This window comes from Streptomyces sp. NPDC008139, from assembly GCF_042957025.1.
Lineage (GTDB): Bacteria > Actinomycetota > Actinomycetes > Streptomycetales > Streptomycetaceae > Actinacidiphila.
Window position 1 is genome coordinate 240,943 of sequence record NZ_JBIBHM010000008.1, and the last position, 112,891, is coordinate 353,833.

A 112,891-nucleotide genomic window follows, 5' to 3' on the forward strand; every position below is an offset into this window, starting at 1 on the left:
CTACAGACTGACGCCGGGCTCCGCCGAGAGGGCCGTCGGATCTACAGGCTGACGCCGGGCTCCGCCGGGAAGGTCATCTGATCTACAGACTGACGCCGGGCTCCGCCGAGAGGGCCGTCGGATCTACAGGCTGACGCCGGGCTCCGCCGGGAAGGTCATCTGATCTACAGACTGACGCCCACCAGGACCGGCTCGTTGACCAGCGTCACGCCGAACGCCGCGTGGACGCCGTCGCGTACCTCGCGGGCCAGCGCCAGCAGGTCCTCGGCGGTCGCGCCGCCGCGGTTGGTCAGCGCCAGCGTGTGCTTGGTGGAGATCCGCGCCGGGCCGCTGCCGTACCCCTTGGTGAACCCCGCCTTGTCGATCAGCCAGGCCGCCGAGAGCTTCGTGAGGCCCTGACCGGCCTCGCCCGCCGGGTACGACGGCGGCGCCGTGTCCTGGCCGAGCCGCTCCTTCGCCCGCTCCAGGAACGCGGCGTGCTCCGGGGCGGTCAGGATCGGGTTGGTGAAGAAGGAGCCCGCCGACCAGGTGTCGTGGTCGGCCTCGTCCAGCACCATGCCCTTGCCCGCGCGCAGCGCCAGCACCGTCTCCCGCGCCTTCTCCAAGGGCACCCGGTCGCCGGGTTCCACGCCCAGGGCGCGGGCCGTCTCCGCGTACTTCACCGGGGCGGAGAGCCCGCCCGCGTCCTCCAGTCCGAAACGGACGCGCAGCACGACGTAGCGGTGCGGCTCCGCCTTGAAGCGGCTGTGGCGGTACGAGAAGGCGCACGCGTCGTTCGCCAGCGTCACCGTTTCGCGGGTCCGGCGGTCGTACGCGACGACCTCGGTGATCGTCGTCGACACCTCTTGGCCGTAGGCGCCGACGTTCTGGATCGGCGTCGCCCCCGCCGAGCCGGGGATGCCCGCCAGGCACTCGATTCCGGCCAGGCCGGCGGCGACGGTCCTCGCCACGACGTCGCTCCAGGTCTCGCCCGCGGCGACCTCCAGCGAGGTGCCGTCGAGGGTCACGCCGCGGGTGGCGATCCGTAGCGCCGTTCCCTCGAAGCCGCGGTCGCCGACGACGAGGTTGCTGCCGCCGCCGACGATCAGCAGGGGGTCGCCGGTGGTGTCTGCCGCGGCGACGGCGGCGATCACTTCGGCGTCCGAGGCCGCCGTGATCAGGCGGTGCGCGGGGCCGCCTACGCGGAAGGTTGTCAACGGGGCCAGCGGCGCCTTCTCCATTACGTCCACCCCCTCACCCTAGGGGGCCCGCCCTCTCCCTTCTTTTCCCGGCCCGCTTGCGTGGGCGGGCCGTCTCTGCCCACCCGCCCACCCGTGCGGGTGCTTTTCCGTCTGCGGGTGCCGCTTGTGCCCGGTCGGTCCCGGTCCGGGGCACCTCCTCGGGCGACGAACCTGCGGCCACCTGCGCCTGCTTCTGCCCTTGCCCGTTCGTCCCCCTGCGGGGGCACCCCGCACCGTCCCCTCCCCGCCCGTCGGCGCCCGCCTGTCCGCTGTGGTGACCGAGGAGGGAGCCTTCGCGGCGTACCGCCCCGCGCAACTCCCCCCCGGCCAATCCGAAAGGACCGCCCTCACCATGAGTGAAGGACCCGAGCCTCCCGCCAACCAACCAAAGGCCCCACGCACCCACCCACGACGACCCGCCACCCTCACCCGTACCGGACGGGCGGGAACCCCCCCACCCCGAACCGCCACCCGCACCCGTACCGAAATGCCCGGACCCCACCCCCGCGAACCGCCACCCGCAGCCGTACCGGAGGGCCCGGAACCCACCCACCCACCTCAGCCCGCCCCACGGGCGAACCGTCACCCGCAGCCGTACCGGAGGGCCCGGAACCCACCCACCCACCTCCGCCCACCCGACGGCGAACCGCCAGGCGGCGACGTACCGGAGGGGACGGGCCGGGGTGCCCCCGCAGATTTGCGTGCCGACAGGGCGTGGACGAATGGGCAAGGAGCAGGCAGCACGCAGCTCGAGGAGGTGCCCCGGCCCGGGACCGACACCAGAGACAGGGCGGTGGAAGAAAGGGCTGACCCCCGCACCCAAGCCGGGCACGGGGGTCAAGAGGGCCAAGAGGGTCAAGAGGGCCAGGAAGGCCAGGAAGGCCAGGAAAAGGCTAGGCGGCGGGCTGGAGGTCGCGGGGGGAGGAGGACGGGGTGGAGTCGAGGGAGGTGGGAGAGGGGCGGCGGGGAAGGAGGAGGGCCGCGACCGTGGCGACACCGAGCACGCCGGCGCCAACCCACAGCGCAGGCGTCAACCCGTCGACAAAGGCGTCAGCCGACCCGTACCCGCCCTGCGCGGAAAAGATCGAGCCCAGCACCGCGATCCCCAGCGCTCCCCCCACCTCACGCAGCGCGTTGTTGGCCCCCGAGGCGATCCCCTGCTCCGCCCCCCGCACACTCCCCATCACCAACGCCGTGGCCGGCGCCACGAACAGCGCCATCCCGGCCCCACTGATGATCAGCGCGGGAAGCTGCGCCAGATAGGAGACGTCCGGCGAGATGATCGTCGCGAACCACCCGAGCCCGATCGCCTGAAGGGCGAGCCCGGCCGCGACCACCGGCCGCCCCCCGATCCGGTCGGAGAGAATCCCGGCGATCGGCGCGACGATCATCGGCATACCGGTCCACGGCAGCATGCGCAGCCCGGCCTCGGTCGGCGAATAGCCGACGACGTTCTGCAGGAACTGGCTGAGCAGGAAGATCGACCCGAACATCCCGGTGAACATCAGCATGCTGGCCGCGTTGATGGCCGAGAACCCGCGGCTGCGGAACAGCCGCATCGGCAGCATGGCGTTCGGCGAGGTCGCCCCGTGCCGGATGAAGGCCGCGACGAGCGCCGCGCCGCCGATGAGCCCGCCGAGCACCGGCCCGCTGGTCCACCCCTTGGTCGTGGCGTTGACCAGCGCGTAGACGATGCCGAACAGCCCGAGGCTGATGAGCGCGGTGCCGCGCGGGTCGAGCCGGGCGCCGGGCGCGGTGGACTCGTTGAGGCGCAGCCGGGCCAGCGGGATGAGGGCGATGCCGAGCGGAACGTTCAGCCAGAAGATCCACTGCCAGGAGATGTGTTCGGTCAGGCTGCCGCCGATGAGCGGCCCGCTGGCGACGGCGAGGCCGTTGACGGCGCCCCAGATGCCGAACGCGGCGCCTCGCCGCTCGGCCGGCACCGCCGCGGTGAGCAGCGTCAGCGTGAGCGGCATCATGATCGCGGCGCCGACACCCTGGAGCGCGCGGAAGGCGATGAGCATGGAGATGGTGGGCGCGAGCGCCGCCGCGGCGGAGGCGCCGGTGAAGATCGTGAGGCCGGTGAGGAAGAGCTTGCGGCGGCCGAAGCGGTCGCCGAGCGCCGCGCCGAACATCAGCAGGACGGCGAAGGTGAGCGTGTAGGCGTTGACCGTCCATTCGAGGTCGGACAGCGCCCCGCCGAGGTCCTTCCGGATGGACGGCAGCGCGGTGGTGACCACGAGATTGTCGAGGGCCGCCATGAATCCGGCGACGCTGGTGATGATCAGAGCCCAGGCGGCGGTGCGCGGCCTGCGGCCTTCTGCTGCTTGCTGGGTCATGACTCCCCCTGTGGAGTGCGTACTGCGACGGCTTCGAGCCGTACAGTTAGTTATGGATGACTAACTTCAGCGGACAGAAAAAACCGACGACTCCGCGCCCCGAAAGGCGCGGCGCCTCACTCGGGATGGGCCGTCTCGTACAGCCCTTCCCAGATGCGGTGGTCGGCCGGGAAGCCCAGCGACACCAGGGTGTTGATCAACATTCCATAGGCGAGGAACTGTGTGGTCTGCTCGACATCCGCGCCCAGCTCCAGATGCAGGGTCTCCCACAGCACCTCCCACCCCTCACGGATGGAACGGCCGAATTCGTGGTCCCCGGACGCCTCGGCGGCGGCGACCGCGACATACATCTGCATCTGCATCAGCAGCCGCTCGGGGTCGTCGGAGATCAGCGTCCGATACGCGTTCCCCATCGCCTTGAGCTTGCCCTCGTAGTCCGTCTCGTGCTCGGCCACATCGGCGAAGACCTGGCGCGTCGATTCCAGGCAGTAGGTGGCCGCCGCCAGGAACATGGCCTCCTTGTTCGGGAAGAGGCGGAAGAGATACGGCTGCGAGACGCCCACCCGGCGGGCGATCGTCTCGGTGGACGTGCCGTTGTAGCCGCCGCGGGCGAATTCGCTCATCGCCGCGCGGATGACGCTCTCGCGCCTCTCCTCTGCGCTCATCCTGACCATACGAGTAAGTTAGTGGTCCATAACTAACCCGTCAACCGCGATACGGGGAGACACGGGCAAACGTAAGGGGCACCCACCTGGGTGGGCACCCCTTACCTGCACTTCTACGTCTCAGGCGAGCTGAACCACGGCGCGGGACATGCCCAGCACCTTCTGGCCCGCGGACGTCGCGGTGAGGTCGACCCGCACCCGCTGGTCGTCCAGCTTGGCGGCGACCTTCGCGGTCACCTCGATGAGCGCGCCCTGCTCGTCATTGGGCACGACGACGGGCTTGGTGAACCGTACGCCGTACTCGACGACCGCCCCGGGGTCGCCGGCCCAGTCCGTGACGACCCGGATCGCCGAGGCCATGGTGAACATGCCGTGCGCGATGACGTCGGGCAGGCCGACCTCGCGGGCGAACTTCTCGTTCCAGTGGATCGGGTTGAAGTCACCGGAGGCGCCCGCGTACTGCACGAGCGTGGCGCGGCTCACAGGGAAGGTCCGCGCGGGCAGTTCGGTGCCGACCTCGACGTCCGCGTAACCGATCGTCGCCGTCATGCCGCGCCCTCCGCGTTCGCCGAAGAGTTCGCCGAAGCGTTCCCCGAGCCGTTCCCGTCGCCGCTGCGCGGGTCGTCCTCCGCCGCGCGGGCGACCAGCTTCGTCCAGGCGGTCACCACGTGCTCACCGGACTCGTCGTGGACCTCGCCGCGGATGTCGATGATGTCGTTGCCCGCCAGGGACTTGATCGCCTCGATGGTGGAGGTCACCGAGAGCCGGTCACCGGCCATGACCGGGCGCGTGTACGCGAACTTCTGGTCGCCGTGCACGACCCGGCTGTAGTCGAGGCCCAGCTCCGGGTCCTGGACGACCTGGCCCGCGGCCTTGAAGGTGATCGAGAAGGCGAAGGTCGGCGGGGCGATCACATCGCGGTGCCCGAGCGCCTTGGCAGCGTCCGCGTCCACGTACGCCGGATTGGTGTCCCCGACCGCCTCGGCGAATTCGCGGATCTTCTCGCGGCCCACCTCATAGGCGGCGGTGGGCGGATAGCTCCGCCCCACGAAGGACTGGTCCAGAGCCATCGGCACCTCCGGTGCGGGAAGCGGGCGGGATCGGGGGCAGCGTACGACATACGTACGGAAGTCGTACGGGCGCGGGGGGTCGCGGGGAGTGGCGTAACGGTTCAGCTGATCCGTACGGCCCCCACCGGGCAATACGTCGAGGCCGCCCCCGGTGACGGGGACGGCCTCGCGGTACTGCTACGGCCTGGAGTCAGCGCGTTTCGCGGTGCGCGGTGTGCGCGTTGCAGCGCGGGCAGTGCTTCTTCATCTCAAGACGGTCCGGGTCGTTGCGCCGGTTCTTCTTGGTGATGTAGTTCCGCTCCTTGCACTCCACGCAGGCCAGCGTGATCTTCGGGCGGACGTCTGTGGCGGCCACGTGAGTGCTCCTTGACGAACGGGGGTGATTTGAACATGAGAATAGTAGCCGACTGAGGGACCGATCCCACAATCGGCTACGGTGAGTAGCGGCGACCGGACTTGAACCGGTGACACAGCGATTATGAGCCGCTTGCTCTACCGACTGAGCTACGCCGCTTTGACGAACTGGTCCCCGCCTGGCGGCGGGGAACCGATCCATCAGAGCCCCAATACGGAATCGAACCGTAGACCTTCTCCTTACCATGGAGACGCTCTACCGACTGAGCTATTGGGGCGAGCGAGGAAGACATTACACGGTCCGCCGCGATACGTGAAATCCGTATCGGGCAGGGCACATCGGGCGTCGCGGGGCGTCACGCCCACCCCCTGATCAGGACTTGATCACCTCCCGGCCGCCGCGCGCCGGGCGGCCGACGGGCCCCGTACCAGGGCCTGTTCGCACCACCACGACCGCCGGACACGAGGGCCCGTTCGCACCACCACGACCGCCGGACACGAGGGCCCGTTCGCGCCACCGCGACGAGGGTCCGCTCGCGCCGCCGCGACCGCCCGAGCCGCGCCTGTCAGGAGCCGTACCCGCCCTCACTCTCCGCGCGGAACCGCGGCCGCCCGCACCCGGAACCGCACCCCGGCGCGTACGAGTTCCGGGCGCCCCGGAACGCGAGCGCGTCCGCTCCCCCGCGCGGCGCCGGCCGTACCGTGTGCCCCCTCTCACGACCCCCACCGGTACGACTAATGCCCTCCTGTCAGGTGTGTGCCGTGCTGCCCCCTAAGCTCGGCTTTGCGTGATCTTGCCTCCCGCCGCCCGCCCTGCACGCACCGGAGGAGCGCGATGACCGACAGCCCTCGCGACAGTGCCCGCACCGCCGCAGAAACCGCCACCCTGCTGCTGTGCGGCGCCCGGCTGACCGACGGCCGGACCGTGGACGTACGGCTCAGCGGCCCCCGGATCGAGGCCGTGGGTACCGCCGGCAGCCTCGCGCCCGCCGCGAGCCGTACCGTCGACGCGTCGCGCCGTCCGGCCGACGGCACCCGTATCGACCTGCGCGGATACCTGCTGCTGCCCGCGCCCGCCGAGCCGCACGCGCACCTCGACCTGGCGCTGACCGCGGGCGCCGCGGGGCCGCCGTCCGACGACCCCGCCGATGTACAGCGGCGCGCCACCGAGGCCGCGCTGCTCCAACTCGGCCACGGCGCCACCGCTTTGCGCAGCCATGTGCGGATCGGCGACGTCCAGGGGGTGCAGGCGCTCGAAGCCGTGCTCCAGGCGCGGCGGGCGCTGCGCGGCCTCGTCGACCTGCACACCGTCGCCGTACCGCGGCTGCTGACCGGCGCGGCGGGCGCGGACGGGCTCGCGATGCTGCGCGACGCGCTGAAGATGGGCGCCGGGGTGGTCGGCGGCTGCCCCGATCTGGACCCGGACCCGAGCGGGTACGCAGAGGCCGTCTTCTCGCTCGCCGCCGAGTTCGGGCTCCCGGTCGACCTGCACACCGCCGCCGACGACCCGGCGCGGCTGGCCCGGCTCGCCGCGATGGCGGGCGGTCTGCGGCCGGGTGTCACCCTCGGCCCGTGCCACGGTCTCGGCGCGCTGCCGCCCGAGGCGATCGACTCCGCCGCGCAGCGGCTGGCCGCCGCCGGGATCTCGGTCACCGCGCTCCCCCAGGGGGGCTGCGGCGCGCTGGACTCCGTGCGCCGCGGCGGCGGCCCGCACACCCCGGTCCGCCGGCTGCGCGCGGCGGGCGTCCGGGTCACGGCGGGCAGCGGCGCGCTGGGCGACCTGGCCAATCCGGTCGGCCGCGGCGATCCCCTGGAAGCCGCCTTCCTGCTCGCCTCCTACGGCGAGTGCGGCGCGGCGCAGGCGTACGCGGCGGTCAGCGGCCGGGCGCGGGCCGTGCTCGGGCTGCCGGAGGTACGGGTCGAGGCCGGTTTCCCCGCCGAACTGCTGGCGGTGCGCGGGGAGGGTGTCGAGGCGGTGCTCTCCCTGGCGTACAGCCGGATCGTCATCCACCGGGGCCGGGTGGTCTCGCGGACGAGCGCGGTGCGCGAATACTGCGACTCGGCGAGCGAGGCCGCGCTCGACCTCCCGCGTCAGTCGCACCGCGAGGCGTAGCGTCACGTCCATGCGCATGGTGATCGCTGGTGGACATGGACAGATCGCGTTGCGGCTTGAGCGGTTGCTCGCCGAGCGCGGTGACAGTGTGGTCGGGCTGATCCGTAACCCGGCCCAGGCCGACGACTTGCGGGCGGCGGGCGCCGAGCCGGTCGTCCTGGACCTCGAATCGGCGACGGTCGCGGAGGTGGCCGCCGTCCTGGAGGGCGCCGAGGCGGCCGTCTTCGCGGCGGGCGCGGGTGCGGGCAGTGGTGCCGCCCGCAAGCACACCGTCGACCACGCGGCGGCCGTGCTCTTCGCCGACGCGGCCGAACAGGCGGGCGTACGGCGCTATCTGGTGGTCTCCTCGATGGGCGCCGACGCCCGGGCGAGCGGCGGCGACCCGGTCTTCACCGAGTACCTGCGCGCCAAGGGCGCGGCCGACGACGACATCCGCGCGCGTACGGCCCTGGACTGGACGATCGTGCGCCCCGGCGCCCTCACCAACGACCCCGGCACCGGCCGCGTCCGTCTCGCCCCCTCCACCGGCCGCGGCTCCATCCCCCGCGACGACGTCGCCGCCGTCCTGGCCGGTCTCCTGCTGACCCCCTCGACCGCCGGCCTCACCCTCGAACTCGTCTCCGGCACCGACACCATCCCCGAAGCCCTCCGCACCGCCGCCCTCCCCTAGCCTCTCCCCCTCCCCCGCACACACACCAAAACGGCCCCCCGCCCTGCTCTTCAGCAGGCCGGGGGGCCGTTCTCATATCGATGAAGACGCGTACCAACCGTGAGATGAACCCCGGCTGCCGGTCGCGTAGCCGAGGTCACGCAGGCCAGGTGCCGCTGCTCTCGAGGCGTGACATGCCGCCGGTGCCGTGGAGGATCAGCTCCCGGCCCGGTGGGCACCAGCACGTCTTCCAGGGACGCGACGAACCGCTACTGGCCTCGTAGTCGTGGCGCTCGATGATGTATACGAACTAGCCGGCTGTGGTCTGGGGGGCCGGCCTGGTGCGGTGCATATCCCAGTGCCGGGCGATCCACGTCTGGTGGCCGGCCCTGACCGCGACTGACAACGGCCGCCCGTGAAGTCGGGCATAGTCCGGGTATGCACGGGTGCGCTCCGTGATGTCCAGCGTCAGCGTCTGGGGGTTGATCGCGATCTCCCCCAGGTCGAACAGGCGGTGGGTGTCGCGGCGCAGCAGCAGTCCGCCGTTGGCGTAGTGCTCCCCGTTGGCGGCGTAGCTGTACAGGTGCGCGGCTTCCAACACGTACGCCGGGCAAGGCCCGGTGAAGGCGCATACCTCACCGAACGTCTTGAGCAGTGCTGCCCGGAAGGCGGGCTGCCCCCTGCGTACCCGGACGATGGCCTCGCTGTGACCGCCGGCGATGGTGCGCCGGGTCTGGTCGATGATGGTCAGTGGGCTCGCGCTCTGGCGGGCCCTGAAACTCGCCCGGAAATCCTGCCAGAGCAGTTTACGCAGGGCGTTCTGGGACTTCTGCTGCTCGCACAACTCCCGCAGTACCTTGCCGGGGATCGTGCCGGGCAGTTCGACCCAGCCGGCCTCGTGGTGGCTGCGGTAGGTGGTCACTCGGACTGTCCGCACCCGAGGTTCATCGAACTCGGCCTTGCACGTCTTGGTCCAGCACCGGTACTTCGGCGACATCGTCTTGCGGAGCGCGATGTCCGCCTTCCCGCACACCGGGCAGGAACTGACGTCCTTCATCGCCTCGCCGGTCTCGATGTCCTCTATCACCGACATGCCTAGCGAGTTGTCGCCGTCCCACAGCACGATCACGTCCCCGACCGCTATCCGTGACGCGTTTGGGACCCGGCTGTCCCAGCTGTAGTGAGTGGCGCTGGCGTCGTCGTATCCGGCTCCCACACGCTTGGGATCGCTCCCCAAGTACATCAACCACGCAGCCACCAAAACCCCCTAGCCGTCGCGCTGTCGCACGCGGCCCGTCGCCACGCGCCGCGTGTGAAGTTCGCTGATCAGCCTAGTCGGCGGCACCGACAACCACCCCGGTGAACCTCCGCCTGCATCGCCGGCAGCGTCAAGGCGGCCGCCCTCGCCAAAGATCCCGACGACCCCGCGTCTCCGCTCCCGGAACCAGTGGTCTCCAGCACGACCGAACCCTCCCTCCCGATCCGGCCGGGCGCCCGCCGGCCACTCGGCCTGGACGCCTTCCGCCGCACCGGCGGCATAGCCATGCGCTACCGCGTGGCCGGCTTCGACATCGTCGGCGTCGAACCCCAACCCCACTGCCCGTTCAAGTTCGTCCAGGCGGCGCCTTCACTGTCGTAGACCCACGAGCCTGCGTCTCCTCAAGGCGCGGGCCCACGTGGCATTCACGGCCAGTGCCCACCTCACCGAAGTTCGTGGCTCTGCTCCGGCATCACATCGAGACGTACGGCGCTTCCTCCGATGGCCGGGGGTTCCGCACAGCCCGCAGTAGGGCTACGGCGAGGTGCGGGGAGGCGGCGCTCGGGTCGGAGGCCGGAACCTCGCGGCTGGCTCGACGGCCGTACGACCTGGGTAGTGCTGGGATTTCGCTGTGGCCAACTCCGGGGTGGCGCAGTAGAGCGACTCCGTGAGGTGCTCGCTCAGTCGCCGGGTCCGGCCGGCCAGAAGATCGATGCCGTTCCATGTGCTTGGGACGGGTTCCAGCCGCCCCCTGGGAGACACACGCCGATCAGGGCGACACGAAGCGCTAGTTTTCGCTCATCGTTCGAACATGCGATCGGGCCACGAAAAAACCCTCTCCGATCCAGCGTTTTCGCTGGTCAGAGAGGGTTTTCCCTAAGTGTGGCGGCACGTGGATTCGAACCACGGTAGGCATAGCCGACGGATTTACAGACTGCGGGGGCGACGGTCCCTGACCTGGGCACAGATACCCGATTAGGTCGCTGGCCCCATGGGTGCCCCACTGAGTACGCGGCATGGAACCCCTCAGTGACGGCATCTGATCCGTAGGCGGTGACTTCGCCCTGCCGGTGACAAACCCCGGCATTCCTAGGAATCCACTCCCACACTACGTGTGGCTAGACGCACGCCAGCGCTCGTTGATGTTGATGTCACTTCTATCAGCGCAGTCGGGCCAAGCGGGGCCGCCTGTTGCTCCCGGCACGGGCACTCCCGGCCCATGGCAGGGCCTTCTCAGCCGGATTGTCCTCAATCCCTATCGCCACAGGAGCCACGGGAGGGTGATGTCGAACTATGAGACCCACCCTCGAAACCCCGGGAAGCACTATCGGCCTCCCACCGTAGGCATTAATCAGACTTGCGTTCGAGAACCGTCTCAGAAATACGACAAAATATCGAAATCTGTACACTGGCCAGAAGATTACGCAAGTGAGCCACGACCGAGCAAACCGTCTGTATCTTGGCAGGAAGCCTATGTACTCGGAAGGATCGGGGTTTCCTCCATGACCGACGCGTCACCTCAGCCAAAGTTCGCAGCCACAGACGTATCGGCTGCACTTGGTCGAGATGTGACGTTCCTGGGGGCCGGCGCCTTCGGAGAAACTTGGCGCGTCGACGACGAGGCTTACAAGATCATTTCGAAGGACGACTACCCGCTTGCTCGGCTTCAGCGCGAAGTCGAAGGGCTATCCCGAGTTTCCTCACCCTTTGTCGTAGACTTTCGAGGAAGTCTGAACATTGCACTGCTCGGGAAGCAGCGGCCTTGCCTTCGATTTGAATACATTGAGGGTGGAGACGTCGAGGCGAAGCTGAAAAAGAGCGACTTGCTCCCGCTCGAACTCGTGCCGCAATTTCTCACCGGCCTCCTAGAGGGCATCGCGGAGCTGCACAAAACATCGACGATTCATCGGGACATCAAACCCGCCAATATCGCTCTCCGCGATGGCGACTGGGCTCGGCCGATTATTCTCGACCTCGGCCTTGCTAAACAACTGGACTCCAGCACGATCACAATTTATCCAGGGCACGTGGGTACCTATCCCTACATGTCGCCGGAGCAACTGCAAGGTCGGCGCGCCAGAAAGGCGGCAGATCTTTGGGCGATTGGCGTAACCGTGCGCCAGGCTATCTCCGGCACACATCCCTTCTACCATGAGCGAGACAGTTACACCCTGGATGAAGCACTCGACGTCCTCTCGAATGGCCCCAGCGGCCTACCTTCAGGCTTGGCAAATGCTGCCGCCGACGTGCTAAATCGCCTCACTTCCGTCCGGGAATACGAACGCGGCAGTGCAGTCAGTAACCTCCGCCGTCTCTCCCGCTAGTTTAATAGGAGTCTCAGCGTTGACAGATTCCGATTCTTACGAATCAGAGGAATTCGAGCCTGAAGACGCGGACAGCTCCGAGCGTCCGATCGAATCGGTGCCCGAGTTTGCCCGCTTCCCTTCCGGGAGTGGGTTTCTTATCCTGGGGGGGCCCGACACGGGCAGCGTAGTGACCGAAGTCCCCGAGGTGAATCAAAGCACTCCCATGCGCGAAGCAGGCACACCCAGGGATCGTGACGACGCACTATCGGGGGAAGTCCCCATCTTCTTCGCCCAGAGAAGCGCACAACGATATAAGTCCATCCCGCACGTGCTAGTGCAGCTCCATGTCAATCACAGCGAAGTGCTTTCCACCGGCGTCATCTCCAAGCTCACGGGGGCTACCCGGACATCACATCGAGCATTCTTCGATCTGACCCCTCTAGCCTCAGTTAAGATCGTCGACCCAATGTGTTTCTTGCTCGACGGCGGGGTCCTTCGGCTGCCACCCGATCCCATCAAAGACAGGGCAGTCAAGAACGCGCCGTATCTGGCAGAGGATCCGGCGAGTAACAATTGGGTCGAGTCTGTAATCGCCGGCCAACGGGGCGCTGGCGCCAACCTCCTGCTCAGCCCCGGACGAGCGCTCGATCCCGACACGCCAGAAGAGAGCCTGGACGTAGCGTGTACGCAGGGAGATGAGACGGCGTCTCACCTCCTGACGGGAGAACGCTGCGCGCTGAACCTGACGATTCCGGCGCGGTGGCTCGTCAGCGATGCCCTCCGTGACCGGCTACTCACTCAAATCGTCGAGCAGGATCAATTCGATGTAATCTACGTGCGGATTCAGTGGGCGTCCCCTGGTGCCGCGTCCGCACAAGTCGTAGACGCTGCGCTCATTGATGGCATAAAGGAGCTCGCAAACCTCTGCCAGGACGAAGAGCGCAAACTTATCCTTCCGCAAACCGGGATGACTGGCTGGCTATCCTTGGCTTTCGGTGCTACAGGCTTTGGCACTGGTACCAGCAGTGGTGAGCAGGGGTTCGCTGAGTTCGCCTTCAGGCGGCGGGCCCCGGGCGCCACAGAGGTCGAAAGGTACTTCGAGAGGCAGATCCTGCACACGGTAGACCGTGCGGTCCACGAAAGCATCGCGACTGGTCCAGAATATGTAGCCTGCACCTGCACCTACTGTGCACAGCTAGTTCCTGGACGGGTCTGGAACCACGAGTTGGCTGCGTACCACCAGCTACACGCCATTGGGGAACTGACAGCTAGGGTTCAGTCAGATTCTGCCCGAGGAGGGCGCCACGGAGCGGTCCGTCGCATTGTGAGGGATGCGCGGCAATACGCTAACGGGCAGCCACTGGTCGATACGAATTTCCCTCGGCATCTCGAAACCTGGGGTCAGGCCCTGTAGTGGTGGTTAGTCGAACTCCGAAAACCGGCCTGACCGGGCCGCTTACATCGCCCTGGAGGTACAGGCCAGCAGCTCGCTCAACCAGAAGTTCTCGATAAGGCGTCATTTTACGACGACTTCTCGCTTTAACCTGCGCATCCAAGCCTGAATCTCCATCAAGAAAGGCGAGTCCAATCCCCGCCTTCTTAAACCACTTACTGTTATCCGAAGGAGCCTTTGCATGACAAGCGTCAAGCACTAGCCAAGCTTCATCGGCGGTGACGGAATGCCTTAGGGCTTGGTTATACCCCGACCGCCAGTCCCGCATCTTTACTTCAATCGTGCACACGAACTTGGCCAAGCTCCGGAACTCATGCGTGGCCTTCCATTTTCCCCGCCCAATCTTCTCCACGTGACCAGCAGATTGCAAGCCGGGCAGGACGCTTGCAGCAATAGAACTAGCAGAAATGCCAGTGCACTTCGAGATCTCGGAAGCGGTGATGTAATCATCGCCTCGGATCAATGAAGACTGCGTCTCGTGCATTACCGCTATGGCATGAAGGCTGTCAATCGGCGCAAGTCCACGCTTGGACCGGAGCGTCAGTTGTTCGTGATCGAAAATAACTAGCACGAGATCAGGAATACCAGCCGCCGACTGCACCTCGTAAAAAACCTCAATATCTTCAGCATCTCCCACAAGAGAGCTTTTCAGGCATGCGAGAGGTCTAAGCATGTCTGCTTCTGTCTTGAAAGCTGCCCGCATGGCTCTCCCCTGATTCCCCGTTGCGTGGATCTACAAGAACGCCAATTACTAATTAGTACCCCATCGACGCTACTTCAGTCCGATTTTTCAACGAACAGAGCATCATCGGGACACGGGGCTAGTCCAAGAGATACACCTCCGGCCATCTCGCTGAAACGATCTCTAGCAAGGGATCAACGCCGCAGACCCGTATGGCGCTGAAACAGTGCTCCCGAGCCCCTATGTGGCAGGTCGATCACCCGCACCCGAGCGAAGCCCTGGCCCTCGTAGTAACGGTGCAAGGCACAGTTGTTCTTCCACGCGTCCAGTCGGAGCCAATGCTTACCGGCTACGGCTGCCCGCTGGGACGACCAGTCCAGGAGGGTGCTGCCGATGCCTGCGCCGGCGAGGTCCCGGGTCACGGCCATGCGGTGCACGTAGAGGGCGTCTCCGGGGTCGTCCTTCGCTGTCCAGAACTCAGGGTCAGCGTGCTCGTCCACCTGCAAGGTGGCGACGGGGCGCCCCTCCACCTCAGCGATGAAGACGTCGCCGTGCTGAAGGGCGCTTATGATCCGGTCGCGGTGCGGTGGGAACTGCCACTGATCGATGCCCCGAGACGCTAGCCACTCGCTCACTTCAATGAGCAGGGCCTCCACGGTCGAGAGTTCGTCCAGACGAGCGGGCCGGATATGCAGATCGGTCATGCTTCCTCACCGGAAGGCACCCAGCGGCGTTCGTACGACACAACGTGCCGGTCTCCCGGCAGCGTCGTGATCGCTACGCGCACCGGCAGACCCTCGGTCGTAAATCCCGTCGTCAGGTGGATTCCCACAGGCGTGCCGGGCCCCAGGTCTAGGCGGTGCGCCTCGTCCGGGACAGGCATCCGGACGTACAGCTCATCCAGGGCCCGCACCTGGCGGTAGCCGAGTTCGGCGAGCACTTCGTTGGCGCCTCGGGTGATGTTCTCCGGGCGCATGATCTCCGAGTCCCGCACTATGTCCAGCGGGAAATAGCTGTCGTTCGTGTTGAACGGCTCACCGTCCAGGTACCGAACGCGCTTCCGTACGGCGACCAGCTTCCCCGGCTCAAGCCTGAGTCGTTTCGCCACGTCGGCCGGCGGCTCCACGATCGCCACCTCGATCTCCTGCCGAGGCTCGCGCCCTTCTGCGCTGTACTCGGTCACGAAGGCGTCCATCTCTGGCGTGTAGGGCCGCTCTCGGAACTCCGCCTGCGGTCGGAACACCATCGGCTGACGCTGGCGGACGAAGTGCCCCTGCGGGCGGGCGGACACGACCAACCCTTCGTTGACGAGCAGGCCAAGCGCCTTGCGCACCGTCTCCCGGGAGACGCCGTACTCGTCTCGTAGCTCCGCCTCGGTGGGCAGCTTGGCCTCCGGAGCGAGTTGTCCGGTGTCGATCTGCGCCCGGATCGCGTCCGCAATCTGCTGGTACATCGGGTTTCGCCCGAGTCGGTTCACCGTCACGCCTCCATCAAAGCCGCAGGTTGTAGGCATTGTCCAGTCAATGCAAGCAATGCGCTTGACGCCGCACGCCTCGGCATGCCAGCATCTCGGTTGTAGCCATTGTACGGACAATAGCTACAACGCAGGAGCCCCGCACCGGTCGGGGGGAGGTTCCCGGCGCCTTGTCAGCCGGAGGGCACGAGACCGAAAGGTCACGTCTCTGCCTGAAACAGGCCATGGCGGCTCTACCTCGTACGGGAGTCGCAGTCCTGAAGGAGACATGCACGTCAGCCCCGGTATCCACGCCGTGAGGGCGCCGGATCAGATCCGGCCCGGGGCACTCGCACCACCTGTTGCCCGGTTCGGCGGCTCCCGACCAAGGACATTCCGCCGTTCCGGGCCTCCTCCATCCATCGTCAGGAGACGACCCGTGTACGACTTCGTTGGGCCCCATCGGGCCGTGAGTACGACCGAGTTCATTGAACTCGCGCTGGGCACCCCGCTGGACTTGTGGCTTGGTGTCGAGGGCGAGAGCGAGCAGGAGCGGGCCGCGCGTGAGGCGGCGGCGCGGGACATCCTCGCCGACGACCCGGGCATGGTCGACCGGACCACCGCGCTCGCCGTGGAGACGATCGGCCGCACGATGCCGGAGCTGCGGCACCTCGCCCCGGCGCCCCGTCCCGCCTCGGTGGTTCGCCGCCGGTCGGGCAGGAAGGGGCTGGCGGCATGACCACCACCGACACGACGCCCGGCGCGGGCACCGCCCGCACGGATGCGAATCTGGATGCCGCTCGCGCGGACGTGAAAGCCGAGATCGCCCGCACCGATACGAAGGCGTCGCTGTTACTGGCGTTCGTCGGCGCGCTGCTGGCCGGGGTGTGGACCGTGGCGTCCGGCCGGCGCCTTCCGCTGGCTGCGCTGCTGATCGGCGGTGTCGCGGTGCTGGTGCTGGCCGTTGTCGCTGGCGTGCTGCTGTGGGCGGTGCGCCCGAACCTGGGCGGCGCCCGCCCGGTCGGCTTCCCCCGCTGGGCCACCCTCGCGCCCGACCAGGTGACCGCCGACCTGTCCGGCGACGACAGGGCCGAGCACATCGCCGCGTTGTCGCGGATCGCGGTCGCCAAGTTCGTTCACCTGCGGCGCGCGGTCGACCTCACCTGCGCCGCTGGCGTGCTGCTGCTGATCGCCGCCGCGATCGTGATCGGGGGTGCGGCATGAACCGGAAGGCCAAGGCCCTTCTCATCGCGGCGCTGGTGGTTGTGGTCACGATGGCGTTCCGGGTGTCGTGGAACGCGTTGCGGGACATCGCCAGCACGGTCGGCGCGGATCACACCGCCGCACTGCTGTACCCGTTCGTGGTCGATGGTCTGATGGCGCTCGCGCTGGTGGCCACGCTGGTTCTGACCGGTCCTGACCGGAAGTTCGCGCTGCGGGTGCTGGCCGGTTACACGGTCGCCTCGCTGGTCCTGAACTACGTTCACGGTCTGGTGCCCGCGCTGCACGCACACGCCGGCGGCCGGATGCACCTGGTCGACTACGGGCCCGCCAACTGCGTGCTGGTGCTGCTGGCGACCTCGCTGCCGGTCGGGTCGATTTTCTTCGGCTCCGACCTGGTCGCCAAGGTTCTGCACCACCGACCCACTCCGGTCGCAAATCAGGATCAGGCCACCCCGGTTACCGTAAATCGGTTGGGGTCTGACCTGCGGGAGTCGACTCCTGATACCCCGCCCGCACCGGTCGCCCCGTCCGCGTCGGAGTCGACCAGCGCGGCGCCGCTTCCCGCGCCGGTCGAGCCTGCCCCGTCCGGTCCGCGTCGCCCGACCGGACCGGTTCCGAAGGCGGCCCGCACGCCCCGGCCGATCCGCACCCCGGATCAACTGCTGAGCGAGGCACGGCAGACAACGGCCGGCTGGTCGGAGGCCGAGTTGACCGGTGAGGCGATCCGCAAGGCCGTGCACACCTCGTCCGCCAATGGCCGTGTCCTGCGTGACGCCCTGCGCGCCGAGCGCACCGCCCCCGCACCGCTGCACCTGGTCGACACCGACCAGCGCGCGGACACCGCAGCGGCCCTGTGACAACGGGAGACCGATCCATGTCCGAGATCAGCAAAGCCTCTGCCGACGCGCTCGAAGCCGCCCGCCAGGGCGAACAGTTCGCCATCATCCTCGCCGCGGTCCAGGCCGCGCAGACCGTCCAGCCCTCCCAGGCGACCGCCCCGCCCGCCCCGCAGCGACAGGCTGTGGAGCAGGCAGGGAAGTGGCTGGCCATCGCGGTCGGCGGTTCCATGCTCATGGTCACTGTGGCGTTCGCCGCCGTTGCCCTGGCGATTGCCGCCGTGTCCATCGCTCTGGTGGCCGTGGTCGTCTACGGCATCTACCGCGACATCCGGAAGCGGTGACGCCGTGATCCGCACCCATCCCGACGATCCGCCGCTCACCGCTGGTGAAGCCGCCGAGATCGTCCGCATCACCGCCATGGCCATGATTCGCGGCGGCGTACTGACGACTCGTCAGGAGAAGCGCATCGGCCGCATTCTCGACACCGCCCGCACGCGCGCCGAGAAGGCCGATGCGGCGCAGAAGTGAGTTCACCCCGGAACGGCCGCACCTGCCGGCAAGCTGTCCGGCCGTTCCGGGCCCCGCACCTCCTGAGAGAGCAGGAGCTCCCAGCATGACCGAGATCATCGACCTGGACGCGTACCGGCCCCGGTCCGCGCCCGATCTGACCAAGCACGCCGACCCGTCAGACACCGCGCCGCCGCGCGAGGTGCTGGAAGGCATCGTCATCCCCGCCGACGCGACGACCGCCCCGGCGGCGGCGCTGTGGCGGCGCACCGCTCGCACTGTGCGGGTGGTCGCCACCGACCAGCGCACCCGTACCGCCGCACGTGTCGCGGTACGGCACGGCGCCTACGTGGCGGGCGGCATGGGCATCCTCGCCAAGCGCGCGTGGGATGGCCGGTCCGCCGCCCGCTACGAGCGGATGATCCGTATCGCCGAAGCCGCGGGGCAGCACGAGACCGCGATGGAGTGGGAGGAGCGGGGCCGACAGTTCCGCGCCGCCCGCCACCAGCGGCGCATGGACCTGCTCACCGCGCCGCAGCGCATCGCCAAGGGCGCCGTGGTCGGCACCGCGACCAGCGCCGGGGGCCTGCTCGCACTGGGCACGGTCCTGGCGATAGCCGAGCACGACGCCGGGCAGGTCATCGCGCCGATCGCGTTCACCATCGACGTGATCCGCACGCTGGTGTGGCTCGCGTCGATCGTGTGGGGACCTGCGGTGTTCCTGACCCCGTGGGCGGCGCTGTTCGGTTTGTGGAACGTCGGTCGGCGCGGGCAGGCCGCCCCCAACTGGGCGCTTCCGCCTGTGCAGCGTTCCAACGACGGCGTCCCGATCACCCCGTCGATCGTGGTCACCGCCCTGCGTGACCTCGGTATCGCCGCGCTGCGCGGTGCGATCAAGGCGATGGAGGACAACGGCGCCGCGATGCTCGGGCCGATCCGGATCGCCGGATGCGGTGTCGAGGTCGACGTGACCTTGCCGTCCGGGGTGTCGACGGAGGAAGTCCAGGGGCGCCGCCGGAAGCTCGCGGAGAACCTGGGACGGCACGAGCACGAGGTGTTCATCAGCATTCCGCAGGCCGCGCGTACGGTGCGGCTGTGGATCGCCGACTCGGGCGCGCTGGACGAGCCGATCGGCCCGTCTCCGCTGTCCATCGACGGCGACCTGACGAGCAACTACGCCACGGGTCGGGCGCCTTGGGGGCAGGATCTGCGCGGGGATGCTGCGCTGATCAGCCTGTTCCAACGCCACCTGCTCATCACGGGCCTGTCCAACCAGGGCAAGACCGCGAGCTTGCGGGCGTTGCTGCTGTGGCTAGTGCTGGACCCGACCGTGCAAGTCCGGATCGCCGACCTCAAGGGGGTCGGGGACTGGCGGATGTTCGACGGCTTGGCCACGGTCCTGATCGAGGGCCCGACCGATGACCACGTCATCGACGCGACCGAGATGCTTGAGCAGGGCGTTGCCGAGATGGAGCGGCGCCTGATGGCTCCGGTCGGCACCACCTGGGACCCGCTGATCCTGCTGGTGGACGAAGCACAGGTCGCGTTCATGTGCCCGGCTGTCGGACCCGACAAGCGGCCCTACGGGGGAGTTAAGGCCACTTCCCGGTACTTCCAGGCCGCGCGGAAGATCCACAACCAGGGCCGCGCGGTTGACGTGCTGCTGTGGCAGGGCACGCAGGACCCGACCGACCAGAACCTTCCCAAGCTGGTCCGAGAGGGTGCGCACATCCGCGCCTCGCTGGTGCTGGGCACGGAGTCGCAGGCCAGGATGGCCCTGGGAGACAAGGCCATCGACGGCGGCGCCGCCCCGCACAAGCTCCGCCAGGGCCTCGACAAGGGAACCGTGGTCGTGGCCGGCGACGGCGTGAAGCTCGCCCCGGGCCAGTCCTCCATCACCATCCGGACCCACTTCATCGACGGCGACACCGCCGCCGAGATCGCCGACCGTGCCAAGGCACGCCGCAGCGGCGTGACCACGCGCAACGCGGTCGACACGGGCGAGCGGGTGGACGCGCTCGCCGACATCGCCACCGTGCTCGCCGACACCGACCGGATGCGCACACAGGAGGTGTTGCAGCGCCTCGCCGAACTGCGCCCGACCGAGTACCGGGAGTGGAAGTTCGGGAACCTGCGCGAGGTGCTGGAACCGTTCGGCGCGGCCCCGCACAAGTCGGACGGCGTGATGGTCGTCGACCGCGCCAAGGTCCGCGCCGCCCTGGTCCAGCGCGCCGCCGACACCGCCGAGAGTGACGCTGAGTAAAGGGAGGTGTCCAGGGAGGCAGGGAGAACTCCCTGACCGCCTCCCTGACCTCGCCTCCCTGATCTGATCAGCGACAACCCTCTCTCAGGGAGGCAGGGAGCCATCCCTCCGCGACCTGCGGAAACCCCCGGAAACAGGGGTTCGCGGGTGGCCCCTGCCTCCCTCCCTGCACACACAGTCACCGCTCCGGCCCCATGGAAGGGGGACCTGGTGACCCTGCCCGTCTACCGCTACCGCCTCGCCCCGCACGGCCTGATGACCCGCTGCCAGCTCCGTGCGGAAGGTCTGCGGCCCGGCGGCAACGACCCCGTCGCGGAACTGCGCTGGCGCTCGCGCAAGGCCCGTCACGCCGGCGGCTTCCGCACTGCCTACCTCTACGACCCGTCCACCGCCCGGAAGGTGCGTCCCATGACGCCCGGGATGTGGCGCGCGCATCACGCGATGATGCGCGCGCGCCGCACCTGCCCCGCCTGCCGGACCGTGCGCCCGTATGTGATCTCCACTCGGCACCGCCTGTGCGTTCCGTGCATGCGGGAGGCCGACGATGGGGCCTGATCCCCGCTTACGCCCCACCCCGGCCCTGCCGGGTATCCGCATCAGCGCGCCGGTCCACGCGGAGCGGCCGTTCGGGAGCGTCCAGCCGGCGGCGCCGTTCGCGGAGTACGTCTGCCGCTGCGGCGCCACCGACACCGCGCATGGCGCCGAAGCCGTCGCCGCACTGGTCGCGTGGTGGGACGACCACCAGCCGCAATGCCCCGGCCGTACCGAACGGCCGTGCCAGCACTGCGGCAAGCCGACCCGGGCCCGTTCCTCGGGCATGTCGGGGTGGCCGGCGCACCCCGAGTGCTACGCAGCATGGGCCGAACGCCCCGTCGAGCAGCGCCGGCGCGCCCACCAGGCAGACCGGATCAAGGCCCGTGAGACGCAGCGCTGGAAGACCGCGCGGCTCCGGGACCGGCTCGCCAAGGACGGCTACGCCCCCGACGTGATCGACCTGATCATCTCCGGCAGCTGGTCCAACGACCAGGAATCCGCTACCTGATCCGCCCACGCATACCCGTGGCGGCGGCTCCCGACCAAAGGACAATCCGCCGCCACGGTCCTCCTCCATCCCGAAGGACAGGAGAACCACCAGCATGACCCATCCGCACCCCCCTGCGCTGCTGTCCGCAGCACTGGCCGCCGCCGAACGCGGCTGGCCCGTGATCCCGCTGCACCCGGGCGCCAAGCGTCCGGCCGGCCACCCCGAACGGTCCTGCCCCCGCACCGGGCGGTGCGCGGCCGGGCATCTCAAGCCCGAGCAGCGCGCCACCCTCGACCCCGACCTGATCCGCGCCGCGTGGAACGCGCGGCCCTACAACGTCGGCATCGCCACCGGCCCGGCCGGTCTGGTCGTGCTGGATCTGGACGTCACCAAGCCCAACGAGCCGATCGGAGCGCCTGACGGCGCCACTTCCCTCAAGGCGCTCTGCGAGCGCGCCGGGGAGGTCATCCCCGCCACCTACCGGGTGCGGACCGCGCGCGGCGGGGAGCATCTGTACTTCACCGCCCCGTCCGGGGTGCGGCTCGGCTGCACGGTCAACCGGCTCGGTCCGCACATCGACACCCGGGCATGGGGCGGGTACGTCGTCGCGGCCGGAAGCGCAATCCCTCAGGGCCCGTACGCGGCCCTGTGCGACGATTCCGTTGCAAAGCTACCTGAATGGCTTCAAAACGCTCTGACGGCCCCTCAGGGCCCTGTGGCGGCGCCGATCCGGCCCATGCCCACCGTCAACGCGCCCCGGTACGCCACGGTCGCGCTCGAACGCGAGACGGCCTCGGTCGCCACGACCGGTGAAGGAAGCCGCCACAGCACGCTGCTCAGGGCCGTGATCCGAACGGGCCGGTTCGTGGCGTGGGGCGACCTGGACCGCACGGCCGTAGAAGCGGCTTTTGAGGCGGCGGGAATCGCGGCGGGACTACCGGAATCCGACTGCCGCACCACTATCCGCGACGCCCTGGACTACTCCCTGCGCACCGTCCGACCCCGGGAGAAGGCATGACCAGCCCCGAACCCCGCCCCGCCCTCAAAAGCACCACCGAACCCACCGATCAGCGCAACTCCGCCGAACCGGCCGCCGGTTCCACCGGCCGTAGCGCGCCGAAGGTCGCCGCCCGCAAGGGCGTCCCTTCTGCTCTCCGCAATGACGCGCAGGGCATCGACGGCGCCGCGCTGCTGAACGAGGTCGAAGCCTTTCACCGCCGGTTCAACGCCTTCCCCACCGAAGCGGCGTACGTCGCCGTGGTGTTGTGGGACGCGCATGCGCACCTGCTGGACTGTTTCGACTCCACTCCCCGCCTCGCGTTCCTTTCTCCGGAACCGGGATCGGGCAAGACGCGGGGACTGGAGATCTGCGGGACGCTGGTCCCCAATCCCATGGCGGCGGTGAACGCGTCCGCCGCCGCCCTGTTCCGCGCGGTGTCGATGGACTCCGGACGCCCGACGATCCTCTTTGACGAGATCGACACGGTATTCGGCCCCAAAGCGGGCGACAACGAGGAACTACGCGGCCTGATCAACGCCGGTCACCGTCGTATCGGAGTCTCCTACCGGTGCGTGGCTGTAGGCGATCAGCAAACCGTCCAGCCGTTCCCCGTCTACGCCGCCGTGGCCGTTGCGGGACTCGGCTGGTTGCCGGACACGATCCTGCACCGCTCGGTCGTCATCCGGATGCGGCGCCGGGCGCCGAATGAGCACGTGGAATCCTTCCGGTCCCGCATTCACGAACCGGAAGGACACGCCTTGCGGGACCGCCTCGCCGCATGGGCGGATTCGGTCCGCGACCGCGTCAACGGTGCATTCCCCGCGATGCCCGACGGCGTCAACGACCGCCCGGCGGATGTATGGGAGCCCCTGCTCGCCGTTGCCGACGCTGCCGGCGGCGACTGGTCCACCCGGGCCCGGAAGGCGTGCGTGGAACTCGTCACCGCAGCAGCAGCCGGAGACAAAGCCTCACTCGGCATCCGGCTTTTGACCGACATGCGCGACAACGCGTTCTGCGGTGCCGACCGCATGCCCACCAGCCAGATTCTCGCCGCGCTCACGTCCATGGACGAAGCCCCGTGGGCCGACATGAACGGCAAGCCCCTGGACTCCCGCCAGTTGTCCAAGCGACTTGGGGAGTACGTCACCGCCGACAACCAGCCGATCAAAGCCCGCAACATGCGCATCGGTGAATCGGTCGCCAAGGGCTACTACGCCGAGGATCTGCACGACGCGTGGGCCCGGTACTGCCCCCCTCCCCCCGGAAAGTCCGCTACAGCCGCTACGGACGCCCCGTCCGGTCCGAAGACCAGCGGAAACGACGTAGCGGGAACCGGGCCCGAAAGCCGCTACGAGTCCGCTACGGACCCCGAAGCCGCTACGCCGACGCTCCCTCTGTAGCGGAGCCATCCGCTACACGCCACCCAAGCGCTACGCCGAACCCCGCTCTGACCTGCGGCGTAGCAGACGTAGCCGATGTAGCGGACTTCCAGGGGGAGGGGGGTCCCCCTCCCCCATCGGTAAGCGCACGTTTCGCCCCTTCCGCCGGAGGAGTCACCGTGTCACCGCGTCAACCCAAGATGCTCAAGCTTCCGGAAGTCCTCGAAGAAATCGACATGTCACGCGCCGCCTTCTACCGCATGCGAGCGAAGGGGAAAGCACCCCGGCTCGTGAAGCTCCCGAATGGTCATCTCCGGGTGAGCCGCTCGGACCTGGATGCGTGGTGGGACGGCCTCGACACCCCCGCGTACTGATCTCCCCCTGAGGGGCCCGCCGCGACACGCGGCGGGCCCCTCTCACGCCCTGGAAAGGCAAGCCGTGGCTTACACCTTTGACGTTCGTATCTGGTCCGTCCGCCAGCGCAAGGACCGTGGGCTGTCTACGGCCGAACTCCGCTGGAAAGTCGGCGGCACTCCGCATTCGCAGAGCTTCCGCACCAAGACGCTCGCCGACGGCCGGCGCGCGGAACTGCTCACCGCGGTAAGGAACGGCGAGCAGTTTGACGAGGCCAGCGGCGTGCCGGTCTCGGAGTTGCGGCGGCGCAACGACGTGAGTTGGTACCAGCACGCCCGCGACTACATCGAGATGAAGTGGCCCGCCGCGCCGGCCAAGACCCGCACCACTCTGGCCGAGGCCATGGCCAGTGCCACCCCGGCACTGGTCACCACGCATCGCGGCATGCCGGACGCGCGGGAGCTGCGCAGGGCCCTGTATTCCTGGGCCTTCAACATGAACCGCTGGCGAGAGGAGACACCGCAGGACGCTCAGCGCGTCCTCACCTGGGTCGCCGCCCACACCGTCCCTGTCAGCGCGCTGGATGACCCGCTGTTGCTGCGGAAGGTGCTGACTGGCTTCACGCTCCGACTCGACGGCAAGCAGGCGGCGGCATCGGTGGTTCGCCGCAAGCGCGCCATCTTCCACAACTCGCTTGGGTTCGCCGTGGAGGCGCGGAGACTGACCGTGAATCCACTCCCTCAAGTGCAATGGGCACTGCCCGCACCGGTTGAGGAGATCGACCCAGGGTGTGTGGTCAATCCTCGGCAAGCTCGCCTGCTGCTCAAGGCCGTGAGCGAGCAGGGCAATCACGGAAAGCACCTGGAAGCGTTCTTCGCGGTGCTCTACCACGCGGCGTTGCGGCCCGGCGAGGCCGTGTGGCTGCGCCGGACCAACTGCGAACTCCCGTTGGAGGGTTGGGGCACGCTCCACCTGGACGGCTCCCGACCGCGCGTCGGAAGCTCATGGACCGATTCGGGCACCGCTCACGACGAACGCGGCCTGAAATGGCGACCGCAGAAGGACGTGCGCCACGTTCCGATCCCGCCGGTTCTGGTTGACGCTCTCAGGACCCACCTGGACACCTACGGCACCACCGCTGACGGCCGGCTGTTCCAGACCGCGCGCGGCGGCATCGTCCAGGAGAGCGGGTACGGCGAGGTGTGGGCGCGGGCCAGGAAGCAGGCGTTCACGGCGGATCAACTGGCGTCGCCGCTGGGCGCCCGCCCGTATGACCTGCGTCACGCCTGTGTCTCGCTCTGGCTGAACTCCGGCGTCGACCCTGTCGAGGTCGCACGCCGCGCCGGCCACTCGGTCGCGGTACTGCTCAAGGTCTACGCCAAGTGCCTGGACGGAGCCACCAGCATGGCGAACGACCGGATCGACGCCGCCCTGAAGCGCTGGCGGTAGCTGATCAGGTGGGACGGCTACCGCTTCAGCGCCCGGTAGCGCTTCATGAGTGCGGTGATCTTGCCAGGGTCGGCCTCGCTGTTGAGTTCTGCCGTGAGGTCGTCCGGGCACAACTCGTAGAGGTCGCCCCACCAGCGGCGCGCCTTGTTGTCCCAGATGCGGTATCCGCCCGGGACTCCCCGCGCCACGTACCGCCTCTTACTCATGCTGTGCCCCCCATCAGCTCTCACCGTTCCGGCACCGCAGTGCGCGGTCCGTCCACCCCACGCATGCCCCACACGCGCCGGTCAGGACGCGATCCAGGGTGAGACAGAGTGGCACTAAAGCCACTTTTCGATCATTCGAACGCCCAGAACGACTGAAGGGCCTGCGACCAGCATAAACGCTGGTCACAGGCCCCTCAGAGCGTGTGGCGGCACGTGGATTCGAACCACGGTAGGCATAGCCGACGGATTTACAGTCCGTTCCCATTGGCCACTCGGGCATACCGCCATGGGATGAAGCCGCGGATCCGCTGGGTGCGGGGTGCCGTGGCGACGACGTAAACGATACCCGATCCGCGGGGGTGGTTCGCCACCGGATTGATCACCGCTTGCGGGCGGTGTCGCCGGGTCAGGTAGCCAGGGCCTGTCGTGTGGATCTCCGCGGCGTCCCCGGGGCCCGGCGCGCACGTCTGCCGCGTTGTCGTCGGTCGACGACGCTCCGCGTCGCCTCCTCCTCCGGCTTGCATCCGCACGCACCGGACACCGCTCCTTCCCCACGGAGATCCACACGACAGGCCCTAGTCTTTGGGGATGGTGGTCCGGGGATCGGGCCGCGGATGTGATGGAAGACAGACAAGCGATACCCAAGGAGCCCACTGAAGATGGCCGACTCCAGTTTCGACATCGTCTCGAAGGTCGAGCGGCAGGAGGTCGACAACGCCCTCAACCAGGCCGCCAAGGAGATCTCGCAGCGGTACGACTTCAAGAACGTCGGGGCCTCGATCGCCTGGTCGGGCGAGAAGATCCTGATGGAGGCGAACTCCGAGGAGCGCGTGAAGGCGATCCTGGACGTCTTCGAGACCAAGCTGGTCAAGCGGGGAATCTCGCTGAAGGCGCTGGACGCGGGCGAGCCGCAGCTCTCCGGCAAGGAGTACAAGATCTTCGCCTCGATCGAGGAAGGCATCTCCCAGGAGAACGCCAAGAAGGTCGCGAAGATCATCAGGGACGAGGGTCCCAAGGGCGTCAAGGCCCAGGTCCAGGGCGAGGAGCTGCGCGTCAGCTCCAAGAGCCGCGACGACCTCCAGTCCGTCCAGGCCCTGCTCAAGGGCAAGGACCTCGACTTCGCCCTCCAGTTCGTCAACTACCGCTGATTCCCCGCCGGGAGGCCGCGGCCCGCGTCGCGGCCCTCCCGCCGGTTCCCCTGCGGACGCCGCATCCCTGTGGCCGCCCAATCCCCGTGGACGCCGCATCCCTGTGGCCGCCCAATCCCCGTGGACGCCGCATCCCTGTGGCCGCCCAATCCCCGTGGACGCCGAATCCCCGTGGACGCCCAATCCCCGTGGACGCCGAATCCCTGTGGCTCCCGCGCCCCCGGCGATAGGCTGCCTGGCCAAGACAGGCAACGGGGAACGGGGAAGTACCAGGCATGTCCGCCAAAGGAGATCTGACGATAAGTCTGATCGGGCTCAGCGACCTGGCGACGGGGCTGAGATCGGTCAAGACGCGGATGGACGACACCGGGCAGGTCGATCGCGCCCTCGGCAACGGGGAGTTGGGCTCGTCCAGGGCGCACGACGCGCTCGACGGTTTCATGCACGGCTGGAAGGACGGCCGTAAGGAGATCGACAGCGGCCTGGAGAGCGTCGCGAAGATGGCGCAGGCCGTCGTGGACGAGATCACCAAGACCGACCAGGAGTTGAAGGACGCGCTGGCCAAGCACGAGGGCGGCGGTCAGCCGTGACCGTGTCCTCTTCCGCCCCCTCCGGCACGTCGCCGGTGCGCGGGGTGAACATCCTGGTGCCCAGCTCCTGGTACGAGTTCGACATCCATCCGGCCACGCGCGACGCGTCGATACGTGAGGTCGTACGCGAACGGGTCCAGGAACGGCCGGAGTTGGCCGACTCCAGGACGGCGCTCATCCGCACGCTGACCCGTACGGCCGACGAGGCGTGGCAGACCGGGGTGCTGTACTTCGGCGCGCTGGCCGACCTGAGCGACGAGGCACCGCTCACGGCGAGCGTCACGATCGCGGTCCTGGAAGCCGACGACCGGGCGGACGACACGGCGGACGGCGAGCAGGCAGGCGGCCGGGCCGGCGGCAATCTGGCGGCGCTGGTGGCGGCGCTCAAGCCGGTCCCCGCGGGCCGCAGGCCGACCGACCCGTGGCGCCGGATCAAGCTGGTGGAGCTGCCGGACGCGGGTTCCGCGGCGCGCAGCGAGGGGATCGACGACATCGAACTGCCGGACGACGACCGTACGGTCCGGATGGTGCTGATGCAGACCTTCGTACCGTTCCCCGGCGGCGACCCTCGGGTCGCGGTGATCAGCGGGGCGACCTCGCAACTCGCCCTCGCCGAACCGATGCTGGAGCTGTTCGACGGCATCACCGAGACCTTCCGCTTCGTCTACGCCGACGACGACCCCTCCGCCGGGTCCGCCGAGAAGGTGAGCTGAGCCGTGACCCGACCCACCGACTGGCACAATCTCGACCTCGACAGCGACCCGACTCCCGGTGACGTCTACGAGATCAGGGCCGAGGGCAGGCGCTTCCAGACCTTCGCCGAGGACGTGGCGACCGTGCACTCGCTGCTCAACAGCGCGGCCAAGGACCAGGCGCTCGCCGAGTGGAACGGCAAGGCCGCCGAGGCCTTCCGCGGTCAAATAGGCAAGCTGCCCGGACAGTTGGGCAAGCTCCACGACTCCTACGGCGCGGCCGGCGACGCCCTGGTGACCTTCGCCGACTCGGTGGAGACCGAACAGTCCGCCGCTGACGGCGCGTTGTCCCAGGCGCGTCTGCTGCGCAACGATCTGGCCGCGAAGCAGACCGAGTTGGCCCGCGCGCAGGTCGACGCGACCACGGCGGGCGACGCCAAGGCGAAGCTCGACGGCTCCAAGGGATCAGCCGGAGGCGCCGGCGGGAACGTACCGCCGCCCGACCCGGACAAGGTCCGCCAAGCGGTCCGCAACGCCCAGCAGGCCGACGCCCACAAGGACCAGGTCGCGGGCCAGGTCTCCGGTATTCAGCAGCAGTTGGCCGAGCTGCGGAAGAAGGCGCAGGACGCCGGGACCAATCACGGCACGGCGGTGGACGTCCTCAAGAAGGACCTCGACCACGCCTCCGACGTCGGCATCCACAACAAGAAGTGGTACCAGAAGCTCGGGGACTTCCTGGTCAAGGCGTGGAGCGTCATCCTCCCGATCCTCAAGGTGATCGTCGCCATCGGCGGCATCCTGCTGCTGTTCATCGGCGGCCCGCTGGCCTGGATCGTGCTGGCCGCGGCCTTGCTGGTCTTCGCCGACACCTTGGTGAAATTCATTCAGGGCAAGGCGGGTTGGGGCGATCTGCTGTTCGCCGCACTGGACTGCATCCCGGTGATGGGCAAGGTCAGCATGCTGGTCAAGGCGGGTGAGATCGGCAAGCTGAAGTGGGCGGTGAAGATCCTCCAGGCCGAGCGGAAGTACCAGAACGTCATCAAGGTGTGGAAGTACGGGGAAGACCTCAGCGGATTCCGCAAGGTCGCCTTCGGCTTCGCCAAGGGCCTGGGCAAGGACACCCTCAAGGACGCCATGAACGGCGGCTGGACGAACGTCAAGAAGAACTTCCTGGCCAACGTCGCGGGCAACACCATCGGCGCCGGGCTCTCCCCGCTGGTCGACAAGGGCTTCGCCAAGATCCCCCGGCTCTACTACAACGGCCCGATCTCCGCGATGTCGGGCGCCGAACGCCGTGCGCTGGGCCACCTGTCGATGGACATGAACGGCCTGACGCAGCGCGGAAAGACGCTCATCGGCGCCACGAAGGGGCTGGTGACGTCGGTGACGAAGGAGACCGTCAAGAGCACGGTCTTCGGCAAGGACTTCACCATCGAGAACATCGGCTTCGGGACGCTCACCGGCTTCGGCAACTCGGGCGGCGGCTACCACACCGGCCGGCACTGAGCGGGAGGTGCACGCGAGCGGGCCCGGTTCACCAGCGGGTGGCGACTGCCGCCAGACCGACAAACCAGCAACCGGCAGACTGCGACCCGCGACCGCTACGAGCCGCGCCGTACGGCCACGTCGTACCGCGGGTCGCCGAAACCGGCGGCCCGCGCCCGGCGCAGCGCCTCATCGCTGATGTCCCGGATCGCCGGGCCGCCGCCGCGGGCCTCATCGGTCCGCTCGGCGGCTCCGGCGGCCCCGCCCTGCCTGACCAGGCTCACCCCGCGCGGCCCCGGCAGCGCGAGCACTCCCCCGATCCTGGGGTCGCCCGCGAACCAGACCTCGCGTTTGGCGTTCTCGCCGAGCAACCGCCGCCAGCGGCGGACGTCGGGGAAGCGGACCCGGATGCTCACGTCCTTGTCCGGGTTGTCGGGCACGGGCAGCCGGAAGAACGGCACGCCGTTGCCGGCCACTTGGGCGACGCCGTCCAGGCGCTGCCAGGGGTAGACCTGAAGGACCCGCCAGTACCGCTTGTAGCGCGGCTGTATCAGGGCCCACCAGCCGAGGCCGAGCATCGAGGCCGTCATGAGGACGTACGCGAGCCAGGTGACGTCGATGTCGAGGAAGACGTCGAGGAAGGCGAAGACCAGGGCCCAGCCGGGGATGCCCGCGGCGCTGACGATCAGCAGCGCCCGCAGCCGCCCGCGGGAGCGCGCGCACCACTCGCGCGTCGCCGGTTCCGCGACCGCGCCCTCGTACGTCACGCCGTCGTACGTCGCGCCGTCGCGCGGCGCACCCTCGTAGGCCCCAGCAGGCACGGGAATTCCCCCTCGGGTGTGGGTGCGGCCATCGGGTCCGGCCGTCGGCGTTCGACCCTAGCAGTGCGGGTCTCCGGCGGCGCGGGCTCAAGCGAGGGCTCAAGCAAGGGCTGAACCGAAGGCTGAACCGAGGGGCTCAGGCGACGGGCCCCGCCGAGGGGCTGAACCGACGGCGCGGTACGTCACGGCTTGCCGTAGTCGGCCGCCCACGGGTTGAGTTCGGCGTACTGCTGCTTCCAGGCCGTGCGGTACTGGGCGGCCAGCGGCGGGGGGAAGATCGCCAGGACTTCGGCAACGCGCTCGGGGGTGGCGCCGTCGAGCAGCCACGGGATGTAGCGCGGGGCGAGGCCGAGGCCGATCTGATTGCGCTGGCTGTCGGCGAACAAGGCCCAGTCGGCCGGGGACAGTTCGCGCTCGATGAGCGGGAGCGCGTCGCTCTCCTCGTGGCTGAGGTGGGCGTTGAGTTCGGTGGCGAAGGCGTCGGCGGCGTCGCCGAGGGCGGTGTGGCCGCCCTGTTCGTCGGCGAGCGCCGCGTCGATCGCGGCGATCAGCGGGTCGATCCGGTCGTGTTCCGCCTCCATCGCCTCAAGGAGTTCGAGGTCGTCGGGGCGGTCGGCGAACTGGCCGCGCAGCTTCGGCCACAGGACGTCGTCCTCGGCCGTGTGATGGATGGTCAGGAACCGCTTGAACAGATCCCACCCGAAGTGGGTGGCGGTGAGCCGGGACGGGTCGTCGCCCGTGACGGCGGCGGACTTGGCGATGATCGCCACGTCGCGCCGCAGTCCGTCGTGGAAGGCGTACATCATCGTCAGATCGACGGTCTCGCCCGGCTGGTGCGGAGTGGTCATCAACGTGTCTCCCTGGAACTAGGTGAACCAGTGGATCAGGAGGAATCGCCACACCGAGGCTATAGTCAGCCTGCCAAATCGTCAATCTGCATATCTATCTGGGAGTTGAACCATTTTCGAGCCGAACCGAGGGGCTACTGAAGCTCCTTGACCACCTTCAGCGCGTCCCCGATGTGCCCGCCGATGTTCATCATCGAGGAGAACGCGTGCCGGACGACGCCCTCGCGGTCGATGACGAAGGTGACGCGGCCGGGCACGACGCCCAGGCTCGTGGCGCCGTACTGCTTGCGCACGGCCTTGTCGGTGTCGGCGAGCAGGATGAAGGGCAGCTCGTGGCGGCCGGCGAACTTCTCGTGCGTCTCGACCGAGTCGGAGCTGACGCCGATCACCTCGGCGCCCGCGTCGGTGAAGCTCTCGTAGCTGTCACGGAAGCTGCACGCCTCGGTGGTGCAGCCGCTGGTGTTGTCCTTCGGGTAGAAGTACAGCACCACGACCTTCTCGCCCAGCACACCGCTGAGCGTGACGGGCTTGCCCGTCTGGTCGGGAAGGGTGAAGTCCGGTGCCTTGGCACCGACTTGAAGAATGGCCATGACGTCTCCTCGGTGGGATGCGGTCGGGGATGCGGTGGGGGATGCGGGTCGGGGAACACGGTCTGCGAGGGGGATGGGAGGCGGAAAACGGTACGGGCGCCCAGCGCGCGACAGCCGGTGGTCAGACGTCCGCGCGCAGCATCTTCGTGAGCAGCGCCTTCAGCTCCGCCCGGCCGTCGGTGCCGAGCCTCGTGCCCATGTCGGTCTCGGCGGCCTCGACGGCCCGCCGGGCGGTGGCCAGCGCGTCGCGCCCCGCGTCGGTCAGCCGCAGCGCGTACCGCCGCCGGTCCCGCGGGTCGCGCTCGCGCACCACCCGGCCCGCGCTCTCCAGGTCGTCGACGATCTGGAGGATCGCCTGCTCGCTGATGCCGAGCCGCCGGGCGAGGCGCTGCTGCGAACTCGCCTCGTCGGCCAGGACGGTGAGCGCGCCGAAGTGCCGCGCCTGGAGGCCGACGTCGGTCAGCGCGTCCTCGATCCGGCGCCGTACGAAATGGTGCGCCTGGGCGATCAGCGGGCTCGTACGCCGTACTCCGCGCTCCGGCGGGGTACGGGCCAGCAGGGTGCTCAGCAGGGCGTCGAGGCGGACGCGTTCCGCGGCGGTCAGGGCCGCGGTGAGGTGGTCGTCGCCCGCGGCCATCGCGGGTTCCATGGCCTTGACGGCGCTGCGGCCGTCGTCGGTGAGGGCGAGGACGTACGAGCGGCGGTCGCCGGGGTTGCGGGCGCGGGTGACCTGGCCCGCCTGCTCCAGCCGGTCGATCAGCTTGACCATGGTGGTGCGGTTGATGCCGAGCCGCTCGCCGAGATCCTGCTGGGAGTACGTGACGGGGGCGTCGAGCGCGTCGAGTATCTGGAAGTCGCGCGCGCCTGAGGCGCCTTGGCCCGCCGCGACGCCGAATTCCGGGGCGAGGTGATCGGCGACCCGGTTGGCGCGGATGTGTGCGCGGCGCAGAAGATGCGCCGCGTAGACGGCGAGGGCGGGCGGCAGTTCGGCGTCCGCCGTCTCGACACTGAGCGCGTAGTCGTCCACCCGGCACCTCCGCAGGTGAGGGTAGCAGGGACCGCCTCCTGACCGGCCGTCAGGTACGGCGGACGGCCGGAAGGCACTCGGCGCGACGGACGGACCGAAGGCGCTCAGCGCGAGGCGAACGGCCGGTCGGTCGGCACGATCTCCTTGCCCAGGGGCATGAGCGACAGCGGGATCAGCTTGAAGTTGGCGATGCCGAACGGGATGCCGATGATCGTGACGCAGAGCAGCACGCCGGTGACGATGTGGCCGAGGGCCAGCCACCAGCCCGCGAGGATCACCCACAGCACATTGCCGACGAAGGAGCCCGTGCCCGCGTCCCGGCGCTCGACCGCGGTGTAGCCGAACGGCCAGAGCGCGTAGATGCCGATGCGGAAGGCGGCGATGCCGAACGGGATGCCGATGATCGTGACGCAGAGGAGTGCCCCTGCCAGGACGTAGCCGAGGAACATCCACACACCGCAGAGGATGAGCCAGATGACGTTCAGGATGGTCTTCACCGGTGGCCTGCCATGTCTTCGAGGCGGGAGATGCGTTCTGCCATCGGGGGATGGGTCGAGAAGAGCTTGGAGACGTCGCCCGCGCGGAATGGACTGGCGATCATCATATGGCTGGCGGTCTCCAGGCGCGGTTCAGGCGCGAGGGGCCGCTGCTGTGTGCCCGTTTCGAGCTTGCGCAGCGCGGAGGCCAGGGCCAGCGGGTCGCCGGTCAGGCGCGCGCCCGAGGCGTCGGCCTCGTACTCCCGCGAGCGGGAGACGGCCAACTGGATGACCGAGGCGGCCAGCGGGCCCAGGATCATCAGCAGCAGCATGCCCAGGATGCCGGGGCCCTCGTCGTCGTCGGAGCGGCCGATCGGGATCAGCCACGCGAAGTTGACCAGGAACATCACCACGGAGGCGAGCGCGCCCGCGATCGAGGAGATGAGGATGTCGCGGTTGTAGACGTGGCTCAGCTCGTGGCCGAGGACGCCGCGCAGCTCGCGCTCGTCGAGAAGGGCCAGGATGCCCTGGGTGCAGCAGACCGCCGCGTTGCGCGGATTGCGGCCGGTCGCGAAGGCGTTCGGCGCCTCGGTGGGCGAGATGTACAGCCGGGGCATGGGCTCGCGGGCGGTGGTCGAGAGCTCGCGCACGATCCGGTACAGCTCGGGCGCCTCGAATTCGCTGACGGGGCGGGCGCGCATCGCGCGTAGAGCCAGCTTGTCGCTGTTCCAGTACGCGTACGCGTTCGTCCCCACCGCGATGACCAGGGCCACGATAAGTCCGGTCCGGCCGAAGAAGCTGCCGATGACCAGGATGAGGGCCGACAGACCGCCGAGGAGTACGGCGGTCTTCAACCCGTTGTGCCGGCGGTGCACGGTGCGCCCTCCAAAGTGTGCGTCGGGGGGAACCTCTCCCCTAGGAGAACCTCCTGACCACAACAACGCCACCTGAGCGCCGCTAGTTCCCTTATGCGCACGCAGCGCTACCGGCGCGGGGCGTACGGATACGGCCCGCGGCCGGTCGGGCCCGGGGGCGGACGTGCTGGTCAGAGAGGCGGAGGGAGGCCCCGGTCAGAACAGCGAGCCCTGCGCGTACCGCAGGACGAGCTGCGGCGCGCCGGACAGTGCCACCCCGGCCAGTGCGGTCAGCGTGATGGCGGCGACGAGGCCGACGGGCGTACGGGTGACGGGTACGGCCGCGAGCGCGCCGCCGGTCGTGACGCCGGTCGTGACGCCGCTCGTGCCGCCGGTCGTGACAGCGCTCGGGGGCTGCTCGGGGGCGCCCTCGGGGCGGGTGAAGAGCAGCGCCGTCCAGCGCAGGTAGTACACGAGCGCGATGACGACGTTGACGGCCATGATCACCGCGAGCCAGCCGTGCTGGGTGCCGACTGCGGAGGAGAAGACGGCGACCTTGGCGAACAGGCCGATGACGCCGGGCGGCAGTCCGGCCAGGCACAGCAGGAAGAAGCCGAGCGCGAGGGCGGCCAGCGGGCGGGTCGCGTACAGGCCCCGGTAGTCGCTGAGCCGGCCCTGCGGGGCGGTGCGCGAGACGAGGGCGGCCACGGCGAAGGCGCCGAGGTTCACCACCGCGTACATCAGGGCGTACGCGACGGTGGTGCCGATCTCGTGCGCCGGGTCGGCGGCGGAGGACGCGGCGGCCAGCGGCACCAGCAGATAACCCGCCTGGCCGATGGACGACCAGGCCAGCAGGCGTACGGCGCCGCGCGGCACGCCGGGGCGCTGCCGGAGCGCGCCGACGTTGCCGACGGTCATGGTGAGCGCGGCCAGTACGCCGAAGGCCGGGCCCCACACGTCGTGGTAGGGCTTGAAGGCGATCACCGACACCAGGATCAGGCCGGAGAAACCGGCGGCCTTGCCGACCACCGACAGATACGCGGCGACCGGCAGCGGCGCGCCCGCGTAGGTGTCGGGCACCCAGAAGTGAAAGGGGGCCGCGGCGAGTTTGAACGCGAACCCCACCAGAGTGAGGGCCGCGCCGACCTTCGCCACGGTGACGAGTTGCGCGGGGGCGTGCGTGAGGCCGTCGGCGACGGCGGCCAGGTGCATGGTGCCGGTGGCCGCGTAGACGAAGCTGATGCCGAGCAGTGAGACGGCGGTCGCGGTCACCGAGGACAGGAAGAACTTGAGCGCGGCCTCGCTGGACAGCTTGTCGCCGCGCCGCAGGCCGACCAGCGCGAAGGCGGGCAGGGTGGCGACCTCAAGGGCGACGATCAGGGTCGCCAGGTCGCGGGAGGCGGGCAGCAGCGCGGCGCCGGAGGCGGAGGCGAGCAGCAGGAACCAGTACTCGCCCGCCGGGAGGTCGTCCTGGGTGTTGACCGACAGCAGGGCCGTGAGCAGCGCGCCGCCGAGCACCAGGGCCTGGATGACCAGGGCGAAGTGGTCGGCCGCGTAAGAGCACCCGCCGCCGCCCGCGGGGAGGTCGCCCGCGGTGCCGGGGTGCACGACCGTCACGCAGAAGGTGGCGTGGCGGCCCGCCCGCAGCGGGATCAGGGCCAGTGCGGCCAGGACGAGTCCCGCGACGGTGATCCAGGCCAGCAGCTCCTTGCGGGCCTTGGGCAGGAAGAGGTCGGCGACCAGGACGACGAGGGCGAGGACCGCCGGGATGGCGGCGGGGGCGAGCGCCGTCCAGTCGACGGACTGCACGAGGGACGGCATCAGTTGCCTCCGAGGAGGGTGTGCACGGCCGGATCGGTGAGGCCGAGCAGGACGGCGGGCCACAGTCCGGCCAGGACGGTGAGCGCGGCGAGCGGCGTCCATGCGGCGAATTCGTACGCCTGGACGTCGGCGAGCGCGGGCTGCGCGTCGACGGTCTCGCGGTCGCCCATGCAGACCCGGCGGACCACGACCAGCAGGTAGGCGGCGGTGAGCAGGGTGCCGAAGGCGGCGACGGCGGTGAAGGTCAGATACGCGGGGCGACTGAGGCCCGCGGCGGGTTTGAAGGCGCCGAACATCGACAGCATCTCGCCCCAGAATCCGGCCAGGCCCGGCAGTCCGAGGGAGGCGACGGCGGCGAAGGCGACCAGTCCGCCCAGGCGCGGCGCCTTGCCGTAGAGCGCGGCTCCCGTGGCGCCGGCGAGGGTGTCGAGGTCGCTGGAGCCGTATCGGTCCTTCAGGGCGCCGACCAGGAAGAACAGCAGGCCGGTGATGAGGCCGTGGGCGATGTTGGCGAAGAGCGCGCCGTTGACGCCGGTGGGGGTCAGGGAGGCGATGCCGAGCAGGACGAAGCCCATGTGGCCGACGGAGGAGTACGCGATCAGCCGTTTGAGGTCGCCGCCGTTGCCCCGGCGGGCCAGCGCGAGGCAGGCGAGCGAGCCGTAGACGATGCCGACGACGGCGAAGGCGGCCAGGTAGGGCGCGAAGGTGTGGATGCCGTCGGGGGCCATCGGCAGGACGATCCGGACCAGGCCGTAGGTGCCCATCTTCAGCAGCACGCCCGCGAGCAGCACCGATCCGACGGTGGGGGCGGCGGTGTGGGCGTCGGGCAGCCAGCTGTGCAGCGGCCACATCGGGGCCTTCACGGCCAGGCCGAGGCCGATCGCGAGGACCGCGATCAGTTGCGTGGAGTGACTGAGCGATGACCCGTTGTCAGTGGCGAGTGCCACCATGTCGAATGTGCCCGCCTTCACGCCGATGAGGAGCAGGCCGAGCAGCATGATCACGGAGCCGAGGAGGGTGTAGACGATGAAGCGCAGTGCGGATCGCTCGCGGTCCCCGCCGCCCCAGCGGGCGATGAGGAAGTACATCGGGATGAGGACCGTCTCGAAGGCGAGGAAGAACAGCATCAGGTCGAGCACGGCGAAGGTCGCCAGCGTGCCCGCTTCCAGGAGCAGCAGCAGGGCGACGAACGCCTTGGGGCCGGGGCCCGCGGGCATTTTGAAGTAGCTGTAGAGCGCGCAGAGGAAGGTCAGCAGCGCGGTCAGGACGAGGAGGGGGAGCGAGATGCCGTCGACGCCGAGGTGGAGATGGATCTTGAGCGCGGGGATCCAGTTGAGGTCGGTGGTGGCCTGGGTCCTGGCGGGGTGGTCGTGGTCGAAGCCGGCCGCGAGGACGATCGCCAGGACGAGTACGGCGCCGGTGACGGTGACGCCGTGCCGCAGGACGGCCTGGCCGGGGTCACGGCCCTTCAGGCCGGGCGGCGGCGGGAGCAGGGCGCCGACCGCGCCGAGCAGCGGCAGCACGAGGAGTGCCGCGAGGACGTACTGGAGGGCGGTGTCGTTCACTTCGGGCTCAGCCTCCGACGGCGACGAGGACGGCGAGGACGACCGCACCGGCCAGCAGCGCGCTGAGGTAGGTCTGGACGTTTCCGGTCTGGGCCTTGCGGACGGCCGCGCCGAGCAGCCGGGGGGTGCCGCCCGCGCCGCGGACGTAGGTCTCGATGACCTCGCGGTCCAGGAAGCGGACGAGTTGCGCGGCGGCCAGCACCGGGCGGACGAACAGCGCGGTGTAGAGGGCGTCGAGGTGGAAGCCGTGGGCCGCGTGGCGGTGCAGCCTGCCCAGCAGCAGACGGCCGGGGTCGCCCGGGTCGTCGGCGGACGCGATGTCGCCGTAGATCGCCTCGTGGGTGGCGGTGGCCTCGGCCTCGACGAGGGCGGGTTCCGCGCCGGGGTCGCCGTCTGCGGTGACGACGGCTCCGACGGGGACGGCGAGCCGGGTGGCGGTGGCCGCCTTCCAGGCGCCGTAGGTGATCAGGACGCCGACCAGGGCCAGGCCGGTGCCGAGGACGGAGGTGATCAGGGTGGGGCCGAGCGGGGCGCCGCCGAACCAGTCGGGCAGCTCGCGGTAGGCGAGGCCGCCGAAGGCGATGGTGGGGACGGCCAGCACCCACAGCACGGAGGTCATCACGACCGGCTGCCTGCCGTGGTCGGGGGCCTCGGGGCCGCTGCCGCGGAAAGCCAGCAGGAACAGCCGGGTGGCGTATCCGGCGGTCAGGACGGCGGCGGTCAGGCCCGCGACGAAGACGGTCCAGCCGACGGCCGAGGGGACGTGCGCGGTGTGCCCGGCCGAGGCGTGCTCGGCGGCGCGCAGCACGGACTCCTTGGAGAAGAAGCCGGACAGCGGAGGGAGGGCCGCGAGGGCGGCGAGCGCGATGCCCATCGTCCACATGGCGTCGGGGACGCGCTTGGCGAGCGAGCCCATGCGGGACATCGCGGTGAGCGAGTTGGTGCCCGCCGCGTGGATGACGACGCCCGCGCCGAGGAAGAGCAGCGCCTTGAAGGCGCCGTGCGACAGGAGGTGGAAGACGGCGGCGTCGCGGTCGGCGACGGCCAGGGCGCCCGCCATGTAGCCCAGTTGGCCGATGGTGGAGTACGCCAGCACGCGTTTGATGTCGTCCTGGGCGAGGGCGGCCAGGCCCGAGCCGATCATGGTGACGGCGGCCATCACGGCGAGAACGGCCAGCGCGGCGGCGGACGCGGTGAACACCGGCAGCAGCCTGGCCACCAGATAGATGCCGGCGGCGACCATGGTGGCGGCGTGGATCAGCGCGGAGACCGGGGTGGGACCGGCCATCGCGTCGGGCAGCCAGGTGTGCAGGGGGAACTGCGCGGACTTGCCCGCGACCCCGGCGAGCAGCAGCAGCGCGATCACCGTGGGGTGGTGGAGCCGGCCGTGCGCCGCGGCGGAGAGGATGCCGCTGATCCGGAAGGTCCCGGCGTCGGCGGCGAGCGCGAACACCCCGATGAGGAAGGGGACGTCGCCGAGCTTGGTGACCAGGAACGCCTTGATCGACGCCGTCCTGGCGGCCTCGGTCTCCCAGTAGTGCCCGACCAGGAAGTACGAGCAGATGCCCATGATCTCCCAGCCGACCAGCAGCACCATCAGGTCGCCCGAGTAGACGACGAGGAACATGGCGGCGGTGAACAGCGAGACCAGGGCGGCGTACGAGGGATAGCGCGGGTCGTCGCGCAGATAGGCGGTGGAGTAGAGCTGGACGCAGGTGGCGACGAGGCCGACGAGGACGGCGATCAGGACCGCGAAGCCGTCCAGGTGCAGGGCGAGGTAGATGGGCGCGGAGCCGGTGTCGGTGAGCTTGTGGACGGCGTCGGTCGGCGCGCCGGTGCCCTGGCGGGCGGCGACGACCGCGGCCAGGACGAAGGCGGTGGCGGTGGGCAGTACGGCCAGCGGGCGTACGAAGCCGGGTGCGCGCCGGCCGAGCAGGAGTCCGGCGACCGCGCCGAGGAAGGGCAGGAGGGGGACGAGCGCGGCAAGGGCGGTCAGGGTCACGCGGCGGCCTCGGCCTTCTTGTCGGCGGCCGTGCCGTCCGGGTCGGACGCGGTGTGCTCGGACGACGCGTGCTCGGCTGACGCGTGCTCGGGCGGCTCGGCGAGGTCGGTGAGCCGGTCGATGTCGGAGCTGCCGCGGTTGCGGTACACGAGCAGCACGATCGCCAGGCCGAGACCGATCTCGGCGGCGGCGATCGTGATGGTGAACAGGGTGAGGGCCTGTCCGGAGTGGAGGGTGTCGCGCAGCCACACGTCGAAGGCGACAAGGTTGAGGTTGACGGCGTTGAGCATCAGCTCGACGGACATCAGGACGAGGATCGCGTTGCGGCGGGCGAGGACGCCGTAGACACCGACGCAGAAGAGGAGGGCGGCGAGGACGGCCGGGTAGACGAGGTGCATCAGTTCTCCTTGCCCTGGCCGGTGGGGGTGCCGCTGGGGCTGCCGGTGGGAGTGCCGCCGCCCGTGCCGGTCCCGGTGCCCGTGCCGGTCCCGGTGCCCGTAGCGGTCCCGGTGCCCGCGCGGTCCTCGGCGGTCTCGCGGCGGGAGAGGACGATCGCGCCGACGAGGGCGGCGAGCAGCAGCACCGACAGCGCCTCGAAGGGCAGCACCCAGAAGCGGAACAGGGTCTGCCCGGTGGCGTGCGAGGAGCCCTGGACCACGCCGTGCAGGTCGATCCAGGTGGAGCGGAAGGCGTCCACGACCACCCACACCAGGGTGACCGCGGCGGCGACGGCGACGCCGAGGGCGACCCAGCGGTTCTCGGAGTCGGCGTCCGGCGAGCGGCCGATGGGCGCTCTGGTCAGCATCAGTCCGAACAGCAGGAGGACGACGACGGAGCCGACGTAGATCAGCACCTGCACCCAGGCGATGAACTCGGCTGTGAGCAGCAGGTATTCGACGGCGAGGCCGCCGAGGGCGACGACCAGCCACAGGGCCGCGTGCACGAGCTGCCGGGTGGTGACGGTCAGGACGGCCGCGCCGAGGGTGACGAGGCCGATGAGGAGGAAGGCGATCTCGACGCCGGTGGGCGAGAGGAAGCCGCCCTGGCTGTGGATGGTTTCGTGGACGATCACGAGTCGCCCTCCCCCGGCGCGGAGGGTCCTTCGGTCGCCGGGTCGGTCGCCGTCGGGGCCTGCGGCTGGGCCTCTGTTCGGGCCTGCGCCTCCGCCTGGGCCTGGGCTTGTGCCTGGGCCTGGGCTTCTGCCTGGGCCTGGGCCGCGAGGACCTTGTCGGCGGCCTTGCGGGCGGCGGCGATCTCCTTGGGTTCCTCGGCGGCCGGGTCCAGCGCGGGAGGCGCGGGCACCGTCCACATCCAGTCGCGCAGCTTGTCGCGCTCGTGGGTGAGTTCGAGGATGTCGGTCTCGGCGTACTCGAACTCCGGCGACCAGAACAGCGCGTCGAAGGGGCACACCTCGATGCAGATGCCGCAGTACATGCACAGCGAGAAGTCGATGGCGAAGCGGTCCAGCACATTGCGGCTGCGCTCGCGCCCGCCGGGGGCGGCGGCCGGTGTCGTCTCCTTGTGGGAGTCGATGTAGATGCACCAGTCGGGGCACTCGCGGGCGCACAGCATGCAGACCGTGCAGTTCTCCTCGAACAGCGCGATCACACCGCGCGAGCGCGGCGGGAGTGCGGGCAGCGCGTCCGGGTACTGGTCGGTGACGGAGCGCTTCGTCATCGTCCGCAGGGTGACGGCCAGGCCCTTGGCGAGGCCGGTTCCGGGGATGGCCATGCTAGGAGATCACCACCTTGACGACGCCGGTCAGGGCGATCTGGGCGAGGGCGAGCGGGATGAGTACGGTCCAGGCGAGCTTCTGGAGCTGGTCCTCGCGAAGGCGCGGGTAGCTGACCCGCAGCCAGATCACGACGAAGGCCAGCAGGCCGGTCTTGACCAGCGTCCACAGCCAGCCGACGCTGCCGGACCAGGGGCCGTGCCAGCCGCCGAGGAACAGCACGGTGGTGAGGGCACACAGCACGACGATGCCCGCGTACTCGGCGAGCAGGAACAGGGCGAAGCGCAGGCCGGTGTATTCGGTGTACGCGCCGAAGATGATCTCGGAGTCGGCCACCGGCATGTCGAACGGGGGCCGTTGCAGCTCGGCGAGGCCCGCCGTGAAGAAGACGAGGCCGCCGATGAGCTGCCAGGGGGTCCACCACCAGTGGTACTCCCCCACGATGCCCGGCAGTGACAGCGTGCCCGCCGCCATCGCGACCGACGCGGCGGTGAGCAGCATCGGCAGCTCGTACGCCATCAGTTGCGCCGCCGTGCGCAGGCCGCCGAGCAGGGAGAACTTGTTCGCCGACGCCCAGCCCGCCATCAGCGAGCCGAGCACGCCGATGCCCATCATGGCCAGGACGAAGATCAGGCCCGCGTCCAGCGCCTGGCCGACGAAGCCGTGCGGTCCCACCGGGATCGCGATCAGCACGACCAGGTAGGGCAGCAGCGCGACGGCGGGGGCGAGTTGGAAGATCCGCCGGTCCGCGTCGGCCGGAACCACGTCTTCCTTCTGCGCGAACTTCACTCCGTCCGCCACCAGTTGGGCCCACCCGTGGAACCCGCCCGCATACATCGGCCCCAACCGGCCCTGCATATGCGCCATCACCTTGTGCTCCGCCTGCCCCACCACCAGCGGAAACACCAGGAACACAACGAGTACGCCGACAAGGCGGAGGGCTACGTCCAGGACGTCGTTCACGCCTGCTCGCCCCCGTCCGGTTCATCCGCCCCCGCGTCGGGCGGCTGGCTTGCGTCGGGCTCGTCCTTGGGCTCGTCCTTGGGCTCGTCCTTGGGCTTGCCCTTGGGCTCGTCCTTGGGCTTGCCCTCGGACGGCGTGGTGGGCGGCGTGGGCTGTTCCCACGGGGCGTCCGGAACACGCTTGCGCGGAGGCGCGGGAGTCTCGGCCGGGGTGGGAGTCTCGGGAGGCGCGGGAGTCTCGGCCGGGGTGGACGCGGGGGCGGCCTGGCTCGCGGAGCCCTCGGTCACGCTGCGGGTGCGGCGGGCCGGGCGGTCGCCCGAGGGGGTTGTACGCGCCGGGCGGTCGCCGGGTGCCGCCGCCGTACGGGCCGCGCGGGCCGGGCGGGTCGGAGCCGGGGGGAGTTGGCCTTTTTGGGGGCCCCAGTCGTTGGGGTCGGGGACGCCGGGGGGCTGCATCTGGCGGCGCTTGGGGCCGCCGTCGTGGGACTCGCCGGGCTCCTTGGCGCCGGGCCATGCCTTGGCGACGCGGGCGGCGAGGACGAAGTCCTTGCGGAGGGGGTGCCCCTCGAACTCGTCGGGGAGCAGCAGCGGCGCGAGGCCCGGGTGCCCGGTGAAGTCGACGCCGAACATCTCGTGGGTCTCGCGCTCGTGCCACGCCGCGCCCGCGTAGACGCCGGTGGCGGTGGCGAGGACGGGCGCGGCGTGCGGCACGGTCGTCCGCAGCAGCAGCCGCCGGACGCCGCCGTCCAGCGCGACGACGTGCGCGCAGACGCGGAAGCCGGTGCCGGGCTCGTCGACGGCGCTCAGCCAGTCGAAGTACGTGCAGCCGAGCGTGTCCCGCGCGACCGTGAGCGAGGCGACCCACTCACCGGTCGGCACATCGACGGTCAGGAGGTCGTACGCCTCCTGCGCGACGGCGCCCTCGCCGAAGATCTCCGCGGCCTCCCGCGGCAGCCAACCGGTCACCTCGGCCCCTCCGGCGGAGTGACGAGGCCGCTCGTCAAGGCGGCGACGGACGGGCGCGGGCCCGCGGCGGAGCCGTACCGCTCCGCCAGCGACTCGCGCGCGATCTTCTCCTGGAGCTTGAGGATGCCCTGGAGGAGCGCTTCGGGGCGCGGCGGGCAGCCGGGCACGTAGACGTCGACGGGGATGATCTGGTCGACGCCCTTGGTGACGGAGTACGAGTCCCAGTAGGGACCGCCGCAGTTGGAGCACGCGCCGAAGGAGATGACGTACTTCGGCTCGGGCATCTGCTCGTACAGGCGCTTGACGGCGGGCGCCATCTTGTCGGTGACGGTGCCGGAGACGACCATGAGGTCGGCCTGGCGCGGTCCCGGCGCGAAGGGGATGACGCCCAGCCGGATGAAGTCGTGCCGGGACATCGACGCGGCGATGAACTCGATGGCGCAGCAGGCGAGGCCGAAGTTGAAGACCCACAGGCTGTAGCGGCGGCCCCAGTTGAGCACCACCTTCATCGGCTCCGGCGCCAGCCGGGACAGCACGCCGAGACGGCGCGGCTCGGGAAGGTCCTGCGGAGGGGCCTCGGGAAGCGCCTGCGGGTTCACGTCCATTCGAGGACGCCCTTCTTCCATGCGTAGAGCAGCCCGATCGCGAGGAAGCCGATGAAGACGAACATCTCCACCAGCGTCGTCGCGCCGAAGCCGGGCGCGGCGAAGACCGTGGCCCACGGGAACAGGAAGATCGCGTCGACCGCGAAGATGACGTAGAGGAAGGAGTACACGTAGTACTTGACCTGGGTGTGCGCCCAGCCCTCGCCGACCGGGTCGACCCCGCACTCGTACGTGAGCATCTTCTCGCGCGTCGGCACGACGGGCCGCAGCAGGCGGCCGGACGCGAAGGCGACGGTCACGAAGAGCACACCGACGACCGCGACCAGGCCGACGACCGAGTAGCCGTGGAAGTAGTCCACGTCCGTCCGCCCCTCGTTCACTCGTTGACCGGTGGTGTCCAGCGATCCTTGTGGATCTCTTTAGACGATCTATACGGGAGGGAGTCTAGGCCCTGGCCTCACAGGCGCACGCCCCCCGTGCGGGCACCGGTGCGCGCATCGGCGGCGGCCTCGTCGGACACCCTCGCCCGTACCGGGGGATAACCCCACCGCCGCCTGACCTACGCACCCCATGGCGCGCCCCGCCGCTTCCCCGGCAGGCTGGACTCATGAACACCTCGCCCGCGTCCCGTCAGCCCGCCGCCCCCGCCCCGCTGCCACCCGTGCGCTTCGCGTACGACCGCGTGACGTGGCGGGAGATCGGGTATCTGCTGCTGAATCTGCCGGTGTCGATCATCGGCTTCGTCTACGTCGTGACGGTCGTGACGGTGGGCCTCGGCCTGTCGGTGACGGTGATCGGGTTGCCCCTGCTGGCGTACGGACTCGCCGGGTGCCGGCTGCTGGGGCGGGTGGAGCGGAGCCGGGCGCGCGACCTGCTGGGCGTGCACATCGACGAGCCGCGCCCGCTGAAGCGGGGCACCTTCGGTTTCCTGCCGTGGCTGTGGGCGTCGCTGAAGGACCCGGTGGCGTGGCGGCACGCCCTCTATTACGCGATCCGGCTGCCGTGGGGCATCCTCACCTTCACCTTGACGCTGGTCTCGCTGTTCGTGCTGTGGCCGGTGCTGCCGTTCCTGGCGCGCGGGCTGACGACGGTCGACCGGGCGATGGTCCGCGGGCTGCTCCAGCCGTCGGACGAGCTGGAGCGGCGGATCGAGGAGCTGGAGTCGGACCGCGGGGTCGTGGTCGACACGGCGGCGGCGGACCTGCGGCGGATCGAGCGCGACCTGCACGACGGCGCGCAGGCGCGGCTGGTGGCGCTGGCGATGGACCTCGGCCTGGCCAAGGAGAAGCTGCTGGAGGACCCGGAGGCGGCGGCCAAGATGGTGGGCGAGGCGCACGGCGAGGTGAAGGTGGCCCTTCAGGAGCTGCGTGATCTGGCGCGCGGCATCCATCCGGCGATCCTCACCGACCGCGGGCTGGACGCGGCCCTGTCGTCGGTCGCGTCGCGCTGCACGGTGCCGGTCGCCGTGACCGTGGAACTGCCCGCGCGGCCCGCGGAGGCGATCGAGGGGATCGCGTACTTCACGGTCTCGGAGCTGCTGCAGAACGTCAGCAAGCACAGCAGGGCACGGCACGCCTCGGTGGACGTGTGGCGCGCCGACGACCGGCTGATGGTGCAGGTCCGGGACGACGGGCGCGGCGGCGCGGACGTGTCGGGCGGTACGGGTCTGGCCGGGCTCGGCGAACGGCTGCGGTCGGTGGACGGGCTCTTCGTGGTCAGCTCACCGGAGGCGGGGCCGACCGTGGTCACGGCCGAACTGCCGTGGCGCGACCGGGAGTTCCGCAAGGCCGGGGCCAAGCGATGAGCGCGGCCAAGCGCTGAGCGGGGCGCTGAGCGGAGCCAAGCGCTGAGCGCGGAAGCCGGGGCGGTAGGGCTAGCCCCACCCCCAAGACGCCGATCCGCACCATGGGGATGGGTGCACGCACCAGCCAGCATGGAGTCACAGAGAAAAGCAGAGAGGACGGACCGACCATGGCTTACGGCTTCCCGCCCGCCGAGCGTGCGCACGAGCGCGAGCGCGAGCACCGCCTGCCGACGGCGCTGCGCGCGCCGATCGAGGCACGCGCCTGGCGCGAGTTCGCCTACCTGCTGATCAATCTGCCGATGTGCATCGTCGGCTTCGTCTGGACCGTGACGATGTTCTCGCTCGGCGCCGGGCTGCTGGTCACCTTCATCGGGCTGCCGGTGCTCGTGCTCGCGCTCGGCGGCTGCCGCGCGATCGGCGCCGTGGAGCGGGCCCGCGCGCGGTCGCTGCTCTGGCTGGACGTGGAGGACCCGCGGCCGGTGCGCGGCAGGAACGGCGGTTTCCTGTCCCGGCTCGGTGCCCAGCTCGGCAGCGGCGTCAACTGGCGGCACGCCGTCTACACCCTGATCCACTTCCCGTGGGGGATCTTCACCTTCTCCGTCGCCATCAGCTTCTTCACGTACGGCTGGGGCCTGTTGACGTATCCGCTGTGGCGCTGGGTCTTCCCGGTCTACTTCGGGCAGGACGGCCTCCAGATGTACGGCGACGGGCACGGGCACGGCTGGTGGCTGCACACCCCGGCCGACATGCTGCTGTGCGTCGTGGTCGGTGGCGCGCTCGTGCTGAGCAGCCCGTGGGTCTACCGGGGCATGGCGCACGTCGACCGGATTCTGGTGAGCGGTCTGCTCGGGCCTTCGCGGCTGGCGGAGCGGGTCACCGAGCTGGAGTCGGACCGCGGGGTCGTGGTCGACACGGCGGCGGCGGACCTGCGACGCATCGAGCGCGACCTGCACGACGGGGCGCAGGCGCGGCTGGTGGCGCTGGCGATGGACCTGGGCCTGGCCAAGGAGAAGCTTCTCGAAGACCCTTCGGCCGGGGCCGTGATGGTCGAGGAGGCGCACGGCGAGGTGAAGATCGCGCTTCAGGAGCTGCGGGATCTCGCCCGGGGCATCCACCCGGCGATCCTCACCGACCGCGGCCTGGACGCGGCCCTGTCGTCGGTCGCGTCGCGCTGCACGGTGCCGGTCGCCGTGACCGTCGATTTGCCCGCGCGGCCGGTGCCGGCCATTGAGGGCATCGCCTACTTCACGGTGTCCGAGCTGCTGCAGAACGTCAGCAAGCACAGTGGCGCTTCGCGCGCGACCGTGGATGTGTGGCGGGTCGGTGACCGGCTCATGATGCAGGTGTCCGACAACGGGCGCGGGGGCGCCGCCGTGTCCGGTGGGTCCGGGCTCGCCGGGCTCGCCGAGCGGCTCGACTCCGTCGACGGTGTCCTCGCCGTGGCCTCGCCGCCCGGTGGCCCCACCCGCATCACCACCGAACTCCCCTGGCGCGTCTAGCCCCTCCGGGACGGTTCCCTTGCCCCTCCCCGGGGCACACCCCCAGCACCCGCGCCCACGCAGGACCCGATCTTCAGGTGCGCGACCCCTGATACGTCGCCTCTACGCAAGCCGGTGCGCCGATCCTTTCAGGGGCGCGACCCCTGATACGCCGCCTCCACGCCAGGCGATGCGCCGATCTCTTCAGGGGCGCGGGGAACTGCGCGGCCCGCCCCCACCGGGCTTTCAGCCCGAAAACACACAGCATCTGCCCCACTGGGGCCGGCTCTCAAAGGCGCACCACCGCGCGGCCTGAGCGCGCAGTTCCCCGCGCCCCTGACTACCCGTGGCCGGCGCCCCCGGCAAAGGAACCGCCCCTCCAGGCCTCCGGGCCCTGCCTCCACGCAAGCCGGTGCGCCGATCCTTTCAGGGGCGCGACCCCTGATACGTCGCCTCCACGCAAGCCGGTGCGCCGATCCATTCAGGGGCGCGGGGAACTGCGCGGCCCGCCCCCACCGGGCTTTCAGCCCGAAAACACACAGCATCTGCCCCACCGGGGCCGGCTCTCAAAGGCGCACCACCGCCCGGCCTGAGCGCGCAGTTCCCCGCGCCCCTGACTACCCGTGGCCGGCGCCCCCGGCAAAGGAACCGCGCCGGGGCCGCGCCCCTAAAAACACGTGGCCGGCGACCCAGCAAGAGAACCGCCCCGGGGCCGCGGCCCTGGAAGACGGGTCCTGCGCAAGGCGGGCGGACAGGGGCCGCGCCCCTGAAAGATCGGCCTCCCCGGCAGGGGGCGGCTAGGTCAGGGTGAGGAGGACTTTGCCGCGGTTGGTGCCGGCCTGGAGGGCCTGATGGGCTTGGAAGGCCGCGGCAAGCGACAGCTCGGCGGTGATGTCGAGCCGAATGGCTCCGGAGGCGAGGAGGGAGAGGGCGGCGAGGGCGTGGCCGCGCAGAACGGCCGGGGCGCGGAGCGCGAGGTCGCGGATGGAGTAGCCGGTGAGAGCGCGGTTGCGCTCGGAGAAGGGGAGCACGGGCAGGGTGAGGTCGGGCCGGCGGGCGGCCTCGCCGTAGGCGACCAGACGGCCGAAGGGGGCCAGAAGGGAGAGCCCGGCCAGCCGGGTCCCCCCGCCGATGGGGTCGAGCAGCACGTCGATCTCGGTGCGAGCGGCGGCCAGCTCTTCGGCGAAGGTCTCGCGCAGCAGCACCGCGTCGTAGCCGAAACGTTTCGCGTACTCCGCCTTCTCAGCCGTACGGACCGTCCCGTACACGGCGGCGGCCCCCAGCGCGCGGGCGATCTGCGCGGCGACCGAGCCGACCCCGCCCGCGGCGGCGTGGATGAGGACGGTGTCCCCCGCGGTGAGCCGCGCGGCCCCGGCGAGCACCCCGTACGCGGTGGTGAGGACGAGCGCCGCCCCGCCCCCGTCCCGGAGGGAGATCCCGTCGAGCGGGAAGGCGAAGTCGGCGGGCGCGACCGCGTATTCGGCGTATCCGCCGCCGTCGGGCAGATAGGCGGCGACGGGGTCGCCGACGGCGAGCCCGGTGACGCCCGCGCCGAGCGCGGCGATCTCGCCGGAGACCTCCAGGCCGGGCACGGCGATCCCGTCCGGCGGACCGTAGTCGCCGAGCCGGTGCAGCACCTCGCCGTGGTTGACGCCCGCGTACGCGACCTGGATCAGCACCTGCCCGGGGCCCGGTTCCGGGACGGGGATTTCCACCGGCCGGAGCACTTCCGGGCCACCGTTGACGTCGAATCCGACCGCGCGCACACGCTCTCCTCTTGCCTGTGAGCCGCTGACGCGCGACCCCCGCCGACCTTCCGGGCGCAACCTTGCCCACCGGAACCGTATTCCCCATCAGCGCGTCGTTGCTGGGATGCTGGGGAAGACAGGGTCGGATGTGGGGGGCTGGAACGGGTGGAGGACAGGGTGCGGGTGGTCATCGCCGAGGATTCGGTGCTGCTTCGGGAGGGACTGACCCGATTGCTGACCGATCGCGGTCACGATGTGGTGGCCGGCGTCGGTGACGCCGAGGCGCTGATCAAGGTCGTACGGGAGCTGGCGGACGAGGGCGCGGCCCCCGACGTGGTGGTGGCGGACGTACGGATGCCGCCGACGCACACCGACGAGGGGGTGCGGGCGGCGGTGCAGCTGCGCCGGGACCACCCCGGCGTGGGCGTGCTGGTGCTGTCGCAGTACGTGGAGGAGCAGTACGCGACCGAGCTGCTGGCGGGCAGCAGCCGCGGGGTGGGGTATCTGCTCAAGGACCGGGTGGCCGAGGTCCGCGAGTTCGTGGACGCGGTGGTGCGGGTCGCCGAGGGCGGCACGGCACTGGACCCCGAGGTGGTCGCGCAGCTCCTGGGCCGCAGCCGCAAGCAGGACGTGCTGGCGGGGCTGACGCCGCGCGAGCGCGAGGTGCTCGGGCTGATGGCGGAGGGCCGGACGAATTCGGCGGTGGCCAAGCAGCTCGTGGTGAGCGACGGCGCGGTGGAGAAGCACGTCAGCAACATCTTCCTGAAGCTGGGCCTGGCGCCGAGTGACGGGGATCACCGTCGTGTCCTGGCGGTGCTCACCTACCTGAACTCCTGATCTGTTGACACTCTGTCTTACAGCAGACGCCTGACGGCGCAGGGCTCCACGGGCCCGCGCCGTCACATGCACATGCCACACACATGTCCGGCAGTCCGCAGGTCGGGGCCGCGCTCCCGCATCCACATTCCGGGACGTACGGGGAAGGCGACCCTTACCGACGTACGATGACCGGTGAGCCGCCGCCTCTAGGGAGGTCCGTTTCAGTGACCAGCCAGGTCAGCAGCAGCAGCCCCGTACCCACGGAGCAGCCCGCGCATCCGCCGGTGATCGGCGATGTCCTGGGCGAACAGCGCAAACCGGCGAAAGAGACGAAACGCCTCGACCGGGTGATCATCCGGTTCGCCGGTGACTCCGGGGACGGAATGCAGCTCACCGGGGACCGTTTCACCTCGGAGACCGCGTCCTTCGGGAACGATCTCTCGACGCTGCCGAACTTCCCGGCCGAGATCCGGGCCCCCGCAGGCACCCTGCCGGGCGTGTCGTCGTTCCAGCTCCACTTCGCGGACCACGACATCCTCACGCCGGGCGACGCGCCCGACGTGCTGGTCGCGATGAACCCGGCCGCGCTGAAGGCGAACGTCGCCGACCTGCCGCGCGGCGCCGAGATCATCGTCAACACCGACGAGTTCACCAAGCGCGCGATGGCGAAGGTCGGATACGCCGCCAACCCGTTGGACGACGGGTCCCTGGAGGCGTACGCGATCCACCCGGTGCCGCTGACGACGCTCACCGTCGAGGCGCTCAAGGACAGCGGCCTGGCGCGCAAGGACGCCGAACGGGCGAAGAACATGTTCGCGCTCGGCCTGCTGTCGTGGATGTACCACCGGCCGACCGAGGGCACCGAGTCCTTCCTCCGCAGGAAGTTCGCCAAGAAGCCGGACATCGCGGAGGCCAATGTCACGGCCTTCCGCGCGGGCTGGAACTTCGGCGAGACCACCGAGGACTTCGCGGTCAACTACGAGGTGCAGCCCGCCTCCAGCGCCTTCCCCGCGGGCACCTACCGCAACATCTCCGGGAATCTGGCGCTGTCGTACGGCCTGATCGCCGCGAGCAAGCAGAGCGAACTGCCGCTCTTCCTCGGCTCGTACCCGATCACCCCGGCCTCCGACATCCTGCACGAGCTGTCGAAGCACAAGAATTTCGGCGTGCGCACCTTCCAGGCCGAGGACGAGATCGCCGCGATCGGCGCGGCGCTCGGCGCGTCCTTCGGCGGGTCGCTGGCCCTCACCACCACCTCGGGTCCCGGGGTGGCGCTGAAGTCGGAGACCATCGGGCTCGCCGTCAGCCTGGAGTTGCCGCTGCTGATCATCGACATCCAGCGCGGCGGCCCCTCGACCGGACTGCCGACCAAGACCGAGCAGTCCGACCTGCTCCAGGCGATGTACGGGCGCAACGGCGAGGCGCCGGTGCCGATCGTGGCGCCCAGCACCCCGGCGGACTGCTTCGACGCGGCGCTGGAGGCGGCCAGGATCGCGGTCACGTACCGCACCCCGGTCTTCCTGCTCTCCGACGGCTATCTCGCCAACGGCTCGGAGCCGTGGCGGGTCCCCGATGTCCAGGACCTGCCCGACCTGCGGGTGCGGTTCGCGACCGGGCCCAACCACACGGCCGAGGACGGCACCGAGGACTTCTGGCCGTATCTGCGCGACCCGGAGACGCTGGCCCGCCCGTGGGCGGTGCCCGGCACGCCCGGCCTCGAACACCGCATCGGCGGCATCGAGAAGCAGGACGGCACCGGCAACATCTCGTACGACCCGGCCAACCACGACTTCATGACCCGCACCCGGCAGGCCAAGGTCGACGGCATCAAGGTGCCCGACCTGATCGTGGACGACCCGGAAGGCGCCGCGCGGACCCTGGTCATCGGCTGGGGTTCGACGTACGGGCCGATCACCGCGGCCGTGCGCCGCATCCGGCGCGAGGGCGGCACGATCGCGCAGGCCCATCTGCGCAATCTCAACCCCTTCCCGGCCAACCTCGGTGAGGTCCTGCGGGCGTACGACAAGGTCGTGGTGCCCGAGATGAACCTCGGCCAGCTCGCCCACCTGCTGCGCGCCAAGTATCTGGTCGACGCCCGTTCGTACACGCAGGTCACCGGGTTGCCGTTCAAGTCGGAACAGCTCGCGAAGGCCCTCGTGGAGGAGAGTGCGAATGATTGAGGCGCTGTCGCTGGTGCCCAAGGCCGAGGCGAAGCAGTCCATGAAGGACTTCAAGTCGGACCAGGAGGTGCGCTGGTGCCCAGGATGCGGGGACTACGCGATCCTGGCCGCCGTCCAGTCCTTCATGCCGGAGCTGGGCCTGGCCCGCGAGAACGTGGTGTTCGTGTCCGGGATCGGGTGCTCGTCCCGCTTCCCGTACTACATGAACACCTACGGCATGCACTCCATCCACGGCCGCGCCCCGGCCATCGCGACGGGGCTCGCCGCCTCGCGCCGCGACCTGAGCGTGTGGGTCGTCACCGGTGACGGCGACGCGCTCTCCATCGGCGGCAATCACCTGATCCACGCGCTGCGGCGCAATGTGAACCTGAAGATCCTGCTGTTCAACAACCGGATCTACGGGCTCACCAAGGGTCAGTACAGCCCCACCTCCGAGGTCGGCAAGATCACCAAGTCGACGCCGATGGGTTCGCTGGACGCGCCCTTCAACCCGGTGTCGCTGGCGATCGGCGCCGAGGCGTCCTTCGTGGCCCGCACGATCGACTCCGACCGCAAGCACCTCCAGTCGGTGCTGCGGGCGGCGGCCGAGCACGAGGGCACGGCGCTGGTGGAGATCTACCAGAACTGCAACATCTTCAACGACGGCGCCTTCGACGTCCTCAAGGAGCGCGAGACCGCGCAGGACGCCGTGATCCGGCTGGAGCAGGGGCAGCCGATCCGCTTCGGCGCGCCCGCCGAGGACGGTCTCGGTTCGAAGGGCGTCGTACGGGACCCGGCGACCGGCGACCTGAAGGTGATCGACGTGACCGTGGAGGGCAGCGCGGGGGTGCTCGTCCACGACGCGCACACTCAGTCCCCGACGACCGCTTTCGCGCTGTCGCGGCTGGCGGACGCCGACACGCTCCACCACACGCCGATCGGTGTGCTGCGGGACGTGACGCGCCCGGTGTACGACACGGAGATGTCGGACCAGCTCGAAAAGGCCGTGGTGCAGCAGGGCAAGGGCGACCTCGCCGGGCTGCTGACCGGGCGGGACACCTGGACCGTCGTCGGCTGAGGCACGGGACCGCACAAGGGCGGGGCGCGCACCTTCATCGGTGCGCGCCCCGCCCTCGTCCGTCTCCCCCCCGTGCTCACCGCGTGGTCCCGCTGTTGAACAGCGAGCGCGACCAGAGGTACCCGGCCAGGCCGATACCGGCGCACCAGGCGAGCGAGATCCAGGCGTCGTGGCCGATCGCCGAGCCGGTCAGCAGCCCGCGCAGGGTCTCGGTCATGGGCGTGAACGGCTGGTACTCGGCGAACCAGCGCAGGCCAGGGGACATCGAGTCGGCCGGTACGAAGGCCGAGCCCAGGAACGGCAGGAACTGGACGAGCAGCGGCTTGTTGCTCGCCGACTCGACCGTCTTGGAGATCAGGCCGAGCGCCGCCGACAGCCAGGTCACCGCGAGGGCGACGGCGGCGAGCAGCCCGGCCGCCGCCAGCCACTCCAGCGGGCTCGCGTCGGGCCGGAAGCCGACCGCGACCGCCACGCCCATGACCAGCACGAGGCTGGTCATGGTCTGGATGACGCTGCCGACGACATGGCCGGTCATGAACGAGGCCCGCGAGATGTTCATCGTGCGGAAGCGGTTGATGATGCCCTCGGTCATGTCGGTGCAGACCGCGATCGACGTGGACATGGCCCCGGCGGCCACCGCCATGATCAGGATGCCGGGCGTCAGATACTCCAGATACACACTCCGGCCGCCGCCCGCCCCGAGTCCGGCGCCGATCGACCCGCCGAAGGCGTACACGAACAGCAGCAGCATGAGGATGGGCATCGCGGCCGTGCCGAAGCCGACCGCCGGGTAGCGGATCGCGTGCTTCAGATTGCGCCGCAGCATCGTCGTCGAGTCGCGCACGGCGTAGGTGAGGGTGCTGCTCATCGCGAGGTCTCCTTGGGGTGAGGGGTGGAACCGTCGCCGGTCAGGGCGAGGAAGACGTCGTCCAGGTCGGGGGTGTGCACGGAGAAGTCGGCGGTACGCACGCCGCCGGCGTCGAGCCGGTCGAGCAGCGAGCGCAGCGCGTCGAGTCCGGCGTCGCCCGCCACGCGCAGGGCCAGCTCCCCGTCGTCGCGGACGGCGCCGGGGACGGCGGCGGCGGCCCGCTCGTACTCCTCGGGGTCGGTGAACCGCAGGCGTACGTGGCTGCCGGGGATACGCGCCTTCAGCTCGTCGGCGGTGCCCTCGGCGACGATCCGGCCGCCGTCGAGCACGGCGACACGGTCGGCCAACTGGTCGGCCTCCTCCAGGTACTGCGTGGTGAGGAAGACGGTGACGCCGCTCGCGACCAGTGACCGCACGGTGTCCCACATCGTGCGGCGGCTGCGCGGGTCGAGGCCGGTCGTCGGCTCGTCGAGGAAGATCACCTTCGGGTCGCCGACCAGCGTCATGGCCAGGTCCAGGCGGCGCCGCATGCCGCCGGAGAAGAGCGCGGCGCGCTGCTTCGCGACGTCGGCGATGTCGAAGCGGGCCAGCAACTCCTGGGCCCGCGCCCGCCCTTCGGCCTTGCCGAGGTGCAGCAGGTCGGCCATGAGGAGCAGGTTCTCCTCGGCGGTGAGCAGGTTGTCGAGCGCGGCGAACTGTCCGGTGACGCCGATCGCGGCGCGGACGCCGTCCGGTGAGCCGGCCACGTCGTGGCCCGCGACCTGGGCGTGGCCGCCGTCGGCGGAGATGAGGGTGGACAGGATCTGCACGGTGGTGGTCTTGCCCGCGCCGTTGGGGCCGAGCAGCGCGAAGACGGTGCCCGCCGGGATGCGCAGGTCGATGCCGTCGAGGACGGTCTTGTCGCCGTAGGACTTGCGCAGGTCGGCGGTGGAGACGGCGGGCGGGCGCGGGTCGGCACCCTGGGCATTTCTGGGCATGGGCATGACAGAAGAAGGCATGGAGCTCTCCCGTTTCGGGGCGTGGTGAGAGGAGCGGGGTGAGGGGTGCGCGGTGCGCGGTGCGCTGTGCGCGGTGAAGGGTTCGCGATCGGCTGCGGGCGATCGGCGGTGCGCGGTCGGCGGTGCGCGGTGAAGGGTTCGCGATCGGCTGCGGGCGATCGGCGGTGCGCGGTCGGCGGTGCGCGGTGAAGTGGCCCGGTGCGTCGGGCCGTTACGTGGCGGGAGGCGGGCGGGTCAGCCGCGCGCGCGGAGGATCTCGATGTTGCCCCAGTTGGTCCTGGCGCGGACCGAGACGGTGTCCTCGCTCTGGCCGGGGGCCTCGGAGGCGGGGAGCCTGTTGCGCACCTGGCCGTGGCTGGAGCTGACGTCGAGCCAGGCGGCGGTGCCCTCGCGGACGCCGACCTCGATGGGGCCGTTGGAGGTCTCCAACTGGACCTCGCCGCGTACGACTTCGGCGACGCGCAGGTGGCCGTTGGACGTGGTGCCGGTGACCGACGCCTCGGCGCGCGCGATGTCGATGCCGCCGTTGGTGCCGCTGACCCGCAGTTCGCCGGTGACGGCGGCGAGGGTCGTGGTGCCGTTGGAGTTCTTCAGCACGGCGGTCCCGTCGACCGTGCCGATCCGCAGGCTCCCGGAGCTGGTGGCGATCTCGGCCGGGCCATCGACCCGGTCCACGGTGACGCTGCCGTGCGACACGGCCAGATTGAGCGGCCCGGTCGTGTCGAACCGGACGTCGCCCACCGAGACCTTCACCCGCACCTCGCCGAGCCTGCCCTCCCCGTGCACCTGCGTCCACGCGCCGGTCACCTCGACCGCCGAGCCCGTGGGCAGTTCGACCGCCACGTCCACGGCGCCCGAAGGCCCGATGAGGCGGCGGCCCTTGGGGGTCCTGATGGTCAACAGGCCGCCGGAGTACCGCACTTCGGTCTGCTCGGCTGCTTTGACGTCCTGGTCGCGCTTCGGGTCGCGGGGCCGGACCTCCACGAGGGTGTCGAGGCGGTCCTCGGCCGTGAACTGGATCGATCCGGCTTCCACGTTGCTCGTCACCGAGATGGGTTCCGGGGTGTCGAAAGGGGTGGTGAAAGAAGGCATGGTTGTCCCGTCATCTTGGGTCGTCGTGACGTCTCCGCAGGTGGGAGACGGTGTGCTTCTCGTGCTTTTCGCGCTTCGCGTGCTCTCGCGCTTCTCGGCTAGCGGACCCAGCCCTTGAAGCTCTGTCCGACGGTTCTGGTGGTACGGGTCTTCTCCGTCGTACGCGGCTGGCCGCCGCCGTCGCCGACCGCCGCCGAGACGGCTCGCACCAGCCAGGCGTTGACCGACAAACCCTCTCTGGTCGCGGCCTCCTCGGCCCGCGTCTTGAGGTGGCCCGGCAGTCGCAGATTCACCCTGGCGGTGCTGCCGTCGTCCCCCTCGACCGGTGCGGGCGGCGCCGGGGCCTGCGCCTGTGCCGACGCCTCCTCCTGCGCGTACGGCCGTGTCACCACGAAGTCCGGGTCCAGGCCCCGGAGCCGCACGTCCACCGAGCCCGGTGCCAGCTCCCGCGTGATCTCGTCCATCGCCGCCGACAGCACATTCAGCATCGTCAACCGCGTCGCCGACTCCAGCGGTGCCGTCAGGCGCTCCGCCAGCTCCCTCGCTTCTTCGCCTCCGGCTTCGGCGGCCACCGCCAGCTCGCGGCGCAGATTCTCGACATACGGCGTCAGGTCCATGACGCCATAGTGGCACCACCTTGGCACCACCCGCAAGCCCCTTCCTGACACCACCTTGGCGCCACGTGGCACCACCCCCCCGGCGCGTTCACCCCCCCCCGCAAGGGCTTGCTTTCAGGGGCGCGGGGAACTGCGCGCTCAGCCACGGCGGTGGCGCGGCCAAAAAACCGGCCCCAGCGGGGCAGACGCGGCCGTTCTCGGGCTGAAAGCCCGCCGGGGGCCGGCCACGCAGGGCCCCGCGAGCCTTAGACGTCGTTTCTTATGGCTGTGTGGGCCGATTGGCGGCAGGCGCCTTGGGAGGTGGGGTCACTCTGCGACTGGAAACGCTGCCTCGGCCAGGGTCTGTGCTGCACGGCATACGGCGTTCTCCCAGGCTCGGAGGTCTTCAGGAGACAGGTAGTCGAGGTAGTACTCCTCGCCCACGGCCTGGACGAATTCGCGCTCAGCTTCCGTCAGCGACGCGATCCCCTGCCAGATCCGAGCCGCTGCGTCCCTCGGCGATACGGCACCGGCGCGCAGCCGTGTCGCCATGTGGTGCAGGAGGCAGCGCTCAGCGGTCTCGTCGTCGGGGATCCGGACTCCGAGCTCGTCCATCGCCTCGTCGAAGAGTTCGTCGATCTCTGCTGTCTCCGCATGTCGGGAAAGGCCGGCCAGGTCACACAGTGAGGGAGAGTCGTATCCGGCAGCCAGTAGGTGGGCCGCCGCCATCGGCAGGTCCTCCGGGAAGATCAAACGCACGACGTACTGCCAGGCGACTATGGCGGGCTGGTCCATGAGGGCATCCTGCCTGTCCTGGAATATGTCTGACCAGCGAGTTTATGTGTGTCGTGCGAGTCGGCGGTGGCAGATCAGGGCGGCCGCTATGGCGGTGAAGGCGAGGAAGTGCTCGGCCTTGCGTTCGTAACGGCGGTGGAGCCGGCGGCAGCCGGCCAGCCAGGAAACGGTCCGCTCCACCACCCAGCGGTGGCGCCCGAGGCGCTGTGAGGACTCGATGCCCCGGCGGGCGATGCGGTGGCGGATGCCGCGCTGGGCGAGCCATCGGCGCAGATGGTCGTAGTCGTAGCCCTTGTCGCCATGCAGCTTCCCGGGCCGCCGGCGGCGTGGGCCGCGCCGGGAGCGGATCGGCGGGATGCCGCGCACGAGCGGTATCAGACCCTGGCTGTCGTGGAGGTTGGCAGCGGAGATCCCGAGTGAGAGCGGCAGTCCGTTGCGATCGGTGACAAGGTGGATTTTCGATCCGCTCTTGCCCCGGTCGGTCGGATTCGGTCCCGTCAAAGGCCCCCTTTTGCAGCTCGGACGCTGACGGAGTCGATCGCGCACCTCGACCAGTCCAGCTCACCGCAAGCGCCCAGTTCGTCAAGGATGACGCGGTGGAGTCTGGCCCAGACCCTGGCCTTGCTCCACTGAGCGAAGCGCCGATAGACCGTGGGCCAGGCCGGGCCGAAGACCGACGGAAGCTGCCGCCAGGTGCAGCCCGACGTTGCCACGAAGATGATCGCCGCCAGCGCCTCGCGGTCACCTGTCCGCCGTCGGCCTCCGCCCTGAGGACGTATGACCTCGGTTGGAGGCACCACCCGCCGAAACAGCACCCACAGATCCTCCGGCACCAACCGTTCCACCAGATCCGTCATGTACTGCTCAACGACTCCCAGCGCCAAAGGAAACGACGTCTTAGAGGGTCGGCGAGCCGACCGGGGGGTGGGCGGTGTCGTAGGCGGTGCGGGCGGAGAGGACGGCGGGGACGGCGGCAGCCGTCCAGACGGAGAGGGCCTGGACCTGGCCGGCGGCCTCACGGCCGAGAGGGGTGAGGGAGTAGGTGACGTGCGGCGGGATGACGGGCAGAGCCCGGCGAAGGACGAAGCCGTCCCGCTCCAGCGTGCGCAGCGTCTGGGTGAGCATCTTCTCGCTGACCCCGCCGACGGCCCGCCGCAGCTCACTGAAGCGCAGCACCGCCCCGTCGAGCAGCTCGCACAGAACAAGAACCCCCCACCGGGAGGTGACGTGTTCGAGAATGAGCCGCTCGGGGCAACTTACGTCCATGTCGGTACCTTACTTCAAGGTGGGTACTTTCCAAGAGTTAGTGCCCGGCGTACGGTGGAGCCGAAGACACCGGACCACCGCAAACAGGGAGCAAAAAGACATGAGCATCGTCGTCACAGGAGCCACCGGGCACCTCGGCCACCTCGTCATCGACGAGCTGCTCAAGCAGGTCCCGGCCACCGACGTGGCCGCCGTCGTGCGGGACGAGGCCAAGGCCGCCGACCTGGCGGAGCGCGGCGTGGAGCTGCGGATCGCGGACTACAACCACCCCGAGACGCTGAAGGACGCCTTCCACGCGGGCGACAAGGTGCTGCTGATCTCGGGCAGCGAGGTCGGCCGCCGCATCGCGCAGCACAGCGCCGTCGTGGACGCGGCGGCGGCCTCGGGCGTGGCGCTGCTGGCGTACACCGGCATCCTCGGCGGCCCGGACGCCGACCTGAAGCTGGCGGACGAGCACAAGGCGACCGAGACGTACATCCTGGCCTCGGGCCTGCCCTACGTGTTCCTGCGCAACGGCTGGTACAGCGAGGTCCAGACCGAGAATCTGGCTCCGGTCCTGGAGCACGGCGCCGTCATCGGCAACGCGGGCGACGGCCGGGTCGCGAGCGCGGCCCGCGCCGACTACGCCGCCGCGGCCGCCGCCGTCCTGACCGGTGAGGGCCACGAGAACACGGCGTACGAGCTGAGCGGCGACACGGCGTGGAGCTTCGCCGAGTACGCGGCGCTGATCGCCGAGCTGACCGGCAGGGAGATCACGTACAAGAACGTCCCGGCCGAGACGCGCCAGTCGATCCTCGAAGGCGCGGGCGTCCCGGCGGACTTCGCGGCCATCCTGGTCGACGTGGACCACGCCATCGAGCGCGGCCTGCTCGCGCGCACCAACGGCGAGCTGTCCCGGCTGATCGGCCGCCCCACGACCCCGATCCGCGAGACCCTGGCCGCCACCCTCAAGGACACGCCCAAGGCGTGACCACGGCGTGACCCCGGCCTGAACGAACCCCGTTACGGCGGCGGCGACGGCGGCCGGCGCCGCCGTGATCGACCCCGCGCCCTGGCTGTGCGCCACGGCCGCACCTGCCCGGTGCTCTCGGGCGACACCTTGGTCTACCGCGACGACAGCCACATGTCCGAGACGTACGCCGACGCCCCGGCCCCGGTCCTCGGCCGCCGCCTGACCGCCCTCCTGCCCTGAAGCGGTCCCGCGCTGCCCCGGCCACCGGCCTGTCATGACCGTGGAGTGGAACGGACATGACAGGCCGGGGCGGCTGCCGCTACCGTCGTCACGTCGCGCGCCGGCGGCGGGTCGTACGGCCGGGGCGGTACGGGAAGGGGTCGGGATGAACGAGCGGCGCGCGGGACTGGTCTACGGCTTCGCGGCCTACGGCATGTGGGGCCTGTTCCCGCTGTTCTGGCCGCTGCTCGAACCGGCGGGAGCACTGGAGATCCTGGCCCACCGGATGGTGTGGGCGCTGGTGGTGGTCGCCGTGATCCTGCTGGCGATGCGCCGCTGGGCGTGGATATCCGAACTGGTCAGGCAGCCCGGGCGGCTCGGCCTGATCGCCGTCGCCGCCGTCTTCGTCTCCGTCAACTGGGGCCTGTACATCTGGGCCGTCAACGCGGGCCATGTGGTGGAGGCTTCGCTCGGCTACTTCATCAACCCGCTGGTCACCATCGCGCTCGGCGTCCTCGTCCTGCACGAGCGGCTGCGCCCGGTGCAGTGGGCGGCGGTCGGCGTCGGCGCGCTGGCCGTCGTCGTCCTCACCGTCGGATACGGGCGGCTGCCGTGGATCGCCCTCTCGCTCGCCTTCTCCTTCGGCGTCTACGGCCTGGCGAAGAAGCAGATCAACATGGGCGGCCTGGAGTCGCTGGCCGCCGAGACCTCGGTGCAGTTCCTGCCCGCGCTGGTCTTCCTCGTCGTGCTCGGCGCGCGCGGCGACTCGACCTTCACCCACCACGGCCCCGGCCACGCCGCCCTGCTGGCCGCCTGCGGTCTGGTCACGGCGGGGCCGCTGGTCTGTTTCGGCATGGCGGCGACCCGGCTCCCGCTGTCCACCATCGGCCTCATGCAGTATCTGACGCCGGTCTTCCAGTTCCTGATCGGCGTGCTCCACTTCCACGAGGAGATGCCCCCCGAGCGCTGGGCCGGTTTCCTGATGGTGTGGGCGGCGCTGGTCCTGCTCACCTGGGACGCGATCAGGGGCGCACACCGCGGGCGTACGGAAGCGCGGGCCGCGCGACAGGCCCCGGCGGTCGTGGAGTCCCCGGAGGCGACCGACTCCCCGCTGCCCGGCTGAGCCGTACGGGCGAGCGCCGACGTCCCCTCGGGTGACACGCACACCGCCGCCGGTTGGGTTATCTGACGATCAGTCATGCGAAGGACGTACCCGTCAGGCGTCGGGCCGCCCGAAGCGCAGGAGAACGCGTCGTGCGCATGCCGGCCAACCCGGCCCGAACCACCTCGCCCTGCGCCCCTCGACCGGCGGCACCAACGGCCAGCCGTCCCTCACCACCGCCACCTTCGCCGCCACCCCGGTCAGCTGGGGCTTCACCCTCGGCGACATCGACGCCGACCAGGTGCGGATCAGCGCGACCGGCGCGGGCGGTGTACGGCTGACGGCGGCGCAGCTCGGCTTCCGGTCGACCTTCAACTACTGCGTGGGCACGCCGAAGTTCGTGAAGGTGAGCGTGGACGTCACCAAGCCGAAGCCGACGCCCACGCCACCCAAGCCGCACCCCGCTCCCCCGGCCAACCACCCGCAGCCGCAGCAGTCCGGCCCCGAACTGGCCGCCTCGGGCGCCGACGGCCCCCTCGCCATGGGTCGCGGGCGGCCTCGTCGCCACCGGGGCCCTCGTGGTGTCCGCCACCCGCGCGCGGAAGCGCCGCCGCTGACCCCTGCCTTCGTGTACGGCTCCGCGCCCGCCGGTACGGTTCCCGGCGGGCGCGGTCACGTTCACCCGCGCGTCACCGCCCGAGGCCGCACTCCGCCCAGACCATCTTCCCGACGCCGTCCCGCTCCCCGACGCCCCAATGCCCGGGCCCCGCGACCGCGTTGACCAGCGCGAGCCCGCGCCCGTCCTCGTCGCTCTCCGCCGCGACCCGTGGCTCGGGCCGCCCGTCCCCCGCGTCGTGCACCTCGATCCGCACACCGCCCGGCGTCCGCACGTACCGCGTCTGCACATCGCGCCCGGCGACCCTCGCGTGCACGACGGCGTTCGTGAATAACTCCGACAGGATCAACACGGCGGAATCCGTGAGGTCTTCCAGTCCCCAGCCCTTGAGCGCCGTTTCCAGTTCGTGCCGCGCCCGCCCCACCGAACGCGGCGTACGCGGCCACAACCGGGCGACCGTTCGGGATTCGGCACCGGGCGGCTCGCCCGCCGATTCGTCGGACTGTCCAGGTGGTTCTCGGTGCATGGCCGTGCCTTCCCTCGTCGCCGGATCCAATTGACGTCGGGGCCCCCTTGTCGCCACGTCGGGGGCCCCGACGGAGGACTCACCCGGGCGCCCACGGGGAGTGGCGCCGCACGGGGGTCCTCGCCACCCGTCGCGGGGCGCGGCACCCACGCGACGGGAATCGGTACGTACTTGGCAGCGCCAAGCACCGCGCCGCAACGCGATGCGAAGTAGCGCGTAGTACGAGAGTAGGCGCGGAATTGACCGCGCCGCAACCAGAACAGGCGCACGCGTGCAATCCGGTGCGTCAACGGCGTCGCGTGGCCCTAGAGTTGTGCCCGGTACGTGACCGGGCGTGCCGAGGAGGGAGCCGACCCATGCCCGCAGGGGGACGGCCGACCGTGCGCAGCAGGCGACTCGGGTCGGCCCTGAAAAAGTACAGAACCGCAGCTCAGCTCGATCAACCACAGGCCGCCGAGGTGATCGCGGTCAGCGCCAGCAAGATCAGCCGCATCGAGACGGGCCACATCAGCACCCGCGTCATCGAACTGCGCCTGCTCCTCGACGCGTACGGCGTGACCGATCCCGAAGTGCGTTCCCGGCTCGAAGAGTTGGCCAAGGGGTCGAACCGGCGCGGTTGGTGGCTTGAGCATGCTGCGCACCTACGCGCGGACTACTTGGACCACATCTCGCTTGAGGATGACGCGACGTACATCCGCGAGTGGCAGCCCAACCTGATCCCCGGACTGCTCCAAGTCCCCGCGTACGCGGAGGCGGTGATCACAAGTGCTCCGCACTTCATCGACCCGGAGCGGGTCTCGCAACTCGTCAAGGTGCGGCAGGACCGCCAGGTGAAAATCGACGAGGTCGAGGGCTCGGCGAACTACACGGTCATCATCTGGGAACCGGTGATCATCCACTCGATCGTCAAACCCGAGGTCTACCAGCAGCAGTTGGCCCATATTCTTGAGGTGGGCCAAAGGCAGAACGTGACGCTACAGGTGCTGTCGATTTCAGCCGGAGTCAAGGCGTCAATGCCCGCCGCGTTTTCGAGCTTCTCCTTCGACAGCGAACCCGTGGTCGAGGCAGTCACGTTGGACAATCTCCGGGGAGCCTCCATCCTGGAAGCCGCCGAAGATTTGACCGCTTACGCTCTCGCATTTGATCAACTACGATCGGCAGCACTGGCCCCGGATGCAAGCGCGCGGCTCATCCGAGGCGCACTACAGAGAAGCAAGGACGACACAAAGTGACCCCTAAGGTAATAGGGCCCTTCCGGAAGTCCTCGTACTCCGGGGCGGAGAACAACTGCGTAGAGGTCGCCGCCACGGCCGGCGGCGGGCGGGCCGTGCGGGACAGCAAGGACCCGGCCGGTCCGAGCCTCTACTTCACGCCCACCGAGTGGGCCGCCTTCCTCGCGGGTACGCGAAACGGCGAGTTCACTCACTAAGGCACCACGCGCCACGCGAAGGCCCCCGGAGTCGCCACCGGGGGCCTTCGCCATGTCGGCGGGCTACCTTCGCGGTGAAGGACCAAGCGCGGACAGGTCGCTGTAGAGCCGGTTCAGCGCGTACGCGCCGAGGCCGAGGCCCTGGTCGATGCGGCGGCGTGCGGCGGGGTCGTGGTGGTGGGGTTCCAGCAGCAGGAAGAAGTCCTCCGCGTGTTGTTCGTCGATCTCGGAGTGCAGGCCGTAGTGCGTCAGGTCGGCTCGGGCGACCCAGCCCCGGTCCACGGCCGCGCTGCCCGTGACGGCCGACACGGAGGCGAAGGCGTACTCGATCGCGCCCATACAGCCGATCGCCACCTGCGGGTCCTCCAACGTACAGACCGCGCTGAGAACGCTGTTGTACGCGTGAACGGCCGGAATCATCGTCAGGCCGTCCAGTCGTGCGGTGTCGCTGCCGATGCTGGCCAGAAAGCGGCGGAAGGTCTCGTGGTGGAATTCCCGGGGGCGGAATCCGCCGTGTTCCTCCACGACATTGCCCAGGATGCCGACGCGGTCGGCGGGGTGCTCGATCCGGGAGACCAGCGCGGCCATCGGACGGGCGAAGTAGGTGACGGCGAAACCCAGTTGTTCCTGGGTCGTGCGGAATTGCTCCAACGGCATGCTGCCGTCGACCAGCGTGCGGAAGTACGGATTGTTCAGGACCCCGGTGTCGGCGACGACGCGTTTGGCGTGCGCCGTCACCAACGGGGCTGCGGTCGCCCGCAGATGGGTGGTCACCGCTGTTCCCCTGGCAGGGCTCCCAGGAGGCGGTGGCCACGGTCGGCCGGGTCGGTGCTGCTGTGGAAGACGCGGATGGCCGCCCGCAGTTCGTCGGTCGAGATGGAGCCCGAGCCGTCGGTGTCGATGTCGGCGAACGACACGTCGATGTCCTCGTCGCTCAGCGCGAACGAGGACTGGAACAGGCGCTTGAACTCGGACTTGTCGAGTTCGCCGTCCCCGTCGACGTCGGCGGTGGCCACGAAGACCTGGGCGGACGGCGTGACGACCCGCGCGTAGTCGTCCGGCTTGTTCTCCAGGCTGACGAACCCGGCGAGGAATTCTTCGCGGGACACGACGCCGTCCCCGTCCGTGTCCATGGGGACGAACAGCCTCTTCCAGTACTCCAGAAGGGATTTCCGCAGCGCGTCGGCGGGTGCGGTTCCCGGCGTGAGCCCGAATTCCCGGGTCGTGCGGCCCACCCACGCGTATACGTCGGTTTCGGCGACCCAGCCGTCACGCTCGCGGTGGAACACGTCGTAGTAATGCTGGGCCTTGCTGTGGATGAGGGATTTTTCCGGCACGCGAAGACCTCGAATTCCCTTGCGGGGCGGGAGAATCGAGCCCAGAATGCCAGCATTCGCCTGCCCGGTCTCCGGCGCCGACGCGTCACCACTCCTTCGTGTGGGCCCTTCGACGTGACGGTTTCAGCCCCTTTCAAACCCGCGCGGGGACACTCACCCGCTGGTGATGATCAGCTTGCCGCGCTTGGCGGTGCGGTGGAGTCCGAGGTCGGTGAGGGCTTCGATGCCCTCCGCGAGCGGGACGACGCGGGCGATCGGCAGCCGCAGGGTGCCCTCCCCGGCGGCGCGGGCGACCTCTTCGAGGTCCGTGGTGAGGGGCTGGGCGAGCATCACCTTGTTGGGGCCGGGCAGGGCGCTCCGCGCGAATTCGGCGGGCGGCCTGGCCGACTCCGCCGAGGACGCCGACCTGCACGACGCCGTCCGCACGGCGCTGGACCTGCTGCCGGGCCTGTCCGGCCGGTCTTCGAGACGGCGGTGGCCTGTCCGGGCTGTCAGGTCCGGGGCGGTGGCGCACTCATCGCCGCCGTCAGGAACGTGATCGCCCATCGCCGGGCCGCCTCGCCCGTCACCGGGGACGCGCAGCCGGGGGTGGGCTGCTGGTGGACCTCAAGGCGGTCGACGGCCGTCACGGCGAGGATTCCCCGCATCCGGAACGACAGCTCCTCCGCCGAGACGCCGGGCAGCGCACGCGCGAAAGCCGCGAAGTAGCGCTCGCGGACCGCGTCCTCGGCCGGGCCGGTCCAGCTGCGCGCCTCCTCGGCCGGGTCGCCGAGGATCGTCATGATCAGCCGGGACGTCCGGGCGCCGTCCCCGTCACCGGCCGACATCTCGTCGAACAGCGGGCCCGCGAACGCCTCCACCAGTTCGCCGACCGACGGGTCGGGGGTCCGGGCGAGCAGCGCGTCGAGCCCGGCGCGCTGGGCGGCGTTGATCGGCTCGACCACGCGGCGGACGACCGCGGCCATCAGCTCCGCCTTCGACCCGAAGTGGTAGCCGACGGCGGCCAGGTTCGCTCCCGCGAGTGCGGTGATCGCGCGGACCGAGGTGCCGCGGTATCCGTGTTCGGCGAAGAGCCGCGCGGCCGCGTCGAGGATCTGGGTGCGGGTGTCTGGGGTCGCCACACGACGGACTCTACATATGCTTGAATCAAACGAACGTATGAATGAAACGAACGTCTGAAAGAGGGCCGTCATGAAGCTGCTCGTCTACGGCGCCGGAGTGTGCGGCAGCCTGTTCGCCGCCCGCATGCACGAGGCCGGCCACGACGTCTCGCTCCTCGCCCGGGGCGAGCGCCTGACCGCCCTGCGCCGGCACGGAGTGCGGCTCATGGAGGAAGGCGACCCGGCCGTCAGGCGGGTCCCGGTGCCGGTGGTCGAGCGCCCGGACGGCGCGTACGACCTGATCACCGTCTTCGTCCGCACCCATCAGGTGGACGCGGTGCTGGAGTCCCTCGCCGATGTCCGAGGCGACGTGCTGTTCCTGCTCAACTGGGCGGCCGGCCCGGAGCCGCTGGGCGCGGTGATCGGCCACGAGCGGGTGCTGCTCGGCTTCCCCACGACCGGCGGCACGATGGACGGCGACGTGATCCGGTACCGCAAGAGCACCGCCCTCACCCGCCGGGTCGCGATACCGGTCGGCGAGCCGGACGGCCGTACCACCCCGCGCCTGGAACGGATCGTGGAGACGTTCCGTACCGCCGGGTTCAACGCCAAGGCCGAGCCGCGGATGGGCGCCTGGCTCAGGACGCACGCCGCCTTCGAGGTCCCGCTCGGGCAGGCGGTGCTCGCGGCGGGCGGCCCGGTGGCGCTGGCCGCCGACCCGGACGCGGTCCGCGGCATGCTTCGGCTCATGCGGCGGAATCTCGCCGCGATGGGGACACCTCCGGTACCGCGCGCGTTCGCCGCGTTGCGGGTTCTGCCGCAGGGGCTCCTCGTGGCCGTGCTCCGGCGCTTCCTGCGGAGCCCCACGGCCGTGCACAGCGGACTCAGCGACGCCTCGCCCGCCGCGGCGGGCGAACTGGAGCGGCTGGCCGAACAGCTCCGTGCCCCGGCGAGGGGCCGCTGAGCGGGCCGGGTTGTGACATCACGTGGGCGCTTGAGGGTTGAGGGTGCGCTGGAGGCGGGTGATCGTCGCCCGCCAGGGGCCGTCAGCGGGCTCGTCCCAGAGCTCCAGCAGTTCGGAAGGTTCGGTGACGACCCGGCCCAGGGCCCTGAGGGCCGTGGCGCGCAGCGGTGTGAGGTCCGCGAGTGGCCGCTTCGGCCCGTAGTCGGGGTCGATGGGCTCACCGCCGGGGCACTGGGCGGCGACCAGCGCGGCGGCGGCGACGGCCTCTTCGGAGATGTCCGCGTCGAGGTCGCCCGTCGTGTCGATCACGCGGGTGAGGGCGTCGCGGACGATGCCGGGGCGCGCGTCGGGGCTCGCCTCGTCGAGGGTGTCGCTGAGGTCCCACGCGGTGTCGTTGTCGAAGGGACCGACGTGCCAGGTGCCCACGTCCTTCTTCCGCCGCTCAGACGGCCGCCGCGCCCAGCGCCTCCGTCAGGGCGCTGAGGGTGGGGCCGAGGGGCAGGTCGAGGGTGAGCGCGGCCAGGTCGTCGCCCCTGGTGGGGCCCTGGTTGACGATCGCCACCGGGGTGCCCTGGCGGGCGGCGCGGCGGACGAAGCGCAGCCCCGACATCACGGTGAGGGACGAGCCCAGGACGAGCAGGGCGGGGGCGGCGTCGACCAGGGCGAAGGCGCGGTGGACCCGCTCGGGCGGCACATTCTCGCCGAAGAAGACCACGTCCGGCTTGAGCGTGCCGGTGCCGCAGACCTCGCAGGGCACGAGCCGGAACCGCTCGGTGCTCCCCGCCGGGAGTTCGGCGTCGCCGTCCGCGTTGGTGTGGGCGACGGCGGTGGCGCGGAAGCCGGGGTTCGCCTCGTCCAGGCGCTCGTCCAGCCGCGTACGGTCGCTGAGGTCGCCGCAGTCCAGGCACACCACCCGGTCCAGCCTGCCGTGCAGGTCGATCGCCTCCGCCGTACCGGCCGCCGCGTGCAGCCCGTCCACATTCTGCGTGATCACTCCGGTCACCGCGCCCGCCCGCACCAGCCGCGCCACCGCCCGGTGCCCGTCGTTCGGCAGCGCCCGCGCGATCGTCCGCCACCCGAGGTGACTGCGCGCCCAGTACCGGCGCCTGGCCGCCTCTTCCCCGACGAACTCCTGATACGTCATCGGCGCCGACGTCCGCCGCCGCCCCGTCACCCCGCGGTAGTCCGGAATCCCCGACTCCGTCGACAGCCCCGCCCCGCTGAGCACCACGGCCGGCCGCCCGGCCAGGAACCCGGCCAGCACGTCCACGCCTTCCCCCCGCCCCCCGCCGACCCCGATCTCCATACCGGCAGCGTACGCCCGCCTGACGGGCGCTAGGGCCTGTCCTAGGCCGTCACGTCGCGGGTGGTGAAGCGGGCCCAGGCGGCCGAGCCGAAGACGGCGGCGTAGAGGGCTTGGAGGCCGAGGTTCTTGGCGATGCCGGTCCAGGTGACGGGGTCGCGGAGGATGTCGGCGAAGCTGAGCCAGTAGTGGGGGAAGAGGTAGGGCTGGAAGGCGTGGAGCTGGGGGATGTTGTCGATGATCTGGACGGTGATGAGCAGGCCGACGGTGGCGGCCATGGCGCCGATGCCGCTGTCGGTGAGGGTCGAGATGAACAGGCCCAGCGCGCCGATGCCGACCAGGGAGGCCGCGACCAGGACCGCGATCAGCAGGCAGCGCAGCATGCCGTCCGAGAGCGAGATCGTCGTGCCGGACAGGAGGGTGACGTCTCCGACCGGGAAGAGCGCGAAGCCGACGATCAGCGCCGAGACGGCGACCACGAGGGTGGCCGCCAGGCAGAAGGCCAGCACGGACGCGTACTTGGCGAGCAGCAGGCGGGTGCGGCCCGCCGGGGCCACCAGCAGATAGCGCAGCGTGCCGCCGCTGGCCTCGCCCGCGATCGAGTCGCCCGCGATCACCCCGATCGCCATCGGGAGGAAGAACGGGAGCGTGGCCGCCAGGGCGGCGAACGTCAGGAACAGGCCGTTGTTGCTCACCTGCTCGATGAACGCCGGGCCGTTGCCGTTCCCGTCCGGCCCCCCGCCCCCGCCGAGCGACCCCCCGTTACGCGTCTCGATCCGCACCGCCACGCCCACCAGCAGCGGCACCCCCGCCAGCACCGCGAACAGCGCCAGCGTCCGCCACCGCCGGAACACGGTGACCAGCTCCGACCGGAACAGCCCGAAGGTCCAGAGCAGCCGTGGCGTACGCGGCCCGGCCGGCGACGAGGCCGGCGGCTCGGTGGCCACGGTGCCCGCGGCGGCTCCGGTGCCCGCGGCGGCTCCGGCTCCGGTCCCGGCCCCGATTCCGGCGGCCACGCCGGGTGCGGACTCGGCGGACACGGGCTCGCGTCCGGGCCCGGGCCCGGGCCCGGGCCCGGGCCCGGGCCCGGAAGGCTCGGCGGGTGCTCCGGCGGCCACGCCGGGTACGGGCTCGCGCCCGGGCCCCGTCCCGGAAGGCTCAGCGGATGCTCCGGCGGCCGCGCCGGGTGCGGCCCCGGCGGACACGGGCTCGCGTCCGGGCCCGGGCCCGGAAGGCTCAGCGGGTGCTCCGGCGGCTGCGCCGGATTCGGCCTCGGTGGACGCGGGCTCGCGCCCGGAAGGCTCCGTAGGTGCTCCAGCGGCCGCGCCGGATTCACCCCCAGCGGACACGGACTCGCGTCCGGTACGGGGCGGATCGGCGGCGGCTCCAGGCGCGGGCCCGGGCCCGGAAGGCTCGGCGGGTACTCCAGCGGCCGCGCCGGATTCACGCCCAGCGGACGCGGGCTCGCGTCCGGTACGGGGCGGATCGGCGGCGGCTCCGGGCGCGGGCCCGGAGGGCCGGGCGGCGGGCTCGGGGGGCGATGCGGCCTCCGGGCTGGCCGGGCCCGAGGCGGGGGGCGGCTCAGGTTCCGGCCCGGCCGGAGGCCGGAACACGGCCGCGCCCGACGCGGAGGTCAGCTCAGGTTCCGGCCCGGCCGGAGGCCGGAACACGGCCGCGCCCGACGCGGAGGTCAGCTCAGGTTCCGGGCTGGCCGGGCCCGAGGCGGGGGGCGGCTCAGGTCGCGGCCCGGCCGCGGGCCGGTTCGGGTCGGCGCTCGAAGCGGTCGGCTCCGTTTCAGCCCGCGACATCGAAGCCCTCTCCTGTCAGGGCGACGAACGCGTCCTCCAGGGAGGCGCGTTCGAGGCCGAAGCCACGGACGCGGACGCCCGCGGCGACCAGGGCGGCGTTGAGGTCGGCGAGGTCCGGCGGGTCGGGGGGCAGTTCGCCGCTGACGCGTTGGCCGTCGGCGAGGAGGGCGCCGACGCCGTGTTCGGTGAGCACGCGGGCCGCCTGCGCCGGGTCCGGTGTGGTGACGACGAGCCGCCCGCGCGCACCGGCCGCGAGGTCGGCCACCGGCCCCTGCGTGAGGAGCCGGCCGCGCGCCATGACGGCCGCGTGCGTACAGACCTGCTCGATCTCGTCCAGCAGGTGCGAGGAGAGGAAGACGGTGGTGCCGTCGGCGGCCAACTCCCTTACCAGGGAGCGGATTTCGCGCATGCCCTGCGGATCGAGCCCGTTCGTGGGCTCGTCGAGGACCAGCAGCTCGCGCGGCTGGAGCAGGGCGGCGGCCAGCCCGAGCCGCTGCTTCATGCCCAGCGAGTACGCCTTCGCCTTCTTCGGGCCCGCCGCCGTGAGCCCTACCCGGTCAAGCGCCGAGCCCACCCTGGCCCGGCGCGTACGCGGGTCGGCCGTCGGGTCGGCCGCGTCGTACCGCAGCAGATTGTCCCGGCCGGACAGGAAGCCGTAGAGGGCCGGGCCCTCGATCAGCGCGCCCACCTTGGGCAGCACCGTGCGCTGTGCGCCCGGCATCGGTCGGCCCAGCACCCGCGCCGTGCCCGCCGTCGGCGCGATCAGGCCCATCAGCATCCGGATCGTCGTCGTCTTCCCCGAGCCGTTGGGGCCCAGGAAACCGAAGACGCTGCCGCGCGGCACCCGCAGGTCCAGGCCGTCCACGGCGAGCGTGCCGCGGTACCGCTTCGCGAGGCCGCGCGTCTCGATCACCACGTCGGCGGCGTCCGCCGCAGGCACGGTCACCGCGTCGTACGCGCCCGACCCATTCGGCCCGTTGGGCCCGGCGGCCTGCGGCTGCTGCATCGCGCTCCTCTGCGACGGGGACTGGGAAGTGTACGGCGCGCGCCGCGCCCGGCCGGAACTCCCGGCTCCGGGCCCTGAGCCCGGACCCGCTTCCGCGCGCGCCCGGTGGGTGCCCCCCCGGACGGGACGGGCACCCACCGACTGGCGTGCGAGCGACGCTACTTCGCCGCGTTCGCCGCGTCCGTCAGCGCGGACTGCGTCACCGCGCCCACGTACAGGGTGCCCTTGTCGGTCAGGAGGGCGTTGACCAGGCGGGTGTGGAAGACGGTGCCGGAGCCGAAGTCGCCGGTGACGTGCTGGCCGAAGCTGTTGAGCAGGGACTGGGCGTCGCCGCCGCCCTTGCCGTGCGCGTTCTTCTCGGCGCCGGAGGGCAGGCCGCCGGGCGACTTGATGACAGCGATGGAGTCCCAGCCCTTGCCGATGACGGTGGGCTCGGCGCCGGAGGTGTGACCGGTGCCGTTGACACCGTCGAAGCCGGGCAGGCCGGCGACACCGTCAAACCCCTTCTGGCCCTTGGTGACGGCGTCGGACTCCTTGCCGGCCTCGGTGACCTTCGTGCCCTTGGGCGGGGTGAAGGTGAAGGTCGACGCGGACGGCTTGCCGAAGCTCACCTTCGTGAAGCCGATGTCCACGATCGCCTTGCCGCCGCCCTTGGGCGAGAGGGTGAACTTCAGCGGGACGCCGGTCTTGGAGTCGACGGCGATACGGATCGCGCCGACCGTGGTCTTGTCCGCGTGCTGCGGGGTGACCAGGAGTTGGTACGCGCTGTGGCCCGCGACGCGCGCGGTGCCGTCCACGGTGACCGAGGCCGTACCGTCGGCGGCCTTGAGCACCTGCTGTGCGGCGGCCTGCGGGGTGGCCGGGAAGTCCTGCGGCCGGGCCTTGCTGTCGGCGCCGCCCTTGGCGTCGGCCGGGGCGGTCGCGTGATACGCCTCGTTGGACCCGCTGTCGTAGCCCCAGACCTCGGTGCCGTTGTGGATCAGGCTGTACTCGGCGGTGGGCTCGATGATCGAGACCTTCTGCCGGTCGGGGCCGTCCGCCGCCACGTGCAGGGTGTGCGAACCGGCCAGGAGTTGGGTGAGCTGGGCCTGCGGGGCGGCGGCCGAGCCCTTGCCGTCCTTGCCGGACGGGCCCGCGGCGCTCGCGGCGCCGCCGAACAGGCTGCTCGCCGCGCCGCCGGACAGGACGTCGGGCAGCCCGAGGTCCGTACTGACCTTCACCGAGCCCGACACCGTCTGGGTGTCGGACGCCGCGATCTTCGTGAGCAACTGCTCCGCCGTCAGCGTGGGCAGCGACGGGCTGCCGGTGTCCGCGAGCGCGGGTACGAGGCTGATGGTCGCCGCCGCCACCCCCGCCACCGCGACGGGCACCGCGTACCGCATGGCCTTGCGTCCCCGCCCCCTGCCGGGCTCGTCCGATTCCGGGTGCTCCGGAAACTGTGCCGGTTGGATCCGTGCCATCGCGTCTCTACCTCCGTCGTCGCGGCGGTTCACTGCCTCGCACTCGTCCACTCCCCGGGCCATTGTCGCCCGGTCCGCCGTGAAGTGGACGTCTCCATCACACCAAAACGGCCAACCCGCCACATCAGCCGACGGATGCAACCCTGTGTACGTCCCCGGGATGACAGACCCCGACGCCGTACTCGGGTCGGCGCAGGGCGTCACCTAGGGGACGCCGGCGATCCGACCTCACCGGCCGGTACACGTCGCCGATACAGCCCGACGCGGGGGCTAGCCCGCCCGGTGCACCACGATGTCGCACAGCGCCGCCAGCGCCAGCTTCGCCGTGCACTCCGGCAGCGGCGCGAGGGCGGCGCGCGCCTCGTCGGCGTACCGGAGGGTGTCGCGGCGGGCCTGTTCGAGCGCGGGGTGGTCGCGCAGGAGGCTCAGGGCCTCGCCGTGCAGGGCGTCGTCGGTGAGGTCCCCGTCGAGGAGCTGGTTGAGGCGGCGGTCGGTGGCCGAGACGCCGCCCGCGGCCTGCTGGTACAGACGGCGTACGTGCAGGATCGGCAGCGTGGCGATGCCCTCGCGCAGGTCGGTGCCCGGGGTCTTGCCGGACTCGTGGCTGTCGCTGGTGATGTCGAGGAGGTCGTCGGCGAGCTGGAAGGCCAGGCCGATCCGCTCGCCGTACTGGGTGAGGGTGTGCACGACCGTCTCGTCCGCGCCGGACATCATCGCGCCGAACCGCCCGGACACGGCCATCAGCGAACTGGTCTTGCCCGCGAGGACGTCCAGGTAGTGGTCGATCGGGTCGCGGCCGTCGCGCGGTCCGACCGTCTCCAGGATCTGGCCGGTGACCAGCCGTTCGAAGGACTCCGCCTGGACGCGTACGGCCTCGGGGCCGAGGTCGGCCAGGATGTGCGAGGCGCGGGAGAAGAGGAAGTCGCCGGTCAGGATGGCGACGGAGTTGCCCCAGCGGGCGTTGGCGCTGGGCACGCCGCGGCGCACCTCGGCCTCGTCCATGATGTCGTCGTGGTAGAGCGTGGCCAGGTGGGTCAGCTCGACCACCACGGCCGCGGGGACCACCCGGGGCGCGTGCGGGTCGCCGAACTGGGCCCCGAGCATCACCAGGAGTGGCCGGAAGCGCTTGCCTCCCGCCTTGAGGAGGTGGCGCGCGGCGTCGGTGATGAACGGGACATCACTCTTGGTGGCCTCCAGCAGGCCCTCTTCGACGGCCGAGAGACCGGCCTGGACGTCGGCCTCAAGGGCCTCGTCCCACACGCTCAGCCCGAAGGGCCCGACGACGGTCACGAGGGGTACTCCTGTCGCTGATCTGGCTTCTGGCGGGGTCTGAGGGGCGGCACTGTCTACACGGGCAGCGTAGCCGGTCGGCTGTGGATCACCGCCGGGGCATCGCCCTGGAAGCGGGGTCGCGGCGTACCGGAAGCGGGGTTCCGGAATTCCCCCCGGATTCGCCCCGTATTCGCCGCGGCTTCCTCACGGGTTCCCCGCTCCGGCCGCACCGATTCCTCGCTCCGGCGGCGCGGCTTCCCCCGCCCCTGCCCCTCGGCTACCCCCGCTCCGGCACTACACCAGGCCGTCTCCGACCGGGCCGGTTATGATCCGTAATGCCGGTTTTGGAGACTTAAAGACCACCCGGAAGGGATGATGGCCGATTCGGGCGGTTGACCGAAGAACGTTCACCATTACGTAAGACGGTCCCGCAACATGGTCAACTACACTCGCGGCAGCAACAGGTGACATGTCCTCGCTTCGGGGTAGACCCCACGGGTAATCCCCGGGGAAACCCCCCAAGGAAAGAGAGGAGGTGGATCGATGGCAGCCGACCTGCGGGAAGACGAGGCGGAGGCCCACGTGCGCGGGGTCTGCTTCAAAACGGGTCCGCCCGCACGCACCGGTGTGGAATTGGAGTGGCTGGTCCACGACCGCTCCGATCCGCTGTCCCTGATATCCGTCGACCGGCTGGACGCGGCCCTCGCGCCCGTCGAACAGCCGGGCGGGCTGCCCAGCGGCAGCAGGCTCACCCGTGAGCCGGGCGGCCAGGTGGAGCTCAGCTCCCGGCCCGCCGACACCCTCGCCGCCTGCGTCGACTCCATGGCCGCCGATGTCGCGGCACTGCGACAGGCGACCGACGAGGCGGGACTCGTTCTCGTGGGACGCGGGCTCGACCCGTTCCGCGACCCTCCCCGCGTGCTCGACCATCCCCGCTACCGGGCCATGGAGAGCTTCTTCGACCGCGACGGCCCGTGGGGCCGCACAATGATGCGGCGCACCGCCGCCCTTCAGGTGAACCTCGACTCGGGCGACGACTCCGCGGGCACCTCCGGCTATCGCTTCCGCTGGGAGCTGGCGCACCGGATCGGCCCGGTCCTGGTCGCGGCCTTCGCGAATTCGCCGCTCCAGGGCGGTACGCCGACCGGCTGGGTCTCCACCCGGCAGGCGGTCTGGAGCCGGATGGACCCCAGCCGCACCCGGCAGCCGGGGCACGACGAGGACCCCCGTACCGCGTGGACGCGGTACGCCCTCGACGCGCGCCTGCTGTGCGTACGCGAGGGGCCCACCGACAGCAGCGGCGTCTGGGACGCCGCCCAGCCCGACTGGTCGGTGCCGGGCGACCTCACCTTCCGCGAATGGCTGCGGGGCGCGCCGGGCGTGCGGGCGCCGACCGTGGACGACCTCGACTACCACCTCAGCACGCTCTTCCCGCCGGTGCGCCCGCGCGGCTGGCTGGAGCTGCGGATGACCGACGCGCAGGACGGCGACGACTGGATCGTCCCGACCGTGCTGACGGCGACACTGCTGGACGACCCCGTCGCCGCCGAGGCCGCCCACGCGGCCACCGAGCCGCTCTGCGAGGACGGCGATTCGATGCCGTCCGAGGAGATGTGGCGGCGCGCCGCCCGGGTCGGCCCCGCCGACCCCGTCATCGGCGAGGCCGTACGGGCCTGCTTCGCCGCCGCGGCCGGTGCGCTGGCGCGTACCAACGCGCCGGCGGCCCTGCGGCTGGCCGTCGCCGACTTCGCCGAGCGCTATGCAGAACGCGGACGATGTCCCGCCCACGACCAGTTGGACGCGCTGCGCCGCGTCTGACCCTCCGGAAGGCATGTCGTGACAAACCCTCGTACCGACGGCCGGAACACGGCCGAAAACAGTGCCTCACCCGGCGCTTCCCTCACTTCTGGCGCATCCAGCACTTCGGCCACTTCCGCCACGCCTGGCTCTGCACCGGGCGCACCGGGCGCTTCGGGCGCTTCGGGCGCTTCGCGCGCTTCGGGCGGTGCTGGCGGGTCCGGGACTTCCGGTGGCTCCGGCGGCTCCGGCGGCTCCGGCGGCTCCGGCGGCTCCGGTGTTTCCGGGACTTCCGGCGGCTTTGATGTCAAGGCGCGGGCGCTCGCCGCGCTGGAGACCGCCCGGCGCAGGACCATGGCCCTCACCGACTGCGTGGACGACGTGGATCTGGCCGCGCAGCACTCGCCGCTGATGTCCCCGCTGGTCTGGGACCTGGCGCACATCGGCAACCAGGAAGAGCTGTGGCTGGTCCGTGAGGCCGGCGGCAGGCCGGGCCTGCGGCCCGACCTCGACCAGCTCTACGACGCCTTCCAGCACCCGCGCGCCGACCGTCCCGCGCTGCCGCTGCTCGGCCCCGACGAGGCCAGGGCGTACGTGGCGGAGGTACGCGCCGAGACCGTCGACGTACTGGACGCCGTCGACACCTCGCCCAACGACTCGCCGTCCCTGAAGCGGGAGCGGGCGGAACGGCTGCTCGCGGACGGCTTCGTCTTCGGGATGCTCGCCCAGCACGAGCAGCAGCACGACGAGACGATGCTCGCCACCCATCAGCTCCGCAGCGGCCCGGCCGTCCTGGAGGCGCCCGAGCCTCCGCAGGCGCCTGCGGACGCGGCCGCGCTGCCCGCCGAAGTCCTCGTCCCCGGCGGCCCGTTCACCATGGGCACCAGCACCGAGCCGTGGGCGCTGGACAACGAGCGCCCCCAGCACACCGTGGACGTCGCCGCCTTCTGGCTGGACACCGTGCCGGTCACCAACGGCGACTACCTCGCCTTCATCGCGGCAGGCGGCTACCGGGACGCCCGCTGGTGGACCGAGGAGGGCTGGCGGCACGTCCAGGACGCGGGCCTCGAAGCACCGCTCTTCTGGTCGTACGACGACGGCGCCTCCGTCTGGACCCGGCGCGTCTTCGGTCGGACCGAGCCCGTACGGGTCAACGAGCCGGTCGTGCACGTGTGTTGGTACGAGGCCGACGCGTACGCCCGCTGGGCCGGGCGGCGGCTGCCGACCGAGGAGGAGTGGGAGAAGGCGGCGCGGTACGACCCGGCGACCGGGCGCTCGCTGCGCTACCCGTGGGGTGACGCCGATCCCGGTCCCGAGCACGCCAATCTCGGCCAGACGCACCTGCGGCCCGCGCCCGCGGGCAGTTACCCGGCCGGTGCGGCGCCCTGCGGCGCGCGTCAACTCCTGGGCGACGTATGGGAGTGGACGTCCTCGGACTTCGCGCCGTACCCGGGCTTCGAGGCGTTCCCGTACAAGGAGTATTCCGACGTCTTCTTCGGTCCCGACTACAAGGTGCTGCGCGGCGGGTCGTTCGGCGCGGACCAGGTGGCGGCGCGCGGGACCTTCCGCAACTGGGACTATCCGATCCGGCGGCAGATCTTCTCCGGTTTCAGGACGGCGCGGGACGCGTCGGGGCCGGGTGCGGGGTCGGGGGCCGGGTCCGGGTCGGCGTCCACGTCGGGGTCCGCGTCCCCGGAAGCCGGGCGCGGCTGATGTGCCGTCACCTCGCGTACGTCGGGCCGCCGTTGACGCTGGCCCGGCTGCTCACCGAGCCGTCGCGCGGGCTGTACGAGCAGTCGTGGCAGCCGAGGCTCCAACGGCACGGCACGGTGAACGCGGATGGTTTCGGCGTGGGTTGGTACCCGCTGGAGCCCTCGCCCGAGGAGGGCGACGAGGGCTTTCCGCTCCCCGCCCGCTACCGGCGGGCCGTACCCGTCTGGTCGGACGCCAACTTCACCGAGCTGGCCCGGACGATCCGGGCCGGCGCCGTCCTGGCGGCGGTACGGTCCGCGACCGCGGGCACCACGCAGGACGAGTCGGCCGCCGCGCCCTTCCGTGACGGCCGCTGGCTGTTCAGCCACAACGGCGCCGTCGCCGACTGGGAGCGGCTGCCGACCGATCTGACCTCCGCCGAACTGCTGGGCCTCGACTGCCACAGCGACTCGGCCCTGTTGTGGGCGCTGCTCACCCGGCGGCTGCGGCAGGGCCAGCCGCCGGGCGGGGCGCTCGCCTCCGTCGTACGGCAGGTCGCCGCCGCCCGGCCCACCGCGCGGCTCAATCTGCTGCTCACGGACGGCCGGACGATCGCGGCCACGGCGTACGGGGACACGCTGTGGTTCCGTACCGGCCGCGATGCGTCGGGGTCCGCGGAGTCTGCGGGGTCCGCTGCGTCAGCGGAGTCCGCGGCGTCCGGGGGGTCCGCGGCGTCTGCGGGGTTCGTGCTCGTCGCCTCGGAGCCGGACGACGCTCCGGGCGACTGGCACGAAGTCCCGGACCGGTCGCTGCTGTTGGCGACCACCGAGGGCGTACGGATCATCCCGCTGCGCCCGCCAACCCCTGTCCGTACCGACCGCAAGGACGCCCGAGGCAAGGACCGCCTACGCGAGGACCCGCACCTTATGGAGGAGAGCAGCATGGACGAGAGCCGCACGGGTGGCAGCCGCTTCACCCTCGACGACCGGCTGCCCGCCGACTACTTCACGACCTCACTGCGCGCCGACGTGCTCGGCGGGCTCACCACCGCGCCGCGCACCCTGCCGCCCAAGTGGTTCTACGACAAGCGCGGCAGCGACCTCTTCGAGCAGATCACGCGGCTGCCGGAGTACTACCCGACCCGCGCCGAGCAGGAGATCCTGACCCGCAGGGCCCCCGAGATCGCGCAGCTCACCCGGGCCGCGACCCTGATCGAGCTGGGCTCGGGCTCCTCCCGCAAGACGCGGCTGCTGCTCGACGCGCTGACCTCGGGCGGCACGCTCTCGCGCTACGCGCCGCTGGACGTCAGCGCGTCCGCGCTCGAAGAGGCCGGTGAGGCGATCGTCCGCGACTACCCGGGGCTGCGCGTCGCCGCGACCGTCGCCGACTTCGAGAGCGGCCTCGCGCTGTCCGACGAGCCGGGCCCGCGCCTGCTGGTCTTCCTCGGCAGCACCATCGGCAACTTCGACGCGGCCCAGCGCCGCGCCTTCTACCGCACGCTGTCCCTCTCCCTCACCAGCGACGACGTCCTGCTCCTCGGCGCCGACCTGGTCAAGGACCCGGACATCCTGATCCGCGCCTACGACGACTCGCAGGGCATCACCGCCGAGTTCAACAAGAACGTCCTGCACGTGCTCAACCGCGAACTCGGCGCCGACTTCGACCCCGACGCCTTCGACCACGTCGCCCTGTGGAACACCGACCACGAGCGGATCGAGATGCACCTGCGCTCCCGTACCGCCCAGACCGTCAAGATCCCCGACCTCGACCTCACCACCGGCTTCACCCCCGGCGAGCACCTGCGCACCGAGATCTCCTGCAAATTCCGCCGCGACTCCCTCACGGCCGAACTCCACGAAGGCGGCTTCACCGTCCGCCACTGGTGGACCGACCCCCAGTCCCGCTTCGCCCTCCTCCTCGCCGTCCCCAACTGACCCCGCCCCATCCCCCGGGCCCCCCGGACCACCGCGGGCCCCGGGGGGCCGGCCCCGTCCTGGCGCCCCACGTCGGGAGCCCGAGCAGTTCTGGCATAACTTTTACTAGAGTCGGGTCCGTGACTACTTTCCCGCCGGGTGACGGCCCCACCCAGTCCGTATCGGTCTCCTTCCACGCGGGGACCATCGACGCGGTACGCGACCGGGTCGGCAAGCGAGGTGTCTCCGCGTACGTGGAGAACGCGGTGCAGCGCCAGATCGAGCGGGACGCGCTCGACATGCTGATCCGCGACCACGAGGAGCGGCACGGGACGATCACCGAGGAGGAGATCGCCGCCGCGGAGGCCGAGCTGTACGGGGAGAGCGGCGGCACGAGGAACGCCGCGTGAGCGGTAGCTGGGTGCTGGACAGCGAGGCCCTGTCGCAGGTGGTCCGGGACGAGCGGGCCATGGCCGTACGGCTCGCGGTGGCCCGTAAGCGGGACGTCAGGGTGGCGCTGTGCGCCGCGACCATCATCGAGGCCGACCACGACGGGGTGCATCCGGCGCGGCTGGCCTGGGTGCGGTCCCAGTTCACCGTGCTGCCCGTGGACAGAGCGGGTGCGCATACCGCGTCCGGGCTGCTCAAGGCGGCCGGTCTGCACGGTCACAAGTACGCCATCGACGCTATGGTCGTCGCAACGGCCCTCTCCATGCCCGACCGGCCGGTCGACATCCTCACCTCGGACCCGCAGGATCTGTCGGCGATCCTCGGCGAGCGGCTGGACACCGCCGAGCAGCACGGCGCGCGGGACGCCTCCAAGGTGCGCGTCATCGCCCTCTGACACGCACTCCCCCCCCGCCTTCGACCCCGGCCTCCTGACCCACCTCCTGCTCTCCTGCTTCAGCGGCGTCCCCGTCCTGCGGCTGCTGGAGTCGGGCGAAGGGGAGCGGGTCGCGGCGGGCGTACGACAGTTGGCCACCGCGCTGGTGGACCGGAAGGAGTGGACATGACGCATACTCAGGGCGCGCCCGGCGCCTCCGGCACCCCCGCCCCATCCGACCCCTTTGACGCCTTCGAGCGCCGGGCCTGGGGTGGGAAGGCCGACGCCTACGCGCGCAGCTTCGGCCTGCTGTGCGCCTACCCGGTGCCGGAGTTGCTGGACGCCGCCCTGGACGCCACCGGGGCAACGGCCGGTGGCCGGGTGCTCGACGTGGGCGCCGGTACGGGGACGGTCGCGGCGGCGGCACTGGCCCGCGGGGTCGAGGTCACGGCGGTGGACGCCGAGCCGTCCATGGTGGCCGCCGCCGCGCGGGCGCTGCCGGGAGCGGACGTACGGCTCGCCACGCTGCCGGAACTTCCCTTCCCCGACGGGGAATTCGACGCGGTCATCGGCAACTTCGTCCTCAACCACGTGGGGCGGCCACGCGCCGCCCTGGCCGAACTGTGCCGCGTCACCCGCCCCGGCGGCCGTATCGCGGTCACCGTCTGGGCCTACCCGCCCGCCCCCGGCCAGTCCCTGCTCGGCCGCGCCGTGGCCGCCGCCGGGGTCCCCCGGCCGCCCGACTTCCCCACGCTCGCGCCCGACGAGGACTTCTCCCGTACCGAAGCGGGCCTGACCGGGCTCTTCGCCGACGCCCGTCTGCCGGGCGCGACGGCCCGCACGCTCGCCTGGGACCACCGCGTCGACCCCGACACCTGGTGGTCGGGGCCCGCCGCTGGCATCGCCTCGGTCGGCCAACTCCTCACCGCCCAGCCGCCGTCCGTCGTCGCGGCCGTCCGCGCCGAATTCGACCGCCTGGCCGAGGAGTTCGCGACCCCCGAGGGGCTCCTGGCCCTCCCCCACACCGCCCTGCTGGCCGTCGCCGACGTGCCCCGTCACGGCCGCCCGCCGGGCGGCTTCCGGGCCCTGCTGGAGGAAGAGGGCACGGGATAAAGGCCGTTCAACGCGCCGCACCCCCAGGCCCCCACGCGCCGCGCCCCCGGGGCCCCTTGAGCGGGGCGCCCGGGGGCGCGGGGACGACGAGATGACGGTCAGCGGACGAACACGCCCGCCTTGTCTGCCAGATCCAGGAAGTACTGGGGGGCCAGACCCAGCACGATCGTGACGGCCACCCCTATGGCGATGGCGGTGGACGTCAGCGGGCTCGGCACCGCGACGGACGGACCGTCCGCCTTCGGCTCGCTGAAGAACATCAGCACGATCACGCGGATGTAGAAGAAGGCCGCGATGGCCGACGAGATGACACCGACGATGACCAGCGGCATCGCACCGCCCTGCGCCGCGGCCTTGAACACCGCGAACTTCCCCGCGAAACCGGACGTCAGCGGGATGCCCGCGAAGGCCAGCAGGAACACGGCGAAGACGGCCGCGACCAGCGGCGAGCGCCGCCCGAGACCGGCCCACCGCGACAGGTGCGTGGCCTCGCCGCCCGCGTCGCGCACCAGCGTGACGACGGCGAAGGCGCCGAGGGTCACGAAGGAGTACGCGGCGAGGTAGAACAGCACGGAGGAGACGCCCTCCTTGTCGGTGGCGATCACGCCCGCCAGGATGAACCCGGCGTGGGCGACCGAGGAGTAGGCCAGCAGCCGCTTCACATCGGTCTGGGTGACGGCGATGATCGCGCCCGCCAGCATCGTGAGGATGGCGACGCCCCACATGACGGGCCGCCAGTCCCAGCGCAGTCCGGGCAGGACGACGTACAGCAGCCGCAGCAGCGCGCCGAAGGCGGCGACCTTGGTGGCGGCGGCCATGAAGCCGGTGACCGGGGTCGGCGCGCCCTGGTAGACGTCCGGGGTCCACATGTGGAACGGGACGGCGCCGACCTTGAAGAGCAGGCCGACCGCGACCATCGCGAAGCCGATCAGGAGCAGCGCGTCGTTGCCGGTGCTGTTGGCGAGCGCCGGGGTCATCGGGGCGGTGCCGTCGATGACCGAGGCGATGCCGCCGTAGGTGACCGTGCCCGAGTAGCCGTAGAGCAGGGCGATCCCGAAGAGCAGGAAGGCCGAGGAGAAGGCGCCGAGCAGGAAGTACTTCACGGCGGCTTCCTGCGACAGCAGCCGGTTGCGGCGGGCCAGCGCGCACAGGATGTACAGCGGCAGCGAGAAGACCTCAAGGGCGACGAAGAGCGTCAGCAGGTCGTTCGCCGCCGGGAAGACCAGCATGCCGCCGACAGCGAAGAGCAGCAGCGGGAAGACCTCGGTGGTGGTGAAACCGGCCTTGACCGCAGCCTTCTCCTGCTCGCCGCCGGGGACGGCGGAGCCCTGGGCCGCGAAGGAGTCGACGTTGTTGCCGTGCGCCTTCGGGTCCAGGCGCCGTTCGGCGAAGGTGAAGACGGCCACGATCGCCACCAGCAGGATCGTGCCCTGGAGGAAGAGCGCGGGACCGTCCACGGCGACCGCGCCCATCGCGGCGACATGCGCCTTCGTGGTGCCGTACCCCTTCTCGGCGAGCGCGACCACGGCGGCGAAGGCCGCCGCGAGACCGACCACGGCGAGGACGAGCTGCGCGGTGTAACGGGAGCGGCGCGGCAGGAACGCCTCAAGGAGGATGCCCACCATCGCCACGCCGAAGACGATCAGCACCGGCGAGAGCTGGGCGTACTCGATGTCCGGCTTCGGGATCTTGTCGGCGACCGGAGCGGCCGTCGTCCACAAGCTGTGGACGGCGCCCACACCCACGGCTCCCTTGTCTGCTGCGCTCACTTCTTCGCCTCCAGCGCGGGCTTGGGATCGGTCTTGTGCACGTCGGAGAGCGTGTGCTTGACCGACGGGTTGAGGATGTCGGTCACCGGCTTCGGGTACACGCCCAGGAAGAGCAGCAGCGCGATCAGCGGTGCCACGACGACCAGTTCACGTACCTTCAGGTCGGACATGCCCTCGATGCCGGCCTTGACCGGGCCGGTCATCGTGCGCTGGTAGAGCACCAGCACGTACAGCGCGGCGAGCACGATGCCCAGCGTGGCGATGATGCCGAGCACCGGGTAGCGGCTGAACGTGCCGACCAGTACGAGGAATTCACTGACGAAGGGCGCCAGGCCCGGCAGCGACAAGGTGGCGAGGCCGCCGATCAGGAAGGTGCCCGCCAGTACCGGCGCCACCTTCTGCACACCGCCGAAGTCGGAGATGAGCCGCGAGCCGCGCCGGGTGATCAGGAAGCCCGCGACCAGCATCAGCGCGGCCGTCGAGATGCCGTGGTTGACCATGTACAGCGCGGCGCCGCTCTGTCCCTGGGTGGTCATCGCGAAGATGCCCAGGATGATGAAGCCGAAGTGCGAGATCGAGGCGTACGCGATCAGCCGCTTGATGTCCCGCTGGCCGACGGCGAGCAGCGCGCCGTAGATGATGCCGATCACGGCCAGCACCAGGATCACCGGGGTCGCCCACTTGGACGCCTCGGGGAAGAGCTGGAGGCAGTAGCGCAGCATCGCGAAGGTGCCGACCTTGTCGACGACCGCGGTGATCAGTACGGCGACCGGCGCGGTGGACTCGCCCATCGCGTTCGGCAGCCAGGTGTGCAGCGGCCACAGCGGCGCCTTCACCGCGAAGGCGAAGAAGAAGCCGAGGAACAGCCAGCGCTCGGTGGACGTCTCGATGTGCAGCTTGCCGGAACCGCGCGCGGCCAGGATCTCCTGGAGCGAGAAGGTGCCGGTGCCGAGCTGCTTCGCGGTGACCGCGTACAGGCCGATCACCGCGGCGAGCATGATCAGGCCGCCCGCCAGGTTGTACAGCAGGAACTTGACCGCCGCGTACGACCGTTGCCGTGCCGCCTCTTCCTCACCGGCCGCGTGCGCCCGGTCGCCGAAGCCGCCGATGAGGAAGTACATCGGGATGAGCATGGCTTCGAAGAAGATGTAGAAGAGGAAGACGTCGGTGGCCTCGAAGGAGAGCACCACCATGGCCTCGACCAGCAGGATCAGGGCGAAGAAGCCCTGCGTGGGACGCCACTTGAGGTTGCGGTTGCCCGCGGCGGAGCCACTGGGAGACGCGGTCTCCAGAGGGTCGGCGTCGTGCCAGCCGGCCAGCATCACGAAGGGGATCAGCAGCGCGGTCAGGGCGATCAGGGCGACGGCGATGCCGTCCACGCCGAGGTCGTAGCGGAGCCCGAAGTTCTTGATCCAGGCGTGCGACTCGGTGAGCTGATAGCGGTCGCCGCCCGGATCGAAGCGGACCAGCGCGGCGATCGCCAGGCCGAGCGTGCCCAGCGAGAAGACCAGCGCCGTGTACTTGGCGGCGGTCCTCTTCGCCGCGGGCACGGCCGCGGTGACGACAGCGCCTACCGCGGGCAGCGCGGCGGTGACCGTGAGGAGGGGAAAGGACATGAGCTATCAGACCGCCCTCATGAGAAGAGTCGCGGCGACCAGCACCGCGGAGCCGCCGAGCATCGAGACGGCGTACGACCGTACGTAGCCGTTCTGGAGCTTGCGGAGGCGGCCGGAGAGGCCGCCGACCGAGGCGGCCGTGCCGTTGACGACGCCGTCGACCAGGGAGTGGTCGAGGTAGACCAGCGAGCGGGTGAGGTGCTCGCCGCCGCGGACGAGGACGACGTGGTTGAAGTCGTCCTGGAGCAGGTCGCGGCGGGCCGCCCGGGTCAGCAGCGAACCGCGCGGCGCGACGGCGGGGACGGACCTGCGGCCGTACAGCATCCAGGCGATGCCGACGCCGATGACCAGCGCCACCATCGTGCCGCCGGTGACGGTGCCCGCGCTGAGCGGCGAGTCGCCCTCGGCGTGCCCGGTGACCGGTTCCAGCCACTTCACGAAGGAGGAGTTGATGCTGAACAGGCCACCGGCGAACACCGAGCCGAAGGCCAGGATGATCATCGGGATGGTCATCGACTTGGGCGACTCGTGCGGGTGCGGCTCGTGGCCCTCGGCGTCCGGCACCCAGCGCTTCTCGCCGAAGAAGGTCATCAGCATCACGCGCGTCATGTAGAAGGCGGTGATCGCGGCGCCCAGCAGGGCGCAGCAGCCGAGGATCCAGCCCTCGGTGCCGCCCTTGGCGAAGGCCGCCTCGATGATCTTGTCCTTGGAAAAGAAGCCGGACAGGCCGGGGAAGCCGATGATCGCCAGGTAGCCGAGGCCGAAGGTGACGAAGGTGATCGGCATGTACGTGCGCAGGCCCCCGTACCGCCGCATGTCGACCTCGTCGTTCATGCCGTGCATGACCGAACCGGCGCCCAGGAACAGCCCGGCCTTGAAGAAGCCGTGCGTGACCAGGTGCATGATCGCGAAGACGTAGCCGATCGGGCCGAGCCCGGCCGCCATGATCATGTAGCCGATCTGCGACATCGTCGATCCGGCGAGCGCCTTCTTGATGTCGTCCTTCGCGCAACCGACGATCGCACCGAACAGCAGCGTGACCGCGCCGACGGTGACGACGGCGGTCTGCGCGTCGGGCGCCGCGTTGAAGATCGCGCCGGAGCGGGTGATCAGGTAGACGCCCGCGGTCACCATGGTCGCGGCGTGGATCAGGGCCGAGACCGGGGTCGGGCCCTCCATCGCGTCGCCGAGCCAGGACTGGAGCGGCACCTGGGCCGACTTGCCGCACGCGGCCAGCAGCAGCATGAAGCCGATGCCGGTGATCGTGGCGTGCTGCGTGGTCGAGGCGTCCGCGGCCCGCGGCAGGATGTCCGCGAAGGCGAACGAGCCGAAGGTGGTGAACATCAGCATGATGGCCACCGACAGGCCGATGTCGCCGACCCGGTTGACCAGGAACGCCTTCTTCGCCGCGGTCGCCGCGCTCGGCTTGTGCTGCCAGAAACCGATCAGCAGGTACGAGGCGAGGCCGACGCCCTCCCAACCGGCGTACAGCAGGAAGTAGTTGTCGGCCAGCACCAGCAGCAGCATCGCCGCGAGGAACAGGTTGAGGTAGCCGAAGAAGCGGCGGCGGCGCTCGTCGTGCTCCATGTAGCCGATCGAGTAGATGTGGATCAGCGTGCCCACACCGGTGATCAGCAGCACGAACGTCATCGACAACTGGTCGAGCTGGAAGCCGACATCGGCGCGGAAACCGCCGACCGGCACCCAGGTGAACAGGTGCGAGTGCAGGCCACGCGCGTCGGCGTCCTTGCCCAGCATGTTGGCGAACAGCACCACGCCGAGCGCGAACGACGCCAGGGCGAGCAGCGTGCCGAGCAGGTGGCCGAAGCGGTCGAGCCGCCGGCCTCCGGTCAGCAGGATGCCCGCGCCCAGCAGCGGCGCCGCGACGAGCAGTCCGATCAGGTTCTCCACTGTCGCAGCCCCTCTACAGCTTCATGAGATTGGCGTCGTCGACCGAAGCCGAGTGGCGGGAGCGGAAGATCGACACGATGATCGCCAGGCCGACCACGACTTCCGCGGCGGCGACCACCATCGTGAAGAACGCGATCACCTGGCCGTCGAGGTTGCCGTGCAGCCGCGAGAAGGTGACGAACGCCAGGTTGCAGGCGTTCAGCATCAGCTCGATGCACATGAAGACCACGATCGCGTTGCGCCGGATCAGTACGCCCGCCGCGCCGATGGTGAACAGCAGCGCCGACAGGTACAGGTAGTTGGCCGGATTCACTTGGCACCCTCCTCGGCCCGGTCGGAAGCCCGGTCGGCCTCTCGTGCGGCTTCCCGGTCGGCCTCGCGTACGGTCTCGCGCTCGGCCCGTTCGGCCTTGCGCTCCACCGCCGTACGCTCCGGCTCTCGCTCCAGGTACTCCTCGGTGCGCTGGTCCAGCTCGGCGAGCCGGTGCAGGGCGTCGGCGGACACGTCACGGATCTGGCCGCGGGCCCGCAGCGTGGCGCTGACCGACAGCTCCGAGATCGAACCGTCGGGCAGCAGCGCGGGGATGTCCACCGCGTTGTGCCGGGCGTAGGTGCCGGGCGCGGGCAGCGGGGTGACCTGTACGCCGCCGCGCACGCGCGCCTCGGACAGCTCGCGCTGGGTGCGCCGGTCCTCGGTGCGCTCGCGGTGCGTGAGCACCATCGCGCCGATGGCCGCGGTGATCAGCAGCGCGCCGGTGATCTCGAAGGACCACACGTACTTGGTGAAGATCAGCCGGGCCAGACCGGGCACATTGCCCGCGGAGTTGGCCTGGCCGACACCGGCGAAGGTGTCGAGCGAGGCGTTGCCGATCCCGGCGATCAGCAGGATGCCGAAGCCGAGACCGCAGGCCGCGGCCATCCAGCGCTGGCCCTTGAGCGTCTCCTTCAGCGAGTCGGCGGCGGTGATGCCGACCAGCATGACGACGAAGAGGAAGAGCATCATGATCGCGCCGGTGTAGACGACGATCTGCACGACGCCCAGGAAGTACGCGCCCTGCGCCAGGTAGAAGATCGCGAGCACGATCATCGTCCCGGCCAGCGACAGCGCGCTGTGCACGGACTTCTTCATCAGGACGGTGCCGAGCGCGCCGAGCACGGCGACCGTGCCCAGAATCCAGAACTGGACGGCCTCACCGGTGGAGGTCTGCGACGCGGCGGCGGCGAGCTGGGAGGTGGCGAGCTGGGAGGTCGCGGCGATCATGCCTCGTCCCCCGTTCCCGCGGGCGTGCCGCCGCCGGGGGCGGGCGCGACCGCGGCGCCCTCGGCGTCGGTCCTGGTGAAGCCCGTCTCGGGGGCGTCGGGCGCGTCCGCCGCGGTGGCGCCGTCGGTCCGCACCGTCTCGTCGGGCTTCTCGCCCTTGGAGACCGCGACCTGCCGTACGGTGCCGGGCGCGGCCTCGGTGACCGCGCCGCGGTAGTAGTCGCCCTCGTTCATGCCGGGGAAGATCGAGTGCGGCGAGTCGACCATGCCCTCCTCAAGGCCGGACAGGAGCTGTTCCTTGGTGAAGATCAGCGACTCGCGGGTCCGGTCGGCCAGTTCGTACTCGTTGGTCATCGTCAGCGCGCGCGTCGGGCACGCCTCGATGCACAGGCCGCACAGGATGCAGCGGGCGTAGTTGATCTGGTAGACGCGGCCGTAGCGCTCACCGGGTGAGTAGCGCTCCTCCTCGGTGTTGTCCGCGCCCTCCACGTAGATGGCGTCCGCCGGGCAGGCCCACGCGCACAGCTCGCAGCCGACGCACTTCTCCAGGCCGTCCGGGTGCCGGTTGAGCTGGTGGCGGCCGTGGAAACGCGGGGCGGTGGGCTTCTTGTACTCGGGGTACTGCTCGGTCAGCCGCTTCTTGAACATGGCCTTGAAGGTCACGCCGAAGCCTGCGACCGGGCCGAGGAACTCAGGCATCGCCGTCCTCCTTCTTCTCCTGCTCGGGGGCATCCTGGACGTCCGGTTCCGCCGCGCCGGACACGCCGGACGCGCTGGCGGCACCCACGAGTTGGGGCTGTGCCGCCCGGCTGGGGCGCCGCGGCACCCGCTCCGCCTCCTGACCCGGCAGCGGCGGTACGGGATAGCCGCCCGCCATCGGGTCGAAGCGGTCCGGTGGCGCGAGCGCGCCGCCGCCGCGGACGGCGGCCTTCTTCTCCTCGCGGTCCCTGAAGACGTCCGCGATGAGCGAGATCAGCAGCAGCGCGATCACCACACCGCCGATGTACAGGACGATCTTCGTGAAGTCGTAGTCCTCGTTGCGCATCGCGCGGACCGCGGCGACCAGCATCAGCCAGACCATGGAGACCGGGATGAGGACCTTCCAGCCCAGCTTCATGAACTGGTCGTAGCGGACCCGGGGAAGGGTGCCGCGCAGCCAGATGAAGAAGAACAGCAGCAACTGGACCTTGACGATGAACCAGAGCATCGGCCACCAGCCGTGGTTCGCGCCGATCCAGACCGTGCTGATCGGCCAGGGGGCGCGCCAGCCGCCGAGGAAGAGCGTCGTCGCGACCGCGGAGACCGTCACCATGTTCACGTACTCGGCGAGCATGAACAGCGCGAACTTGATCGAGCTGTACTCGGTGTTGAAGCCGCCGACCAGGTCGCCCTCGGACTCCGGCATGTCGAACGGCGCGCGGTTGGTCTCGCCGACCATCGCGATGATGTAGATGATCAGCGAGACGGGCAGCAGGATCGCGTACCAGCGGTCGTGCTGCGCCTCGACGATCGTCGACGTCGACATGGAGCCGGAGTAGAGGAAGACCGCCGCGAAGGACAGGCCCATCGCGATCTCGTACGAGATCATCTGCGCGGACGCGCGCAGGCCGCCGAGCAGCGGGTACGTCGATCCGGACGACCAGCCCGCCAGGACGATGCCGTAGATGCCGACCGACGCGGTGGCCAGGATGAACAGCAGGCCGATCGGGAGGTCGGTGAGCTGGAGCGCGGTGCGCTGGCCGAAGATCGACACCTCGTTGTCGGCCGGGCCGAAGGGGATCACCGCGAACGCCATGAAGGCCGGGATGGCCGCCACGACGGGCGCGAGGATGAACACCACCTTGTCGGCCCGCTTGACGACGATGTCCTCCTTCAGCATCAGCTTGATGCCGTCGGCGAGGGACTGGAGCATGCCCCAGGGGCCGTGCCGGTTCGGGCCGATGCGCAACTGCATCCACGCGACGACCTTGCGCTCCCACACGATGGCGACGAGCACGGTCAGCATCGCGAAGGCGAAGCAGAAGACCGCCTTGAGGAGGATCAGCCACCAGACGTCGTTGCCGAACCAGGAGAGATTCTCCGTGGTGGCGGCGAGTTGGGTGGCGGCGGGCTGGGTCAGTGGCGCGCTCATCGGGTGCCCTCCTCTTGCGTGACCGCGGCGGCGCCGCCGACGGAGACGACCTGACCCGTACGGGCACCGGTGTCGGAGGCGACGCCGTTCCCCGCGGAGTTCAGCGGCAGCCACACCACCCGGTCGGGCATCGCGGTGACGACCAGCGGCAGCGTGACCGAGCCCGCGGGCCCGGTCACCGTCAGCGGGTCGCCGTCGGTGACACCGGCCTCGGCGGCGGTGGCGGCCGACAGCCGGGCGACGGCCGCGTGCCGGGTGCCGGCCAGCGCGTCGTCCCCGTCCTGGAGGCGGCCCTGGTCGAGCAGCAGCCGGTGTCCGGCCAGCAGCGCCTGGCCCGCCTCGGGGCGGGGCAGCGATCCGGCGGACTCCAGCGGCGAGCTGCCCCAGGGGCCGTCCCACCCGGCGAGCCGGTCGAGTTCGGAGCGCGCGCCCCGTACGTCGGCCAGGCCGAGCCGGACGTCGAGCGCGTCGGCCAGCATCGTCAGGACGCGGGCGTCAGGGAGCTGGTGCCGGTTGGTGGCCTGGTCGGGCTTGATGGCCGCGTCGAACATCCGGGCCCTGCCCTCCCAGTTGAGGAAGGTGCCGGTCTTCTCGGCGACCGCGGCGACCGGGAGGACGACGTCGGCGCGGTCGGTGACCTCGCTGGGCCGCTGCTCCAGGCTGACCAGGAAGCCGACCGCGTCCAGCGCCTCGCGGGCGCGGGCCGGGTCCGGCAGGTCCGCGACCTCGACGCCGCCGACGACCAGGGCCGCCAACTCGCCCGCGGCGGCGGCCTCGACGATCTGGCCGGTGTCGCGGCCGAAGCGGTGCGGCAGCTCCGGCAGACCCCACACCGAGGCGACCTCGGCGCGGGCCCGCGGGTCGGTGACCGGACGGCCGCCGGGCAGCAGTCCGGGCAGCGCGCCCGCCTCGACGGCGCCGCGCTCACCGGCCCTGCGCGGAATCCACGCCAGCGCGGCGCCGGTGGCGGTGGCCAGCCGGACCGCGGCGGTCAGCCCGCCGGGCACGGCGGCCAGCCGCTCGCCGACCAGGATGACGGCGCCCGCGGCGCGCAGCGCCTCGGCCGCGGCCTGCCCGGTCTCGTCCAGGCCGACACCGCCCGCGAGCGCGTCAAGCCACTCGGGTTCCGTGCCGGGGGCGGCGGGCAGCAGCACGCCGCCCGCCTTCTCCAGGCCGCGGGTGGCGTGTGTGGCCAGGGCGTACGTCTGCTGCTTGCGCTTGCGGTGCGCCTTGCGGAGCCGCAGGAAGACCCCGGGGGCCTCCTCTTCGGCCTCAAGTCCCGCCAGCAGTACGGCCGGTGCCTTCTCCAGCGCCGTGTACGTGATGCCGGTGCCCGACAGGTCGAGGCCGCGCCCGGCGACCGTGGCGGCCAGGAAGTCGGCCTCCTCGGCGGAGTGCGCGCGGGCCCTGAAGTCCACGTCGTTGGTGCCGAGCACGACGCGGGCGAACTTGGCGTACGCGTACGCGTCCTCGACGGTGACGCGTCCGCCGGGCAGCACCGCGGCGCGGCCGTGCGCCGCGCTGAGCCCGGCCGCGGCGGCGGCCAGCGCCTCGGGCCAGGACGCGGGGACGAGTTCGCCCTCGACGTTGCGGACCAGGGGGTGGCTCAGCCGGTCGGGGCGCTGCGCGTAGCGGAAGCCGAAGCGGCCCTTGTCGCAGATCCACTCCTCGTTGACCTGCGGGTCGTCGGCCGCCAGCCGCCGCATGACCTTGCCGCGGCGGTGGTCGGTACGGGTCGCGCAGCCGCCCGCGCAGTGCTCGCACACCGACGGCGACGACACGAGGTCGAACGGCCGGGAGCGGAAGCGGTACGCGGCCGAGGTGAGCGCGCCGACCGGACAGATCTGGATGGTGTTGCCGGAGAAGTACGACTCGAAGGGGTCGCCGACCCCGGTGCCGATCTGCTGGAGCGCGCCGCGTTCCAGCATCTCGATCATCGGGTCGCCCGCCACCTGGTTGCTGAACCGGGTGCAGCGCGCGCACAGCACGCACCGCTCGCGGTCCAGCAGCACCTGGGTGGAGATCGGCACCGGCTTCTCGTACGTCCGCTTCTTGCCCTCGAAGCGCGAGTCGGTGTCGCCGACCTGCATCGCCTGGTTCTGCAACGGGCATTCGCCGCCCTTGTCGCAGACCGGGCAGTCCAGCGGGTGGTTGATCAGCAGCAGCTCCATCACGCCGCGCTGCGCCTTCTCGGCGACCGGCGACGAGAGCTGCGTCTTGACGACCATCCCGTCGGTACAGGTGATCGTGCAGGACGCGACCGGCTTGCGCTGGCCCTCGACCTCGACGATGCACTGGCGGCAGGCCCCGGCCGGGTCGAGCAGCGGGTGGTCGCAGAACCGGGGGATCTCGATGCCGAGCAGTTCCGCGGCCCGGATGACCAGCGTCCCCTTGGGGACGGACACCGCGATGCCGTCGATCTGCACGGAGATGAGATCTTCCGGCGGCACCGCCGCCTGACCCCCTCCGGAGGGTGCGTTGGTAGTGACGGTCACGCGTGGGCCTCCGTACGGGACTTGTCGGCCCAGGCGGTGGAGCGGGCCGGGTCGAAGGGGCAGCCCTTGCGCTCGATGTGCTCCTCGTACTCCGCGCGGAAGTGCTTCAGAGAGGAGAAGATCGGGGCGGCGGCGCCGTCGCCGAGCGCGCAGAAGGACTTGCCGTTGATGTTGTCGGCGATGTCGTTGAGCTTGTCCAGGTCTTCGGGCCGGCCCTTGCCCGCCTCGATGTCACGCAGCAACTGGACGAGCCAGTACGTGCCTTCGCGGCACGGCGTGCACTTTCCGCAGGACTCGTGGGCGTAGAACTCGGTCCAGCGGGTGACGGCCCGCACCACGCAGGTCGTCTCGTCGAAGCACTGGAGCGCCTTGGTGCCGAGCATCGATCCGGCGGCGCCGACGCCCTCGTAGTCCAGCGCGACGTCCAGGTGCTCGTCGGTGAACATCGGGGTCGAGGAGCCGCCGGGCGTCCAGAACTTGAGCCGGTGTCCCGGCCGCATGCCGCCGCCGAGGTCGAGGAGCTGCCGCAGCGTGATGCCGAGCGGCGCCTCGTACTGCCCGGGTTTGGCGACGTGCCCGGAGAGCGAGTACAGCGTGAAGCCGGGGGACTTCTCGCTGCCCATCGCCTTGAACCAGTCCTTGCCGCGCTGCATGATCGCGGGAACCGAGGCGATCGACTCCACGTTGTTCACCACGGTGGGACAGGCGTACAGGCCCTCCACGGCGGGGAAGGGCGGGCGGAGCCTGGGCTGGCCGCGACGGCCCTCCAGGGAGTCCAGCAGCGCCGTCTCCTCACCGCAGATGTACGCGCCCGCGCCGGCGTGGACGGTCAACTCCAGGTCGAATCCGCTGCCTTGGATGTCACGGCCGAGGTAGCCGGCCGCGTACGCCTCGCGCACCGCCTCGTGCAGCCTGCGCAGGACGGGGACCGTCTCGCCGCGCAGGTAGATGAAGGCGTGGCTGGAGCGGATCGCGTAACACGCGATGATCATGCCCTCGATGAGGGAGTGCGGGTTCGCGAAGAGCAGCGGGATGTCCTTGCAGGTGCCCGGTTCCGACTCGTCCGCGTTGACCACGAGGTAGTGCGGCTTGCCGTCGCCCTGCGGGATGAACTGCCACTTCATGCCGGTCGGGAAGCCCGCGCCGCCACGGCCGCGCAGTCCCGAGTCCTTCACGTAAGCGATCACGTCGTCCGGCGCCATCGCGAGCGCCTTGTCCAGGCCCTGGTAGCCGTCGTGCCTGCGGTAGGTGGCCAGGGTCCAGGACTCCGGCTCGTCCCAGAAGGCCGACAGCACGGGGGCGAGCAGCTTCTCCGCCGAGTCCACGGTCATCACTCGCCCTCCTCCTGCCTGGCGTTGTCGGCCACCGGGTCCGCGGCGTTGGCCGGGTCGGACTCGGCGGTCTTGTTGGGCGCGTCGTGCGAGCTGGCGTGCTGGGCGGGCGACGGGGTGTCCCGCGGCCCGGCCGGAGTCTCACGCGGCGAGTCGGCGCGCTGGGTGACGACCCGCGAGGGGGTCTCGCCCTTGTGCAGCCGCAGACCGGTGAGGGACGCGGGGCCCGCGCCGCCGCTGGCCGCGACCGCGCCGGGGCGCTCGTCGGGGAAACCGGCCAGGATGCGGGCGGTCTCCTTGTACGTGCACAGGGGCGCGCCGCGGGTCGGCCGGACCTCGCGTCCGGCGATCAGGTCGTCCACGAGCTGCTTGGCCGACTCCGGCGTCTGGTTGTCGAAGAACTCCCAGTTGATCATCACGACGGGCGCGAAGTCGCAGGCCGCGTTGCACTCGATGTGCTCCAGCGTGACCTTGCCGTCCTCGGTCGTCTCGTCGTTGCCGACGCCGAGGTGCTGCTTCAGCTCGTCGAAGATCGCGTCGCCGCCCATGACCGCGCACAGGGTGTTGGTGCACACGCCGACCTGGTAGTCGCCGGACGGCTTGCGCCGGTACATCGTGTAGAAGGTCGCCACCGCGGTGACCTCGGCGGTGGTCAGGTCGAGCACCTCGGCGCAGAACCGGATGCCGGTCCTGGTGACGTACCCCTCCTCGGACTGCACGAGGTGCAGCAGCGGCAGCAGGGCGCTGCGCGATCCGGGGTAGCGGGCGATCACTTCCTTGGCGTCGGCCTCCAGCCGGGCGCGCACATCGGCCGGGAAGTCCGGGGCGGGCATCTGCGGGATGCCCAGGGACACTCCCCCGGTGGCACCCATGGCCACGTCTGTCATCGGTCGACGCCTCCCATCACGGGGTCGATGGACGCCACCGCGACGATGACGTCGGCGACCTGGCCGCCCTCGCACATCGCCGCCATGGACTGGAGATTGGTGAAGGACGGGTCGCGGAAGTGCACCCGGAACGGGCGGGTGCCGCCGTCGCTGACCGCGTGCACCCCCAGCTCGCCCTTGGCCGACTCGATCGCCGCGTAGGACTGTCCTGCCGGGACCCGGAAGCCCTCGGTCACCAGCTTGAAGTGGTGGATCAGGGCCTCCATCGAGGTGCCCATGATCTTCTTGATGTGGTCGAGCGAGTTGCCGAGGCCGTCGGGGCCGAGCGCGAGCTGCGCGGGCCAGGCGATCTTCTTGTCCTCGACCATCACCGGACCCGGCGCGAGCCGGTCGAGCACCTGCTCGACGATCCGCAGGCTCTGGTGCATCTCCTCCAGGCGGACCCGGAAGCGGCCGTAGGAGTCGCAGGTGTCGGCGGTCGGCACCTCGAAGTCGTAGTTCTCGTAACCGCAGTACGGGTCGGACTTGCGCAGGTCGTGCGGGAGTCCGGCGGCGCGCAGGATCGGTCCTGTGGCGCCGAGCGCCATGCACCCGGCGAGGTCCAGGTAACCGACGTCCACCATGCGGCCCTTGAAGATCGGGTTGCCGGTGGCGAGCTTGTCGTACTCGGGCAGATTCTTGCGGAACGTCTTCACGAACTCGCGGACGAGGTCGATCGCGCCGGGCGGCAGGTCCTGCGCGAGGCCGCCGACGCGGACGTACGCGTGGTTCATCCGCAGGCCGGTGATCAGCTCGAAGATGTCGAGGATGTACTCGCGGTCGCGGAACCCGTAGATCATGATCGTGGTCGCGCCCAGCTCCATGCCGCCGGTGGCGATGCAGACCAGGTGGGAGGCGATCCGGTTGAGCTCCATCATGAGCACGCGGATGTCGGTGGCGCGCTGCGGCACCTGCTCGGTGATGCCGAGCAGCTTCTCGACGGCCAGGCAGTACGCCGTCTCGTTGAACAGCGGCGTCAGGTAGTCCATGCGCGTCACGAAGGTGGACCCCTGGGTCCACGTCCGGAACTCCATGTTCTTCTCGATGCCTGTGTGCAGGTAGCCGATGCCCGACCTGGCCTCGGTGACCGTCTCGCCGTCGATCTCCAGCATCAGCCGGAGCACACCGTGGGTGGACGGGTGCTGCGGGCCCATGTTGACGATGATGCGCTCGTCGTCGGCCTTGCTGACGGTCTCGGCCAGCTCGTCCCAGTCACCGCCGGTGACGGTGAAGACCCGGCCTTCGGTGGTCTCCCGCTCGTCGGCCTGCTGCGGGGCGTGGTGAGTACTCATTAGCTGTACGACCTCCGCTGGTCGGGAGCCGGGATCTGGGCACCCTTGTACTCGACGGGGATGCCGCCGAGCGGGTAGTCCTTGCGCTGCGGGTGACCGGGCCAGTCGTCCGGCATCATGATCCGGGTGAGCGCCGGGTGGCCGTCGAAGACGATGCCGAAGAAGTCGTACGTCTCGCGCTCGTGCCAGTCGTTGGTCGGGTAGACCGAGACCAGTGACGGGATGTGCGGGTCGGCGTCGGGGGCGCTGACCTCCAGGCGGATCAGCCGCGTGTGGGTGATCGAGCGCAGGTGGTAGACGGCGTGCAGCTCGCGGCCCTCGTCGCCGAGGTAGTGCACGCCGCTGACGCCGAGGCACAGCTCGAAGCGGAGCGCCGGGTCGTCGCGGAGCGTCCTGGCGACGGTGACCAGGTGTTCGCGGGCGATGTGGAAGGTCAGCTCGCCGCGGTCCACGACGGTCTTCTCGATCGCCTCGGCCGGGGGCAGGCCCTGCTCCTCCAACGCGCCTTCCAGCTCGTCGGCGATCTCGTCGAAGACGCCGTCGGGTCCGCCGTAGGGCCTGTTGCTCGCGCCGGGCAGCCGGACGGTACGGACCAGGCCGCCGTAACCGCTGGTGTCGCCGCCGTTGTTGGCACCGAACATGCCCTTGCGGACGCCGATGACCTCACCGGCGTCGGCGCGCTGTCCCGGCAGGTTCTCCGGGGTCTCGGGAGTGTTGCTGGTCACCGCAGCAGGCCCTTCATCTCGATCGTCGGGAGCGCCTTGCGGGCCGCTTCCTCCGCCTCGCGGGCCGCCTCTTCGCGGTTCACGCCGAGCTTGGAGTGCTGGATCTTCTCGTGCAGCTTGAGGATCGCGTCCAGCAGCATCTCGGGGCGCGGCGGGCAGCCGGGCAGGTAGATGTCGACCGGCACGACGTGGTCGACGCCCTGCACGATCGCGTAGTTGTTGAACATCCCGCCGCTGGAGGCGCAGACACCCATCGAGATGACCCACTTGGGGTTCGGCATCTGGTCGTAGACCTGGCGCAGCACCGGGGCCATCTTCTGGCTCACCCGGCCGGCCACGATCATCAGGTCGGCCTGGCGCGGCGAGCCGCGGAAGACCTCCATGCCGAACCTGGCCATGTCGTAGCGCCCGGCGCCCGCGGTCATCATCTCGATGGCGCAGCAGGCCAGGCCGAAGGTGGCCGGGAAGACCGACGCCTTACGTACCCAGCCCGCGGCGGTCTCCACGGTCGTGAGCAGGAATCCGCTCGGCAGTTTCTCTTCGATACCCATGCGTTGGCTCCTGGTCCCCTCTGTCCCCTGGTCCCCTGGTCCTCTCGGCGTTCCCTAGTCCCACTCCAGGCCGCCGCGCCGCCACACGTACGCGTAGGCGACGAAGACGGTGAGCACGAAGAGGAGCATCTCCACCAGGCCGAACATCCCCAGCCGGTCGAAGGTGACGGCCCAGGGATAGAGGAAGACGATCTCGATGTCGAAGACGATGAAGAGCATCGCCGTCAGGTAGTACTTGATCGGGAAGCGTCCCCCGCCGACCGGCTGCGGGGTGGGCTCGATGCCGCACTCATACGCTTCCAGTTTGGCCCTGTTGTACCGTTTTGGCCCGATGATCGAGGCCATGAAAACGGAGAAGATCGCGAAGCCGGCCGCAAGGCCTCCCAGCACGAGGATGGGCGCGTAGGCATTCACCGTCCCCCGCTCCTTCCTTTTTCAGTCGCCAGTGACTGCGTGGGTGTCCCCCCGCCGAGGTGGGCGGAGGAGCCGGCCCCTGCCCGTGGTCCGCGTCACCGAAACGACGAAGATCGCTTCTATGTGAGGCAGTTCACAAGCCTGAGCCGCCTGCATCCTATGCCTGCCGGTCTGTGATCTGCGACACGGGGTACGCCAAGACCTTTGTGATCTCCACCACCTGACGAACGATCATGAAGTCGGATGAGCGGTGATCATGGTGCGGAACGGCCGCAAAGGATCACTTCACGTCACAAGTGGAAGCGTTGTCGCTGGTCAGAGCGGTGCGCGCATTATCAAGGGGCGCTCAGCAGAGGCAAATTGGCGCTGGACGAGTCCACGTGATAGCGCGCGGCGGTCGAGCGGCGACGGCCCCGGAGCCCGGCATTCAGGCGTGATTCACCCGCGTGAAAGCGCGCACGAGCGCATAGGTGACCGCTTATCCGAAACCGGGCGAAAGCGCTCGCGCATCAAGATCACAAACTGGGCATTTGAGCCGTGAGCACGTCAACTGTGTCGCATCCCACCTTTGTTGAACGGAACCAAGCATTCCTGATAGCCAGGACCGCATGTCCCCGAACCAGATACGGACCTCCGCGTCCGACCGGACCTCCGCGTCCGGCTCGCATCCGACCGAATCGCATACCGGCCGCCGACGGCACGCCGCCCCCGGCCGCCCCAACTGGGTACGCAGGGCAGGACTCGTCGGCGGCGTCGTCAGCGCGATCGCTCTCGGCGGCTCCGCCGCCCCGGCCCTGGCCGACAACACCGACTCCACCCCCGCGCACGGCACTCCGGCCCTCACGCCGTCCGATCTCGCGAACGCCGCAGAGGCGGCCACCCAGGCGTCCACGCTGACCACCGAGGTGACCGCGGCGCAGGCCGCTCAGGCGATCGACCAGGCCGCCATCGCGATGCAGCTCCAGGCCGCCAAGGACGCCTCCGTGGCCGAGGCCGCCAAGGAAGCCGCCGCCACGAAGAAGACCGCCGACGCCAAGGCCGCCGCGAAGGCGAAGGCCGAGGCCGAGGCGAAGGCCGCCGAGGCCGCCAAGGAGCGCGCCGCCACCCAGGCCGCCTCCCGCTCGGCCGAGCGCACCGCGCTGGCCACACCGACCGCGTCGACCAACTCGTCCGGTTCTTCTGATTCTTCTGGTTCCTCCGGTTCGTCCGACTCCGGTACGACCACCTCGACGGCCAGCCCCTCCGCCACCACGGCGACCGGCAGCGCCGCGAAGCTGATCAGCTTCCTGAAGTCGCAGATCGGCAAGCCGTACGTGTACGGCGCCGCCGGTCCCGACTCGTACGACTGCTCCGGCCTCACCCAGGTCGCCTACGCCACCGTCGGCGTCGACCTGCCGCGCACCTCCCAGGAGCAGTCCAACGTCGGCACCCCCGTCTCGGTCAGCAATGTGCAGGCCGGCGACATCATCTTCTGGGGCGGCCAGGGCAGCGCCTACCACGTCGGCGTCTACATCGGCGACGGCCAGTACCTGGACGCGGCCAACCCCTCGACCCCCGTGGCCATTCACCAGATGGCCGACTACATGCCGGACTGGGCGGTTCGGGTCCTCTGACCCGTTTCCCCCTTTTCACACGTTTGGCACCATAAGACCGCCGTAACTCCCCTGCCGGGAAGTCACGGCGGTCTGCTGCCCGTTATGCGCTGATAACGCTTTTTGTTCAGACGTCGTGTTCAGGGACCTTGTTCAGGGGTCTTGTCCCGCTCAGACCAGCCACTCGCCGTCGCGCATGAGGGTCCGCCCGACCAGCTCCGGCACGGTGCCGTAGGCGCGCAGCACGTCCAGGGTCACCCGGTAGAAGTCGTAGCGCCCGTCGGACTCGCGCGGGTCCCAGCCGTCCTTCGCGGCGAAGGAGTCCCCGACCCCGTCGGGCAACTCCTCGGCTGTGTACGCCCGCACGGTGCCCTCGATCTGCACGACGTCCCTCGTGGTCCCCAGGGCCAGCCGCACCTGCCCGGTGGCCGCCATGTTCGCGCCGGTCGGATTGGTCGGCCGCGTCGACAGCCAGACCGCCTCGCCGTCCCACCAGAAGGCCAGCGGCACCAGGCACGGCACCCCCGTCGCGTCGGCGGTCGCCACCCACACGTCGCCGTCCTCCGCCAGCCGCCGCAGCGCGTTCTCCTTGCGCGCCGGCCGGCTGCGCGGGCCGCCGTCCGACATCACCTGCTCATTTCCCGTCACACGCCGCACGTTAGCGCCGCCCGCCGGGCCCGCGCAGGTCCCCGCCGATCCCGGCTGGGTCTCTGCGGCGATAATCCCGTTGCCCGCCGGCACGCGGGCGGGGAAGGGTCGGGGCATGACCGACGCAGACCGCACCACCGCACACGACCTCGGCGCGCTGTTCTCACGCGGGCGCCTCGTGACGATCCCGCGCCGCGCCGCGCGCCGCGACCAGTTGCTTGACCACCTCGCGGAAACCCTCTTCGCGCCCGGCCGGGCGTACGGGGAGGCCGAGGTAAACGAGGCGCTGCGGACGGTTCACGACGACTGTGCGGCGCTGCGCCGCTATCTGGTGGAGTCCGGGCGGCTGACCCGCACGCCGGACGGTCGGACGTACCGGCGGGCGGGTCAGGACGCGGAGAGCGTCACGCGCTCGGGGTGATCTTGGTCAGGCCGTTGATCACGCGGTCCATCGCGTCACCGCCGGTCGGGTCGGTGAGGTTGGCGAGCAGCTTGAGGCAGAAGCGCATCAGCATCGGGTGGGTGAGACCGCGCTGCGTGGCGATCTGGAGCACCTTCGGGTTGCCGATGAGCTTCACGAAGGCGCGGCCCAGCGTGTAGTAACCGCCGTAGGTGTCCTGGAGGATGCGCGGGTAGTTCTGCAGGGCCAGCTCGCGCTGGGCGGAGGTGGCGCGGGCGTGCGCCTGGGTGATGACGTCGGCGGCGATCTGGCCGGACTCCATCGCGTAGGCGATGCCCTCGCCGTTGAACGGGTTGACCAGGCCGCCCGCGTCGCCCACCAGGACCAGGCCCTTGGTGTAGTGCGGCTTGCGGTTGAAGGCCATCGGGAGCGCGGCGCCGCGGATCGGCTGCGTCATGTTGTCCGGGGTGTAGCCCCACTCCTCCGGCATCGAGGCGCACCACGCCTTGAGCACCTCGCGCCAGTCCAGCTCGCGGTACGCGGAGGAGGAGTTGAGGATGCCGAGACCGACGTTCGACGTGCCGTCACCGAGGCCGAACACCCAGCCGTAACCGGGCAGTTGCCGGTCCTGCGGCCCGCGCCGGTCCCACAGTTCGAGCCACGACTCCAGGTAGTCGTCCTCGTGCCGCGGCGAGGTGAAGTACGTGCGGACCGCGACGCCCATCGGCCGGTCCTCGCGGCGGTGCAGGCCCATCGCCAGTGACAGCCGCGTGGAGTTGCCGTCCGCGGCGACCACCAGCGGCGCGTGGAAGGTCACCGGCCGCTTCTCCTCGCCGAGTTTGGCCTCGACGCCGGTGATCCGCCCGGTGCGCGCGTCCGTGATCGGGGCGCCCACGTTGCACCGCTCGTACAGCGTCGCGCCCGCCTTCACCGCCTGCTGGGCGAGGATGTCGTCGAAGTCGTCGCGCTTGCGGACCAGTCCGTAGTTCGGGTACGCGGCCAGCTCGGGCCAGTCCATCTGGAGGCGCACGCCGCCGCTGATGATGCGCAGGCCCTTGTTGCGCAGCCAGCCCGCCTCCTGCGAGATGTCGATTCCCATCGACACGAGCTGCTTGGTGGCGCGCGGGGTCAGGCCGTCGCCGCACACCTTCTCGCGCGGGAACGCGGTCTTCTCCAGCAGCAGGACGTTCAGTCCCGACTTGGCCAGGTAGTACGCGGTCGTCGAACCGGCGGGCCCGGCGCCCACGACGATCACATCGGCGCTGCGCTCGGACAGGGCGGTGTCGGTCACGGTGGGCTCTCCCGTTTCGGCGAGTGTCGGTGTCGGCGACGGTCGTTTTCGGCCGGGCGCTGCTCGGCCGAGTGCTGCCCGGCCGGTACCGAGTCTATGAGGCCCGGCGACGGGACACAGCGGGGCCCGCCTGAACCGCGGTTCGCGCGCAGCGCGGTGCGTTGACGCGAGCGCGCGGTCCTACGCGGACGGAGCCGTCGACGGAGCCGTCGCGCGGTGCAGGGCGACGATGCCCCCGGTGAGATTGCGCCAGGCCACCGCGTTCCAACCGGCCTCCTGGAGCCGAGTGGCGAGCCCCTTCTGGTCGGGCCAGGCGCGGATGGACTCGGCGAGATAGACGTACGCGTCGGGATTGCTGCTGACGGCCGTCGCGACCGGCGGCAGCGCCCGCATCAGGTACTCGGTGTAGACGGTCCTGAACGGCCGGTACGTGGGGTGGCTGAACTCACAGATGACCAGCCGTCCCCCGGGCTTGGCCACCCGCCGCATCTCGCGCAGCGCGGCGGCGGTGTCGTGGACGTTGCGCAGCGCGAAGGAGATGGTGACCGCGTCGAAGACGCCGTCCGCGAACGGCAGCCGGGTCGCGTCCCCCGCCGTCAGCGCCAGCTCCGGGTGCCGCTTCTTGCCCTCGCGCAGCATCCCGATCGAGAAGTCGCAGGGCACGACGTCCGCTCCCGCGGCGGCGAAGTGCAGCGAGGACGTGCCCGTCCCCGCCCCCAGGTCCAGCACCCGCTCGCCCGGCCCCACCTCCAGGGCCTGCGCCACGGCCTTCCGCCACAGCCGCGTCTGGCCGAGCGACAGCACGTCGTTCGTCACGTCGTACTTGGCCGCCACGTCATCGAACATCGCGGCGACTTCGTGCGGTTGCTTGTCCAACGATGCTCGCGTCACCCCCCCACCCTATTCGCATCGCGCGCCGCCCGGGCCGCGGCCTCGTCGGGGGACCTACGCGCGGCGGTGGACGAGGCGGCCGGCCAGGACGGTGGCGACGCAGGAGCCGTCGGTGGCGAGGACGGCGAGGTCGGCCCGGCCGCCGGGGGCGAGGCCGGGCGAGGTGGTGCCGGGCCAGAGCCGGAGGAGGCCGGTGCGGTCGACGGCGGAGCGGACGTCGGCGTCGGTGAGGTCGTCCACCACCCCGGTCACCCCCCGGGAGAGGAGCTCGTGGATGCCGCGCCGCACCGACTCGGCACGGTCGTGCGGCCGGTCGGGGTCCTGCGGGTCCTCGTGGTAGGTCTCTTCGAGGAAGACGCGCACGCCGTCGGCGACGAGTCCGGGGCCGATGGTGCCGCGCCAGCGCCGTACCCGGGCGTCCGGGTGCGCGGCGGCGACCTCGTCCATCGGCCCGACGGCGACGACCCGGCCGCCGTCGACGAGGACGGCGCCGTCCGGGACGGCCTCGCCGCCCGCGGTGAGCCGGAGCAGCGGGGCGACGTGAAGGGTCAGCATGGGTCCATGATCCAGCACGCGGGGCCTCCGGGGGCAGGCCGCCCCCGGACGCCTCAGCGCGAGACGTCCAGCAGCTTCAGCTCCGGGTGCGCCGTACCGCCCTCGATGGCCGTGGACGACAGGTGCGAGACGACGTGGTCGTTGACCGGGTCGTTCGCCGGGTCGTCGTGGATGACCAGGTGCTCGTACGTGGTGGCGCGCTGCGCCGGGACGCGGCCCGCGGACCGGATGAGGTGGATCAGCTCCATCCGGTTGGAGCGGTGCTTGGCGCCGGCCGACGACACCACGTTCTCCTCCAGCATCACCGAGCCGAGGTCGTCGGCGCCGTAGTGCAGCGAGAGCTGGCCGACCTCCTTGCCGGTGGTGAGCCAGGACCCCTGGATGTGGGCCACGTTGTCGAGGAAGAGCCGCGCGATGGCGATCATCCGCAGGTACTCGAAGAGGGTCGCCTGCGTCTGCCCCTTCAGGTGGTTGTTCTCCGGCTGGTAGGTGTACGGGATGAAGGCCCGGAAGCCGCCGGTACGGTCCTGCACGTCGCGGATCATCCGCAGGTGCTCGATCCGCTCGGCGTTGGTCTCACCGGTGCCCATCAGCATGGTGGAGGTGGACTCCACGCCCAGGTTGTGGGCGGTCTCCATGATCTCCAGCCAGCGCTCGCCGGACTCCTTCAGCGGCGCGATGGCCTTGCGCGGCCGGGCGGGCAGCAGCTCGGCCCCGGCGCCCGCGAAGGAGTCCAGGCCCGCCGCGTGGATCCGGCGGATCGCCTCCTCGGCACTGACCCCGGAGATCCTCGCCATGTGCTCGACCTCGGACGCGCCGAGGGAGTGGATGACGAGCTGCGGGTACGCGGCCTTGATCGCGGAGAAGTGCTCCTCGTAGTACTCGACCCCGTAGTCCGGGTGGTGGCCGCCCTGGAACATGATCTGGGTGCCGCCCAGCTCCACGGTCTCCGCGCAGCGCCGCAGGATGTCGTCGAGCCCGCGCGACCAGCCCTTGTCGGTGTCCTTGGGGGCCGCGTAGAAGGCGCAGAACTTGCACGCCGTCACGCAGACGTTCGTGTAGTTGATGTTCCGCTCGATGATGTACGTCGCGATGTGCTCGGTGCCCGCGTACCGGCGGCGGCGTACGGCGTCGGCGGCCGAGCCCAGCGCGTGCAGGGGCGCCGAGCGGTAGAGGTCCAGCGCCTCCTCCGGCGTGATCCGGCCACCGGCGGCGGCACGGTCGAGGACGGCTGCGGTATCGCTCACCGGGAGGTCCTTTCGGAGGAGTGCGGACGTGGAGTGCGGACGGACCAGCCCAGCGTACGCCAGCGTCCCGGACGACCCACGGCCCCCACGTACGGGTGCGCCGGACGCGCATGAACGCCGGACGCGGGGGTGGGCCGGACACGAGGGTGGGCCGGACACGCGTGTGCGCCGCGGCGAATCATGTCGCCGCGGCGCACACGCCGGGTCTCGCGGGTCGTGCCGGACGGTCGGGGGGACCGTCAGCCGTTCAGACCCTTGGCGAGCTGCTCGTCCGCCTGCTGGAAGGCGTCGGCCGCGCTCTCCAGGAACTTGCCCATGCCGTCCAGACCCTCGATGGTCTTGGTGGCACCGGTGTTGAACTCGCTGTAGGACTGGTCGAACTGCTTCGAGGAACGGTCCGTGACGTAGCCGCCGTTGACGAGATCCTGAACGAACTTGTGCAGCGTGTTCAGCTTCTCGGTGATCTCGTGCTGACCGGTGCGCAGCTTGGTGGCCGCATCCCGCATGTCCTGATACGTAACGTTGACATTAGCCATAGCGGCTTACCTCTCGTCGAACGTGCCGCAGGGCCGACCCCCGTGGCTCCTGATCGCAGATTTGTCTGATGGTCTGCTGATGCCTCAACTTACAGGGGAGGACGTGAGGGGTGCAGCCTCTGGTTCCCGGTACCGAAACGTCGACGTGACGGCGTCGAAGATGTCGAAGAACGAGTCCGCCAGGTCGAGTACGGCGCTGCTGCCCGCCACGAGCGCGACCTTGTCGGTGTGCCCCGGCAGCGGGATGAACGTCTGCATCAGCACGGTCCGCACCGTCCGCGAGTCGCCCGGCACGGTCACGTCCTCGATGCCGTACGTCCGCGCGGCCAGGCCCGTCTCCGGGATGTCGACGGTGGTCACCTTGCGCCACGGGTCACCGTCCTTGGCCGCCTCCCGCGTGCGCAGCCCGGCCACGATCGACGCCGGGTCCGCCGCCAGCAGTTGGCCCTCCGGCGTCCGCGCGCCGACCAGCGAGACGGTCACCGACGCGGTGAGCGGCAGCGCGCCGAAGTTCTGCGCCATGCAGCCGACGTACACCGCGCCGCTCTCGTACGCGTCCCGCGCCGCCTTGCGCAGGAACCGCGCCAGCACGTCGCGGTGTTCGGCCAGCGCCGGATTCTCCTTGACGCGCTGCGCGATGGTGCGGCGCACGCTCTCGTCGCGGGTCGCCGGGTGCAGGTCGAACTCCCACCACGTCATGGGCACCGTGAGGGAGAAGCCCTCCCGCTCGACGGGCATCACCCGTACGGGCCGCGGCTGTTCGCTGTCGTCGGCGTCCGCGCCGGGGGTCGTCACTTGCCGTCTCCCTTGGCGGACTTGGCGAGTTGGTCCGCGAGGTCCTTGTCCGCCTTCTTGATCTCGCGCACCGCGGTGTCGGCCATCTTCGACAGCCCCTCCAACTGGCTGTCGATCTCCTTACGGCCGTCCTTCCAATTGCGCTCGAAGCTGTCGAGCGCCCCCGACACCTTGTCCGAGCCCAGCTTGGCCTCGTACGAGTTGAAGAGTTTCCGCGTCCCGTTCATGGTCGTCCGCACGGAGTCCAACGTCCGCGCGAAGTCCTCAAGTCCGGTCAGATCGACCGCCAGCCGATCCGGAGCCCCACCCATCCGATCCCCCTCCCCACGTCACGTCGTCCGCTCCAACAATCCCACCGTTCCGCCGCCGGGCGGCGCGGCCGTGACGCGCAGCAGGTCGTCCTCGGGGTCGAGGACGAAGCCCGCCGAGACACGACGACGTCGGGGTCGCCGTCCAGCGCGTCGATCTCCACCCGCCCGGCGAGCCGCCGCATGGCCGCCGTCGTCTGATCACCGGGACCCCGCACGCCCACCCGCGAGTCAGTCGGCATGGCGGGTCCAGGCCGGGGAGTCGCGGGGTGGGGCCGGGCGGACGTGCCAGTGGGTGCGGTCCGCTTCCGGTTCCCAGTACGGCACATCGCCCTCGTAGTACAGGCCGTAGGCCCAGTGCTCGGGGTCCTCGTGGCCGAGGAGGTCGGGGCCTGTCGCCAGGTCCTGGCCGCCCCACGCCTGGTTGACGCGGGCCACCGCCTCGGCGCGCGACAGGCCGAACAGGCCGACCAGCTCGTCGGTGATGTCCCGCAGGGACTCCAGCGCCTCGGGAGACGTCGGCATGATGAACTCGTCCTCGGACACAGCGCCTCCCTCAGCGCACCAGTGAACGGGTGAACAGGTCGGCCGCCTTCGAGCCGAAGACGGCGATCTGATGCCCGTCGAAGACCCCCGCCGCGCCCTTCCGGAACGCCTTGAGGTTCAACAGCATGGGCCCTTCGACCAGTTCGTAATTGTGCATGGCCCCGCCCATACGGTTGTGCCGGATGAAGTTGGCCAGCTCGTCGCTCGTACCGTTGAAGACCTTACTTCTCAGGGCCTCCAGCTCACTCTTGGGCACTTTGAAGTGCACCACTTCGGGGACGTCGCCGGAGCGCCCGGCCAGGATGCGCGACCACTTCTGCGCCTGTTCGAGGTCGTTGGTGACATAGAAGCCGCCCTTGCCGAAGTCCATCGCACGGGTGCTGAACGTGGTGTCCACGCCGTTGGCGAGGATGCCTCGCAGACCGCCGCCGGTGGTGCCGTGGTAGAGGTCGACCAGGCACTTGCCCTTGAGGCCGCGCGGGTCGGACCAGTTCAGCGGATTGAGGACGTAGGCGTAGGGGTCGGTGCCCGCGTCCAGGCCCAGCGGGTCCGGGCTGAGATAGCGGGCCGTCTCGGGGTCGTAGTAGCGCTCGTAGTTGTAGTGGAGCCCGCTCTCCGCGTCGTAGTACTGCCCGGGGAAGCGCAGCGGGCAGTCCGCGGCGTCGTCACGGCCGCCGTCCCCGCCGCCCCACAGGGCCGGACCCGGCCGCCGCCACACCACGACACCGTAGAGATCGACCATCTCGGTCGGCGTGCCGATGAGGTCGGTGACGATGGCGTGGAAGCGCTCGTCGACCTCCCCCGGCGACAGCTCCGCGCTCCCGGCCGGCCGCTCGGAGTCCGTCGTCCGGACCGTCTGGGCGATCGGGACGTCGTCGTCACCGTAGTCCCAGGTCACGGTGGTCCCGTCGGAAGTCCGCTCCGCCAGGCGGGTGCCGTCCCAGGTGAAGTCGGTGTGCTGTCCGGCGTCCCCGGCGTCCCCGGCGTCCGACACACGCGTCTTCGCGATCCGGCGGCCGAGCGGGTCGTAGCGGTACCGCCAGGTCTCGCCGTCCGGCGTACGCAGTTCCGTGAGCCGGTCCGCCGCGTCCCATGAGTAGTGCCAGGTCCGCCGGCCGCCGGACAGCAGCCTGCGCACGCGCTGGACGACCCGGCCCTGCGCGTCGTGGACGAAGGTGCTCCGCCCCACCGACCGGACCCGGGGCCCGGCGTCGTAGGTGTGCGCCGCCTCGTCGTCCCGGCTCGCGCCGACCCTGGACGAGCCGAGAGCGCCGCGGGCGTCGTACGCGTAGGACTCGCTCCAGTCGGCCCCGGTCACGGCGGTCACCCGTCGACGGCTGTCGAGCCCGAACCGCACCGCGGCGCCGTCAAAGTCCGTCAGGCTTTCCAGATAGCCGTCGATCGTGTGCTCGTACGTCCGGGTCGTCGGCCGGCCGTCGGCGCCGCGGGTGACGCTCAGCGCGGTGGCCCGCGCCTCGTCCCGCCAGTCCCAGGTCAGGGTCAGGTCCGCGCCGATCCGGCGGACCGACTCGCGACCGGCGGCGTCGTAGCCGATGTCCACGGTCTGGCCGCCGACCTCCCGGCGCGTCGGCCGGTTCCCCGCGCCGTAGGTCCAGGTGCTGACGGCCCCCGCGGGCGTCCGGCGCCGCGTGCGTCGGCCCAGCGCGTCGAACCACGACCTGAGCTCGCGCCCGTTGACCCGTTCGGCCAGGACCCTTCCAGCCGGGTCGAGTTCGAAGGACACGTCCGCGGCGGGCCCGACGGCCCGGGTCATGCGGCCGAGCAAGTCGTACTGGAACTCGGTACGTTCGGCGTCCGCCGTCTGCTCCACGACATTGCCCAGGACGTCGCGCCGGAAGGCGATGGACTGTCCCGCCCCGTTGACCCGCTCCGTCAACTGCCCCGCTTCGTCGTAGCGGTAGGTGAGTGACCGCCCCGCGAAGTCGGTCTCGGCCGTGAGCCGTCCGGCCGCGTCGAAGGTGTAGCTCCACCGGTCGCCACCCGGATCGACGACGGAGGTGAGCCGCAGTTCGGAGTCGTACGTGAACTCGTAGCGGGAGCCGTCGGGTTCGGTACGTGCCGTGCACAGGTCGAAGTGCGTGTTCTCGTAGCGGGTGACGCCACCGGTCGCCGAACGGTGCTCCGCCAGGCTGCCCTCGACGTCGTACGTCCACTCGTCCACGGCGCCGTCCGGTGTCACCCGCCGGGCCAGTCCTCCCTCCGGCGTCCACTCCAACCGCGTGACCGCGCCCGTCACATCGCGGCTGAGGATCACCCGCCCGAACGCGTCCCGTTCGACCTCGGTCACCGCGCCGGTCCCGTCCGTCACGGTCAGCGGAAGTCCCGCCGCGTCGTTGACGACGGTCTGCTGCACCGTGCCCAGCCCGTCGATCACGGCTTCGAGCGCCCCGCGCGCGTCGTAGCGGAACCGGGTCGTCACGCCCAGCGGGTCGGTGGCGGACACCTGGTTCCCGAACTCGTCGTACGTGAAGCGCGCCGTCGACCCGTCGGCGTGGGTGACCAGGACCGGCCGTCCGAACGCGCCGTATTCGACCTGTGTGGTGGCCCCGTCGGGGCGTGCGGTGAGGGTGACGTTCCCGGCCTCGTCGTAGCGGAACCGGGTGGTCCGGCCGAGTGCGTCGGTGCGGCTCAGCAGGCGTTCCCCGACACCCGGCGCGGGGGCCCAGTCGAAGGAGGAGGTGTGGCCGAGCGGATCGGTGATGCCGGTCAGCTGGAACGCCTCGTTGAAACGGTATTCCGTCGCCTCGCCCAGCGAGTTGGTGGCGACCGTCCTGCCCTCCTGCGGTGCGTACGCGTAGGAGTAGTCGAGCATCCCCTCCGAGCCGTGGGCGCGGACGCAGCGCCCGTCGGCGTCGTACTCGTAGGTGTACGTGGTCTCCCGGCCGTCCCGCCAGCCGGTGACACGGCGCTGGTCGTCGTAGTACAGCGAGAACGCGCCGCCGTTGGCGTCCACCGTCCGGTGCAGATTGCCGCGGTCGTCGTACCCGTACGCGACCAGGCTCGGCTCGCGCGCGTCGCTCAGCAGCCGCATCGCCGTGATCCGGCCGTCCCGTGTCTCCACGCCGACCCGGTAGCCGCCGGAGCTTTCCACGGTGAGCGGGACACCGCCCGGTGTGTAGGTGACCTCGACGGTGTTCCCGTTGCGGTCGACGGTGCGGCGCAGCAGCAGTTCCGCGGCTCCCTTGCGCGGGAAGAAGTGGTGCGTGGTCCCCGACTCCGGCAGGTGGACGGTCATCCCGTCGGCCGGGTCCCCGTTCCACCGCAGCGGCCAGAGCGGCCCCACCACCGGAAGAACGTCGGTGTCGGGCTGCGGGACCGGGTAATGGGTGACGGTCCCGTCCTCCTTGATGAACCGCACCCCCTCGTCGTCGAGGATCAGCCGCATGTCGAGCACCGACGACCAGGACGGGCCGAGCCAGCGACCGCCCCGGAAGGTCGACCGGTGGTGCCGTTCCCACACGACAGGCAGAATCCCCGGCAGCCTGAAGTCCGTTGCCGACATGACCACTTGACCGGTGGCCACGTCCACGGGGTCGCCGCACGTGATGAGCTTCTGGAACTCGCGGCCCATCTCCCGCAGACCCGTCACGCCTTTGCGGACGCTGTTGGCGATGTTCTCCAGCGCTTTGCCGGATTTGAGGAGGGCGGGGAGTTCGCGGGCCATCTTCAACAGGCCGCCGGCGGTGGTGAGGCCCTTGAACATGGGGATGCAGTCCAGGGCCGCGAACAGGACGTCCCAGAGGCTGGCCTGGCCTTTGAGGTATTTCATGACGGTGTCGGCCAGGACCAGGACGGCGGCGGCCAGGACGAGCCAGGCCAGGGGGCCGCCGATGATCAGGACGACGATGCCCAGGACCGCGACGATGACCTTGCAGACCGCGATGATGTCGTCCCAGTGGTCGGCGACCCAGTCGACCGCCTTCTCCCACCAGTGCTTGTTCTTGATCCCCGCATCGCTCGCCTCATGCAGCGCGTGCTGCGCGGTGGAGGCCGCGTCGTCCCGCAACTGGGCCGCGTCGGCCGCGAGTTGTTTGGCGGCGTCGAGCTTGGCCTGCGCGCTGTGGACGGCGGTGGACGCGGTGGTGTGGGCGCTCTGAGCGTCCGTGGCGTTACGGGCCGCCGCACGCACCTCCTCCGCCGACGGCGGCGGCACGTTCGGCTTCGGGTCCTCCTGATACGACTTCGACTTGTCCTGCGCCCGCTTCACCCACGCATCAGCGTTCGTGAGCTGGGACTTGGCGGTGTCCAGCTCCTGCCGCGCGGTGCGCCCCTGGGCCAGCGCCCGGTCCGCGTCACCCTGCGCCGTCTCCAGCTTCGGCCAGTAATCATCCAACGCACCCGACGCCAGGCGGTAGGAGCGCTCCAGCTTGTCCAGCTCACCCGGCAGGTCCCCGAACTGCTGCCGGTACGCGTCCCCCGACAACCCCGCCCACTCCTGGACCACGGTGTCACCGCTCAGGCCGCGCACGGACCGCAGCGCCGAGGCGACATCATCGGCGAAATCCCCCAGCTTCCGCGCGAGTTCCTTCACCTCGAACGGATCACCCGGCACCGGATCCCGGTCCAGATCCAGCACATCCCAATCCGTCGGACGAGCCATCGCCAGACACCCCCGCCCCCGTACGACAACACCTCAACTCAACGCATCATGCCCACTAGGACGGTGTGCGCAAGGGGGCCGGTTCCCGGGGAGCCGGGGAGGGGGGCGGTAGGAGGGAGGGGGGTCAGATGAGGTCGACCTTGGCGCTGGGCGGGAAGCCGACGCGGCGGGCGAATTCGGCGATGCCGGTGAGCTGGTCGCGGCCGAGGGAGAAGTCGAGGGTGGTGAAGTAGCGGCGGAGCAGGTCCTGGTCGAAGGACTCCCAACGGGCGGCCTGTTCCGCGACCTTCTCGACCTCTTCGAGGGAGAGGTCGCGGGAGGCGAGGAAGGCGCGGTGGACGTCGCGGACGGCGTCGGGGCGGGCGGTGAAGTAGTCGCGGCGGGCGGCCCAGATCGCGAAGACGAAGGGCAGTCCCGTCCAGTCCTTCCACATCTGGCCGAGGTCGTGGACCTCAAGGCCGAGGCGGGGCGCGTCGTGGAGGGAGGCGCGCAGGGCGGCGTCGCCGATGAGGACGGCGGCCTGGGCCTCCTGCATCATCAGCGAGAGGTCGGGCGGGCAGCGGTAGTAGTCGGGCGTGACGCCGTACCGCTCGGTGAGCAGGAGTTCGGCGAGGCGGACCGAGGTGCGGCTGGTGGAGCCGAGGGCGACGCGCTGGCCGTCGAGGCGGTCGAGCGGGAGCTGGCTGACGATCACGCAGGACATGACGGGGCCGTCGCAGCCGACCGCGATGTCCGGGAGGGCGACGAGCTGGTCGGCGTGCTTCAGGTACTCCATGAGGGTGACCGGGCCGATGTCGAGGTCGCCCTCGACGAGCTGGGCGCTCAGCTTCTCCGGGGTGTCCTTGGTCAGCTCCAGGTCGAGCAGCGCGCCCGTTCTGGCCAGGCCCCAGTAGAGGGGGACGCAGTTGAGGAACTGGATGTGGCCGACCCGGGGGCGGGTCCGGCCGCTTTCGGCGTCACGCTCAGAAGTGTCCACCTGTCGGACGCTACTCCTGGGTCGGGGCCGTACCGCGCCGGGGGGCTTCGGGGTGCCCTCGCGGTGACGGCCGCGGGCCGCCCGCGCCGACCGCCGCGAGACGGTCGACGAACCGCCGCGGGACCGCCGTACGGGCCGCCCGCGCCGACCGCCGCGAGACGGTCGACGAACCGCCGCGGGACCGCCGTACGGGCCGCCCCCGACCCTCCCCCGGCACCCCCTCCGCGACCCCTTCCACGGGCTCGAAAAGACCGATCTTGAGACCCTTCCCCGGCCTCGACCCTGCGTGCTACGCTCATCGCAAGTTGCAGTTTGGTTTCCCTTGCAGTACAGAGCCTGCGGAGCATGTAACCCGCAGGCTTTTGTAGTTTTCAGACTTCGCAGTTGCAGGTTCTGGAGCAGGGCAACCCTTTGGGCCCAAGGAGGGCTTTATGGCTACCGGAACCGTGAAGTGGTTCAACGCTGAAAAGGGCTTCGGCTTCATCGCCCAGGACGGCGGCGGCCCGGATGTCTTCGTCCACTACTCCGCGATCAACGCCTCCGGCTTCCGCTCCCTCGAGGAGAACCAGCCGGTGACTTTCGACGTCACGCAGGGCCCGAAGGGTCCTCAGGCGGAGAACGTCACCCCCAACTAGTCCTTGGACTAGCTCAAGGGTAGAGATCACATCGCCCGAACCTGCAGTACCAAGGGGCCCCGCACTTCCGTGTGGGGCCCCTGCCTTTTACGGGTCAGCGAGGCCGCTTCCGGTACAGCTCCTCGATCTCCTCCGCGAAGTCCCGCGCCACCTTTGAACGCTTCAACTTCATCGACGGCGTGAGATGTCCGCCCTCTTCGGTGAATTCCACCGGAAGCACCCGGAATTTCCGGATCGACTCGGCTTGTGACACCGAGGAGTTCGCGTCGTCCACCGCCTTCTGGAGTTCCGCCAGCAGCTCCGGAT

General features: G+C 70.5%; 113 protein-coding genes, 3 tRNA genes and 1 pseudogene (1 of these 117 cut by a window edge). 42 read left to right on the forward strand and 75 right to left on the reverse strand.

Translation table 11 applies throughout. The features are described from left to right. Positions 1-164: 164 nt before the first annotated feature. The 8 genes from ACFZBB_RS18995 to ACFZBB_RS19030 all read right to left on the reverse strand — a co-directional run bounded on the left by ACFZBB_RS18995 (position 165) and on the right by ACFZBB_RS19030 (position 5,926). Positions 165-1,220, reverse strand: a complete 1,056-nt coding sequence (locus ACFZBB_RS18995; RefSeq protein WP_391123962.1) for a UDP-N-acetylmuramate dehydrogenase — start codon at positions 1,218-1,220, stop codon at positions 165-167. Between the two features lie 893 nt (positions 1,221-2,113). Beyond that, a complete protein-coding gene (locus tag ACFZBB_RS19000) occupies positions 2,114-3,559 on the reverse strand; it encodes a DHA2 family efflux MFS transporter permease subunit (RefSeq protein ID WP_391123636.1) in 1,446 nt (481 codons plus the stop codon). A gap of 116 nt (positions 3,560-3,675) precedes the next feature. Next, positions 3,676-4,233, reverse strand: coding sequence for a TetR family transcriptional regulator (locus tag ACFZBB_RS19005; protein ID WP_391123639.1), 558 nt, complete (start codon positions 4,231-4,233; stop codon positions 3,676-3,678). A 111-nt stretch (positions 4,234-4,344) separates the two neighbouring features. Beyond that, complete coding sequence (locus ACFZBB_RS19010) at positions 4,345-4,773, reverse strand: MaoC/PaaZ C-terminal domain-containing protein (protein ID WP_391123641.1); 429 nt, start codon at positions 4,771-4,773, stop codon at positions 4,345-4,347. Beyond that, a complete protein-coding gene (locus ACFZBB_RS19015; protein ID WP_391123643.1) occupies positions 4,770-5,294 on the reverse strand; it encodes a MaoC family dehydratase N-terminal domain-containing protein in 525 nt (174 codons plus the stop codon). The genes ACFZBB_RS19010 and ACFZBB_RS19015 overlap by 4 nt, the downstream gene beginning before the upstream one ends. Before the next feature lie 190 nt (positions 5,295-5,484). Beyond that, positions 5,485-5,649 carry a 50S ribosomal protein L33 gene (rpmG, locus tag ACFZBB_RS19020; RefSeq protein ID WP_004571794.1) on the reverse strand — a complete coding sequence of 55 codons (165 nt, stop codon included), beginning with the start codon at positions 5,647-5,649 and terminating at the stop codon, positions 5,485-5,487. 86 nt (positions 5,650-5,735) lie between these two features. Then, positions 5,736-5,808 (reverse strand) — tRNA-Met (locus ACFZBB_RS19025). Positions 5,809-5,853: 45 nt separating this feature from the next. Next, positions 5,854-5,926 (reverse strand) — tRNA-Thr (locus tag ACFZBB_RS19030). 557 nt (positions 5,927-6,483) lie between these two features. Between ACFZBB_RS19030 and ACFZBB_RS19035 the strand changes: the two genes are divergently transcribed. Together ACFZBB_RS19035 and ACFZBB_RS19040 are read left to right on the forward strand one after the other, a co-directional pair. Then, positions 6,484-7,761: an amidohydrolase family protein gene (locus tag ACFZBB_RS19035; protein WP_391123645.1), complete on the forward strand. Its 1,278-nt coding sequence runs from the start codon at positions 6,484-6,486 to the stop codon at positions 7,759-7,761. Positions 7,762-7,771: 10 nt separating this feature from the next. Further along, on the forward strand, positions 7,772-8,431 hold the full coding sequence (locus ACFZBB_RS19040; RefSeq protein WP_391123646.1) for an NAD(P)H-binding protein: 660 nt from the start codon (positions 7,772-7,774) through the stop codon (positions 8,429-8,431). Between the two features lie 289 nt (positions 8,432-8,720). Here the strand turns inward: ACFZBB_RS19040 and ACFZBB_RS19045 are convergent, their stop codons facing one another. Beyond that, positions 8,721-9,539, reverse strand: coding sequence for an HNH endonuclease (locus tag ACFZBB_RS19045; RefSeq protein ID WP_391123648.1), 819 nt, complete (start codon positions 9,537-9,539; stop codon positions 8,721-8,723). Positions 9,540-9,857: 318 nt separating this feature from the next. On the opposite strand from ACFZBB_RS19045, the gene ACFZBB_RS19050 reads away from it, so the two are divergent. From ACFZBB_RS19050 to ACFZBB_RS19060, 3 genes are all read left to right on the forward strand, one after another. Continuing rightward, entirely contained in the window at positions 9,858-10,049 is a 192-nt protein-coding gene (locus ACFZBB_RS19050; protein ID WP_391123650.1) for a hypothetical protein, read from the forward strand. A gap of 1,121 nt (positions 10,050-11,170) precedes the next feature. After that, positions 11,171-11,992 carry a protein kinase gene (locus ACFZBB_RS19055; RefSeq protein ID WP_391123652.1) on the forward strand — a complete coding sequence of 274 codons (822 nt, stop codon included), beginning with the start codon at positions 11,171-11,173 and terminating at the stop codon, positions 11,990-11,992. A gap of 19 nt (positions 11,993-12,011) precedes the next feature. Beyond that, positions 12,012-13,388, forward strand: coding sequence for a hypothetical protein (locus ACFZBB_RS19060; protein ID WP_391123654.1), 1,377 nt, complete (start codon positions 12,012-12,014; stop codon positions 13,386-13,388). Here the strand turns inward: ACFZBB_RS19060 and ACFZBB_RS19065 are convergent. The 3 genes from ACFZBB_RS19065 to ACFZBB_RS19075 form a co-directional block, all read right to left on the reverse strand. After that, positions 13,321-14,130, reverse strand: coding sequence for a hypothetical protein (locus ACFZBB_RS19065; RefSeq protein WP_391123656.1), 810 nt, complete (start codon positions 14,128-14,130; stop codon positions 13,321-13,323). The genes ACFZBB_RS19060 and ACFZBB_RS19065 overlap by 68 nt on opposite strands. Before the next feature lie 173 nt (positions 14,131-14,303). After that, entirely contained in the window at positions 14,304-14,813 is a 510-nt protein-coding gene (locus ACFZBB_RS19070; protein ID WP_391123659.1) for a GNAT family N-acetyltransferase, read from the reverse strand. Beyond that, positions 14,810-15,592 carry a UTRA domain-containing protein gene (locus tag ACFZBB_RS19075; RefSeq protein WP_391123661.1) on the reverse strand — a complete coding sequence of 261 codons (783 nt, stop codon included), beginning with the start codon at positions 15,590-15,592 and terminating at the stop codon, positions 14,810-14,812. Before ACFZBB_RS19075 ends, ACFZBB_RS19070 begins: the two co-directional genes overlap by 4 nt. 439 nt (positions 15,593-16,031) lie before the next feature. Between ACFZBB_RS19075 and ACFZBB_RS19080 the strand changes: the two genes are divergently transcribed. From ACFZBB_RS19080 to ACFZBB_RS19135, 12 genes are all read left to right on the forward strand, one after another. Next, positions 16,032-16,301, forward strand: coding sequence for a hypothetical protein (locus tag ACFZBB_RS19080; protein WP_391123663.1), 270 nt, complete (start codon positions 16,032-16,034; stop codon positions 16,299-16,301). After that, entirely contained in the window at positions 16,298-16,786 is a 489-nt protein-coding gene (locus tag ACFZBB_RS19085) for a Pycsar system effector family protein (RefSeq protein ID WP_391123665.1), read from the forward strand. Before ACFZBB_RS19080 ends, ACFZBB_RS19085 begins: the two co-directional genes overlap by 4 nt. Further along, positions 16,783-17,643, forward strand: coding sequence for a DUF2637 domain-containing protein (locus ACFZBB_RS19090; RefSeq protein WP_391123667.1), 861 nt, complete (start codon positions 16,783-16,785; stop codon positions 17,641-17,643). Before ACFZBB_RS19085 ends, ACFZBB_RS19090 begins: the two co-directional genes overlap by 4 nt. Positions 17,644-17,660: 17 nt before the next feature. Then, on the forward strand, positions 17,661-17,966 hold the full coding sequence (locus ACFZBB_RS19095) for a hypothetical protein (protein WP_391123669.1): 306 nt from the start codon (positions 17,661-17,663) through the stop codon (positions 17,964-17,966). Positions 17,967-17,970: 4 nt separating this feature from the next. Then, entirely contained in the window at positions 17,971-18,153 is a 183-nt protein-coding gene (locus tag ACFZBB_RS19100) for a DUF6257 family protein (protein WP_391123671.1), read from the forward strand. Positions 18,154-18,238: 85 nt separating this feature from the next. Further along, complete coding sequence (locus tag ACFZBB_RS19105; RefSeq protein WP_391123673.1) at positions 18,239-20,395, forward strand: ATP-binding protein; 2,157 nt, start codon at positions 18,239-18,241, stop codon at positions 20,393-20,395. A 210-nt stretch (positions 20,396-20,605) separates the two neighbouring features. After that, positions 20,606-20,950, forward strand: coding sequence for an RRQRL motif-containing zinc-binding protein (locus tag ACFZBB_RS19110; RefSeq protein WP_391123675.1), 345 nt, complete (start codon positions 20,606-20,608; stop codon positions 20,948-20,950). Further along, the gene (locus ACFZBB_RS19115) at positions 20,940-21,437 is read left to right on the forward strand and encodes a hypothetical protein (protein ID WP_391123677.1); all 498 of its coding nucleotides are present in this window, start codon (positions 20,940-20,942) and stop codon (positions 21,435-21,437) included. Before ACFZBB_RS19110 ends, ACFZBB_RS19115 begins: the two co-directional genes overlap by 11 nt. Positions 21,438-21,531: 94 nt before the next feature. After that, complete coding sequence (locus ACFZBB_RS19120; protein ID WP_391123679.1) at positions 21,532-22,437, forward strand: bifunctional DNA primase/polymerase; 906 nt, start codon at positions 21,532-21,534, stop codon at positions 22,435-22,437. Next, a complete protein-coding gene (locus ACFZBB_RS19125) occupies positions 22,434-23,819 on the forward strand; it encodes a DUF3631 domain-containing protein (RefSeq protein ID WP_391123682.1) in 1,386 nt (461 codons plus the stop codon). Before ACFZBB_RS19120 ends, ACFZBB_RS19125 begins: the two co-directional genes overlap by 4 nt. Positions 23,820-23,998: 179 nt before the next feature. Beyond that, a complete protein-coding gene (locus ACFZBB_RS19130; protein WP_391123964.1) occupies positions 23,999-24,172 on the forward strand; it encodes a helix-turn-helix domain-containing protein in 174 nt (57 codons plus the stop codon). A 64-nt stretch (positions 24,173-24,236) separates the two neighbouring features. Next, on the forward strand, positions 24,237-25,601 hold the full coding sequence (locus ACFZBB_RS19135) for a tyrosine-type recombinase/integrase (protein ID WP_391123684.1): 1,365 nt from the start codon (positions 24,237-24,239) through the stop codon (positions 25,599-25,601). Between the two features lie 17 nt (positions 25,602-25,618). Here the strand turns inward: ACFZBB_RS19135 and ACFZBB_RS19140 are convergent, their stop codons facing one another. After that, positions 25,619-25,807: a hypothetical protein gene (locus ACFZBB_RS19140; RefSeq protein WP_391123686.1), complete on the reverse strand. Its 189-nt coding sequence runs from the start codon at positions 25,805-25,807 to the stop codon at positions 25,619-25,621. Positions 25,808-26,011: 204 nt separating this feature from the next. After that, positions 26,012-26,093, reverse strand: a tRNA-Tyr gene (locus tag ACFZBB_RS19145). A 373-nt stretch (positions 26,094-26,466) separates the two neighbouring features. Between ACFZBB_RS19145 and ACFZBB_RS19150 the strand changes: the two genes are divergently transcribed. From ACFZBB_RS19150 to ACFZBB_RS19165, 4 genes are all read left to right on the forward strand, one after another. Beyond that, the gene (locus ACFZBB_RS19150; RefSeq protein WP_188284013.1) at positions 26,467-26,955 is read left to right on the forward strand and encodes a YajQ family cyclic di-GMP-binding protein; all 489 of its coding nucleotides are present in this window, start codon (positions 26,467-26,469) and stop codon (positions 26,953-26,955) included. Positions 26,956-27,230: 275 nt separating this feature from the next. Next, complete coding sequence (locus ACFZBB_RS19155; protein ID WP_188284012.1) at positions 27,231-27,545, forward strand: hypothetical protein; 315 nt, start codon at positions 27,231-27,233, stop codon at positions 27,543-27,545. Continuing rightward, on the forward strand, positions 27,542-28,258 hold the full coding sequence (locus tag ACFZBB_RS19160; protein ID WP_391123688.1) for a hypothetical protein: 717 nt from the start codon (positions 27,542-27,544) through the stop codon (positions 28,256-28,258). Before ACFZBB_RS19155 ends, ACFZBB_RS19160 begins: the two co-directional genes overlap by 4 nt. A 3-nt stretch (positions 28,259-28,261) precedes the next feature. Beyond that, positions 28,262-29,743: a putative T7SS-secreted protein gene (locus tag ACFZBB_RS19165; protein ID WP_391123690.1), complete on the forward strand. Its 1,482-nt coding sequence runs from the start codon at positions 28,262-28,264 to the stop codon at positions 29,741-29,743. Positions 29,744-29,838: 95 nt separating this feature from the next. Here ACFZBB_RS19165 and ACFZBB_RS19170 read toward each other — a convergent pair whose 3' ends face one another. From ACFZBB_RS19170 to ACFZBB_RS19245, 16 genes are all read right to left on the reverse strand, one after another. Further along, positions 29,839-30,543 (reverse strand): hypothetical protein, encoded by a 705-nt coding sequence (locus ACFZBB_RS19170; protein ID WP_391123692.1) that lies wholly within the window; start codon positions 30,541-30,543, stop codon positions 29,839-29,841. Positions 30,544-30,725: 182 nt separating this feature from the next. Next, a complete protein-coding gene (locus ACFZBB_RS19175; protein ID WP_355340313.1) occupies positions 30,726-31,391 on the reverse strand; it encodes a hemerythrin domain-containing protein in 666 nt (221 codons plus the stop codon). 134 nt (positions 31,392-31,525) lie between these two features. Then, positions 31,526-31,981 carry a redoxin domain-containing protein gene (locus tag ACFZBB_RS19180; protein WP_391123694.1) on the reverse strand — a complete coding sequence of 152 codons (456 nt, stop codon included), beginning with the start codon at positions 31,979-31,981 and terminating at the stop codon, positions 31,526-31,528. Between the two features lie 121 nt (positions 31,982-32,102). Next, on the reverse strand, positions 32,103-33,008 hold the full coding sequence (locus ACFZBB_RS19185) for a MarR family transcriptional regulator (protein WP_355340319.1): 906 nt from the start codon (positions 33,006-33,008) through the stop codon (positions 32,103-32,105). Between the two features lie 104 nt (positions 33,009-33,112). Then, positions 33,113-33,505: a YccF domain-containing protein gene (locus tag ACFZBB_RS19190; RefSeq protein ID WP_391123696.1), complete on the reverse strand. Its 393-nt coding sequence runs from the start codon at positions 33,503-33,505 to the stop codon at positions 33,113-33,115. Then, positions 33,502-34,359 carry a zinc metalloprotease HtpX gene (htpX, locus tag ACFZBB_RS19195; protein ID WP_391123698.1) on the reverse strand — a complete coding sequence of 286 codons (858 nt, stop codon included), beginning with the start codon at positions 34,357-34,359 and terminating at the stop codon, positions 33,502-33,504. The genes ACFZBB_RS19190 and htpX overlap by 4 nt, the downstream gene beginning before the upstream one ends. A 195-nt stretch (positions 34,360-34,554) precedes the next feature. Beyond that, positions 34,555-36,159 (reverse strand): proton-conducting transporter membrane subunit, encoded by a 1,605-nt coding sequence (locus tag ACFZBB_RS19200; protein WP_391123700.1) that lies wholly within the window; start codon positions 36,157-36,159, stop codon positions 34,555-34,557. Further along, positions 36,159-37,724 carry an NADH-quinone oxidoreductase subunit M gene (locus tag ACFZBB_RS19205; protein ID WP_355340330.1) on the reverse strand — a complete coding sequence of 522 codons (1,566 nt, stop codon included), beginning with the start codon at positions 37,722-37,724 and terminating at the stop codon, positions 36,159-36,161. Before ACFZBB_RS19205 ends, ACFZBB_RS19200 begins: the two co-directional genes overlap by 1 nt. Before the next feature lie 7 nt (positions 37,725-37,731). Then, a complete protein-coding gene (locus ACFZBB_RS19210; protein ID WP_391123702.1) occupies positions 37,732-39,726 on the reverse strand; it encodes an NADH-quinone oxidoreductase subunit L in 1,995 nt (664 codons plus the stop codon). Beyond that, positions 39,723-40,124 carry an NADH-quinone oxidoreductase subunit NuoK gene (nuoK, locus tag ACFZBB_RS19215; protein ID WP_355340336.1) on the reverse strand — a complete coding sequence of 134 codons (402 nt, stop codon included), beginning with the start codon at positions 40,122-40,124 and terminating at the stop codon, positions 39,723-39,725. Before nuoK (ACFZBB_RS19215) ends, ACFZBB_RS19210 begins: the two co-directional genes overlap by 4 nt. Then, entirely contained in the window at positions 40,124-40,795 is a 672-nt protein-coding gene (locus ACFZBB_RS19220) for an NADH-quinone oxidoreductase subunit J (protein ID WP_391123966.1), read from the reverse strand. The genes nuoK (ACFZBB_RS19215) and ACFZBB_RS19220 overlap by 1 nt, the downstream gene beginning before the upstream one ends. After that, the gene (locus tag ACFZBB_RS19225) at positions 40,795-41,457 is read right to left on the reverse strand and encodes a 4Fe-4S binding protein (RefSeq protein ID WP_391123704.1); all 663 of its coding nucleotides are present in this window, start codon (positions 41,455-41,457) and stop codon (positions 40,795-40,797) included. Before ACFZBB_RS19225 ends, ACFZBB_RS19220 begins: the two co-directional genes overlap by 1 nt. 1 nt (position 41,458) lies before the next feature. Further along, a complete protein-coding gene (locus ACFZBB_RS19230) occupies positions 41,459-42,421 on the reverse strand; it encodes an NADH-quinone oxidoreductase subunit H (RefSeq protein WP_391123706.1) in 963 nt (320 codons plus the stop codon). After that, positions 42,418-43,386: an NADH-quinone oxidoreductase subunit C gene (locus ACFZBB_RS19235; protein ID WP_391123708.1), complete on the reverse strand. Its 969-nt coding sequence runs from the start codon at positions 43,384-43,386 to the stop codon at positions 42,418-42,420. The genes ACFZBB_RS19230 and ACFZBB_RS19235 overlap by 4 nt, the downstream gene beginning before the upstream one ends. After that, positions 43,383-43,991, reverse strand: a complete 609-nt coding sequence (locus ACFZBB_RS19240; RefSeq protein ID WP_391123710.1) for an NADH-quinone oxidoreductase subunit NuoB — start codon at positions 43,989-43,991, stop codon at positions 43,383-43,385. Before ACFZBB_RS19240 ends, ACFZBB_RS19235 begins: the two co-directional genes overlap by 4 nt. Next, on the reverse strand, positions 43,982-44,371 hold the full coding sequence (locus tag ACFZBB_RS19245; RefSeq protein WP_188283994.1) for an NADH-quinone oxidoreductase subunit A: 390 nt from the start codon (positions 44,369-44,371) through the stop codon (positions 43,982-43,984). Before ACFZBB_RS19245 ends, ACFZBB_RS19240 begins: the two co-directional genes overlap by 10 nt. A 227-nt stretch (positions 44,372-44,598) precedes the next feature. On the opposite strand from ACFZBB_RS19245, the gene ACFZBB_RS19250 reads away from it, so the two are divergent. Both ACFZBB_RS19250 and ACFZBB_RS19255 read left to right on the forward strand, forming a co-directional pair. Next, positions 44,599-45,795, forward strand: a complete 1,197-nt coding sequence (locus ACFZBB_RS19250) for a sensor domain-containing protein (protein ID WP_391123712.1) — start codon at positions 44,599-44,601, stop codon at positions 45,793-45,795. 167 nt (positions 45,796-45,962) lie between these two features. Then, a complete protein-coding gene (locus tag ACFZBB_RS19255) occupies positions 45,963-47,294 on the forward strand; it encodes a sensor domain-containing protein (protein WP_391123714.1) in 1,332 nt (443 codons plus the stop codon). A 776-nt stretch (positions 47,295-48,070) separates the two neighbouring features. Here ACFZBB_RS19255 and ACFZBB_RS19260 read toward each other — a convergent pair. Beyond that, the gene (locus tag ACFZBB_RS19260) at positions 48,071-49,039 is read right to left on the reverse strand and encodes a zinc-binding dehydrogenase (RefSeq protein ID WP_391123716.1); all 969 of its coding nucleotides are present in this window, start codon (positions 49,037-49,039) and stop codon (positions 48,071-48,073) included. Between the two features lie 159 nt (positions 49,040-49,198). Here ACFZBB_RS19260 and ACFZBB_RS19265 point away from each other — a divergent pair, with 159 nt between their 5' ends. From ACFZBB_RS19265 to ACFZBB_RS19275, 3 genes are all read left to right on the forward strand, one after another. Further along, complete coding sequence (locus tag ACFZBB_RS19265) at positions 49,199-49,858, forward strand: response regulator transcription factor (RefSeq protein ID WP_355340363.1); 660 nt, start codon at positions 49,199-49,201, stop codon at positions 49,856-49,858. A gap of 206 nt (positions 49,859-50,064) precedes the next feature. Beyond that, positions 50,065-52,020 carry a 2-oxoacid:acceptor oxidoreductase subunit alpha gene (locus ACFZBB_RS19270; protein ID WP_391123717.1) on the forward strand — a complete coding sequence of 652 codons (1,956 nt, stop codon included), beginning with the start codon at positions 50,065-50,067 and terminating at the stop codon, positions 52,018-52,020. Further along, on the forward strand, positions 52,013-53,077 hold the full coding sequence (locus ACFZBB_RS19275) for a 2-oxoacid:ferredoxin oxidoreductase subunit beta (RefSeq protein WP_355340369.1): 1,065 nt from the start codon (positions 52,013-52,015) through the stop codon (positions 53,075-53,077). Before ACFZBB_RS19270 ends, ACFZBB_RS19275 begins: the two co-directional genes overlap by 8 nt. 76 nt (positions 53,078-53,153) lie before the next feature. Here the strand turns inward: ACFZBB_RS19275 and ACFZBB_RS19280 are convergent, their stop codons facing one another. The 7 genes from ACFZBB_RS19280 to ACFZBB_RS19310 all read right to left on the reverse strand — a co-directional run bounded on the left by ACFZBB_RS19280 (position 53,154) and on the right by ACFZBB_RS19310 (position 58,692). Beyond that, complete coding sequence (locus ACFZBB_RS19280; protein WP_391123719.1) at positions 53,154-53,945, reverse strand: ABC transporter permease; 792 nt, start codon at positions 53,943-53,945, stop codon at positions 53,154-53,156. Next, on the reverse strand, positions 53,942-54,928 hold the full coding sequence (locus ACFZBB_RS19285; protein WP_391123968.1) for an ATP-binding cassette domain-containing protein: 987 nt from the start codon (positions 54,926-54,928) through the stop codon (positions 53,942-53,944). The genes ACFZBB_RS19280 and ACFZBB_RS19285 overlap by 4 nt, the downstream gene beginning before the upstream one ends. Positions 54,929-55,177: 249 nt before the next feature. Next, positions 55,178-56,035, reverse strand: coding sequence for a DUF4097 family beta strand repeat-containing protein (locus ACFZBB_RS19290; protein WP_391123721.1), 858 nt, complete (start codon positions 56,033-56,035; stop codon positions 55,178-55,180). A 98-nt stretch (positions 56,036-56,133) separates the two neighbouring features. Next, positions 56,134-56,652, reverse strand: a complete 519-nt coding sequence (locus tag ACFZBB_RS19295; protein ID WP_391123724.1) for a toxin-antitoxin system HicB family antitoxin — start codon at positions 56,650-56,652, stop codon at positions 56,134-56,136. Positions 56,653-56,958: 306 nt separating this feature from the next. After that, positions 56,959-57,426 carry a hypothetical protein gene (locus tag ACFZBB_RS19300; protein WP_391123726.1) on the reverse strand — a complete coding sequence of 156 codons (468 nt, stop codon included), beginning with the start codon at positions 57,424-57,426 and terminating at the stop codon, positions 56,959-56,961. A gap of 42 nt (positions 57,427-57,468) precedes the next feature. Beyond that, positions 57,469-58,283 (reverse strand): IS5 family transposase gene (locus ACFZBB_RS19305; protein ID WP_391123728.1). Its coding sequence is split into 2 segments (ribosomal slippage): positions 57,469-57,941 and positions 57,941-58,283, totalling 816 coding nucleotides; the frame shifts between segments, so codons are not numbered across the junction. Positions 58,284-58,323: 40 nt separating this feature from the next. Further along, positions 58,324-58,692 carry a winged helix-turn-helix transcriptional regulator gene (locus tag ACFZBB_RS19310; RefSeq protein WP_391123730.1) on the reverse strand — a complete coding sequence of 123 codons (369 nt, stop codon included), beginning with the start codon at positions 58,690-58,692 and terminating at the stop codon, positions 58,324-58,326. Between the two features lie 100 nt (positions 58,693-58,792). Between ACFZBB_RS19310 and ACFZBB_RS19315 the strand changes: the two genes are divergently transcribed. The 3 genes from ACFZBB_RS19315 (at position 58,793) to rarD (ending at position 60,986) form a co-directional block, all read left to right on the forward strand. Continuing rightward, positions 58,793-59,662: an NmrA family NAD(P)-binding protein gene (locus ACFZBB_RS19315; RefSeq protein WP_391123732.1), complete on the forward strand. Its 870-nt coding sequence runs from the start codon at positions 58,793-58,795 to the stop codon at positions 59,660-59,662. A gap of 87 nt (positions 59,663-59,749) precedes the next feature. After that, entirely contained in the window at positions 59,750-59,884 is a 135-nt protein-coding gene (locus tag ACFZBB_RS19320) for a hypothetical protein (protein WP_391123734.1), read from the forward strand. 145 nt (positions 59,885-60,029) lie between these two features. Next, positions 60,030-60,986 carry an EamA family transporter RarD gene (gene rarD, locus ACFZBB_RS19325; protein ID WP_355340390.1) on the forward strand — a complete coding sequence of 319 codons (957 nt, stop codon included), beginning with the start codon at positions 60,030-60,032 and terminating at the stop codon, positions 60,984-60,986. 668 nt (positions 60,987-61,654) lie between these two features. Here the strand turns inward: rarD and ACFZBB_RS19330 are convergent. Then, entirely contained in the window at positions 61,655-62,107 is a 453-nt protein-coding gene (locus tag ACFZBB_RS19330) for an ATP-binding protein (protein ID WP_355340396.1), read from the reverse strand. A 356-nt stretch (positions 62,108-62,463) separates the two neighbouring features. Between ACFZBB_RS19330 and ACFZBB_RS19335 the strand changes: the two genes are divergently transcribed. Together ACFZBB_RS19335 and ACFZBB_RS19340 are read left to right on the forward strand one after the other, a co-directional pair. Continuing rightward, on the forward strand, positions 62,464-63,339 hold the full coding sequence (locus ACFZBB_RS19335; protein ID WP_355340399.1) for a helix-turn-helix transcriptional regulator: 876 nt from the start codon (positions 62,464-62,466) through the stop codon (positions 63,337-63,339). Beyond that, a complete protein-coding gene (locus ACFZBB_RS19340) occupies positions 63,336-63,536 on the forward strand; it encodes a DUF397 domain-containing protein (RefSeq protein WP_391123736.1) in 201 nt (66 codons plus the stop codon). The genes ACFZBB_RS19335 and ACFZBB_RS19340 overlap by 4 nt, the downstream gene beginning before the upstream one ends. Before the next feature lie 63 nt (positions 63,537-63,599). Here ACFZBB_RS19340 and ACFZBB_RS19345 read toward each other — a convergent pair whose 3' ends face one another. From ACFZBB_RS19345 to ACFZBB_RS19360, 4 genes are all read right to left on the reverse strand, one after another. Continuing rightward, positions 63,600-64,310, reverse strand: a complete 711-nt coding sequence (locus ACFZBB_RS19345; protein ID WP_391123738.1) for an iron-containing redox enzyme family protein — start codon at positions 64,308-64,310, stop codon at positions 63,600-63,602. Beyond that, positions 64,307-64,873 carry an EF-hand domain-containing protein gene (locus ACFZBB_RS19350; protein WP_391123740.1) on the reverse strand — a complete coding sequence of 189 codons (567 nt, stop codon included), beginning with the start codon at positions 64,871-64,873 and terminating at the stop codon, positions 64,307-64,309. Before ACFZBB_RS19350 ends, ACFZBB_RS19345 begins: the two co-directional genes overlap by 4 nt. Positions 64,874-65,026: 153 nt before the next feature. Then, on the reverse strand, positions 65,027-65,299 hold the full coding sequence (locus tag ACFZBB_RS19355; protein ID WP_391123742.1) for a hypothetical protein: 273 nt from the start codon (positions 65,297-65,299) through the stop codon (positions 65,027-65,029). 65 nt (positions 65,300-65,364) lie between these two features. Then, positions 65,365-65,994, reverse strand: a complete 630-nt coding sequence (locus tag ACFZBB_RS19360) for a TetR family transcriptional regulator (RefSeq protein ID WP_391123744.1) — start codon at positions 65,992-65,994, stop codon at positions 65,365-65,367. Between the two features lie 70 nt (positions 65,995-66,064). Here ACFZBB_RS19360 and ACFZBB_RS19365 point away from each other — a divergent pair, with 70 nt between their 5' ends. Then, positions 66,065-66,937, forward strand: a complete 873-nt coding sequence (locus ACFZBB_RS19365) for a 2-dehydropantoate 2-reductase N-terminal domain-containing protein (RefSeq protein ID WP_391123746.1) — start codon at positions 66,065-66,067, stop codon at positions 66,935-66,937. Between the two features lie 18 nt (positions 66,938-66,955). Here ACFZBB_RS19365 and ACFZBB_RS19370 read toward each other — a convergent pair whose 3' ends face one another. From ACFZBB_RS19370 to ACFZBB_RS19395, 6 genes are all read right to left on the reverse strand, one after another. Continuing rightward, complete coding sequence (locus ACFZBB_RS19370) at positions 66,956-67,363, reverse strand: DUF4259 domain-containing protein (protein WP_391123748.1); 408 nt, start codon at positions 67,361-67,363, stop codon at positions 66,956-66,958. Positions 67,364-67,379: 16 nt separating this feature from the next. Next, entirely contained in the window at positions 67,380-68,243 is an 864-nt protein-coding gene (locus tag ACFZBB_RS19375) for an NAD-dependent protein deacetylase (protein ID WP_391123750.1), read from the reverse strand. A gap of 41 nt (positions 68,244-68,284) precedes the next feature. Next, on the reverse strand, positions 68,285-69,187 hold the full coding sequence (locus tag ACFZBB_RS19380) for an ABC transporter permease subunit (RefSeq protein ID WP_391123970.1): 903 nt from the start codon (positions 69,185-69,187) through the stop codon (positions 68,285-68,287). A gap of 847 nt (positions 69,188-70,034) precedes the next feature. Beyond that, positions 70,035-71,054: an ATP-binding cassette domain-containing protein gene (locus ACFZBB_RS19385; RefSeq protein ID WP_391123752.1), complete on the reverse strand. Its 1,020-nt coding sequence runs from the start codon at positions 71,052-71,054 to the stop codon at positions 70,035-70,037. Positions 71,055-71,212: 158 nt separating this feature from the next. After that, a complete protein-coding gene (locus tag ACFZBB_RS19390; RefSeq protein ID WP_391123754.1) occupies positions 71,213-72,514 on the reverse strand; it encodes an outer membrane lipoprotein carrier protein LolA in 1,302 nt (433 codons plus the stop codon). 270 nt (positions 72,515-72,784) lie between these two features. Continuing rightward, a complete protein-coding gene (locus ACFZBB_RS19395; RefSeq protein ID WP_391123756.1) occupies positions 72,785-73,804 on the reverse strand; it encodes a polyprenyl synthetase family protein in 1,020 nt (339 codons plus the stop codon). A gap of 525 nt (positions 73,805-74,329) precedes the next feature. Here ACFZBB_RS19395 and egtA point away from each other — a divergent pair. From egtA to ACFZBB_RS19430, 7 genes and pseudogenes are all read left to right on the forward strand, one after another. Beyond that, a complete protein-coding gene (gene egtA / locus ACFZBB_RS19400) occupies positions 74,330-75,604 on the forward strand; it encodes an ergothioneine biosynthesis glutamate--cysteine ligase EgtA (RefSeq protein ID WP_391123758.1) in 1,275 nt (424 codons plus the stop codon). Between the two features lie 333 nt (positions 75,605-75,937). After that, entirely contained in the window at positions 75,938-77,296 is a 1,359-nt protein-coding gene (gene egtB / locus ACFZBB_RS19405) for an ergothioneine biosynthesis protein EgtB (RefSeq protein WP_391123760.1), read from the forward strand. Beyond that, positions 77,296-78,066, forward strand: a pseudogene (gene egtC / locus ACFZBB_RS19410) (ergothioneine biosynthesis protein EgtC); the annotation flags it as partial. The gene egtB and the pseudogene egtC, both read left to right, overlap by 1 nt. 150 nt (positions 78,067-78,216) lie before the next feature. After that, a complete protein-coding gene (gene egtD / locus ACFZBB_RS19415) occupies positions 78,217-79,209 on the forward strand; it encodes an L-histidine N(alpha)-methyltransferase (RefSeq protein WP_391123972.1) in 993 nt (330 codons plus the stop codon). A gap of 119 nt (positions 79,210-79,328) precedes the next feature. Further along, entirely contained in the window at positions 79,329-79,598 is a 270-nt protein-coding gene (locus ACFZBB_RS19420) for a hypothetical protein (protein WP_391123762.1), read from the forward strand. Next, a complete protein-coding gene (locus tag ACFZBB_RS19425; protein WP_391123764.1) occupies positions 79,595-80,032 on the forward strand; it encodes a DNA-binding protein in 438 nt (145 codons plus the stop codon). Before ACFZBB_RS19420 ends, ACFZBB_RS19425 begins: the two co-directional genes overlap by 4 nt. Before the next feature lie 165 nt (positions 80,033-80,197). Further along, entirely contained in the window at positions 80,198-81,124 is a 927-nt protein-coding gene (locus ACFZBB_RS19430) for a methyltransferase domain-containing protein (RefSeq protein ID WP_391123766.1), read from the forward strand. Between the two features lie 98 nt (positions 81,125-81,222). On the opposite strand, the gene nuoN is transcribed toward ACFZBB_RS19430, so the two are convergent. From nuoN to ACFZBB_RS19500, 14 genes are read right to left on the reverse strand one after another with little or no spacing between them, the layout of a single operon-like run. After that, positions 81,223-82,869: an NADH-quinone oxidoreductase subunit NuoN gene (nuoN, locus tag ACFZBB_RS19435; RefSeq protein ID WP_391123975.1), complete on the reverse strand. Its 1,647-nt coding sequence runs from the start codon at positions 82,867-82,869 to the stop codon at positions 81,223-81,225. Positions 82,870-82,889: 20 nt separating this feature from the next. Beyond that, complete coding sequence (locus ACFZBB_RS19440) at positions 82,890-84,509, reverse strand: NADH-quinone oxidoreductase subunit M (protein WP_391123768.1); 1,620 nt, start codon at positions 84,507-84,509, stop codon at positions 82,890-82,892. Positions 84,510-84,515: 6 nt separating this feature from the next. Next, positions 84,516-86,420, reverse strand: a complete 1,905-nt coding sequence (gene nuoL / locus ACFZBB_RS19445) for an NADH-quinone oxidoreductase subunit L (RefSeq protein WP_391123770.1) — start codon at positions 86,418-86,420, stop codon at positions 84,516-84,518. 13 nt (positions 86,421-86,433) lie between these two features. Then, complete coding sequence (gene nuoK / locus ACFZBB_RS19450) at positions 86,434-86,733, reverse strand: NADH-quinone oxidoreductase subunit NuoK (protein WP_355340432.1); 300 nt, start codon at positions 86,731-86,733, stop codon at positions 86,434-86,436. After that, positions 86,730-87,680, reverse strand: coding sequence for an NADH-quinone oxidoreductase subunit J (locus tag ACFZBB_RS19455; RefSeq protein ID WP_391123772.1), 951 nt, complete (start codon positions 87,678-87,680; stop codon positions 86,730-86,732). Before ACFZBB_RS19455 ends, nuoK (ACFZBB_RS19450) begins: the two co-directional genes overlap by 4 nt. Then, positions 87,677-88,378, reverse strand: coding sequence for an NADH-quinone oxidoreductase subunit NuoI (nuoI, locus tag ACFZBB_RS19460; RefSeq protein ID WP_391123774.1), 702 nt, complete (start codon positions 88,376-88,378; stop codon positions 87,677-87,679). Before nuoI ends, ACFZBB_RS19455 begins: the two co-directional genes overlap by 4 nt. Beyond that, positions 88,371-89,810: an NADH-quinone oxidoreductase subunit NuoH gene (gene nuoH, locus ACFZBB_RS19465; RefSeq protein WP_391123776.1), complete on the reverse strand. Its 1,440-nt coding sequence runs from the start codon at positions 89,808-89,810 to the stop codon at positions 88,371-88,373. The genes nuoI and nuoH overlap by 8 nt, the downstream gene beginning before the upstream one ends. Then, positions 89,807-92,305, reverse strand: coding sequence for an NADH-quinone oxidoreductase subunit G (locus ACFZBB_RS19470; protein ID WP_391123778.1), 2,499 nt, complete (start codon positions 92,303-92,305; stop codon positions 89,807-89,809). The genes nuoH and ACFZBB_RS19470 overlap by 4 nt, the downstream gene beginning before the upstream one ends. Continuing rightward, positions 92,302-93,636 (reverse strand): NADH-quinone oxidoreductase subunit NuoF, encoded by a 1,335-nt coding sequence (gene nuoF / locus ACFZBB_RS19475; protein WP_355340447.1) that lies wholly within the window; start codon positions 93,634-93,636, stop codon positions 92,302-92,304. Before nuoF ends, ACFZBB_RS19470 begins: the two co-directional genes overlap by 4 nt. Further along, entirely contained in the window at positions 93,636-94,523 is an 888-nt protein-coding gene (nuoE, locus tag ACFZBB_RS19480) for an NADH-quinone oxidoreductase subunit NuoE (protein WP_391123780.1), read from the reverse strand. The genes nuoF and nuoE overlap by 1 nt, the downstream gene beginning before the upstream one ends. Next, positions 94,520-95,854 carry an NADH-quinone oxidoreductase subunit D gene (locus ACFZBB_RS19485; RefSeq protein WP_355340453.1) on the reverse strand — a complete coding sequence of 445 codons (1,335 nt, stop codon included), beginning with the start codon at positions 95,852-95,854 and terminating at the stop codon, positions 94,520-94,522. The genes nuoE and ACFZBB_RS19485 overlap by 4 nt, the downstream gene beginning before the upstream one ends. After that, a complete protein-coding gene (locus tag ACFZBB_RS19490; RefSeq protein ID WP_391123782.1) occupies positions 95,854-96,579 on the reverse strand; it encodes an NADH-quinone oxidoreductase subunit C in 726 nt (241 codons plus the stop codon). The genes ACFZBB_RS19485 and ACFZBB_RS19490 overlap by 1 nt, the downstream gene beginning before the upstream one ends. Then, a complete protein-coding gene (locus ACFZBB_RS19495; protein WP_355340459.1) occupies positions 96,576-97,130 on the reverse strand; it encodes an NADH-quinone oxidoreductase subunit B family protein in 555 nt (184 codons plus the stop codon). The genes ACFZBB_RS19490 and ACFZBB_RS19495 overlap by 4 nt, the downstream gene beginning before the upstream one ends. A gap of 54 nt (positions 97,131-97,184) precedes the next feature. Further along, positions 97,185-97,544: an NADH-quinone oxidoreductase subunit A gene (locus tag ACFZBB_RS19500; RefSeq protein ID WP_355340462.1), complete on the reverse strand. Its 360-nt coding sequence runs from the start codon at positions 97,542-97,544 to the stop codon at positions 97,185-97,187. A gap of 608 nt (positions 97,545-98,152) precedes the next feature. On the opposite strand from ACFZBB_RS19500, the gene ACFZBB_RS19505 reads away from it, so the two are divergent. Continuing rightward, on the forward strand, positions 98,153-99,157 hold the full coding sequence (locus ACFZBB_RS19505) for an NlpC/P60 family protein (protein ID WP_391123784.1): 1,005 nt from the start codon (positions 98,153-98,155) through the stop codon (positions 99,155-99,157). A 150-nt stretch (positions 99,158-99,307) separates the two neighbouring features. Here ACFZBB_RS19505 and ACFZBB_RS19510 read toward each other — a convergent pair whose 3' ends face one another. Further along, a complete protein-coding gene (locus tag ACFZBB_RS19510) occupies positions 99,308-99,784 on the reverse strand; it encodes a pyridoxamine 5'-phosphate oxidase family protein (protein WP_391123786.1) in 477 nt (158 codons plus the stop codon). Positions 99,785-99,899: 115 nt separating this feature from the next. Between ACFZBB_RS19510 and ACFZBB_RS19515 the strand changes: the two genes are divergently transcribed. Next, on the forward strand, positions 99,900-100,205 hold the full coding sequence (locus ACFZBB_RS19515; protein ID WP_391123788.1) for a DUF2087 domain-containing protein: 306 nt from the start codon (positions 99,900-99,902) through the stop codon (positions 100,203-100,205). Here the strand turns inward: ACFZBB_RS19515 and ACFZBB_RS19520 are convergent. The 10 genes from ACFZBB_RS19520 to ACFZBB_RS19565 form a co-directional block, all read right to left on the reverse strand. Then, complete coding sequence (locus ACFZBB_RS19520; protein WP_355340468.1) at positions 100,189-101,475, reverse strand: geranylgeranyl reductase family protein; 1,287 nt, start codon at positions 101,473-101,475, stop codon at positions 100,189-100,191. The two genes, ACFZBB_RS19515 and ACFZBB_RS19520, sit on opposite strands and share 17 nt — an antisense overlap. A gap of 180 nt (positions 101,476-101,655) precedes the next feature. Further along, a complete protein-coding gene (locus tag ACFZBB_RS19525) occupies positions 101,656-102,366 on the reverse strand; it encodes a demethylmenaquinone methyltransferase (protein ID WP_391123790.1) in 711 nt (236 codons plus the stop codon). 54 nt (positions 102,367-102,420) lie between these two features. Continuing rightward, entirely contained in the window at positions 102,421-102,921 is a 501-nt protein-coding gene (locus ACFZBB_RS19530) for a hypothetical protein (RefSeq protein WP_391123792.1), read from the reverse strand. Between the two features lie 53 nt (positions 102,922-102,974). Beyond that, a complete protein-coding gene (gene mqnC, locus ACFZBB_RS19535) occupies positions 102,975-104,168 on the reverse strand; it encodes a cyclic dehypoxanthinyl futalosine synthase (protein ID WP_391123794.1) in 1,194 nt (397 codons plus the stop codon). 239 nt (positions 104,169-104,407) lie between these two features. Further along, positions 104,408-104,704 (reverse strand): WXG100 family type VII secretion target, encoded by a 297-nt coding sequence (locus ACFZBB_RS19540; RefSeq protein ID WP_188281644.1) that lies wholly within the window; start codon positions 104,702-104,704, stop codon positions 104,408-104,410. An 84-nt stretch (positions 104,705-104,788) separates the two neighbouring features. Further along, positions 104,789-105,442, reverse strand: coding sequence for a hypothetical protein (locus ACFZBB_RS19545; protein ID WP_391123977.1), 654 nt, complete (start codon positions 105,440-105,442; stop codon positions 104,789-104,791). 53 nt (positions 105,443-105,495) lie between these two features. Beyond that, complete coding sequence (locus tag ACFZBB_RS19550) at positions 105,496-105,810, reverse strand: hypothetical protein (RefSeq protein WP_391123796.1); 315 nt, start codon at positions 105,808-105,810, stop codon at positions 105,496-105,498. 228 nt (positions 105,811-106,038) lie between these two features. Continuing rightward, positions 106,039-106,353, reverse strand: a complete 315-nt coding sequence (locus ACFZBB_RS19555) for a hypothetical protein (protein ID WP_391123798.1) — start codon at positions 106,351-106,353, stop codon at positions 106,039-106,041. Positions 106,354-106,363: 10 nt separating this feature from the next. Next, positions 106,364-110,974 carry a DUF6531 domain-containing protein gene (locus tag ACFZBB_RS19560; protein WP_391123800.1) on the reverse strand — a complete coding sequence of 1,537 codons (4,611 nt, stop codon included), beginning with the start codon at positions 110,972-110,974 and terminating at the stop codon, positions 106,364-106,366. 124 nt (positions 110,975-111,098) lie between these two features. Further along, the gene (locus ACFZBB_RS19565) at positions 111,099-111,950 is read right to left on the reverse strand and encodes an MqnA/MqnD/SBP family protein (RefSeq protein WP_391123802.1); all 852 of its coding nucleotides are present in this window, start codon (positions 111,948-111,950) and stop codon (positions 111,099-111,101) included. A 431-nt stretch (positions 111,951-112,381) separates the two neighbouring features. On the opposite strand from ACFZBB_RS19565, the gene ACFZBB_RS19570 reads away from it, so the two are divergent. Next, entirely contained in the window at positions 112,382-112,585 is a 204-nt protein-coding gene (locus tag ACFZBB_RS19570) for a cold-shock protein (protein ID WP_033177709.1), read from the forward strand. 94 nt (positions 112,586-112,679) lie between these two features. On the opposite strand, the gene ACFZBB_RS19575 is transcribed toward ACFZBB_RS19570, so the two are convergent. Next, positions 112,680-112,891 carry the 3' portion of an AMP-binding protein gene (locus ACFZBB_RS19575; protein WP_391123805.1) on the reverse strand. Its footprint extends 1,699 nt past the window's final position, so 212 of the gene's 1,911 nt are visible here — the last part of the coding sequence; its start codon lies off the right edge, out of view; the stop codon is at positions 112,680-112,682.

Bases quoted from the DNA above. Each gene is read 5' to 3' on its own strand.
- ACFZBB_RS18995 (WP_391123962.1), bottom strand. From the start codon at position 1,220: ATGGAGAAGGCGCCGCTGGCCCCGTTGACAACCTTCCGCGTAGGCGGC.
- ACFZBB_RS19000 (WP_391123636.1), bottom strand. From the start codon at position 3,559: ATGACCCAGCAAGCAGCAGAAGGCCGCAGGCCGCGCACCGCCGCCTGG.
- ACFZBB_RS19005 (WP_391123639.1), bottom strand. From the start codon at position 4,233: ATGGTCAGGATGAGCGCAGAGGAGAGGCGCGAGAGCGTCATCCGCGCG.
- ACFZBB_RS19010 (WP_391123641.1), bottom strand. From the start codon at position 4,773: ATGACGGCGACGATCGGTTACGCGGACGTCGAGGTCGGCACCGAACTG.
- ACFZBB_RS19015 (WP_391123643.1), bottom strand. From the start codon at position 5,294: ATGGCTCTGGACCAGTCCTTCGTGGGGCGGAGCTATCCGCCCACCGCC.
- ACFZBB_RS19035 (WP_391123645.1), top strand. From the start codon at position 6,484: ATGACCGACAGCCCTCGCGACAGTGCCCGCACCGCCGCAGAAACCGCC.
- ACFZBB_RS19040 (WP_391123646.1), top strand. From the start codon at position 7,772: ATGCGCATGGTGATCGCTGGTGGACATGGACAGATCGCGTTGCGGCTT.
- ACFZBB_RS19055 (WP_391123652.1), top strand. From the start codon at position 11,171: ATGACCGACGCGTCACCTCAGCCAAAGTTCGCAGCCACAGACGTATCG.
- ACFZBB_RS19065 (WP_391123656.1), bottom strand. From the start codon at position 14,130: ATGCGGGCAGCTTTCAAGACAGAAGCAGACATGCTTAGACCTCTCGCA.
- ACFZBB_RS19070 (WP_391123659.1), bottom strand. From the start codon at position 14,813: ATGACCGATCTGCATATCCGGCCCGCTCGTCTGGACGAACTCTCGACC.
- ACFZBB_RS19085 (WP_391123665.1), top strand. From the start codon at position 16,298: ATGACCACCACCGACACGACGCCCGGCGCGGGCACCGCCCGCACGGAT.
- ACFZBB_RS19090 (WP_391123667.1), top strand. From the start codon at position 16,783: ATGAACCGGAAGGCCAAGGCCCTTCTCATCGCGGCGCTGGTGGTTGTG.
- ACFZBB_RS19095 (WP_391123669.1), top strand. From the start codon at position 17,661: ATGTCCGAGATCAGCAAAGCCTCTGCCGACGCGCTCGAAGCCGCCCGC.
- ACFZBB_RS19105 (WP_391123673.1), top strand. From the start codon at position 18,239: ATGACCGAGATCATCGACCTGGACGCGTACCGGCCCCGGTCCGCGCCC.
- ACFZBB_RS19115 (WP_391123677.1), top strand. From the start codon at position 20,940: ATGGGGCCTGATCCCCGCTTACGCCCCACCCCGGCCCTGCCGGGTATC.
- ACFZBB_RS19120 (WP_391123679.1), top strand. From the start codon at position 21,532: ATGACCCATCCGCACCCCCCTGCGCTGCTGTCCGCAGCACTGGCCGCC.
- ACFZBB_RS19125 (WP_391123682.1), top strand. From the start codon at position 22,434: ATGACCAGCCCCGAACCCCGCCCCGCCCTCAAAAGCACCACCGAACCC.
- ACFZBB_RS19130 (WP_391123964.1), top strand. From the start codon at position 23,999: ATGCTCAAGCTTCCGGAAGTCCTCGAAGAAATCGACATGTCACGCGCC.
- ACFZBB_RS19140 (WP_391123686.1), bottom strand. From the start codon at position 25,807: ATGAGTAAGAGGCGGTACGTGGCGCGGGGAGTCCCGGGCGGATACCGC.
- ACFZBB_RS19150 (WP_188284013.1), top strand. From the start codon at position 26,467: ATGGCCGACTCCAGTTTCGACATCGTCTCGAAGGTCGAGCGGCAGGAG.
- ACFZBB_RS19155 (WP_188284012.1), top strand. From the start codon at position 27,231: ATGTCCGCCAAAGGAGATCTGACGATAAGTCTGATCGGGCTCAGCGAC.
- ACFZBB_RS19175 (WP_355340313.1), bottom strand. From the start codon at position 31,391: ATGACCACTCCGCACCAGCCGGGCGAGACCGTCGATCTGACGATGATG.
- ACFZBB_RS19180 (WP_391123694.1), bottom strand. From the start codon at position 31,981: ATGGCCATTCTTCAAGTCGGTGCCAAGGCACCGGACTTCACCCTTCCC.
- ACFZBB_RS19200 (WP_391123700.1), bottom strand. From the start codon at position 36,159: ATGCCGTCCCTCGTGCAGTCCGTCGACTGGACGGCGCTCGCCCCCGCC.
- nuoK (WP_355340336.1), bottom strand. From the start codon at position 40,124: ATGCACCTCGTCTACCCGGCCGTCCTCGCCGCCCTCCTCTTCTGCGTC.
- ACFZBB_RS19225 (WP_391123704.1), bottom strand. From the start codon at position 41,457: ATGGCCATCCCCGGAACCGGCCTCGCCAAGGGCCTGGCCGTCACCCTG.
- ACFZBB_RS19240 (WP_391123710.1), bottom strand. From the start codon at position 43,991: ATGGACGTGAACCCGCAGGCGCTTCCCGAGGCCCCTCCGCAGGACCTT.
- ACFZBB_RS19250 (WP_391123712.1), top strand. From the start codon at position 44,599: ATGAACACCTCGCCCGCGTCCCGTCAGCCCGCCGCCCCCGCCCCGCTG.
- ACFZBB_RS19255 (WP_391123714.1), top strand. From the start codon at position 45,963: ATGGCTTACGGCTTCCCGCCCGCCGAGCGTGCGCACGAGCGCGAGCGC.
- ACFZBB_RS19275 (WP_355340369.1), top strand. From the start codon at position 52,013: ATGATTGAGGCGCTGTCGCTGGTGCCCAAGGCCGAGGCGAAGCAGTCC.
- ACFZBB_RS19280 (WP_391123719.1), bottom strand. From the start codon at position 53,945: ATGAGCAGCACCCTCACCTACGCCGTGCGCGACTCGACGACGATGCTG.
- ACFZBB_RS19285 (WP_391123968.1), bottom strand. From the start codon at position 54,928: ATGCCCATGCCCAGAAATGCCCAGGGTGCCGACCCGCGCCCGCCCGCC.
- ACFZBB_RS19290 (WP_391123721.1), bottom strand. From the start codon at position 56,035: ATGCCTTCTTTCACCACCCCTTTCGACACCCCGGAACCCATCTCGGTG.
- ACFZBB_RS19295 (WP_391123724.1), bottom strand. From the start codon at position 56,652: ATGGACCTGACGCCGTATGTCGAGAATCTGCGCCGCGAGCTGGCGGTG.
- ACFZBB_RS19300 (WP_391123726.1), bottom strand. From the start codon at position 57,426: ATGGACCAGCCCGCCATAGTCGCCTGGCAGTACGTCGTGCGTTTGATC.
- ACFZBB_RS19310 (WP_391123730.1), bottom strand. From the start codon at position 58,692: ATGGACGTAAGTTGCCCCGAGCGGCTCATTCTCGAACACGTCACCTCC.
- ACFZBB_RS19315 (WP_391123732.1), top strand. From the start codon at position 58,793: ATGAGCATCGTCGTCACAGGAGCCACCGGGCACCTCGGCCACCTCGTC.
- rarD (WP_355340390.1), top strand. From the start codon at position 60,030: ATGAACGAGCGGCGCGCGGGACTGGTCTACGGCTTCGCGGCCTACGGC.
- ACFZBB_RS19330 (WP_355340396.1), bottom strand. From the start codon at position 62,107: ATGCACCGAGAACCACCTGGACAGTCCGACGAATCGGCGGGCGAGCCG.
- ACFZBB_RS19335 (WP_355340399.1), top strand. From the start codon at position 62,464: ATGCCCGCAGGGGGACGGCCGACCGTGCGCAGCAGGCGACTCGGGTCG.
- ACFZBB_RS19365 (WP_391123746.1), top strand. From the start codon at position 66,065: ATGAAGCTGCTCGTCTACGGCGCCGGAGTGTGCGGCAGCCTGTTCGCC.
- ACFZBB_RS19375 (WP_391123750.1), bottom strand. From the start codon at position 68,243: ATGGAGATCGGGGTCGGCGGGGGGCGGGGGGAAGGCGTGGACGTGCTG.
- ACFZBB_RS19385 (WP_391123752.1), bottom strand. From the start codon at position 71,054: ATGCAGCAGCCGCAGGCCGCCGGGCCCAACGGGCCGAATGGGTCGGGC.
- ACFZBB_RS19390 (WP_391123754.1), bottom strand. From the start codon at position 72,514: ATGGCACGGATCCAACCGGCACAGTTTCCGGAGCACCCGGAATCGGAC.
- egtA (WP_391123758.1), top strand. From the start codon at position 74,330: ATGGCAGCCGACCTGCGGGAAGACGAGGCGGAGGCCCACGTGCGCGGG.
- egtB (WP_391123760.1), top strand. From the start codon at position 75,938: ATGGCCCTCACCGACTGCGTGGACGACGTGGATCTGGCCGCGCAGCAC.
- egtD (WP_391123972.1), top strand. From the start codon at position 78,217: ATGGACGAGAGCCGCACGGGTGGCAGCCGCTTCACCCTCGACGACCGG.
- ACFZBB_RS19430 (WP_391123766.1), top strand. From the start codon at position 80,198: ATGACGCATACTCAGGGCGCGCCCGGCGCCTCCGGCACCCCCGCCCCA.
- ACFZBB_RS19440 (WP_391123768.1), bottom strand. From the start codon at position 84,509: ATGTCCTTTCCCCTCCTCACGGTCACCGCCGCGCTGCCCGCGGTAGGC.
- ACFZBB_RS19455 (WP_391123772.1), bottom strand. From the start codon at position 87,680: ATGATCGCCGCGACCTCCCAGCTCGCCACCTCCCAGCTCGCCGCCGCC.
- nuoI (WP_391123774.1), bottom strand. From the start codon at position 88,378: ATGCCTGAGTTCCTCGGCCCGGTCGCAGGCTTCGGCGTGACCTTCAAG.
- nuoH (WP_391123776.1), bottom strand. From the start codon at position 89,810: ATGAGCGCGCCACTGACCCAGCCCGCCGCCACCCAACTCGCCGCCACC.
- nuoF (WP_355340447.1), bottom strand. From the start codon at position 93,636: ATGACCGTGGACTCGGCGGAGAAGCTGCTCGCCCCCGTGCTGTCGGCC.
- nuoE (WP_391123780.1), bottom strand. From the start codon at position 94,523: ATGACAGACGTGGCCATGGGTGCCACCGGGGGAGTGTCCCTGGGCATC.
- ACFZBB_RS19485 (WP_355340453.1), bottom strand. From the start codon at position 95,854: ATGAGTACTCACCACGCCCCGCAGCAGGCCGACGAGCGGGAGACCACC.
- ACFZBB_RS19495 (WP_355340459.1), bottom strand. From the start codon at position 97,130: ATGGGTATCGAAGAGAAACTGCCGAGCGGATTCCTGCTCACGACCGTG.
- ACFZBB_RS19505 (WP_391123784.1), top strand. From the start codon at position 98,153: ATGTCCCCGAACCAGATACGGACCTCCGCGTCCGACCGGACCTCCGCG.
- ACFZBB_RS19515 (WP_391123788.1), top strand. From the start codon at position 99,900: ATGACCGACGCAGACCGCACCACCGCACACGACCTCGGCGCGCTGTTC.
- ACFZBB_RS19530 (WP_391123792.1), bottom strand. From the start codon at position 102,921: ATGCTGACCCTTCACGTCGCCCCGCTGCTCCGGCTCACCGCGGGCGGC.
- ACFZBB_RS19540 (WP_188281644.1), bottom strand. From the start codon at position 104,704: ATGGCTAATGTCAACGTTACGTATCAGGACATGCGGGATGCGGCCACC.
- ACFZBB_RS19545 (WP_391123977.1), bottom strand. From the start codon at position 105,442: ATGCCCGTCGAGCGGGAGGGCTTCTCCCTCACGGTGCCCATGACGTGG.
- ACFZBB_RS19550 (WP_391123796.1), bottom strand. From the start codon at position 105,810: ATGGGTGGGGCTCCGGATCGGCTGGCGGTCGATCTGACCGGACTTGAG.
- ACFZBB_RS19560 (WP_391123800.1), bottom strand. From the start codon at position 110,974: ATGGCTCGTCCGACGGATTGGGATGTGCTGGATCTGGACCGGGATCCG.
- ACFZBB_RS19570 (WP_033177709.1), top strand. From the start codon at position 112,382: ATGGCTACCGGAACCGTGAAGTGGTTCAACGCTGAAAAGGGCTTCGGC.